The 115,343-nt window shown below is 67.7% G+C and carries 85 protein-coding genes, 4 tRNA genes and 1 pseudogene (2 of these 90 only partly in view); 31 read left to right on the top strand and 59 right to left on the bottom strand.

The features are described 5' to 3' along the window. The 4 genes from GS4_RS08250 to GS4_RS08265 form a co-directional block, all read right to left on the bottom strand. A protein-coding gene (locus GS4_RS08250; protein ID WP_007619475.1) for a 5-oxoprolinase/urea amidolyase family protein crosses the window boundary here: on the bottom strand, positions 1 to 1,242 show its 5' portion. It extends 819 nt beyond the left edge of the window; 1,242 of the gene's 2,061 nt are visible here — the first part of the coding sequence; its start codon is at positions 1,240 to 1,242; its stop codon lies beyond the left edge, outside the window. Then, positions 1,239 to 1,916: an urea amidolyase associated protein UAAP2 gene (locus GS4_RS08255; RefSeq protein WP_007619477.1), complete on the bottom strand. Its 678-nt coding sequence runs from the start codon at positions 1,914 to 1,916 to the stop codon at positions 1,239 to 1,241. Before GS4_RS08255 ends, GS4_RS08250 begins: the two co-directional genes overlap by 4 nt. Before the next feature lie 68 nt (positions 1,917 to 1,984). Next, positions 1,985 to 2,884: an urea amidolyase associated protein UAAP1 gene (locus tag GS4_RS08260; RefSeq protein ID WP_007619487.1), complete on the bottom strand. Its 900-nt coding sequence runs from the start codon at positions 2,882 to 2,884 to the stop codon at positions 1,985 to 1,987. 54 nt (positions 2,885 to 2,938) lie between these two features. Further along, a complete protein-coding gene (locus tag GS4_RS08265; protein ID WP_007619489.1) occupies positions 2,939 to 4,504 on the bottom strand; it encodes an amino acid permease in 1,566 nt (521 codons plus the stop codon). A 299-nt stretch (positions 4,505 to 4,803) separates the two neighbouring features. On the opposite strand from GS4_RS08265, the gene GS4_RS08270 reads away from it, so the two are divergent. Then, positions 4,804 to 5,445 carry a TetR/AcrR family transcriptional regulator gene (locus GS4_RS08270; RefSeq protein WP_007619496.1) on the top strand — a complete coding sequence of 214 codons (642 nt, stop codon included), beginning with the start codon at positions 4,804 to 4,806 and terminating at the stop codon, positions 5,443 to 5,445. A gap of 88 nt (positions 5,446 to 5,533) precedes the next feature. Then, on the top strand, positions 5,534 to 5,866 hold the full coding sequence (locus GS4_RS08275) for an ArsR/SmtB family transcription factor (protein ID WP_007619497.1): 333 nt from the start codon (positions 5,534 to 5,536) through the stop codon (positions 5,864 to 5,866). A 33-nt stretch (positions 5,867 to 5,899) separates the two neighbouring features. Here GS4_RS08275 and GS4_RS08280 read toward each other — a convergent pair whose 3' ends face one another. Further along, positions 5,900 to 6,505 (bottom strand): TetR/AcrR family transcriptional regulator, encoded by a 606-nt coding sequence (locus GS4_RS08280; protein ID WP_007619498.1) that lies wholly within the window; start codon positions 6,503 to 6,505, stop codon positions 5,900 to 5,902. A 199-nt stretch (positions 6,506 to 6,704) separates the two neighbouring features. Here GS4_RS08280 and GS4_RS08285 point away from each other — a divergent pair, with 199 nt between their 5' ends. Continuing rightward, positions 6,705 to 8,198, top strand: a complete 1,494-nt coding sequence (locus tag GS4_RS08285) for an alpha/beta hydrolase (protein ID WP_007619499.1) — start codon at positions 6,705 to 6,707, stop codon at positions 8,196 to 8,198. A gap of 21 nt (positions 8,199 to 8,219) precedes the next feature. Here the strand turns inward: GS4_RS08285 and GS4_RS08290 are convergent, their stop codons facing one another. The 5 genes from GS4_RS08290 to GS4_RS08310 all read right to left on the bottom strand — a co-directional run bounded on the left by GS4_RS08290 (position 8,220) and on the right by GS4_RS08310 (position 15,052). Further along, complete coding sequence (locus tag GS4_RS08290) at positions 8,220 to 9,587, bottom strand: MFS transporter (RefSeq protein ID WP_007619500.1); 1,368 nt, start codon at positions 9,585 to 9,587, stop codon at positions 8,220 to 8,222. 131 nt (positions 9,588 to 9,718) lie between these two features. Then, positions 9,719 to 11,434 carry an ABC transporter substrate-binding protein gene (locus GS4_RS08295; RefSeq protein WP_007619501.1) on the bottom strand — a complete coding sequence of 572 codons (1,716 nt, stop codon included), beginning with the start codon at positions 11,432 to 11,434 and terminating at the stop codon, positions 9,719 to 9,721. A gap of 95 nt (positions 11,435 to 11,529) precedes the next feature. Continuing rightward, positions 11,530 to 13,182 carry an ATP-binding cassette domain-containing protein gene (locus GS4_RS08300; RefSeq protein ID WP_007619503.1) on the bottom strand — a complete coding sequence of 551 codons (1,653 nt, stop codon included), beginning with the start codon at positions 13,180 to 13,182 and terminating at the stop codon, positions 11,530 to 11,532. Beyond that, a complete protein-coding gene (locus GS4_RS08305) occupies positions 13,179 to 14,030 on the bottom strand; it encodes an ABC transporter permease (RefSeq protein ID WP_007619504.1) in 852 nt (283 codons plus the stop codon). Before GS4_RS08305 ends, GS4_RS08300 begins: the two co-directional genes overlap by 4 nt. Next, positions 14,027 to 15,052 carry an ABC transporter permease gene (locus GS4_RS08310; protein ID WP_007619506.1) on the bottom strand — a complete coding sequence of 342 codons (1,026 nt, stop codon included), beginning with the start codon at positions 15,050 to 15,052 and terminating at the stop codon, positions 14,027 to 14,029. Before GS4_RS08310 ends, GS4_RS08305 begins: the two co-directional genes overlap by 4 nt. A 206-nt stretch (positions 15,053 to 15,258) precedes the next feature. On the opposite strand from GS4_RS08310, the gene GS4_RS08315 reads away from it, so the two are divergent. Beyond that, positions 15,259 to 16,566: an NtaA/DmoA family FMN-dependent monooxygenase gene (locus GS4_RS08315; RefSeq protein ID WP_007619508.1), complete on the top strand. Its 1,308-nt coding sequence runs from the start codon at positions 15,259 to 15,261 to the stop codon at positions 16,564 to 16,566. A gap of 105 nt (positions 16,567 to 16,671) precedes the next feature. Here the strand turns inward: GS4_RS08315 and GS4_RS08320 are convergent, their stop codons facing one another. Further along, entirely contained in the window at positions 16,672 to 18,021 is a 1,350-nt protein-coding gene (locus tag GS4_RS08320) for an aminotransferase class I/II-fold pyridoxal phosphate-dependent enzyme (protein ID WP_007619509.1), read from the bottom strand. Between the two features lie 325 nt (positions 18,022 to 18,346). Between GS4_RS08320 and GS4_RS08325 the strand changes: the two genes are divergently transcribed. Continuing rightward, positions 18,347 to 19,207, top strand: a complete 861-nt coding sequence (locus tag GS4_RS08325) for a class I SAM-dependent methyltransferase (RefSeq protein ID WP_007619510.1) — start codon at positions 18,347 to 18,349, stop codon at positions 19,205 to 19,207. Positions 19,208 to 19,248: 41 nt separating this feature from the next. Here the strand turns inward: GS4_RS08325 and GS4_RS08330 are convergent, their stop codons facing one another. The 6 genes from GS4_RS08330 to GS4_RS08355 form a co-directional block, all read right to left on the bottom strand. Continuing rightward, positions 19,249 to 20,787 (bottom strand): flavin-containing monooxygenase, encoded by a 1,539-nt coding sequence (locus tag GS4_RS08330; protein WP_007619512.1) that lies wholly within the window; start codon positions 20,785 to 20,787, stop codon positions 19,249 to 19,251. Then, complete coding sequence (locus tag GS4_RS08335) at positions 20,784 to 22,604, bottom strand: phytoene desaturase family protein (protein ID WP_007619514.1); 1,821 nt, start codon at positions 22,602 to 22,604, stop codon at positions 20,784 to 20,786. The genes GS4_RS08330 and GS4_RS08335 overlap by 4 nt, the downstream gene beginning before the upstream one ends. A gap of 72 nt (positions 22,605 to 22,676) precedes the next feature. After that, on the bottom strand, positions 22,677 to 24,266 hold the full coding sequence (locus GS4_RS08340; protein ID WP_007619516.1) for a PfaD family polyunsaturated fatty acid/polyketide biosynthesis protein: 1,590 nt from the start codon (positions 24,264 to 24,266) through the stop codon (positions 22,677 to 22,679). Continuing rightward, positions 24,263 to 29,587, bottom strand: coding sequence for a hypothetical protein (locus GS4_RS08345; RefSeq protein ID WP_007619517.1), 5,325 nt, complete (start codon positions 29,585 to 29,587; stop codon positions 24,263 to 24,265). The genes GS4_RS08340 and GS4_RS08345 overlap by 4 nt, the downstream gene beginning before the upstream one ends. A 97-nt stretch (positions 29,588 to 29,684) precedes the next feature. After that, positions 29,685 to 35,960 carry a type I polyketide synthase gene (locus tag GS4_RS24760; protein WP_007619518.1) on the bottom strand — a complete coding sequence of 2,092 codons (6,276 nt, stop codon included), beginning with the start codon at positions 35,958 to 35,960 and terminating at the stop codon, positions 29,685 to 29,687. Between the two features lie 416 nt (positions 35,961 to 36,376). After that, entirely contained in the window at positions 36,377 to 39,538 is a 3,162-nt protein-coding gene (locus GS4_RS08355; protein WP_007619519.1) for an MMPL family transporter, read from the bottom strand. Between the two features lie 315 nt (positions 39,539 to 39,853). On the opposite strand from GS4_RS08355, the gene GS4_RS08360 reads away from it, so the two are divergent. The 4 genes from GS4_RS08360 (at position 39,854) to GS4_RS08375 (ending at position 43,381) form a co-directional block, all read left to right on the top strand. Continuing rightward, complete coding sequence (locus GS4_RS08360) at positions 39,854 to 41,203, top strand: sensor histidine kinase (RefSeq protein ID WP_007619520.1); 1,350 nt, start codon at positions 39,854 to 39,856, stop codon at positions 41,201 to 41,203. Further along, the gene (locus tag GS4_RS08365) at positions 41,200 to 41,904 is read left to right on the top strand and encodes a response regulator (protein ID WP_007619522.1); all 705 of its coding nucleotides are present in this window, start codon (positions 41,200 to 41,202) and stop codon (positions 41,902 to 41,904) included. The genes GS4_RS08360 and GS4_RS08365 overlap by 4 nt, the downstream gene beginning before the upstream one ends. 86 nt (positions 41,905 to 41,990) lie before the next feature. After that, a complete protein-coding gene (locus GS4_RS08370) occupies positions 41,991 to 42,815 on the top strand; it encodes an AfsR/SARP family transcriptional regulator (RefSeq protein ID WP_007619524.1) in 825 nt (274 codons plus the stop codon). Between the two features lie 62 nt (positions 42,816 to 42,877). Further along, a complete protein-coding gene (locus GS4_RS08375) occupies positions 42,878 to 43,381 on the top strand; it encodes a MarR family winged helix-turn-helix transcriptional regulator (protein WP_040509921.1) in 504 nt (167 codons plus the stop codon). 182 nt (positions 43,382 to 43,563) lie between these two features. Here GS4_RS08375 and mmsB read toward each other — a convergent pair whose 3' ends face one another. The 3 genes from mmsB to GS4_RS08390 form a co-directional block, all read right to left on the bottom strand. Then, positions 43,564 to 44,433 (bottom strand): 3-hydroxyisobutyrate dehydrogenase, encoded by an 870-nt coding sequence (mmsB, locus tag GS4_RS08380; RefSeq protein ID WP_007619526.1) that lies wholly within the window; start codon positions 44,431 to 44,433, stop codon positions 43,564 to 43,566. A gap of 54 nt (positions 44,434 to 44,487) precedes the next feature. After that, positions 44,488 to 45,654 (bottom strand): acyl-CoA dehydrogenase family protein, encoded by a 1,167-nt coding sequence (locus tag GS4_RS08385; RefSeq protein ID WP_007619527.1) that lies wholly within the window; start codon positions 45,652 to 45,654, stop codon positions 44,488 to 44,490. A gap of 65 nt (positions 45,655 to 45,719) precedes the next feature. Then, positions 45,720 to 47,273 (bottom strand): CoA-acylating methylmalonate-semialdehyde dehydrogenase, encoded by a 1,554-nt coding sequence (locus GS4_RS08390; RefSeq protein WP_007619528.1) that lies wholly within the window; start codon positions 47,271 to 47,273, stop codon positions 45,720 to 45,722. A 185-nt stretch (positions 47,274 to 47,458) separates the two neighbouring features. Here GS4_RS08390 and GS4_RS08395 point away from each other — a divergent pair, with 185 nt between their 5' ends. Beyond that, positions 47,459 to 47,920 carry a flavodoxin domain-containing protein gene (locus GS4_RS08395; RefSeq protein ID WP_007619529.1) on the top strand — a complete coding sequence of 154 codons (462 nt, stop codon included), beginning with the start codon at positions 47,459 to 47,461 and terminating at the stop codon, positions 47,918 to 47,920. Positions 47,921 to 48,350: 430 nt separating this feature from the next. Here GS4_RS08395 and GS4_RS26140 read toward each other — a convergent pair. The 4 genes and pseudogenes from GS4_RS26140 to GS4_RS08415 all read right to left on the bottom strand — a co-directional run. Continuing rightward, positions 48,351 to 49,166, bottom strand: a pseudogene (locus GS4_RS26140) (DMT family transporter); the annotation flags it as partial. Positions 49,167 to 49,223: 57 nt separating this feature from the next. After that, entirely contained in the window at positions 49,224 to 50,051 is an 828-nt protein-coding gene (locus GS4_RS08405; protein WP_007619531.1) for a VWA domain-containing protein, read from the bottom strand. A gap of 122 nt (positions 50,052 to 50,173) precedes the next feature. Next, the gene (locus GS4_RS08410) at positions 50,174 to 51,211 is read right to left on the bottom strand and encodes an AAA family ATPase (protein ID WP_083862677.1); all 1,038 of its coding nucleotides are present in this window, start codon (positions 51,209 to 51,211) and stop codon (positions 50,174 to 50,176) included. 22 nt (positions 51,212 to 51,233) lie between these two features. Next, complete coding sequence (locus GS4_RS08415) at positions 51,234 to 52,346, bottom strand: NDMA-dependent alcohol dehydrogenase (protein WP_007619533.1); 1,113 nt, start codon at positions 52,344 to 52,346, stop codon at positions 51,234 to 51,236. A 217-nt stretch (positions 52,347 to 52,563) separates the two neighbouring features. Between GS4_RS08415 and GS4_RS08420 the strand changes: the two genes are divergently transcribed. The 5 genes from GS4_RS08420 to GS4_RS08445 all read left to right on the top strand — a co-directional run bounded on the left by GS4_RS08420 (position 52,564) and on the right by GS4_RS08445 (position 58,610). Further along, on the top strand, positions 52,564 to 54,213 hold the full coding sequence (locus tag GS4_RS08420; protein WP_007619535.1) for a sigma-54-dependent Fis family transcriptional regulator: 1,650 nt from the start codon (positions 52,564 to 52,566) through the stop codon (positions 54,211 to 54,213). A 338-nt stretch (positions 54,214 to 54,551) separates the two neighbouring features. Continuing rightward, positions 54,552 to 56,027: an aldehyde dehydrogenase family protein gene (locus tag GS4_RS08430; RefSeq protein ID WP_174344008.1), complete on the top strand. Its 1,476-nt coding sequence runs from the start codon at positions 54,552 to 54,554 to the stop codon at positions 56,025 to 56,027. Between the two features lie 98 nt (positions 56,028 to 56,125). Beyond that, the gene (locus tag GS4_RS08435) at positions 56,126 to 57,772 is read left to right on the top strand and encodes an AMP-binding protein (RefSeq protein WP_007619538.1); all 1,647 of its coding nucleotides are present in this window, start codon (positions 56,126 to 56,128) and stop codon (positions 57,770 to 57,772) included. A gap of 68 nt (positions 57,773 to 57,840) precedes the next feature. Beyond that, the gene (locus GS4_RS08440; protein ID WP_040510016.1) at positions 57,841 to 58,119 is read left to right on the top strand and encodes a hypothetical protein; all 279 of its coding nucleotides are present in this window, start codon (positions 57,841 to 57,843) and stop codon (positions 58,117 to 58,119) included. A gap of 26 nt (positions 58,120 to 58,145) precedes the next feature. Beyond that, the gene (locus tag GS4_RS08445) at positions 58,146 to 58,610 is read left to right on the top strand and encodes a SixA phosphatase family protein (RefSeq protein WP_051989680.1); all 465 of its coding nucleotides are present in this window, start codon (positions 58,146 to 58,148) and stop codon (positions 58,608 to 58,610) included. 18 nt (positions 58,611 to 58,628) lie between these two features. Here the strand turns inward: GS4_RS08445 and GS4_RS08450 are convergent, their stop codons facing one another. After that, on the bottom strand, positions 58,629 to 59,657 hold the full coding sequence (locus GS4_RS08450) for an AraC family transcriptional regulator (RefSeq protein WP_007619541.1): 1,029 nt from the start codon (positions 59,655 to 59,657) through the stop codon (positions 58,629 to 58,631). Between the two features lie 132 nt (positions 59,658 to 59,789). On the opposite strand from GS4_RS08450, the gene GS4_RS08455 reads away from it, so the two are divergent. The 4 genes from GS4_RS08455 to GS4_RS08470 all read left to right on the top strand — a co-directional run bounded on the left by GS4_RS08455 (position 59,790) and on the right by GS4_RS08470 (position 64,759). After that, positions 59,790 to 61,247, top strand: a complete 1,458-nt coding sequence (locus tag GS4_RS08455) for an aldehyde dehydrogenase (RefSeq protein ID WP_007619542.1) — start codon at positions 59,790 to 59,792, stop codon at positions 61,245 to 61,247. Between the two features lie 58 nt (positions 61,248 to 61,305). Further along, positions 61,306 to 62,106, top strand: coding sequence for a maleylpyruvate isomerase N-terminal domain-containing protein (locus GS4_RS08460; RefSeq protein WP_007619544.1), 801 nt, complete (start codon positions 61,306 to 61,308; stop codon positions 62,104 to 62,106). A 127-nt stretch (positions 62,107 to 62,233) separates the two neighbouring features. Further along, complete coding sequence (locus tag GS4_RS08465; protein WP_007619546.1) at positions 62,234 to 63,070, top strand: SDR family oxidoreductase; 837 nt, start codon at positions 62,234 to 62,236, stop codon at positions 63,068 to 63,070. 51 nt (positions 63,071 to 63,121) lie between these two features. Continuing rightward, the gene (locus GS4_RS08470) at positions 63,122 to 64,759 is read left to right on the top strand and encodes an acyl-CoA synthetase (RefSeq protein WP_007619548.1); all 1,638 of its coding nucleotides are present in this window, start codon (positions 63,122 to 63,124) and stop codon (positions 64,757 to 64,759) included. A 522-nt stretch (positions 64,760 to 65,281) separates the two neighbouring features. Here the strand turns inward: GS4_RS08470 and GS4_RS08475 are convergent. The 3 genes from GS4_RS08475 to GS4_RS08485 all read right to left on the bottom strand — a co-directional run bounded on the left by GS4_RS08475 (position 65,282) and on the right by GS4_RS08485 (position 68,206). Next, positions 65,282 to 66,277 (bottom strand): esterase/lipase family protein, encoded by a 996-nt coding sequence (locus tag GS4_RS08475; RefSeq protein ID WP_007619551.1) that lies wholly within the window; start codon positions 66,275 to 66,277, stop codon positions 65,282 to 65,284. Then, on the bottom strand, positions 66,274 to 67,404 hold the full coding sequence (locus GS4_RS08480) for a DNA polymerase IV (protein ID WP_007619553.1): 1,131 nt from the start codon (positions 67,402 to 67,404) through the stop codon (positions 66,274 to 66,276). The genes GS4_RS08475 and GS4_RS08480 overlap by 4 nt, the downstream gene beginning before the upstream one ends. Before the next feature lie 115 nt (positions 67,405 to 67,519). Beyond that, positions 67,520 to 68,206, bottom strand: coding sequence for a hypothetical protein (locus GS4_RS08485; RefSeq protein WP_040509926.1), 687 nt, complete (start codon positions 68,204 to 68,206; stop codon positions 67,520 to 67,522). Positions 68,207 to 68,565: 359 nt separating this feature from the next. On the opposite strand from GS4_RS08485, the gene GS4_RS08490 reads away from it, so the two are divergent. Together GS4_RS08490 and GS4_RS08495 are read left to right on the top strand one after the other, a co-directional pair. After that, entirely contained in the window at positions 68,566 to 68,931 is a 366-nt protein-coding gene (locus GS4_RS08490; protein WP_007619557.1) for a VOC family protein, read from the top strand. 220 nt (positions 68,932 to 69,151) lie between these two features. Then, on the top strand, positions 69,152 to 69,985 hold the full coding sequence (locus GS4_RS08495) for an AlbA family DNA-binding domain-containing protein (protein WP_051989681.1): 834 nt from the start codon (positions 69,152 to 69,154) through the stop codon (positions 69,983 to 69,985). Between the two features lie 29 nt (positions 69,986 to 70,014). Here GS4_RS08495 and GS4_RS08500 read toward each other — a convergent pair whose 3' ends face one another. Beyond that, the gene (locus GS4_RS08500) at positions 70,015 to 71,469 is read right to left on the bottom strand and encodes an MFS transporter (RefSeq protein ID WP_007619561.1); all 1,455 of its coding nucleotides are present in this window, start codon (positions 71,467 to 71,469) and stop codon (positions 70,015 to 70,017) included. A 111-nt stretch (positions 71,470 to 71,580) separates the two neighbouring features. Here GS4_RS08500 and GS4_RS08505 point away from each other — a divergent pair, with 111 nt between their 5' ends. After that, entirely contained in the window at positions 71,581 to 72,279 is a 699-nt protein-coding gene (locus GS4_RS08505; RefSeq protein ID WP_007619563.1) for a TetR/AcrR family transcriptional regulator, read from the top strand. 108 nt (positions 72,280 to 72,387) lie between these two features. Here the strand turns inward: GS4_RS08505 and GS4_RS08510 are convergent, their stop codons facing one another. The 15 genes from GS4_RS08510 to rplJ form a co-directional block, all read right to left on the bottom strand. Further along, positions 72,388 to 76,344, bottom strand: coding sequence for a DNA-directed RNA polymerase subunit beta' (locus tag GS4_RS08510; protein ID WP_007619564.1), 3,957 nt, complete (start codon positions 76,342 to 76,344; stop codon positions 72,388 to 72,390). 81 nt (positions 76,345 to 76,425) lie between these two features. Further along, on the bottom strand, positions 76,426 to 79,938 hold the full coding sequence (rpoB, locus tag GS4_RS08515) for a DNA-directed RNA polymerase subunit beta (RefSeq protein WP_174344003.1): 3,513 nt from the start codon (positions 79,936 to 79,938) through the stop codon (positions 76,426 to 76,428). Between the two features lie 593 nt (positions 79,939 to 80,531). Next, positions 80,532 to 81,659, bottom strand: coding sequence for a hypothetical protein (locus GS4_RS24765; RefSeq protein WP_007619566.1), 1,128 nt, complete (start codon positions 81,657 to 81,659; stop codon positions 80,532 to 80,534). Beyond that, positions 81,659 to 82,330 (bottom strand): hypothetical protein, encoded by a 672-nt coding sequence (locus GS4_RS08525; protein WP_007619567.1) that lies wholly within the window; start codon positions 82,328 to 82,330, stop codon positions 81,659 to 81,661. Before GS4_RS08525 ends, GS4_RS24765 begins: the two co-directional genes overlap by 1 nt. A gap of 139 nt (positions 82,331 to 82,469) precedes the next feature. Continuing rightward, positions 82,470 to 83,711, bottom strand: a complete 1,242-nt coding sequence (locus GS4_RS08530; RefSeq protein WP_007619568.1) for an MCE family protein — start codon at positions 83,709 to 83,711, stop codon at positions 82,470 to 82,472. Then, positions 83,708 to 85,042 carry an MCE family protein gene (locus tag GS4_RS08535; RefSeq protein ID WP_051989666.1) on the bottom strand — a complete coding sequence of 445 codons (1,335 nt, stop codon included), beginning with the start codon at positions 85,040 to 85,042 and terminating at the stop codon, positions 83,708 to 83,710. The genes GS4_RS08530 and GS4_RS08535 overlap by 4 nt, the downstream gene beginning before the upstream one ends. Beyond that, complete coding sequence (locus GS4_RS08540; RefSeq protein WP_007619570.1) at positions 85,042 to 86,391, bottom strand: MCE family protein; 1,350 nt, start codon at positions 86,389 to 86,391, stop codon at positions 85,042 to 85,044. Before GS4_RS08540 ends, GS4_RS08535 begins: the two co-directional genes overlap by 1 nt. Then, the gene (locus GS4_RS08545) at positions 86,391 to 87,491 is read right to left on the bottom strand and encodes an MCE family protein (protein ID WP_007619571.1); all 1,101 of its coding nucleotides are present in this window, start codon (positions 87,489 to 87,491) and stop codon (positions 86,391 to 86,393) included. Before GS4_RS08545 ends, GS4_RS08540 begins: the two co-directional genes overlap by 1 nt. Positions 87,492 to 87,494: 3 nt before the next feature. Then, a complete protein-coding gene (locus tag GS4_RS08550; protein WP_007619573.1) occupies positions 87,495 to 88,577 on the bottom strand; it encodes an MCE family protein in 1,083 nt (360 codons plus the stop codon). Continuing rightward, the gene (locus GS4_RS08555; RefSeq protein WP_007619575.1) at positions 88,574 to 89,911 is read right to left on the bottom strand and encodes an MCE family protein; all 1,338 of its coding nucleotides are present in this window, start codon (positions 89,909 to 89,911) and stop codon (positions 88,574 to 88,576) included. Before GS4_RS08555 ends, GS4_RS08550 begins: the two co-directional genes overlap by 4 nt. A 3-nt stretch (positions 89,912 to 89,914) precedes the next feature. Continuing rightward, positions 89,915 to 90,742, bottom strand: coding sequence for an MlaE family ABC transporter permease (locus GS4_RS08560; RefSeq protein ID WP_051989682.1), 828 nt, complete (start codon positions 90,740 to 90,742; stop codon positions 89,915 to 89,917). A 54-nt stretch (positions 90,743 to 90,796) separates the two neighbouring features. Further along, positions 90,797 to 91,603 carry an MlaE family ABC transporter permease gene (locus GS4_RS08565; protein WP_007619579.1) on the bottom strand — a complete coding sequence of 269 codons (807 nt, stop codon included), beginning with the start codon at positions 91,601 to 91,603 and terminating at the stop codon, positions 90,797 to 90,799. A gap of 2 nt (positions 91,604 to 91,605) precedes the next feature. Continuing rightward, a complete protein-coding gene (locus GS4_RS08570) occupies positions 91,606 to 92,877 on the bottom strand; it encodes an ABC transporter ATP-binding protein (RefSeq protein ID WP_007619586.1) in 1,272 nt (423 codons plus the stop codon). Between the two features lie 589 nt (positions 92,878 to 93,466). Further along, positions 93,467 to 93,856, bottom strand: a complete 390-nt coding sequence (gene rplL / locus GS4_RS08575; protein WP_007619588.1) for a 50S ribosomal protein L7/L12 — start codon at positions 93,854 to 93,856, stop codon at positions 93,467 to 93,469. 75 nt (positions 93,857 to 93,931) lie between these two features. Next, entirely contained in the window at positions 93,932 to 94,456 is a 525-nt protein-coding gene (gene rplJ / locus GS4_RS08580; RefSeq protein ID WP_007619590.1) for a 50S ribosomal protein L10, read from the bottom strand. Positions 94,457 to 94,732: 276 nt separating this feature from the next. Here rplJ and GS4_RS08585 point away from each other — a divergent pair, with 276 nt between their 5' ends. From GS4_RS08585 to GS4_RS08610, 6 genes are all read left to right on the top strand, one after another. Further along, the gene (locus GS4_RS08585) at positions 94,733 to 95,956 is read left to right on the top strand and encodes a glycoside hydrolase family 76 protein (protein ID WP_007619591.1); all 1,224 of its coding nucleotides are present in this window, start codon (positions 94,733 to 94,735) and stop codon (positions 95,954 to 95,956) included. A 156-nt stretch (positions 95,957 to 96,112) separates the two neighbouring features. After that, a complete protein-coding gene (locus tag GS4_RS08590; RefSeq protein WP_007619594.1) occupies positions 96,113 to 98,122 on the top strand; it encodes a CocE/NonD family hydrolase in 2,010 nt (669 codons plus the stop codon). A gap of 486 nt (positions 98,123 to 98,608) precedes the next feature. Continuing rightward, positions 98,609 to 99,607: a hypothetical protein gene (locus GS4_RS08595; RefSeq protein WP_051989667.1), complete on the top strand. Its 999-nt coding sequence runs from the start codon at positions 98,609 to 98,611 to the stop codon at positions 99,605 to 99,607. Between the two features lie 232 nt (positions 99,608 to 99,839). Then, positions 99,840 to 100,829 carry a hypothetical protein gene (locus GS4_RS08600; protein WP_007619599.1) on the top strand — a complete coding sequence of 330 codons (990 nt, stop codon included), beginning with the start codon at positions 99,840 to 99,842 and terminating at the stop codon, positions 100,827 to 100,829. Beyond that, positions 100,826 to 101,710: a hypothetical protein gene (locus GS4_RS08605; RefSeq protein WP_007619601.1), complete on the top strand. Its 885-nt coding sequence runs from the start codon at positions 100,826 to 100,828 to the stop codon at positions 101,708 to 101,710. Before GS4_RS08600 ends, GS4_RS08605 begins: the two co-directional genes overlap by 4 nt. 46 nt (positions 101,711 to 101,756) lie before the next feature. After that, positions 101,757 to 102,923 (top strand): hypothetical protein, encoded by a 1,167-nt coding sequence (locus GS4_RS08610; RefSeq protein ID WP_007619602.1) that lies wholly within the window; start codon positions 101,757 to 101,759, stop codon positions 102,921 to 102,923. 202 nt (positions 102,924 to 103,125) lie between these two features. Here the strand turns inward: GS4_RS08610 and GS4_RS08615 are convergent, their stop codons facing one another. The 4 genes from GS4_RS08615 to GS4_RS08630 form a co-directional block, all read right to left on the bottom strand. After that, positions 103,126 to 103,626: a TIGR04338 family metallohydrolase gene (locus tag GS4_RS08615; protein ID WP_007619603.1), complete on the bottom strand. Its 501-nt coding sequence runs from the start codon at positions 103,624 to 103,626 to the stop codon at positions 103,126 to 103,128. Then, on the bottom strand, positions 103,623 to 104,846 hold the full coding sequence (locus GS4_RS08620; protein WP_007619604.1) for an MFS transporter: 1,224 nt from the start codon (positions 104,844 to 104,846) through the stop codon (positions 103,623 to 103,625). Before GS4_RS08620 ends, GS4_RS08615 begins: the two co-directional genes overlap by 4 nt. A gap of 179 nt (positions 104,847 to 105,025) precedes the next feature. Next, positions 105,026 to 105,874 (bottom strand): DUF2786 domain-containing protein, encoded by an 849-nt coding sequence (locus tag GS4_RS08625; protein WP_007619606.1) that lies wholly within the window; start codon positions 105,872 to 105,874, stop codon positions 105,026 to 105,028. Positions 105,875 to 105,921: 47 nt separating this feature from the next. Further along, complete coding sequence (locus GS4_RS08630) at positions 105,922 to 106,329, bottom strand: VOC family protein (protein WP_007619608.1); 408 nt, start codon at positions 106,327 to 106,329, stop codon at positions 105,922 to 105,924. Positions 106,330 to 106,406: 77 nt separating this feature from the next. On the opposite strand from GS4_RS08630, the gene GS4_RS08635 reads away from it, so the two are divergent. Then, positions 106,407 to 106,985 carry a TetR/AcrR family transcriptional regulator gene (locus tag GS4_RS08635; RefSeq protein WP_007619610.1) on the top strand — a complete coding sequence of 193 codons (579 nt, stop codon included), beginning with the start codon at positions 106,407 to 106,409 and terminating at the stop codon, positions 106,983 to 106,985. A 178-nt stretch (positions 106,986 to 107,163) separates the two neighbouring features. Here the strand turns inward: GS4_RS08635 and rplA are convergent, their stop codons facing one another. From rplA to GS4_RS08665, 6 genes are all read right to left on the bottom strand, one after another. Continuing rightward, the gene (rplA, locus tag GS4_RS08640; protein WP_007619615.1) at positions 107,164 to 107,880 is read right to left on the bottom strand and encodes a 50S ribosomal protein L1; all 717 of its coding nucleotides are present in this window, start codon (positions 107,878 to 107,880) and stop codon (positions 107,164 to 107,166) included. A gap of 94 nt (positions 107,881 to 107,974) precedes the next feature. Next, positions 107,975 to 108,406, bottom strand: a complete 432-nt coding sequence (rplK, locus tag GS4_RS08645) for a 50S ribosomal protein L11 (protein ID WP_007619621.1) — start codon at positions 108,404 to 108,406, stop codon at positions 107,975 to 107,977. Positions 108,407 to 108,568: 162 nt separating this feature from the next. Continuing rightward, positions 108,569 to 109,444, bottom strand: coding sequence for a transcription termination/antitermination protein NusG (gene nusG / locus GS4_RS08650; RefSeq protein WP_007619627.1), 876 nt, complete (start codon positions 109,442 to 109,444; stop codon positions 108,569 to 108,571). Positions 109,445 to 109,514: 70 nt separating this feature from the next. Further along, entirely contained in the window at positions 109,515 to 109,964 is a 450-nt protein-coding gene (gene secE, locus GS4_RS08655; protein WP_007619628.1) for a preprotein translocase subunit SecE, read from the bottom strand. 38 nt (positions 109,965 to 110,002) lie between these two features. Beyond that, positions 110,003 to 110,075 (bottom strand) — tRNA-Trp (locus tag GS4_RS08660). Positions 110,076 to 110,406: 331 nt separating this feature from the next. Next, positions 110,407 to 111,813: an aminotransferase-like domain-containing protein gene (locus GS4_RS08665; protein WP_007619629.1), complete on the bottom strand. Its 1,407-nt coding sequence runs from the start codon at positions 111,811 to 111,813 to the stop codon at positions 110,407 to 110,409. On the opposite strand from GS4_RS08665, the gene GS4_RS08670 reads away from it, so the two are divergent. Further along, complete coding sequence (locus tag GS4_RS08670) at positions 111,812 to 112,786, top strand: DMT family transporter (protein WP_083862679.1); 975 nt, start codon at positions 111,812 to 111,814, stop codon at positions 112,784 to 112,786. The two genes, GS4_RS08665 and GS4_RS08670, sit on opposite strands and share 2 nt — an antisense overlap. Before the next feature lie 105 nt (positions 112,787 to 112,891). On the opposite strand, the gene GS4_RS08675 is transcribed toward GS4_RS08670, so the two are convergent. The 5 genes from GS4_RS08675 to GS4_RS08695 all read right to left on the bottom strand — a co-directional run bounded on the left by GS4_RS08675 (position 112,892) and on the right by GS4_RS08695 (position 114,746). Then, the gene (locus tag GS4_RS08675; protein ID WP_007619637.1) at positions 112,892 to 113,974 is read right to left on the bottom strand and encodes a fused (3R)-hydroxyacyl-ACP dehydratase subunits HadA/HadB; all 1,083 of its coding nucleotides are present in this window, start codon (positions 113,972 to 113,974) and stop codon (positions 112,892 to 112,894) included. A 143-nt stretch (positions 113,975 to 114,117) separates the two neighbouring features. Continuing rightward, positions 114,118 to 114,285 carry a 50S ribosomal protein L33 gene (gene rpmG / locus GS4_RS08680; protein ID WP_003929651.1) on the bottom strand — a complete coding sequence of 56 codons (168 nt, stop codon included), beginning with the start codon at positions 114,283 to 114,285 and terminating at the stop codon, positions 114,118 to 114,120. A 79-nt stretch (positions 114,286 to 114,364) separates the two neighbouring features. Then, positions 114,365 to 114,438: transfer RNA gene (locus GS4_RS08685), tRNA-Met, on the bottom strand. 26 nt (positions 114,439 to 114,464) lie between these two features. Next, a tRNA-Thr gene (locus GS4_RS08690) sits at positions 114,465 to 114,537 on the bottom strand. Between the two features lie 128 nt (positions 114,538 to 114,665). Beyond that, positions 114,666 to 114,746, bottom strand: a tRNA-Tyr gene (locus tag GS4_RS08695). A gap of 262 nt (positions 114,747 to 115,008) precedes the next feature. On the opposite strand from GS4_RS08695, the gene GS4_RS08700 reads away from it, so the two are divergent. After that, positions 115,009 to 115,343, top strand: the 5' portion of a protein-coding gene (locus GS4_RS08700) for a YajQ family cyclic di-GMP-binding protein (RefSeq protein WP_007619639.1). Its footprint extends 160 nt past the window's final position; 335 of the gene's 495 nt are visible here — the first part of the coding sequence; its start codon is at positions 115,009 to 115,011; its stop codon lies off the right edge, out of view.

Genomic DNA, 115,343 nt, shown 5'->3' on the forward strand with positions numbered 1-115,343 from the left:
GTCCAGCATCGACTGCTGCGACCAGACATCCGGGTCGGCCTTCACCTGCAGTGAGCGGATCCCCGGGGTCAGATCGACCAGCCCACGAGGCCGTTCGGCGTCGATGCGTTCGGCGAGGGCGTGCACGCGCGCGCGGAGCTCGAGGTCGAGGTGCAGATCGCCGTACTCGACGAGGATGTTGTCGTCGCCGCTGCGTCGATAAGTGACACCGGTGACGCCGTCCGCCGTGGTGGTCCGCCCCAGGATGCCGTCGTCGGTGTCGCCGCCGCGGGAGAGCACGTCGACGAAGCCGGAGCGGCGGGCCGGCCCGACCTCGGCCGGCGATGCGACGTGGGAGGTGCGGATCGCGACGAACCGTACGGTGTCACCGGGTTTGAGCTGACCGAGCTTCCAGCGTTCAGCGCTCGCCACGGTCACCGGGCAGACGAAACCACCGAGACTCGGCCCGTCGGGCCCCAACAGAATCGGTGTGTCACCGGTGAAGTCGAGCGCGCCGACCGAGTAGGCGTTGTCGTGGATGTTCGACGGGTGCAGGCCCGCCTCTCCGCCATCCGACCGCGCCCATCGCGGTCGAGGGCCGATCAGCCGGATACCGGTGCGGTCGGAGTTGAAGTGGACCTCGTAGGGGTGATCGAGGATGTCGTCGATGTCGTCCCGGGTGAAGAACTCCGGCGCCGAGTGCGGCCCGACCGTCACCCCGAGTTGCCACGCGTCGGTCATGGCGGGCCGCTCGTCGATGAGGATGCGCCGGGGTGTCCCGGGCCGATCGCCGGCGACCGCGAGCGTGTCGCCCTCACGCAGAGGCCGGCCGTCGAGACCGCCGAAGCCGCCCATCGCGAAGGTCGCGGTGCTGCCCAGGTAGTCGTCCGCGACGATCCCGCCGGCGACCGCGAGGTAGACGCGCATCCCCAGCGATCCCGCGGCCCCGACGTCCACCGTCTCGCCCGCGCCCACCGGGACCGGGACCCACTGCGGGACGGCCACTCCCCCGACCGTCACGGTCACCGGGGCGCCGGTCACCGCTATCACCGCCGGTTCGGCGAATCGCAGCGCCGGCCCCATCAGGGTGGCCTCCAGGCCTGCGGCCGACGGGGGGTTGCCGACCGCGATGTTCGCCAACCGGAACGAGAGGTCGTCCATCGGACCCGACGGCGGCACGCCGACCTTCCAATACCCGATGCGCCCCGGCCAGTCCTGGATCGTGGTGAGGGGACCTGCCCGCAGGATCTCGACGGTGCTCATCGGCTGACCCCGGCCTGCTGGTCGTTCGCGCCCGGCCGGGTGACGATGATCCGCACGGCTGTCGGGTCGAACCCGTTGCAGGGGTTGTTGATCTGCGGACAGTTGGATATCAACACCAGGGTGTCGACCTCGGCGCGTAGGGCCAGCCGCTTGCCCGGTGCCGACAATCCGTCGACGATGCCGAGCGATCCGTCGGGGTCCACCGGCACGTTCATGAAGAAGTTGACGTTGCCGACCAGATCGCGCTTGCCGAGTCCGTGTGCGGCACCACCGATGAGGAAGTTCTCGACGCACGCGTGCTGGTGCTTGGTGTGGTGCCCGTAGCGGAGGGTGTTGGACTCCTGCGAACATGCCCCGCCGAGGGTGTCGTGATTGCCGACCTGGTCGGCCACGATCGTCATCAGCGGCGCCGACTCCTGATCACGGATCACGGAGCCGGTGGTCAGGAAGATGCTCCCCTGCGCGGCAATGGTGGCCTGGGCCGAGTATCGGACCGAGTGGTCGGCCGCCCCATAGAAGAGGGTGTCCACGGCCTGGTTGCCGTGCAGGTCGACGATGGTGAGGATGTCACCGGCCTCGACCACCCCCGACCACGGCGCGCGCGGTCCGATCTCGGTGTCGAGGATGATCCGTTCCGGGGCCGGATCGACGGCGATGTCGGTCGGTGCGGTCATGGCTGTTTCTCCTGCAGTCGGGTGAGCAATGGGTCGATCGGGGTGAAGTGGGTCAGCGCATTCCGGCGTCAGTGCGACCGTGACGCGATCCAGGCGTCTTCGGAATTGACCACCGCGCGGTGGTATTCGGGATCACGGTCGGCAGCGGCGGCGACGAGGTCCTCGAGGTCGTCGTCGGCCCGCCACGCCACCACCTCGACCGGCCCGACCCCGTAGGTCGGGGCCGGATCGAGAGGATGTGCGGTGTCGACGATCGCGACGATGCACGGCAGGTGCAGGATCACCTCGACGCTCTTGTCGATGCCCGCCGATCCCTTGGACGTCAGTGTCCCGTCGGATTCGACGACCACACCGTGGAAGAACGACAGGGACGGCGCGACATCGGTGGGGGTCAGGCCGTGTTTAGCAGCCGCAAGGACGAACATCTCGCGGCCGGCGGGGCTGGCCGAATGAGCCTCACCCGCGCCGTACCGAGAGATGTTGCCGGCCAACGTCGATGTCCCGCAGAGTGCGTCGTGGTGACCGGAGTCGTCGGCGACGACCGTCGCCAGTACGCGTCCCTGGTCACTCAGCAGCGGATGTCCGGTGCCGAGGTACGCCTGCCACGGCACCTTGACCGTGTCGGCCACGTTGAGCCGCTCCCACGGCGCGTCCGCGCGCCACAGCATCACGTGCGCGCACGCGGTCCCGGCGATGTCACGCAGTCTCAGTCGGGTGCCGCGTGCCACGACCTTGACCGTGTACCGGCCGCCGGGGACGGTCTCTGCCCACACCAGCTCGTCGGCATCCACCCCGGCCGGCGGTCGGGGCCACCGGGTGGCGGGGACCACCGGCATGGAGTCGGTGATCGTCCCCGCCTGGGCCCGGGCGTGATCGCGTGCGCCCGCGGTGGTCGACGTGGTGCCAGTGCAAGTGCTGTCGCTGCTGTTGGTGATCGCCGTGCCGGCCGGTTCGGTGATGATGCCCATCGGTGGTCCTCCTGAGGGTCGGGATGTGGTGGTGCGCAGGATCGACAGCAGGGCTCAGACCGCCGTCGACACCGGCTTGGGATGCTCTTTGCCGCGGGGGAAGCAGGCGATGCCGATCAGGATCGTGGCGACCACGCAGATCGGCCCGGCCCAGCGCAGGATCGGCATCTCGCCGGCCGGATCGAATACCTCGGCCCTGGGCCACGCCAGGTTCACCACCATCAGCGCGCCGTACACCACCGCGAGCAGGTTCACGACGATGCCGAACCGGCCGAGCGAGAACACCTTCCGGCCGTCGCTGTCGACCGCGACCCCACCCTTGGGCCATCCCTGCAACCGGCGGTAGAGCATCGGGCCGGTCACCGCGAGGTAGGCGAGATAGATCAGGATGATGCAGACGCTGGCCAGGGTCGCGAAGATGGCCGAGTTGCCGACGTTGACCACCAGCACGCCGATGCAGAGGACGCCCACCAGGATCGACGGGGCGATGGGGGTCTGGGTGCGGGAGTTGACATGCGCCAACGTCTTCGAGGCCGGGAGACGGCCGTCGCGCGCCATCGAGAAGATCAGTCGCGAGCAGGCGGTCTGGATCGCGAGTGTGCAGATGAAGATCGCCACCGCGACGTCGCAGAGCAAGACCTTGCCCCAGAAGCTGCCGAGCACGGAGTCGATCACATACGGCATGCCGCCCGCGGCGAGCTCGTCACCGAGCGACGGGGCCGCCATCAGCGCGCCGAGCAGCATCAGTCCACCGCCGATCGCCGACACGGTCAGCGCCATCCGGATCGTGCGAGGCGCGACGCGGCGCGGGTTGCGGGTCTCCTCGGCGAGCTCGCCGGCCGAACCGAACCCCACCATCACGTAGGCGGCCATCAGCCCGGAGACGATGAAGGCCCAGATGTAGCCGGGCTGTTCACCGGCGAGCCCGGTGTCGAAGACGACGTCGGGTCCGCGCTGGGCGTGGGTGAAGAAGGCGAGCACCACTGCGACGACACCGACGAGCTCGCAGGTGACACCGATGCTGTTGACGCGGCTCATCCAGTTCACGCCGACGCAGTTGATGATCGTGACCGCCACCAGGAGCACCGAGCCGAGCAGGACGGCGTTGGAGGCGCCACTGGTGCTGGTGAGCGTCGGATCATCGCCGATGATCTGGAATCCACTCCACACCGTCGGCAACACCACCTGCAATGCGATCGCCGCCGCCGACGCCGTGACGATCTGGGCGATGATCATGAACCAGCCGCCGAACCAGCCGATGACCTCACCACCCATCCGGCGAGACCACTGGTAGATGGCGCCGGAGATCGGGTAATGCGCCGCGATCTCGGCGAAGCACAGTGCGACGAGTAGCTGGCCGCCGTAGACGATCGGCCAGGTCCAGAAGAACGCCGGTCCGCCGAAACCGAAACCCAGACCGAACAATTGGAAGATCGTGGTGAGGATCGAGACGAAGGAGAAGCCCGCGGCGAAGGAGGCGAACTTGCCCAGCGAACGGTGCAGTTGCTGGTCGTAGCCGAACTCGGAGAGGTCGGCGGCGTCCGCGACGGTCGCCGACGGGGCCGGCGGGGCGCTCGGGACAGGCGGTGAGGACGGGGGCGGGGAAGCGATGGAGGTCATGGCGTGGTCTCTCTCGTGCGGCTCACCGTCGAGCGGGTTTTTCTGTCGGTTGACAGATAACCGGTCCGCCATTTCTGTCGAATGACAGAAATGTTGCCGAGCTGCTACCACGCGCAACGTCTCTGTTACGCGTCGCTGGTGGGGACCGCCGATGGCGGTGACGAGGCCGGTGACGAGGGGGCGCCGGCCACATCGCCGTGGCGTCCGCGACCCTTTTCCCACGGACTCCGATTAGGGTCGATGTCCTGGGCTCGACACCGAGAGTCTCATCCTGCGCCGGATGTACGACGGGAGAAACGATGGCCGCCAGTTCCGCAGGAACTGCTTCTGCCGGTGGTGGCCCGGGTCGCCCACGGCTGGTCGCAGCACGCCGCCGCGGGGCGACCGCACGCGACGAGATCCTGGATGCCGCAGCGGAACTCTTCGCCGGCCGGGGCTACACCGGGACGTCGACGAGGATGATCGCCGATGCGGTCGGGATCCGTCAGGCGTCGCTCTACCACCACTTCCCCACCAAGGACGACATCTTGGTGGCGCTGCTGCAGTCCACCGTCGTGGCATCGCTGGAACGCGCCCGCACTCTTCTGGCCGACGACGGGCCCGCGGTCGAGCGGCTCCTCGACCTCGCCCGTTTCGACATCACCCAGTTGGCGACCTCACGTTGGAATCTGGGAGTCCTGTACCTGCTCCCGGAGATCGGTGACGAGCGCTTCGCCGAGTTCCGCGCCGCTCGAACCGAATTGGCGGCCGCCTATGCCACCCTCGCTGCCGCCACCCTCGGCAGCGACACCGACAACCGACGGCTGCTGCCGTTCCGACTCGTCGAGTCGGTGATCATGGTGCGATCCGACGAACAGCGTGGCGAACTCGGCGACCAGACCGCACCAGGGCTGGTCGACACCCTCGTCGAGGCGATCGCGGCCGTTCTCGCCACACCCTAGGGTCCATCCGCCCACCCACTCGGCTGGGTACCATGGTCGTCGTAGCTCTTCTGTGTGCGAGCTTCCCCCATGTGTTGAGTGAGGTGCCATGGCCGACGCCGACGGACATCCCGAGGTCGACGAGTACGACCTGACCGCGGTCCTGCATGCGCTCGCCGACGACAACCGGCGCAGCGTCATCGCGCAGTTGGCGGCCGAACCGCCGGAGACCGAACAGTTCTGCAGCGAGTTCGGCATGCCATGGGCACCGTCGACGCGGACACACCACTTCCGCGTCCTCCGCAAGGCAGGTCTGATCTGGCAGCGGGACGTGGGCAACGGCCGCATGACGCGTCTACGTCGCGACGACATGGACCGCGCCTTTCCCGGCCTGCTCGACACGGTCCTGGCCGGCGATTCCGCAACCCGCACGAAGGTCTGACGTCCGCCAAGGCGCGACCGCACCGGACGACTGTTACTGGTCGACTGCTCTCAGCACAGCATCGACGGCCTGGTACAGCGTGGCGGTCTCCCTCTCGAGTACCGACGTCTCGGTAGGCAGCGCCCGCTCGATGGAGACGCCGTTGACAACGGCATTCAGGAAGTTCGCGTGCTGCCTCACGTCACCGGGGACGAGTGCGCCCTCCTCGTCCAGAACCGTCAGCCAATGTTCCATCCGCCGAGTCCCTTCGGCCGCCATCGTCAGGTACGCCGCCCGTGTCTCGTCGGTGGGTTCGGTCGCGATGAAGGCGTCGAACACCGTCGTCCAGGCCCGTCGGGCTTCGTCCCCGACCTGCGGGGCGAGAATCTGTCGTAAGCAGTGGACCAGTCGTTCGCGCGGGGCCACCGATCGGTCGTATATGACCTCGTCGTCCGACGTCGCGACGTCGTAGATCGTCCGCAGAACCGCATCACGTAACGCTCGCTGCGTCGGGAAGTGGTGTCGCAGCGAACCCATGCTGACACCGGCGCGTGCGGCCACCGTCCGAACGCTGAGCGTCGATGCCGGGTTCTCGCCGATCATCTCGCACGCAGCGATGATCACCTTCGCCCTGGAGTCCAGTACCGGTTTCTCCGTCATCACTCTCTTCCTCGTCAGGGGCGGGTATCGATCATGCCGCCGACGCGCTGCGCCGATTCTAGCAACACAGCGTGCTAGCACACTGTGCTAGTGTCGTCTCTGCGCGACCAGCACAGCGTGCTGGAAGGACGGCCGCGGGGCGTCGTCCGCCTGCCCGACACCACAACCCGACCGACTCGACCCAAAGGACGGCACGACGATGAGATCCCGATTGACACCGGCCCTCGCAGTGACGGGCCTCCTGATCGCCGGCTGTTCATCGATGCCCGCGCACGACTCCGCGCGGGAGAGTCCGCAGCCGGCGAGCCACGCCACACTTGCGTGGTCCGCATGCCCTGACGGCGTCGAGAATCCGGACGCGGGCCCGCCCCGCCTCCGGTGCGCCACGGTGCCCGTACCTCTGGACTACCGCGATCCGGACGGGCAGCAGTTGGACCTGACGATCTCGCGGCTCGCGTCGACGAAGCCGGAGGCCCGGCGCGGTTCGCTGATGCTGAATCCCGGCGGTCCCGGCGGTTCTGGACTCGACCAGCCGATCTTCCTGGCGCAGAGGGGAATTCCGCAAGAACTACAGGACAGCTACGATCTGATCGGCATCGACACCAGGGGGATCGGACATTCGTCGCCGATCAGTTGCGGCTTCACATCCGACGTCGCGTACTACGGTGCCGTACCACCGTATGCCTACGATGAGCGCGCTTTCGAGGAGCAGTCGGCAACGGCACACACTGTCGCCGAACGCTGCGCGGCCAACGACGACGGCCGAATGCGGCATGTGACGACGGCGAACATGGCACGCGACCTCGATCGCATCCGCGCTGCTCTCGGCGAGGAGAAGGGCAACTACCTCGGATACTCCTACGGCACGGCGCTCGGCGCTGCATACGCATCGATGTTCCCGGATGCCACCGACCGAATCGTGTTGGACAGCAACATCGGCGACACACACCTCGACCGGGACGGTATGCGACGCTACGCCCTCGGCATGGAGGAGACCTTCCCGGACTTCGCGAACTGGGTTGCGGCGCGGGACGCTCGATACGGTCTCGGAAACACACCTGCGGCTGTTCGCGAGAGCTACTTCAGGATCGCCGGCAAGCTCGACCGCGATCCGGTCGACGGGGTCGACGGTCGCGCGTTTCGATTGGGTACGTTCGTATCCCTCTACAACCCTGCGTCCTACGGCGCCACGGCGGACAGCTGGCGGACCATGCGCGACCGGGAACCCAACGACGCTCCGTCGGCGATCACCCAGGCCGCCCGGCAGATGGACAACAACTGGTCGGTGTTCCTCGCCGTGACGTGCAACGACGTGAAATGGCCGACCGATCCGGACACCTACCGGCGGGCTGTCGAAGCAGACCGCCAGAAGTATCCCCTGTTCGGTGCGGCAGCCGCCAACATCATGCCGTGCGCGTTCTGGCAGATCGACCAGACCGAGCCGCCAGTGGCCGTCGACGACGAGGGGCCCACGAACGTCCTCGTGGTACAGCATCAGCGAGACCCGGTCACACCGCACCACAACGGCGTGCAGATCGACGACGCATTCGGTGGACGCTCGACGTTGCTGAGCGTCGACGGCAGCGGCCACGGTGTCTACGGACTCGGCAAGAACCCGTGCGCGCAGGATGTGATCACCGACTACCTGGTCGACGGGACCATGCCCGAACACGACCGAACCTGTCCCGCGTGAGGGTGCTCGTGACGCTCCGGGTCAGGCGGGATGGCCGTCTGCCACTCGGCGGCGGCGGACCAGGACGAACGCCACGGTGACCACCACGAGCAGACCGATCAGGATCATGACCGTCGAGTCGAATGCCGAACGGTAGACGTCGGCGTGGCCGGACTGTCCTGCAGCGGTGTCGGCCGCCGCCACTCCGCTCAGGTGGACGCCTACGAGCGTCGACAACACGACGGCGTATCCGGCGACGAACACCGCCTCGCTGCCGATGCGGAAGAAGTTGAGCACACCGGCCGCGGTTCCCGAGCGTGAACTCGGCACCACCGACAGTGCGTGCCCGTCGACCAACCCGACGGGCAGGCCGAAGCCGAGGCCGAGCAGGATCATCGGAACCACGATCCAGGCCACCGAGCGGTTCTCGGCCAAGAGCAGCATCCCCGCATTGCCGAGGATCAGTGCCCCGAGGCTGACGTAGACGATCACCCCCACGGTGAGTGCGCGGAACCGGGTGACCAGCTGTGCCACCACGATCGGTGCGATCAACACCGGGATCGTCATCGCCAGCATCATCGATCCCGCGGCGCCCGCCGACATGTCCTTGATCCCCGAGAGGGCCGACGGCAGGTACGTGAGCAGTGTGACGAATCCGATCGAGCCGGCAACCGGGACAAGGCACATCGCGAGGAACTCGCGGTTGCGGAGCAGCGACACGTCGAAGACGGGGGTCTTCTGCCCGGTGACGCGTGCGGCCGGGAGGACGCGCGATCCAATCGCGGCCGCCGCGAGGATGACCGCGTGGACGACGAACACTCCACGCCACCCGGTCGCAGCGATGAGCACACCCGAGATCGTGGGTCCGAGCGCGAGTCCCAGTCCGTTCACCGTCCCGAAGATCGCGAAGGCGTGCGTTCGGCGATCACCGGTGAACGTCGTCGACAGCATCGAGCTGGAACCGGTGAGGATCGCCGCGGCCCCGATCCCCGCGACGACGCGGGCCAGGTCGAGGAGCAGCAGGGTCGGCGCGAGAGCGCTGGCGACACTGCCCACCGTCACCAGGGTCGCCCCCGCGGCGAAGGTGGTGCGATGACCGATGCGATCGCTGAGCGATCCCCACACCAGCGTGGCCAGCGCGAAGGCCACGTTGAATCCGTTGACCACCCATTGCAGCGCAGTCGGTTCCGAGCCGAGGTCGCGCGAGATCAACGGCAGCGCCACCGCGGTGCCTGCGATGGCCGTCGGGGTGACGAACTGGGCTGCGAGGACGATCGGCAGGGTCCATCTGCCGGGCTCGGAGACACCGGGGTGCGCCGGGCCGGATTCCGCCCCATCGGCGACACCGGCGCCGGCTGCGCCGGGTGTCGATGAGGGCGTCGGTCTGGTCTCGCCTGCGGAGGCCGACATGGGAGCTCCCTTCGTAGGTACGATGACCTTAGTAGCTACCATCTACATCGTAGTGCCGCAACACGGACGACCCCGCAGACGTCGGCGCCGACCATCGGAACCCGATGGCCGGCGCCGCCCCCGAACCTCGCCTACCTGGACTGCACCGCGATGTCGTAACCCCACCCGTTGACCGCATTGCGCGGCGGGTCGAACAGGGACGTGACGTTGTGCACCTTGCCGGTCGCGGCGACGCTGTTGCGGTCGGTGTACAGCGGGATTGCCACGGCCTGATCGAGAATCCGCCCGGTGATCTTGTCGAACAATGCCTTCCGGGTGCCCTGATCGGTCGCCCGGGTCGCGTCGACCAGCCAACGGTCGACCTGCCGGTCGGACAGCTTCGATCCACCGACGACCGACCCGAGGGTGATGCCGTCGACCTGCCCGAAGGTCAAGTCGGGTCGGGTGGTGCCGAAGGCGCGGTTGAGCTGCAGGGACAGGTCAAGCCCACCGACCTGGCGCGGGAAGGCCTCATAGTCGTTGGCAGCCAACAGATCGTAGATCTGCGCGTTCTCGACGTACTGCAGTTCGACATCGACGCCGAGGTCCTGACGGAGCTGCGCCTGCCATGCCTTCAGCACGTCGTCCAACGGATAGTTGGGCACGCTGGCGAGCAGGCGGACCCGGAGTCGTTGCCCGGCAGCATTCGTCCGAGGTGCACCGTCGTCGCCCGACTCTTTCCAGCCGGCCTCGTCCAACAGCTCCTTCGCGCGGCTCAGGTCGGGTTTCGTACGGTTGTCGTACTTGGCGTCGAAGTACTTGCTGTCCGGCGAGATGAGGCTCCACGCACGCTTCTGAGTTCCTTTGGTCACCGAGTCGACGATCGCCGAGAGATCGACGCCCTGCGAGATCGCCCGCCGCACACGCACATCTCCGGTGGCGCCGTTGGTGACGTTGAGCATGATGTTCCACGGCGACGCCGCCGAGCCGGTCTGGGCGTACTGGAAGCCGGAGACGTCGCGGAACAATGGGATGTCGGTGGCCTTGACCGTTCCGATCGCATCGACCTCGCCGCTGCGGAGCAGCCCGGCCCGGGTGGAAGCCTCCGGGACGAACTTCACGACCAGATGATCGACATACGCAGCGCCCTGGTGCTTCGCGGTTCCCGGCCCCCACCTGTACGCCGGGTTCTTACGGAATCGGATCTCCTGGCCCTGGATCACCCGATCGATGATGAACGGGCCCGAGCCGATCAGCTTCGATCCCGCCGTCAGCGTCGCGTTGTCGGCGCGGAGGGTGCTCGGCGCGACGATGGCGCCACCGAGACCGGCCAGCGACGACAGCAGGTCGGCGCGCGGCTGGGAGAGGGTGAGCCGTACCGCGAAGGGGTCGATGACCGCGACGTCGGTGACGCTCGAGAACTGCAGCAGGCCGTTGTTCGTCCAGGCCGGGTACTTCGGGTCACGCAAGACGTCGAGGTTGGTCTTGACCGCAGCGGCGTCGAGCTTCTCGCCGTTGGTGAAGGTCACGTCGTCGCGGAGTCGGAACTCGTAGGTGCGACCGTCGGGTGAGACCGTCCACGACTTCGCCAACCAGGGGTGGAAGTGCTCCTCCGGGTCCTCGGAGATCAAGCTGTCGTAGGCGTTGCGCAAGACCTGCTCGGAATCGAACGCCGCACCGTAGTGCGGGTTGAGTCCGCGGTCCGGCGCCTTGGGTAGGACGACGGTGAAGGTGCCGCCCGGCGCGGGCTCACCCGCGGGCGCGCCACCGCCGCTCCCGGGTTCCGGGTCGGAGGTGCAGGCACCGACGGCCAACAGCAGGACCGCGCTGAGCGCGAGAATGATCAGTCGGAACAGTCTGGTACGCAACGGAAGAGATCCTTCTGGTGGATGGGGACGGACCGACGGGTCGGGTGACCGGCCGAGATCAGGGACGAGCGCGATTCATCTCTTTCGCGTGATCGTCAGAGAGTCGGGATCGCCGCGAGCAGATCGCGCGTGTACGCGTCGGCGGGTGCCTCGAAGACCTGTTCCGCGGGTCCCTCCTCGACCACCCGACCGCGGTGCAGCACCACCAGGCGATGGCACAGCCTGCGGACGACGGCGAGGTCGTGGGAGATGAACACCAGTGCGAGACGTCGACTCTCGGTCAACTCGTGCAGCAGGTCGAGGATCTGCGCCTGTACCGAGATGTCCAGGGCCGAGACCGGTTCGTCGCAGACGATGAGGCGGGGATCGGCACCGAGGGCGCGGGCGATGTTGACCCGTTGTCGCTGCCCGCCCGAGAGTTCGCGAGGGTGGCGCGCGGCGACATCGGGCGGGAGATGAACCGCCTCCAGGAGTTCGAGCACCCGGTCCGCTCGGTTCTCCGGCGCGGTCGCGGACGCACCGACGCCCTCGGCGATGATCTCACGCACCAGGTGACGCGGATCGAACGAACCGACCGAGTCCTGGGCGACCAACCCGATCCGCCCCACGTGTGCGGGTGCCGGGTGCGGTGCGCCGAGGAAGAGGAGTTCACCCGCGTCACGCCCGGCGGATCCGGTGATCATCGACGCGATCGTGGACTTGCCCGATCCGGATTCGCCGACGATACCGAGGACCTCGCCGTCATGCACCTCGAAGGAGACCTCGCTGACCGCCGGGATCGTCTGTCCGCGTGAGCGATAGCTCTTTCGGAGGCCACGCGCGGTCAGCAGGGGTACGGCCCCCGGGACCTCGCGGAGCGGAGGCCGCGCCGCGCCGCCGGGCACGGCCGCGAGCAGTTCACGGGTGTAGGCCGCGACCGGCCGGTCGATGACGTCGCGGGTCGGGCCCTCCTCGACGATGCGCCCACCCTGCATGACAAGGACCCGGTCGGCGAGCGCGGACACGACGGCCAGGTCGTGACTGACCAGGATGACGGCACGACCCGCGCGCGCCTGCGTCGCGATGAGTTCGAGGATCTGGGCCTGCACGGTGACGTCCAGTGCGGTCGTCGGTTCGTCGGCGATCAGCAGGTCCGGGTCGCCGGCCAGCGCCGCTGCGATCAATGCGCGCTGCCGCTGTCCGCCGGAGAGCTGAAACGACCGTCGGGCCCGGGTGGTGGCGGGATCGTCGATGCCGACCGAGGTCAGCAGGCTCTCCACCCGCTGGGCACGCTCCCGACGCGGGACCGACGACAGCCCCTCGGTGATCTCCTTGGTGACCGTGCGCAGGGGGTCGAGCGCGGTGAGTGCGTCCTGCAGGATCAGTCCGATGCGCGATCCGCGGAATCGCCGCCAGTCACGTTCACCGAGATCCGACACGTCGTCGCCGAGCACCTCGAAACGGTCGGCGCGGACACGCGCGCCGTCACCTGCGAGTCCCACGATGCTGCGGGTGGTCACCGACTTCCCCGATCCGGACTCGCCGACGATCGCGACGACCTCGCCGCGCCGCACCGTGAGATCCACCCCGGTGACCACGTCGGGGTCGCCGCGGAACCCGATGTGCAGACCCGCGATCCGGACCACGACGTCATCTGGGCTCGTGGCGCGCGCCGCGCTCTGCGGGTCGGCGGCCGATCGGGATCCCCTCGCATCGGCGAGCCCTACCGCAGGGGGCGCCGTCCTGGTCGACGGTTCGTAAATGGTCATGTCGCGGTCCTCCGCTCGAATCGTCGGGCGACCTCGCGACCGACGATGGTGGTCGCGACCACGGTCGCGGTGATGGCGACGCCCGGGAAGAAGACCGTCCACCAGGCGATACGGAGGTCGTCACGCGCCTCGGACAGGATCGCTCCCCATTCAGGAGTCGGCGGCTGCGGACCGAAGCCGAGGAAGCTCAGGGCCGCCGCACCGAGGATCGACGTGCCGAGACCGAGGGTGATCAGCACCGGCAGGGTGCCGATCGCGTTCGGCAAGATGTGCCGCCAGACGACGCGCGCACGCGATCGGGTCAGCAGGCCTGCGTGCGTGACGAAATCGGCGCCGGCGACGCGGGCGGTCTCGGCACGCATGACGCGGGCGAACCGCGGTGCGGACGCGATACCGATGGCGATGATCAGGTTGGCGGTCCCACTGCCGGTCAACGTGATCAACACCAAGGCGAACAAGATCTCGGGAAATGCGCCCAGCAGATCGAAGAACCGGGACAGCACGATGTCGACCGCGCGGTTGCCGAGACCGGCGGCCAGCCCCAGGGGCACGCCGATGGCGACAGCCACGAGTGTTGCGGCTACGCCGATGAACACCGACAGCCGGGCTCCGTACACGACGCGGGTCCACACGTCGCGGCCCAGTTGATCGGTCCCGAACGGATGTGCCACCGACGGCGCGTTGTGCACGGCGGCGAGATCGGTGTGCAGTGGGTCGCCGAGCGCGAACACGACGGGGAACGCAACGGCCACCACGAGTGCCGCCAGGAAGCCTCCCGCGATCCACACGCCGACCGGGCCACGCGGCAGCGGCACCGACCACCGACGGCCGAGGGTGAGGGTGGTCATCGGCGGTCCTCCCGGAGTCGCGGGTCGATCCACGCATACGTCAGGTCGACCACCACGCTGACCGTGAGATAGACAGCGGCGGTGAGCAATGCGACACCGAGCACCACCGGGAGGTCGGAGTAGGTCACGGCCTCCACCGTGACCCTACCGAGGCCCGCCCGACCGAACACCTCCTCGACGACCATCGTCCCGGTGAGCAGTCCGCTGACCGCCCAGCCGGCCAACGTGGCGGCCGGGATCAGTGAATGCCGCAGGCCGTGCGTGAGTCGGAGCCGCAGCGTACCGACTCCCCGGGCGCGCGCCGAGACCGCGAACGGTTGCTCCAGTGCGCGCTCGACACCGCCCCGCATCACTTGCGCGAGGACCGCCGCGATCGGCAGGGCCAGGGTCAGCGCCGGGAGGATGAGACGCTGGAAGTCGTTCCCAGAGGTCACCGGGAGCACCCGTAGCGTGAATGCGAAGACCCAGATCAGGATGAGGCCGACCCAGAACGTCGGAGCCGATGCGAACGACATCTCGACACCGCTGACACCGCGCGACCACCAGGTGCGGTGTCCCGCGGTGAGCACTGCCAGAGTCGGCGCGAGGAGGACGACCAACACCAGCGCCACCCCGGCCAGTTCCGCGGTGGCACGCAGCTGATCTCCGAACAGGATGTCGGCGACCGCCTCGCCCCGGACGTACGAGTAGCCGAGGTCGCCGTGCAAGAGGTCGCCGAGGTAGTTCACGTATTGCACGAGCAGTGGGCGATCGAGCCCCCAGTCCCGCGCGACCTGGGCCCGCAGGTCGGGGTTGGTCGAGTCGCCCATCACGGCAGTGACCGGGTCGCCGGGCGCGAGATGGATGGCCAGGAAAGCAAAGGTGACCGCGGCCCAGGCGGTCAGAAGCGCGGAGAGCACGACCACCAGGCCCCGCCGCGCGCGGGACCACCTGCGCGCGCCGACTCCCCCGACCACATCGGTCGGCGGCACGGCGACCGCATCGGTGCCCCTCGTCGGGTCGGCGGCAATCGTCGACGTCACGTGTTCCCCCTCTCGGCTGACCGAGGTCGGCCCTGGTGGGTGAAACATAAACGCGGCTCATCCACACGGCGAGTACAAAAATCAAGCCAATCCAAAATATGTTCCCACCAATGGTGAGTACATAACTTTCCTCGAGGACTCACCGCCCGCTGACGGAAGAAGACTCCGATGTTCGATGGCCCTGTCCCGCCGGTCCGGTGGCGGACATGAGTTCCGACGCGCGACGTCACGCCATCCTCAACGTCAACCTCATCCCGGGTGGGATCATCGGCAGCCCATGGCGTCGAGCACCGGAGGGTGGTGCCTATTTCTCGACCGTCGAGCACTACCTGTCGGTCGCGCGTGTGGCCGAGCGGGGACTCCTCGACGCAGTCTTCCTCGCCGACTCCCCCGACCTCCAGGCCAGGGATTGGAATGCGCCTGCGCGACTGCTCGATCCGATCGTTGCGCAATCGGTGGTGGCAGCACAGACCGAGCGGATCGGTCTCATCGTCACCGCGACCACGTCGTACAACGACCCGTATCACCTGGCCAGACAGTTCGCCTCGCTTGCCGCGGTGTCGCATGGTCGCGTCGGGTGGAACTTCGTCGTCACCGGCGGTGACGCTGCGGCACGGCTGCACTCCGCCGACGAGGCGCTCCCGAAAGCGGATCGCTATCGCCGGGCCGAGAAGTTCGTCGAGGTCGTCACCGACCTCTGGGATTCCTGGCAGCCGGGAGCGCTGTCCGCCGACGTCGAAACCGGTCGATTCCTCGATCCCCGAGCCATCCGCGCGATCGCGCACGACAGCAAGCACTTCCGGGTGTCCGGACGCTTCAAGGCGCCACCGCTGGACGACGGACGACCGATCCTGATCCAGGCAGGCGCGTCGACTCACGGGGTGGCACTCGGAGCGCGCGCGGCGGACGCCGTGTACTGCGCTCATTCCGACATCGACGATGCGCGACGACGACGGGACGAGGTCCGTGCGCTTGCCGCCGCCGCCGGCCGGGATCCCGACGCCGTCAAGCTGCTCCCCGGCCTGATCATCGTGCTGGCCGACACCGAGGAGGCGGCGCGGCGACGACAGGACGAACTCATCGACCTGATCCCCGACGAAGTCCAGATCACCAACCTCGCTGCACGGCTGGATGTCCCGATCGAGGTGCTCGAACTCGACGGCCCGCTGCCGTGGGATCTGATCCCCGCGGACGGGACCGTGTCGGGCGCCCGCGCCCAGCGCGAGGTGCTGCTGGAGTTCGTACGACGACGCAATCTCGACACCCGCGGGGCCGCCCGACTCCTGGCCTCAGGAGGTCAGCACGTCACCGTCGTCGGCACACCCGAGCAGGTGGCCGACCACATCGAGGACTGGTTCCGCTCGGGCGCCTGCGACGGGTTCAACCTGATGCTCGACGAACTTCCTCACGGACTCGAGGTGTTCGTCGACGAGGTCGTGCCGATCCTGCAGCGCCGCGGGCTGTTCCGCACCCAGTACACGACGTCGACGCTGCGTGGGCACTTCGGGCTGTGAGCGAGAGGACCGTGAGCCGGGGCAATACGAGACATGTGCCGACAAGGTTCGTCGAGACGCGACCGGTGATCCGCCCGCCCGTCGACCGACGTCGCTCTCCCGGCGTCAGCCCAAGAACTCGCGATGCACCGACCCGGCCGCCTCAACGGCGGCCTCGGCGAGTTCCGCGAGCGCGGCCTGGTCGTCGGGGAGCTGTGGGACCGCGATCCGCAACAGACCTCCCGACCGCGGCGTGACGAAGGACCGGGCACCCGCGCCCACATGGATGCCACGTCGCGCGAGTTCGATCAACGCCCCCGTCTCGTCGCGGACATCCAGCCACACCACGAGGCTGTTGCGCCCGGCCCGTGCCGACGCCCCACGCGCGACGAGCTCGGTGACCAGCCCGTCCCGGCGCTGCTGATACCGGCTGCGGGCCACTGCGATGCCGTCGGCGGTGTCGGCGTCGACAACCAGGTGCGCCAGCGCGTCCTGCAGGATGCGGCTGTTGGTGGCGATGCCGTGCACACGCAATCGGATGACGCGATCGATCAGTTCGGTGCTCCCGCCGATCACACACGTCTTGATGTCGAGTCCGTATGCCTTGCAATAACTGCGGACACGGACGGTTCGATCTCCGAAGGTCTCTCCGACGGACGGCGCCTGCCACTGCGCGAGCGGTCCGACCGCATCGTCCTCGACGATCCACGGCAGGTGGTCGGCGGCCTGGAAGACCTCGACCAGTTCTGCGACCCGCGACGCCGACAGCGCACCGAACGCGGAGTACGCGCCCTCCGGTTGCAGGACGACGGCGACCGGCCGTCGGGTCAGCGCGTCAGCCAAGGACTCCGGCCGCGCCCCCTCGTCGTCGGACGCGATGCCGATCACCTCGTAGCCGACCTCGGTGAGGGTGTCGAGGAACCCGGGGATCACCGGTTCCTCGACCGCGACCAGGGAACCCGCAGGCGCAGCCGCCTCGACCGCCAGCAGCAGGCCCTCCGAACCACCTCCCGCGGCGACGAAGGACGCCGCGTCGAACGGCCAGTCGGCCAGCACCGCGTCCCGCAGTCGATCGGTGATGTACTCGCGCCCGGGGTGATTGAGTTGGGACGACCTGAGTCCCGCGATGAGTGCGTCGGTGAGGTCGGGCTGGAGGCGGTGGTCTGGACTGCCGCTCAGCAGATCACGATCGGACCATGCCGGCCCGGCGGTCGCCGAGTTGACCACCACGGTCCCACCGCGCCGGTTGGTCTCGATCAGTCCTTCTCGACGCAGCGAGCCCCACGCGGAGACGATGGCGCGGGTGCTCACGCCCGACTGCTGGGTCAGTTCGCGGATCGTCGGCAATCGGGTGCCGACCGCCAAGCGCCCGTCCCGGATGAGCCCGGCGGTCACGTCCCGGACATCCTCCGACGTCCGAGACCCGTGCCGGGTCAGCACCGACACCAGCACATCCGTGCCGTCCTCGAGCGTCATCGGCACACCGGGCAGGTCACGAGCGCCAGTATGCCCGGTATGTGATCGGGGGTCGACCATTTCTTTGCAGACGGGCGTAAACACAACGGCCGACTGCAGGGACTATCCGAGGCCGGTGGCACAAGTGCGGACAAGCCGGCTGCGTGTCGACTCCGTGACGCCCCAACGATCGGTTACCGCACGATGGGCGTCCGGTTACCGTCGGCTGCGTATCTCGTTGCGACACACGTTGACCTGCACTTCTGCCCGACGATACGGTCAAGAGGGGCGGCGGAGTGGAGGTCGGCGTCACCCGATCCCATACTCCGCAGCAGAGAGGATCTCGGTGAACACTCCCCGGATCAAGGCCGATCTCACCGGGATTCCGGAGACGATGCTGTGGCCGCTGTACTGCCGCGCCGAGGAATCGCGACGGCCGGATTCCTTTCTCCGTGACCCCGTAATCGACGATCTCTACGCGTCGATCGACTACCCGTTCCATGAGCGATTCGGGGCCCCGCGCACCGTCCTCGCGCTACGCGCCCTCACCTTCGACCGGCAGATCGAGACCTTCCTCGCCCGGCACCCGGACGGAACCGTCGTGGCCCTCGGCGACGGGCTGGAGACACAGTTCCATCGCGTGGACAACGGCCGCGTCCACTGGGTGTCCGTCGACCTCCCCGAGGCGACCGAGTTGCGCCGACGACTGCTCCCCGGCTCGGATCGGGCCCGGATCGTCACGTGCTCGGCGCTGGACCGCTCCTGGATGGACGAGATCGACGACTCACGGGGACTTCTCATCACCGCCCTCGGACTGTTCATGTACTTGGACGGCACCGCGGTGCTCGACCTCATCACCACCGCCGCCCGTAGGTTCCGCGGGGCGGAGCTGCTCTTCGACGCCGTCCCGCCGTGGCTTGTCCGCGAGACCGGTGGCGGTACCCGACTGTCGGCGTTGATGATGCGCGGCCGCGCCGACGACGACGCCGACACCAACACCGCCTACCGTCTACCGCCGATGGTCTGGGGAACCTCGACCACCAGGGTCCGAAAAGCGCTCGCCGACGAGCCCGCCGTCGCCGCGGTCCACGACGTCCCGATGGTCCCCGGACGCGGATTCGTGTTCCGGCGACTCAACCCGGTCTTCGGGTCGACGGCACCTGTCCGACGCATCCGGCCGAACAACGTGCTCGTCGAGTTCGCCTGACCGACAGTCGTTGTCGGAGTGCCACGCACTCGACCCGGCGGTCAGCGGATGGGCTCACCGCCCGGCGCAGACACCGATCCGGTGCTGTCGACGGACTCCGGGTCATCAGGGGTCTCGGTGCCGCGCACACTCGACACGAAAGTGAAGGCGCTCGGGTCCAACCTGCGCGTGCGGCGACGATAGGCGAACACGGCATCCGGCCAACTACTGGTCACCCGACCGTTCGGATGCCGATACCAGCTCGCACACCGCGACAGGACCGACCGCCGCAGCTTCTGCTGCATCTCGTCGTCGAATGCCGTGGCGGCACTCTCGGAGACCTCCAGTGCACGTCCGGGCTCACGGCCGATGAGTTCGACTGCCTGTCTGATGTAGCGCGCCTGCGACTCGATCACATAGATCAGGGATCCGGCCGAGAGGCTCGTGTTGGGACCGACCACCATGAAGAGATTCGGGAAGTTCGGAACCGCCATACCGAGGTAGCCCGTGGCACCTCCACTCGCGTCCCAGACGTCGGCGAGGGTTCGACCGCCCCGCCCGGTGACGGCTATCGACCACAGGAAGTCGGTCGCGCGGAAGCCGGTCGCGTACACGATCACATCCACCTCGTGGACCGTCCCGTCCGCCGTGCGCACCCCCTGCGGGACAACGGCGTCGATGGCTTCGGTCACCACCGAGACGTTGTCGCGCCCCAGCGCCGGCAGGTAGGCGTCGGAGAACACCACCCGTTTACAGCCGACCTCGTAGTCGGGGGTCACCTTCTCACGCAGTCGGGGGTCGGGAACCTGTCTGCGGAGATGGCGGCGCGACAGCCAGGCCAGCGGCCGACGGACCGCAGGGACATCGACCAGACCGAGCGATGCCGTGTCCAGCATCGCGAAGAAGAAGAGCCGCTCCCCCAACTGGAACCCCCGGAGGTACTTGAACGCGGCCTTGCGCCATCGGGGGTACTCGACATCCATCTTGCGGAAGACCCACGGGGCGTGCCGTTGGAAGACGGTCAACTCGCCGACATCCGGTGCGATCCCCGGGATCAACTGCGCTGCACTCGCTCCGGTGCCGATGACCGCGACCCGGCGATCGGCGATCTCGATGTCGGGGTCCCAGCGGGCCGAGTGCACCGATGTCCCGTCGAACTCGTCGATCCCGTCGATGGCGGGCATCGCCGGTTGCGACAGCTGCCCGACCGCGCTCACCACGACATCTGCCCGGAACTCTGCCCCGTCGGCCGTGGTCACCGACCACTGCAGCCCGTGTTCGTCCCAGTTCGCGCTGACGACGTCACTACCGAACCGGATCCGCTCGCGCAGACCGTACCGCTCGGCGACATCCTGCGCGTATCCAAAGATTTCGTCACGCATGGCGAACCGGAAGGTCCAGTCCGTCTTGGGCGCGAACGAGTACGAGTACAACGGGGACGGGGTGTCCACTCCCGCAGCGGGATACGCATTGTCCCGCCAGACTCCCCCCACCTCGGCGGCGCGTTCGAGGATCAGCAGATCGGCCGAGCCGTGTTCGAGGAGTTCGATCGCGACTCCCATCCCGCCGAAGCCGGCGCCGATGATGATCACCGAGGTCACACCGCCGACTCCCGCGGATCACCGTCGGCCACACCGGCGGGAGACGTCGCCGACACCCGCTCGCCGTCGGCCGCACGCTCAGCACGTGCGGTCGTGAAACGCTCGGGCCTCGAACTCAGCCACAGCGGGTCGGCGGTGTCGCCGATCGGCCGCAATCGGCGGGTGTCGGCCAGCACCACGCCGTTGCGCACCTCGGTGTCGAGGTCGCGGTCCAGGATCGCGCCCGCCGCATGCATACCGCTGAGCATCGATCCGGTGACACCCGGGCCCCAGGTGGTGCTGGTGCCGGCCAGGAAGAGCCCTGGGATCGCGGTGCGTACGCCAGGACGGAGCATGCCCCACTGGCTCACCCGCGGCTCGAGCCCGATCCCCGCGTGGGTGTTGGTGTACCGCTCCTGTGTTGCGGGCGAGGAGCTCTCGGACCAGGCCACCGATGCCCGCGCCCCCGGGATGGCCCGTTCGACCCGGTCCAACATCCCTTCGGTCAGGATGTCCTTGATCTCCAGGTAGAGCGGGTTCTTGCGGTAGCTGCCGTCGTCGATGGACTCCTGGTCGAGACCCCACACCGACGGCTCGGGCGGTGCGATCGACAGACTCTCGACCACTCCGCATCCCGGCGGTGCGGTGCGCGTGTTCTCGGGATCGCGCGTGGTGCCGGAGTGCACCATGCTGATCTGCCGACGCGCGTAGTCGTGCGCCCACTCGAGCGGGTCGCGCCGGTGGGCCTTGGTGACGAGATCGGGCAACACCTTCAGCAGGCTGCGGGTGTTCTCGGTGCCATCCCACGACGGCATGACGTAGTAGTTGGTGTTCGGCGACGAGCGGAGGTCCATCTCGAGTCCGAAGTACGCGGTGAAATAGGGCTGCGACATCTTGTAGCCGCGGATACGGCGGGCCACCCACCAGGGCAGGTGGTCGTAGCCGACGAGGTCCCGATAGGTCTTCTTGATGTCGATGTCAGAGACCACCACCGCACTGCGGAGCTCTTCACCGTCGTCGGTGCGGACACCGGCGACACGACCGTTCTCGACGAGGATCTCGCCCACCGTGACGCCGGTCCGGATCTCGCCGCCGTGACTGGTGACGACGTCGGCGAAGGCTGCCGGCATCGCCTGCCCACCCCCCTTGGGAAACCACGAGCCGCCATCGATGTAGGCGTGCATGTACCCGGCGTGCATCCCGACAGACGCAACGGTCGCTGGGGCGGCATACGCGCCGGAGTACAGCGAGACCAGCAGCGCGATCCGCGGACTGATGCCGCTTGCACCGATGAGCGCCGCGTGCGGCGCATACATCCACGGCGACTTTCGGCCGACCTTTCGCATGGCCCGGAGCTGATTGCGCCGAGACGAGCAGGACACGCTGTGGTCGATGCCGCCACCGATGGCACGTAGCACGCCGAAGTAACGGCGGATCGCCTTCTCCTCGTCGGGGAACTCCGCGATGAAGTTGTCCATGAGTTGGTCCCAGTCGCACGGGATCTTGATCTCCATGTCGGGAGCTACGACGGTGTCGAATCCGTCCCGATCCATCTCCACGAATTCCATGCGGTCCTCGAGGCCGAGGCCGTTGAGCACCCGACTGACCTGTCCCCCTGGCCCGCAGTCGCCGAGATAGTGCACCCCCACGTCGAATTCCCATCGACCTCGACGGCGGAACACGTGGGACGATCCGCCGATGACGGTGTGCTGCTCCAACACCAGCGTCTTACGACCGGCGGCAGCCAGGTACGCGGCGGCCGACAACCCGCCGATACCGGCCCCCACCACGATCGCGTCCCACTGGCCGTGCGGCGCATCGGTTCTCGAATCAGACATGATCTCGTTCCTCCGTTGTCGACGTTGCCGTGCGGATCGGCTGGGGATGATGTGGGGTCGGTGACGGCCGGCTCATGTCGTCTCCGGTACGAGCAGGTGAGCGCAACCTGCCCTCGGCTGAAAGGTGCTGATCGACGCCGGGAGTCGGACCCCGTTGGTGCGCAGGTGGTGCACTCTGGTCTGGTATGCAGCGCCGACGATCAGGTTCGCGGCGACGTCCACGACACCGCGATCCGAGGGATCGGTGAGGTCGCTGCCGGCCACCCAGTCGTTGAACGCCCCGAGTGCGGGCCCGGCCCACAGTTGGTAGTCGGCGGCGCGATCGGAGTCGCCGTCACGCGCCCACCGGGATGACTGGCCGAGGTAGGAACGGAACAGCAGTGCCATGGCGCGCCGGGGCTCGATCTCGCCCGTCGCGTCCTCGGAGCCGACGCGGGACAGGTATGCCCGGACATCGGCGAAAGCGTCGTCCAGCGAGGTTCGGAACACCTTGTCCTCCAGCCACGCCCGGTCGGCATCGGAGAGTTCGGTCACCGATCGGTGGGTGTCGTACAGGTGCCGTAGCCGCTGCGCGCGGGACGCGAACATCGTGGACTTCTTGAGAACCTGCACCTGCGCGCCGATCTCGAACATGTCGGCGGCGGGCGCAAAGGCGAAGTCGGCGATCCCCGCCGACGCGAGCATCTTCTTGGCCGCATCCGAGACACCGGCCTCGCGACACACCTGATTGACCGAGCCGGTGACCACGTAGTCGGCGCCGAGCGCGAACGCGGCAGCCACCGCGGTCGGAGTTCCCAGGCCGCCGGCCGCACCGATGTGGATGCCGCCGGCGGGACGGAAATCGCGACGGATCGACTCGCGTTCGGCGACGAAGCGCGGGAGCAGAACCGCGAGCGGACGAGAGTCGGTGTGTCCGCCGGAGTCTGCCTCGGCGGTGATCTCGTCGGCAACCGGGACCTCGCGGGCGAGCTGCGCCTGCACGGCGGTCACTTGACCTGCGTCGGTCAGCCGACGCAGCAGTGCGTCAGGAACCGGGCGCGCGAAGACGCGCACGAGTTCGGGTCGGGACACCTTGGCCATCACCCGGTTCTCTGCGACCACCTGACCGTCACGCACCCGCAGACCGGCGACCCGGTAGCGCGCCAGTGCTGGGGTGATCCCCATGAACGCGGATGCCTCGATCCCACGGACACGTCGGCGCAGCAGCAGGTCGACGAGTTCGTCCTCGGCATCGGGATCCTGTGGTGAATGCAGGAGATTCATCAGGAACCCTGGTCGGGACGCGGTCTCGCCCAGATCGTCGAGGGCGCGCGCGACGGAATCGACCGGCAGACCACCGGATCCGAATGACGCCGACAGCCCCGCATCCGTCATCGATCGGACCAGATCCACCGAGGCGATCCCGCCCGCCATCGCGCCGGCCAGGTACGGCGCGCGCAGACCCCCACGATCGACGAATGCCGTCGAGCCGAGTGCTGTCGGCGGGCACGCAGACGCGGCCGCTGCGACTTCCCAACCGGGTGACCCGGGCTCGGCGGACAACCCGACGCCGTCCGTGCCCTCGACGACGTAGACGGGTTCGTGTAGCTGCTCCAGGATCGCGCGCATCCCGGTCGCGCGGGTCTGCACACCGTCGACTTTTCGCTCGGCCGCGACCGTCATCGGACCTCCTCGGTGCGGATGACCTCGACCGCGAGGTCGGTGAAGTGGTAGATCCGTACCCCCGGCTTGAAGAGGCTGGCGTCGGCGGTGACAACGAGTCCCCGGTCGGTGGTCCGGACGTCGGTCACGTCGATCTCGAATCCCAGTTCCGCGTCGGTGCGGAGGATCTGCCCCCGGTACTTCCACGAGAACGGCACATCGACCGGGAGACCGAACCGCACCGGTCCCAGCGAATCCGCGACGCCCGAGGCGATGATGTAACTCTGCAGCCCCTGGGTCACGGCTTCGACCCCGAGCGACCCCGGCATCACCGGGTCGTTGTGGAAATGGCAGTCGAAGTACCAGTCGGCGGGGTCGATGACCCGGGTGGCCTTGACGTATCCCTTACCGGACCGGCCGCCGTCGACGACGATCTGCGCCGAGTCGATCAAGCGGAAGTGTCCGGTGCCGATGCACAGACCGTTGTTCGCATCCGGGTCGAACCAGGCGTGTTCGTCGCGGAAGTCGACCTCGACAACGGAATCCCTTGTGCTGGTGGCGCCGTCGGTGTCGATCCAGTACGGGACATCAGCGCCGCCGTCGAGTCCGACATCCGACGACAATGCTTCGTGGGTGAAGTATCCGAACAGCGATTCACCCTCGTAGAAGGGCACCCCGTCGGCGTCCATCCGGTAGGCGAAGCGTTGCAGGATCTGGCCTGCCACCATCGTCGTGGACAACAGCGTGGACTCCTGCCGCAGCACTGCACCCCGGACGTCGAGATCCGCCACCACGGTGGCGGTCCCGTCCAGGTTGCGGATGGAGAGGCGCTGATCCCGCGGGACGTGCAGGGTGGTGCCGAGCGCTGAACCGGTCAGCGCAGCTGCCTGCAGGGAGGCCTCCATGATCATCGACCCGGGGATGCCCTCGAACGAGTTGTCGTCGTGGTACCAGGACTCGGTGGCGACGTCGTACTCCGAGATCATCGTGCCGCTGCGCAATTTCTCGCGATCGCCGACCACCGAGATGACCCGATCGACGAACCGGAACTCGCCGTTGGGGATGTGGAGTTCGGTCTTGCCGTCGTACTCGGCCACCGCGACGCCGAGCGCGATGTCGACCTCACCGTTCTCGAGGTGCGACATGTGGAACTCGTTGAGGGCAGCCACCTCTCCGTTGCGTCCGCGACGGCCCAGCGGAGCGGGCCGACCGTCGGTGTCGAACTCCGGGCGATACCTGCTACCCGGCCGTTCGCGGACCTCGATCGCGAGATCGACGATGGTCGTGACGAGTTCGTCGCCCGCGTACACGTGGACATCGCCCACGATCGTCGGGCGCGGGATCATCGTGATGTCGGTGACCTCGATCCGATGCCGGATCGGACCGTCGGCGACGACCCGCGGCCGAGCGGACGCCACCCGGGTGATGACGTCGGGCGCCGCTCCGAACTCGCCGTCGAAGAACACCAGGTGCAGGCCGAGATACACCGCATAGATCCGTAGTGCCTCGGCGGCTGCGTCCACGAGATCGACGACGCCGGCATCCGCTGTCCCGGGTTTCGTCTGCTCGGGAGACTGCTCGGGGATGGGGTGTTCGAGCGGCATCTGGTCGGCGAGCAGATGCCCCAGTCGGAACTCACCACCGGACGGGTCGATGCTGGGAACCGCGCGTATCCGACGACCCGACACGGCTGTACGGATGCCCGTCGTCACACCGGCGTCGCGCTGGTCCCAGCGGTCCCCGAAGACGGCGACGGAGTCGCCGACGACCAGTTGACCGACCTGGGTGTCGCCGAGTTCACGCAGGCGCGTGTACTCCAGCGGCTTGAATCCCTTTCGTCGCTCCACACGAGACGATCGGGTGCGCGGTGCGATCGGCGTGAGTGCAGTGCGGGGTCGGACCGTGCCCCAGCTGCCCTCACCCGCACCGATTCCGAACACCGGTTCGCCACCGATCCGGAGTTCGGTACGGAACCTGAACTCGCCGCCGCTGGGGCCGGGGTCGATTCCCGAGATGGCGATCTCGATCTGTGCCGATCCGATCCCCTCTGCCGATCGCGCGGAGTCGATGTGGCGATGTGTGATCTCGAGTGCGTGGACCTGCGGCGCGGCGTTGCGGTAACGCGGGTCGCCGGCGAGCAGGTCGGTCGCGAGCTCCCGCACCAGACCCGTGCTCGACGCGAGGGCCGTCGTCGCATCGAGGTCTGCGGCGGTGACCGGGAGGTCGACCGTCACGATGAACCCGTCCGCCGTCGGGGTGACCGTGGTCGTGTCGCGCGCAGCCGGCCCGGGTGCGCTGACATCAGATGATGCGGTCGTGATCGCTGTGCGCCCATGCGCTGCCGTCTCGTGTACTGCGGTCTCGTGTACTGCCGTCTCGTGCACTGCGGTCTCGTGTACCGCTGTGGAGTCCGTTGCGGCCGGATCTCGCACCGACTCGTCGGTGGACATGGCCGGTTGCTCCTGTGTCGCAACAGCAGCCGGCAGATCCCCCGACTCCAGGGCCGCCAGCGCCGCGCCCTGCAACGCCGACTGCGTCTCCAGAACCGCGATATGGGTTCGGGCCACATCCTGCGCGATGGCGGCGACATGACTGCACACGTCGCGCTCTGACGGAACCGGCTGCGTGTCTACCTGATTCGATGTGGCTTCATGATTCGACGAGGTCAGTCCATTCTCGTCGCGGCTGCCGGTCTCCGGCGTCACGGGTCGGGCGACGGGTGTGTCGGCAGTCCCACTCGGGGCGGTGCTGACGCCGGCAGGCCCGGTCGGCACGGGACCGGACCGTGCGGGGGTCGTCTCCGCGATGCTGCCGCGCGTGGAGTGGGACTGGCCGGAGATGACCGCCGACGGGGATCGGCGCTCGACGATGATCACGTCATCGTCATCGACGCCGGGCGAGCCGTCATGGGTGACGTCACGCGCAGTGGCACCATCGATCTCGAGCTCACGCACGAGGTCGTCGTCGGATGTCGCGGACGGGAACAACCGCGCGAGCGGAATGTCGACACCACCGGCGATCAGCGCCGCCAGGGCGCGCGAGACGGATCTGCTGAGCGGGGTCCCGCGACGATCCAGGGACACCGCCACGTGCGGCAGGCCTTTGAGGTTGGTGTCGATCCATCGAGTGCAATCGCTGCCGGGACCGATCTCGATGAAGTACCGGTAACCCTCTGCATACGCACGCCGACACAGATCCGGGAAGTCCACCCCGTTCGCGCACAACGCGGCGATCGCCCCCGCGACGTCAGACTTCGAGTCGAGGTCGACCGATTGCGGCGCGGCCGCGAACAGGTACTCCAACGCCTCGTCGCGCGCCCCGAACTCGTTGTCGGTGAGCATGTCGATGCTGTCGGAGACCGCCTCGACCAACGGCACGTGCAACACCGGACCGCCACCGGGGAGTTCGAAGGAACCACAGCCCAGATCCGCGACCACCGCCGAGCACTGCGCAGGGTCGCCGGCGATCAGGACTTCGCGATCGGTGTTCACATGGGTGATGAACACCCGGTCGTGGCCGGTCACCGCGGCGCGCACATCGTCGCTACGCGCGGCCAATGCGAGAGTCGTCCACACCCTTTCGTCGGGGACGTCATCGGCGACGCCCCACGCCTCCCGCACCACGGTGCGCGGTCCGTAGAGCTCGGTCCGGAAGACCGCGGAGCGTTGTACACCGAGACCGGTCCCGTCGCGAAGGGACCAGAGGTCGGTGGCCAGCAGCATGCAGAGCTCGCCGAGGCTGTAGCCCAGGACCCCGTCCGGGGACACATCCAGGATGTCGCGGATCATCGACGTCCCCAGCATCGCGTAGTGGACCGCGCTCGATGACATGAAGCCGACGTCCGAACGCACCTCCATCTCGTGCTGTGCGATCTCCTCGGGTGTCGGCACGGTGTCCGACCGCAGGAACTGCTTGGCCATCCCGAACGTCTCGGCCGGTCGCTCCGTGAACAGTTCGGTGCCGGCCAGCAACACCGGGAACAGTTCGAACAGACCGGCTTCCGCGCCGGGATAGCTGGCATAGGTTCCCGGGTAGACGAATGCGACCCGGCCACCGCTACTCGACATCGCAGGGTCGCAACGACTTCCGGCCGGAGTCGCCCAGGCCTTCCCCGACGCGACGGCCTCCGCGACGGACGACTCCGCCGCTGTCAGTTCCCGGATCATCGACGGGACATCGGTCGCGACGACGACCGCACGGACCGGCCCACGATGCGCCACTCGCGCCATGGCCGACGCGACCCGGTACAGGTCGGCCCCACGTTCGAGCACGCTGCGGACCCGGGCGGCCGCTGTTTCGACGTCACGTCCGTCGGCGCCGGTCAGCACGATGATCGCGGGTCCGGAACAACCGATCCAGTCGATCGGTGAGCTGTCGGCCGCGGTGCCGTCACCCGACAGCACCACAGCATCGACCCCGGCAGACGTGACCGACAACAAGGCCGCGTGGCGTCGCCCTTCGCGGCTCGCGCGCAGCCACGGTTGATCGCTTGCCGTGATGCAGAGAGGCGAATTGCTCAGACCGACCTCGGCCGCGATCCGACCGATCGACTCGGGTGTGGCGGGCATCCGAGCCCAGAACACGTCGGTGATCAGCTCGGCGAGCGCGTCCACACCCGACGACGAGGACCCGCCGAGGACGCAGGATGCGGCTGCGGCGGACACTCCGATGTGCGCGTCGACGGCGGCCCGCACGAGTGCGGCTGTCCGATCGTCGGTCGCCGGGTCCCGTGCAGCACCACCGGCCTCGGGTGCCGTCGCGATCCGGAGATGTTCCAGGAGTGGCTCATCCGAGACGCCCGCGGCATCCATCGCACCCCGGAGCGCGTCCGTCGCCCCGTTGAGCGAGTCGCGTGAGCCGGAGCCGTCGATCCAGAGCGGCGGGTCACCGACGATGGCCCGCTCGCTGCCGAAGACCACCAGCGAGCCGCCCTCGGCGCCGGCACCGAAGGTCCGTGCGACGACCAGGTCGGCCTCGTCACCCGTGACGATGTCGGCGACGCGGTCCAGCACGCCGCCGAGCCCGGACGACTCGTCGAGCACCTCGACCGCGGTCGTCGCCACGTCGATCCCCCATCGCATCAGCCGGTCGAGGAGTTCGTCGGTCCATCCGACGTGCGGTGCGGTCGGTCCGGTCCCGTCGGTCGGTGCGATGGCGAGGATCACGACCCGGGACGGCGTATCCGACAGCACGCGTCGGAGCGTGCCCGCTCCTCGGGTCCAGTCGGATGGCGCAGCGCCGTGCAGGATCCCGATCGGGCGGGTACGCGCGGCGGTGGTCGAGGGACTGGGCGATGAGCCGTCGGTGCTGTGCCGCAGCGACACCTGCAGATCTCCGGTCATGTGTTCTCCCCCGCGAAGAGTGCGTTGAGCGCTTCGGACATCACGGCCTCGAAACCGCTGACGACCTGCAGGACCTCACCGCTCGAGTCGTAGCTGGTCAACGTCCCGACGACGACGTTCTCCGACGTCTGACCGAATCCGCTGGCCACCACGAAGAACGGCTCGTCGTACGGCAGGCGCCGGAAGATGTCCACGCGCGCCACCGCGGCGGGCATCGGCGACTTCCCGTACTTGTGCCGTATCCACGGCGCGACGACCTGCCCCACGACATCGCCCAGATTGGAGTCGTAGAGCCCGACCTCGTACGCGCCGTCGGCCACCGGTGGTGTCCCCAGCCGACATTCGGCCACGAGCTGGTCGTCGTCGTGGGTGACGATGCGGCGGACACCCTGCAGTGCCGGACCATGGAAGAGAACCCTGGTCGCGTAGGCGTCGGTCGGGTCGGCGGCCCCGACCACCGGCAGCGGCGACAGTGGCGGTGGCGGTGCGATCCGCTCGGCATCGGGCCGGATGGTGGCGCGGAACCGCGGTCGCCCGTTCTCGTCCGTGGCCAGGATCGTGCGGGATGATCCGTCGTCGACGAACCGGATCGTCGTGGTGAGTCGCTCGGGTTCGGTGCCGTCGCGGACCACGCCCTGAGCACGCGGAAGTCGGTGATGAGGTGACTGTCCTCGCCGGTGACGCGCCGAGCCATGTTCATCAGCCCGCCCATCGCCCACGCCGCCGGGATGACGGCCTGACCGACCAGTGCGTGATCGTCGATGACCGGGTCGGCGTAGACCGGCGCCATGGACCGTACGAGCTGCACACTCTCGGTTCGCACCGGGACCGTTGTGCGGTCCACCAGCGGTGTCCGCGGTCCGACCAACTCGATGCTCGTCCCGGCGGCGCGGGTGAAGATGTCGACGAATGCCGCTACGCCGTCGGCGATCTCGACCATCTCGACGCCGCGGTCCCGGAAGACGGCGGCCAACTCCGGGCGTACCATCCCGCCGTTCCAGGGGCCCCAGTTCACGACGGTGACCTGGGCTTCGGGTGAACGCCGCCCTAGCCACACACCGATCCTGCTGATCGCCTCGTTGCCGGTCGCGTAGTCGGATTGTCCTGGATTGCCGTGGAATCCGGCCACCGACCCGAACAGGGCCACCTGTCGGAGCGTCGCGATGTCGACGACGGCGAGCACGTTCAACAGAGAGGTGACCTTGACGTCGAGTACCCGCCGGACATCGGTCGCCGACTTGTCGACCAGGAGTTTGTCCCGGATCGCACCGGCGCCGTGGACGACTCCGGTGATGCGGTCGGCCAGCGGACCGAGCTTTTCGGCGGTTGCCGCAGCGTCGGTCAGGTCGATCTGCAGGTAGCGCACCGACGATCCGGTGGCCGACACCGCCGCGACCGTCGCGGCGATCTCCCGGCTCGCGGTGACACTCGTGGCCGCCGCCGCGATCTGACCGGGCGACGGCCGATCACCCCCCGACGTGAGGTGATCGGCCGCCGCGCGGCGCAGATCGCCGTCGGCGACCCTTACTGCCCACTCGGGCTCGTCGTGCTGCGCACTGCTGCCGACGAGCAGGAACTCCGCGTCGGTGTGGTTCGCGAGTGCGCGGACGCAGGCCGCGGTGATCCCGCGTGCACCGCCGGTGACGAGGACGACGTCGTCGGCGCCGAGGCGAACGGACCGAGCCCGTGTGGGATCGCCCAATTCGATCGGCGGCCCCGCGACCCGACCGACCCGACGCCCGCTGACGTCGACGCCGACCTCGGAGTACCAGGTGTCGGAGTCGTAGAGCTCGGCGAGCAGTGCGGCACCGGCGGTCTCGTCGTCGAGATCGCGGCCGAGGTCCACCGAACGCGTGAAGACGGCATCGGCTTCGTGGCCCGCTGTCTTGACCAGGCCGGCGACCCCGGACGCGATCGCCTCGGCCAGGGTCGGATCGGTGACGCCGGTGGTTCCGTCGCCCCGGCTGACGGTGAACAGCGCCGTGCGCGCACCGTCCGCGTGCATCGCGAGGCGATCGATCACGCTGCCGGCGAACAGGATCGCCTCGGCGAGGTGGCCGACCACCCGCCCGTCATCTCCCTCGGACCGAGCCGGGATCACCCACAGGGCCAGGTCGATCCGGCTGTCGGTGACCGGTGATGTCGCATCCCGGACATCCCAGCCTCGATCCCGGAGTGCATCCAGGAAGCCGAGCGGTAGTTCGTCGGTCGCTCCACCGACGATGGCGATCGGGTCGGCACGAAACGGTGCGACCAGTGCGTCGATGGCGGGTAGCGCGATCGTCTCGATCTCCCGACGGACGATCGCACCCCCGCCCTCAGCTTTTGGGTCCGTGCTCACCCCGCCGTCCATGCTCGCCACGGCCGCGTCATCCCCGGCGGGCACCACGAGCTTGACGATGTAGTCGACGATGTCCTGCAGCGTCGACAGCGAGAACACCTCTTCCGGCGGAGGTGGCGGGATGTCGGGGAACCGTTCTTGGAGCGAACTCAGGATCTCGACCCGCTTGATGGAGTCGATGCCGAGATCGGCTTCCATCGTCATCTCGAGATCGAGCATGTCGGTCGGGTAACCGGTCTTGTCGGCGATGGTCTCCAGCATCAGCGTCGCCACCGATGCCGGATCAGTGAGTGCCGCATCGGTCTTCGGTTGCTCGGCTGGTGCTTCGGTTGCCGGCGAAGACGTCGCGGTCGGCGACCCGGTCCCGTTGTTCTGAGGCGGGTGTTGAGAACCGTTGAGCGATGTGGTGTCTGCGGCATGTCCGTTGGTGTCCGCGAATCCGTTCGTCGCCCCGTTCGTCCCGGTTCCGTTCGCCTCAGCGCCGTTGGTCACAGCGCCGTTGGTCACAGCGCCATTGGTCACGCCGTTCGTCGCGACCCCGTTCGGCACAGCACCGTTCGGCACGGTCCCGTTCGTCCCGGCCCCGTTGCTCGTCGGCTGACCGACGGGAGCGTCCACCTCGTGGAAACCGTTGAGCTGCCGACCGTGGTCGATTCCAGCGCCGTTCGTGTGCGGCAGGTCCGTCCGGTACGACGTGGACGGGAGGGCCCGGGAAGCGTTACGCACCGGAGTGCTCCGAATGCGTTCCGCCGGACCGACCTCGACACCGGCCTCCAGTTCGGCGAAGCTCCGCAACACGCCGCTGGCGTGGATGTGGGATTCGCTGATGGCCGTCGACTGCCGCACCACCGCGTCGATGCCGTCGATCAGTTCCGGCCGGATGGTCTGCCCGGCCTCGGCACTGAGCAGCCCACTGACCCGGTCGGCGATGGAGAGCTGGCTGGCGAGGTAGGCACGATGCATCGTCAGGTGCTCACCGGCGAGATCCCAGATGGACGTGCTGCCCACCGGTGTCGTGGCCTGCGGTGTCGTGGCATGCGGGGTCCCTGCGTGCGGGGTCTGGGCCGCCGCGGGCGCCGATCGTGGATCCGGGCTCGGATCGGGTTCGCCGACGGTGCCGTTCACCGTCGATTCGTCGTGAAGGGTCACGCTGCTCTGCCTTTCGATTCGATATCCGTTGTCCATCTCCTCGCGGAACGCTCGACGCCGCTCCTCGGACACGTACTCACTGCCGGTGAGCGTGATCGATCCCCTGGCCGGCTCGCCGGCCGCGGGCCGGGCGGGGGCGACGCCGCGGTTGAGGTCGCGCAGGGGCAGTCCGAGCACAGTGAGTCGGGCGATCGTGTCGACCGCGTGACGCTCTCCGTCGACCGACGGTCCACCGTCGATCGCCAGTGCGATCACGTCGGCGCGGTCGCCGAGGGTCTTGCGGACCAACTCGGTCAGCGTCGATTTCGGGCCGAACTCGACGAAGACGCGGAATCCGTCGTCGTACATCTCGACCAGTCGATCGGCGAACACCACCGGGGCGGTCATCTGACCGGCGAGCACGTCGCGGTTGGCCGCCACGTCGCTGCCGTAGGAGCGATCCGCTGTGTCGGCGAACACCGGGATCGAGGGTTCGGGGATCTGGGCGTCGCCGAGTGCGGTGCGGAAGGACTCGACGGCATGCGCGACCAGCGGCGTGTGGAACGCTGCCGCCACCGGCAGGGCGCGGGCCCCGACTCCCTCGGAACCGCATCGCTCGACAAACGCCGTGATCGCCTCCGTCGCACCACCGACCACCACTTGTTCGGGGGCGTTCACGTTGCAGACCCACAGGTCCGCGTACTCGGCGATCAGGTCGTCGACCACCGCTCGTGATGCGGTGACAGCCGCCATCGCACCCGGGTCGGCGCTGTCTGCCGGTCGATCTGCCATCGCGGCACCGCGGGCGATCGTGATCGAACGGAAGGTCTCGTCGTCGAGGCTCCCGGCCGCCCACAGCGCGGTGATCTCGCCGTAGCTGTGGCCGAGGGCACCGTCGGGGGTGAAGCCGATCGAGCGGAGGTGATCGAACTGCCCCTGCGCCAGTGCTCCGATCGCGGGTTGGGCGAACTCGGTGGCCCGCAGGGCCTTCTCCTGCGCGGCGGCATCAGCCGGCGTGAACGCCGACGGCGGGTAGACGGTCGAGCCGAAGTCCCCGGACTCGAATCGTTCGGCCATCGCGTCGAGTGCGTCGGCGATCCGCGGGAATGCCGTGGCCGCACCGGAACCCATGTTGGCGTACTGGCTGCCCTGCCCGGCGAACAGCGCGGCGACCTTGCCGTCGACGATCCCGCGCTCACGGTAGTGGACCCCGGCGGGCAGTTCACCGCCGAGCCGGATGTGGTCGATCGCAGCCGCTCGCAGCGCATCCAGGTCGGTACGTCGGTCGGCGACGATGGCCAGGCGTGCGTCGGCCGCCGGGATGGTGTCGACAGTTGCCCGACGCATCGGGTCACCCTCGATCTCGGCGATGAGGCCATCTGGCGTCGGCGCGTGCCAGAGGTATGTGACGAGCGTTCGGTGCGACGGGCGTTCGGCCCCCCGGGCCAGGGGCGGCTCCTCGAGCACGCAGTGGAAGTTGGTGCCGCCGAAACCGAACGACGACACCCCGGCACGCCGAACGCCTGTCCGCGGATCTGACACCCACGGCCGGGTCGAAGCGTTGGGGTACAGCGGAGAATCCGCGAATCCCATCGCCGCCTTGGGCGAGTTCACGTTGAGGGTCGGCGGGAGGATCCGCTGCTGCAGAGCCAACGCAGCCTTGATGACGCCCGCGGCACCTGCCGCCGACTTGGTGTGGCCGATCTGCGATTTCACACTGCCGATAGCGATCGATCCACGCTCGAGATCGTGCGCGTCGAAGACCTCGTTCAGCGCCGAGATCTCGACGTGGTCGCCGACCGCCGTACCGGTGCCGTGACATTCGAGGAGTCGCACGGTGTCCGGCGAGACCCGTGCCGTCGAGTAGGCCCGCTCGAGAGCGGTCACCTGCCCTTCGGCGCGGGGCGCGTAGATGCTCTTGAAGCGGCCGTCACTCGACGACCCGATCCCCTTGATCGTCGCGTAGATCCGGTCGCCGTCACGCTCGGCATCGGCGAGTCGCTTGAGACCCACCATGCCGATGCCCTGACCAATGAGGGTCCCGTCCGCGTCCTCGTCGAACGGTCGGATGTCGTCGTTCACCGACAGCGCCGGGGTCTTGGAGAAGCACACGTACATCGTCGGACTGTTCTCGAGGTCGCAGCCGCCGGCGATCATGAAGTCCGCCCGCCCCAACGAGAGCTCCGCGATCGCCACGTTGATCGCCGCGAGCGAACTGGCGCACGCGGCGTCGGTGGTGCAGTTGAGGGCGCCCAGGTCGAATCGGTTCGCGATCCGACCCGCGACCACGTTGCCGAGGATGCCGGGAAACGAGTTCTCCTGCCAGGGCGCGTACGCCGACTTGTACTTCTCGGCGATGGCCTCCGACTCCGCCTGACCGAGCCCGCTGCTGCGCAACACCTCGACCAGGACCGGGGCCTGCATCCGCGACATCATGTCCCGCACCAGCGCATTGGCGCCCGAGGTTCCCAACACCACACCGGCGCGGGAACGGTCGAAGTCCGGATCATCGAAGCATCCCGAGTCCTCGAGCGTCTGCTTGGCGATGACCAGGCTCAGCAGCTGGAGAACGCTGGTGGCCTCGACGGTCTTCGGCGGGATGCCGTACTCGAGCGGATTGAAGACCACCGGCGGGATGAACCCCCCGCGTTTTGAGTACGTCTTGTCCTCTGCCCGCGGGTCCGGATCGAAGTGGTCTTCGATGCGCCACTCGTGTTCGGGCACATCGGTGATGCAGTCGGCCTTGGACAGGATGTTGTCCCAGTACTCGTCGACGTTTGCCGCATCGGGGAACAGGGCGCCGATGCCGACGATCGCGACCGGGACATCGCCGGCAGGCCGAAGAACCTCCGGCGCTGGTTCGGCGCCCTCGAGGTGCGCGTTCGGGGCGGTGTCTGCGGTCATGGGCGTGTCCTCACCGTCGTCTGGGCAGCCGACATCACGAGAGTCGGCGCATCATGGGATCGTCGCGCAGGCGCGCCGTACAATAATCGATCGTCGGAAAGCATTGATACATCGAGCGTTCGGGGTCCGCGGGCTCCGGCAGAGCGCATCTGCACGACGGCTGTCCGAGGCCCGGTCCCGTGGACACCCGTGAACGCGATCGTCGCTGCCGGGAACCGGACCGGAGGCGCACACAGAGCGCGGAGACGACGTGATCGTGATCCAGTCAACAACCGAACCGTACAGATGTCAAGGACCATCAGATGCCTCGCTCCCGTCGAATAGTGCTGTACATCAACTGTTTTCAGGCAGCCTTGATCGACGCCGGTCGATGCGGTTACCGGTCGATTACCGTGTGTTCTCGCTGCGGCGCCGGCTCAGGGGGACGCCCTCTCCTCGGCGGTCGACACGGATGATGTCGAGGACTCTGTCGATGCCCGGGCCGGACCGGCCTGCGCCGGCTCGCCCGGTGCTGGGTCACCAGGTCCGCCCGACCCGTCGGCCGCCTCTCCGCGTCCGGGTATCGCGGCCTCGTCCGGCGGTCGGCTCGGCCACCAGTTCCAGCGGCCGAGCAACGCGGCCAGCGAGGGAATGGTCAACGTGCGCACGATCATCGCGTCGATGAGCAGCCCGACCGCGATGGTGAAACCGATCTGGCCGACGTTGGTGACCGACGAGATGAGCAGCGCCATCATCGTTATCGCGAAGATGACCGCGGCCACCGTGATCACTCCTCCGGTCCCGGTGACTGCTCGGATGACGGCGGCACGGGTACCGCCGCCCGGATGATCGCGCGCCTCCTCCCGGACCCGGGACATCAGCAACAGGTTGTAATCCGCGCCGACCGCAGCGAGGGCGATGAACGACATCGACGGCACCGCCCAGTGCAGCGGGATGTGCAGGAGGTGTTGCCAGAGGAGCACACTGACGCCGATCGCGGCGAGATAGGACAGGATGACCGAAGCCAGGATGTAGGCCGGGATCACGATGCTGCGCAACATGAACGCGAGGATCACCACGATCAGGATGCTGGCGGTGAGGGCGATGAGCAACAGGTCCCGGAATGCGAAGTCGCCGAGCTCGAAGTACATGATGGAAGGTCCGGTCAGTGCTGTACGCGCAGCCGGAAGTCCACTGTCGTCCGCGGCCTGCTGTGCGACCGTCCGGATCTGTTGCGCCTGCTGATCGGCCTTCTCACTGAAGGCGTCGCCGGTGGTGACGATCTGCATGCGCGCCGACTTGCCGTCCGGTGCGATGAAGAGCGAGATCGCCGGTGCCAGGCGGGGCGAGGCGAGCGCGGAAGCGGGCAGGTAGAAGCCTCCGCCTTCGGTGGGCGAACCGGCGTTGTCACGCAACTCCCCGAGGTAGTCGGCCGCCTGCCGTAGCCCGCGCTGCATGTCGGTGACCCCGGATGTCAGCTGCGTGACACCACCGGCCAACGGTCCGACGCCGTCGGCGAGTCGTCGTGCGCCGGTGCGCGCAGCCACCGCGCCGTCGTCGAGGGTCACCAGACCGGAGTTCAGCGCGACCTGACCGTTGCGGAGCTGGCGCGCGCCCTCCACGGCGCGGTTCATCTCGGTGGTGAGCGTCGTCAGCCCGGATTGCAGGCGTGCGTTGCCCTCGGCGAGTTGGTCGACGCCGCTGCGCAACTGCTCGACGTCGCCGACGGGCGACCGCTCCACGGCGACGAGCAGGGTCCGCGCTGCGCTGCACATCGGGTTGGTGGCGCACTGCGGGTCGGCATCCACCAGGCCACGGAGTGACCGGACGGCGTCGGTTGCCGGGAGCAGCGGAGCGGTCGCGTCGTCCGCCCGACGCTTGAGGAGCGCCGCCCCTCGACCTACCTGCCGGGATCCCTCGGCGAGCTGGTCCGCGCCGTCGGACAGCCGGGTCAGACCGGTCGAGAGCTGCTCGCTGCCGTCGACGAGGCGTTGCGAGCCATTCCGCGCCGCACGCGTCCCGGTGGCAAGGCGGTCGGTGCCGTCACGGAGTTGCCTGCTGCCGTCGACCACCTTAGTCATACCCGAGCCCAGTTGGCGGACCTGCGGATCGGACCGGGCGAGCTGCACCACTGCGGCGTCGAGGCGGTCGCCGACGACCCCGGCCTGGTATCCGACTGCCGCCTCGGTCAGCGGACGACCCATCGGTCGCGTCACCCCGCGGACCGACTCGACACCGTCGACGCCGGCGACTGCAGCCGAGATCCGCTCCAGGGATGCGAATCCGGCGGACGTGCGCAGATCGGCGTCGGATCGGACCAGCATGGTAATGGGCAGGAGTTCGTTGGCCCCGAAGGACTGTGCCGCGAGCTGGTATCCACGGTTGCTGTCGGTGTCGTCACCGATGGTCGACCGCTCGTCGTAGGCGATGACGATGGTCGGCACGATCAGCGCGAGGATCACGAGCAGTACCAACGATCCGGCGAGCGTCCGGACCGGGCGCTTGACCGCGGCGTTCGCGACGCCGCGCCACCAGTCGGTGGCCGAGTGCGGTCGCGGCTCCGCCCAACCACGCTCGGAGACCAGGGCGAGTGTCGCCGGTGTCAGGGTGACCGCTGCCGCGGCGACGACCAGGATGCCGACCGCACAGGGCAATCCGATCGACCGGAACATGCCGATCTCTGCGACACTCATCGACGCCGACGTCACGGCGACCACGAGTGCGGAGGCCAGTATCACCGTCGAGATGCGGGAACAGGCCGAGACCATCGCCGCGCGGTCGTCGAGGCCCGCTCTGCGTTCCTCGTGGTAGCGGCTGATCAGGAAGATCGCGTAGTCGGTGCCGGCACCCAGGATCAACGCGGCGAGCAGCGCCAGCGAGAAGATCGAGATCGGGCTGCCGTGCAAACCCATCAGCGCCACCACCGGGCGGGCGACACCGAGGCCCAGGCCGATGGTCAACAGCGGGACCGCGGCCACGGCGATCGACCGATAGACCGCGAACAGGAGGAGTGCGATCAACAGCACCGTCACGCCGGTGATGAGCTGCAGTGATGTGTGCACGCCGTCGAGTTCGTCGGCGACCGTCGCGCCGAGACCCGCCACCTCGGCCTCGAGGCCCGGCGGTCGGGGCACGGCCGTCAGATCCGACCGGATCGAGGAGATCGCATTGGTCGCCGCGGTCGCACCGGTGTCGGCCGACAGCCGGATCATCGTGTACGCGGTCGTCCCGTCCGGACTGACCGCCGAGGCAGCCGTGTCGGGGTTCGACCAGAGGTTCTGCACGGCCGCGACATGCTCGCGATCGGCGCCGACCTCGGCCAAGACCGCGTCGTGGTACCGACGATCCTGATCGGTGAGACCGGTGCCACGGCGGACCACCAGATAGGCGAGCCCGTTGGCGGACGGCTCGTGGAACTGCTCGCCGAGTTCGGCCAGGACTTTCATGCCCTGGGCATCGGCCGGCACCATCGGCGTCGAGCGTTCCGTCGCAACGGTTTCCAGCTGCGGGACCAGGAGGTTGAGTGCGCCCGCGACGCCGAGCCAGAGGAGTACGACGACCACGCGCCAGCGGAGTACGAACTCCCCGAATCTCTTCACCCTGTTCCCTCCGGTCGCGCGCATACGGGCACACCGTGTTTCGCACACACATCTGGTCCGAGCTCATCCGGTCCGGGAGCACTCGCCGGTCCGGGAAGGTGGGGAGGATCGATGCCGAGGCGACGCGAGTCGATGCGGCCGGGCGGCCCCCTCACACACGGTGACGCCACCGCGTATGTCCATCGATCACGCTATGGTCGCGCGAGGAGTGCCACAACAGCCTCCGAGCGGAGCGGTCGCTACGCCCAGGGGCGTAGACGCGGCCCTCCTCCAGCACGATGACGCCGAGGTCGGAGCGTGCCTACACTGCGATCTGTGCACAGGGTCACAGAGCTGTTCGCCCGCCGGATCGAGGCAACCGGGTACTCGTACCCGGCGGTGTACCTCGTGGTGGCCTACAGCGGTGTCATCCTCAGTGCGATGGCGGCCGTCGTGCAGCGCATCCCACACGGACTGACCTGGCCGGTCATCACCGGCCTCGTGCTGGTGATCTATACAGTCGCCTGGAACCTCGCCTTCGGCACCACGACCCGATTCGGTATGGCCATCATGATGATGACGGCCACGTCCCTGCTCTTGACCACGCCGGTCAGCGCCGACGTCGCGCCGGTGATCCTGGTGGTGTGCACCGCGATGGTGTCGTCGACGGCGAGCGTGCGCGGCAGCCTCCTGGCGGCGGTTGCCGCAGCCACGATCATCGTCGTCGCATCCGTATCGGGACATCTCGACAATCCGTTCGCCTACCTCGTCTTCGTCGGCTTCGGGTGGACGGTCGGCTACATGTTCCTGATGCAGCTGCGCCTGCTCACCCGGGAACAGGAGGCCGCCGACAGCCGGAGCGAACAGGCCGCCATCGACGAACGCCAGCGCATCGCCCGTGAGGTACACGACGTGATCGCCCACTCGCTGAGCATCACCCTGCTGAATCTGACCGGCGCTCGCCGCGCACTGCAGGAAGACCGGGACATCGACGAGGCCATCGACAACCTCGCCGACGCCGAGCGCGTCGGTCGGCAGGCCATGGCCGACATCCGCCACACGGTGAAGGTGCTGGACTCCGGCGAACCGCGGACCGGCGAGCGGATCGACGACGCCGGCGCCCACCCCTCCGAGATGTCTGCTGATCCGACACCCGACGAGCGGTCGGTCGAGGTCGCACGACCCGAGCCGGGTATCGACGACATCGCCGACCTCGTGATGGACTTCCGCCGGGCCAACCTCAGCGTCGGGCTGTGGATGCTCGGCGATCGGACCCGGGTGTCGGCGACGACTGGGCTCGCGCTGTATCGCATCGCGCAGGAGTCGCTGGCGAATTTCGCCAAGCACTCGCCCACCTCCCACGCCGAGGTGACGGTGGAGATCGCCGAGGACGGCGTCCGGATCCGGATCACCAACTCGGTCACGGTCACGTGTCCCGACGCCGGCGACAGCTCCGACGAGGAGGGGTCGGGGCTCCGCGGGATGGCGCGTCGGGCCGAACTGCTCGGCGGAACGCTGACCGCGGAGACACTCGACGACTCGTGGGTGGTCGTGGCCACCTTCCCGCCCACCGACGACGAGCCGTCGGTCGCCGTCACCCAGGACATCCCGGTGCCGCTCTCCGACATCGCCCACCTCGTCGCCCGCGCTCGGGCGGGGTCGGATCGACTCGAGGGCGACCGATGACCGAGATAGCCGAGGACATCATCGTCGAGGACACCCGCGTCCTCCTCGTCGACGACCAGGAGCTGGTCCGGTCCGGACTGCGGAAGATCCTGCGCCCCAAGGACGGATTCACCATCGTCGGCGAATGCTCCGATGGCGGCGAGGTGGTGGATGCGGTGGTCGCCCACCAGCCGCATGTCGTCGTGATGGATCTGCGGATGCGCCGCGTCGACGGCATCGAGGCGACCCGACGACTGCAAGAACTCCCGGCGCCACCACGGGTCCTTGCGCTCACCACCTTCAACGACGACCAGTTGTTGTCGGGTGCGTTGCGCGCCGGTGCAGCCGGATTCATCCTCAAGGACTCGTCGGCCGAATCCCTGGTCCGCGCAGTGCATTCGGTCGCCCGTGACGGCGCGTGTCTCGATCCGGCGATCACCGCGCGGGTGCTGCGCGACTACCGCGGATCGTCGAGCCGCGCGGCCGACCGGCGTGTCGAGGACATCCTGACCTCGCGCGAGTACGACGTCCTCGCCCTCATCGGCCGTGGATCGTCCAACTCCGAGATTGCCGACCGCCTGGACATCTCGAACGTGACCGTGAAGAGCCACATCCGACACATCTTCGACAAGCTCGGTCTGCGTGACCGGGCGGCGGCAATCGTGTTCGCCTTCGACCGGGGCATCGTGGTTCCCGAGCGCCGGGAGGAGTCGCCGTATTAGCGGCAGCTCTTCTCGGACACCGTAATCCGAGGTCTCGCACTCTGATCCCGGATGTGTGACCTGACACTCTCGACGGGAGATTTCTCATGCAGAACGACCTCACCATCTCGGTACTGGGAGCCATCGCGCTCAACGGTCGCAACGGCGAACTGGAGTTCCCCGGCGGGCGCATCGAGAAGGCCGTGCTCGGCCATCTCGCGCTCAACGCGAATCGTGTGCTGCCGGTGAGCGCGATCCAGGAGGCGGTCTGGCCCGGCGACCGCCCGGAGACGTCGCGGAAGATGATCCAGAACGCGGTCTCACGGATTCGTCGGGTCATCGCCGGCAATGCCGCACCGACCCAGAACATCCAGCTCGTCACCCGGGCGCCCGGATACCTGCTACGCATCGACAACGGCGCGGTCGATCTCAACGTCTTCCGCTCGATGGTCAACTCTGCGCGCGAGCTCCTCGAGGACGGCGACGCGGTGGTGGCCCGTGATCGGCTCCGGCGCGCACTCGACCTCTGGCGGGGTGAGGCCCTCGCCGACCTCGTCGAGGCCGGTTTCGCCTGCCCTGAGCTGGCAGCCGTGGAGGACGAACGCCTGACCGCGATGGAGGACTACTTCGACGCCGAACTGGCCTGCGATCGATTCCGTGAGATGACCCCCGGACTCGAGCGGGCCATCGCACAGGCCCCGCTCCGCGAACGCCTGCGTCGGCAGCACATGATCGCGCTGTACCGCTCGGGACGCCAAGCCGAGGCACTGGCGACGTTCCGCGAACTGCGCGAAGCGCTGGTCACCGCGTATGGCATCGAGCCGGGGCCGAGTCTGCAGGCGCACCATCGGATGATCCTGCGTCACGACCCGGCGCTGTTGCGGTCGGCTGCGCGCGGTCGCGTGGAGCGCGGTTCGGCAAACGCCTCGTAGCCGGTCGGCTCAGCGTCGCCGGGTCGCCTCCGGCGGAGTCGGCGCGGGTTAGGCTGATCCGCATGGCAGGTCGCAGCATGGAGTTCGACCCCATCGCCGAGGCCAGGGCGAACTGGACCGAGGCCGGATGGGGTGACGTGGCCGACGGCATGGTCGCGGTGACGTCGGTGATGCGGGCGCACCAGATCCTGCTCGCCCGCGTCGAATCCGCGCTGCGCCCCTACGATCTGAGCTTCTCCCGGTTCGAACTGCTACGCCTGCTGGCCTTCTCACGCAACGGCGCACTGCCGATCACCAAGGCATCCGACCGACTGCAGGTGCACGTCACGAGCGTCACGCACGCCATCCGTCGGCTCGAGGCCGGTGGACTGGTGCGGCGCGTCCCGCACCCCACCGACGGTCGGACCACCCTGGTCGAGATCACCGAGCTCGGACGATCGACCGTCGAGGACGCGACCACAACACTGAACCGCGAGGTCTTCGCCGATGTCGGGATCCCGGCCGACGAGATGACCTCGATGGTCGGTGCGATCCAGGCGCTCCGCCACAACGCGGGCGATTTCTGACGGGTCCTCCCCGCGCGAGCGCCCGCCGGGCTGGTACGAGATCTGTACACCAGCGGCCCGCCATCGAGATATCGTCGTCCGCGCCCTTCCCTCGTACATATTTTTGACGGTTCCGAGCGCACGATCGACGGTTTCGAGCGCACGATCGACAGTTCCGAGCGCACGATCGACGGGGATGCCGCCTATCGGAGGGTGGTGATGATAGCGCTGAAGTCGAGCGCGCCGTTGTCGGCGGCGAAGGCCCGGTAGATCTCGGCGGCGTGGGTACCCAGCGGGGCCGCCGAGCCGGAACTGGAAACGGCATCCATCGCGAGGCCGAGATCTTTGTTCATCAGGGCGGTCGCGAAGCCGGGCCTGAACTCGTTGTTGGCGGGCGAGGTCGGCACCGGCCCGGGGACCGGACAGTTGGTCTGCACCGCCCAGCAGTTTCCGGTCGCACCGGTGATGACGTCGTACAGCGCCTGGTCGCTCAGTCCGAGCTTCTCGGCCAGCACGAAGGCCTCGCCGACAGCGATCTGCTGCACCGCCAGCACCATGTTGTTGCACACCTTCGCGGCCTGGCCGGCGCCGGCGTCACCGCAGTGGATCACCTTGCCCGCCATCGGCTCCAGCGTGGAGCGGGCAGCGCTGAAGGCCTCCTCGGTACCGCCGACCATGAAGGCCAGGGTGCCCGCGGTCGCCCCCTTCACCCCGCCCGACACCGGGGCGTCGAGCTGCGCGTAGCCGTGATCGGCCGCCAGCTGGTTGATCTCGCGCGCATCGTCGACCGAGATCGTCGAGCTGTCGATGAACAGCGCACCGGTGGGCGTTGCGGTGAGGATGTCGCGGTAGAGGTCCTTGACGATGGACCCGTTCGGCAGCATCGAGATCACCACCTCGGCGGCAGCGACCGCCTCGATCGCGCTCGGGAACGTGGCGATGCCGTTCTCCTCGGCTGCCTTCACCGCATCGGGGACCGGATCGAAGCCGTGCACGGTGTGCCCGGCCGACACCAGGTTGGCGGCCATCGGCCCGCCCATGTTGCCGAGGCCGAGAAAGGCGATCGTCGTCATTGTCGATTACTCCCTGTTGTCGAGGTGTCCTGAAGTCCGCTACTGCGACATCCGCTAGTGGGCCCGGTGGCGCGCGGCGATGGATCTGCCGACCACCACCCGCATGATCTCGTTGGTGCCCTCCAGAATCCGGTGAACCCGCAGATCCCGCACGATCTTCTCCAAGCCGTACTCGCGGAGGTAGCCGTAGCCACCGTGCAACTGCAACGCCTGGTCGGCGACGGTGTAACAGGAGTCGGTGACGTATCGCTTTGCCATCGCGCACTGCTCGACCTTGTCGGGCGCGCCGGTGTCGAGGGCGGTCGCCGCATGCCACAGCATCAGGCGCGCGGTCTGCAGCGAGGTCGCCATGTCGGCGAGGGTGAAGCGGATGGTTGGCTCGTCGATCAGCTTGCCGCCGAACGCCTGTCGGGTCGCCACGTAGTCGGCTGCCTTGTCGAATGCCGCCTGGGCGCCGCCCAGTGACGATGCCGCGATGTTCAGCCGACCGCCGTTGAGACCGTTCATCGCGATCCCGAATCCGATGCCCTCGGTCTCGCCGAGCAGATTGGTGGCGGGTACGCGCACCTCGTCGAGGACGACCTGTGCGGTGGGTTGGGCATGCCAACCCATCTTCTTCTCCTGGGCGCCAAAACTCAGTCCGGCACGGTCTTTCTCGACCAGGAAGGTGGAGATCCCCCGTGCGCCGGAGTCGCCGGTGCGAGCCATGACGACGTACAGATCCGATGACCCGGCACCGGAGATGAACTGTTTCACCCCGGTCAGCACGTACTCGTCGCCGGAACGCACCGCCTTGGTCGACAACGCCGCCGCATCCGAACCGGCACCCGGCTCGGTGAGGCAGTAACTCGCGATGGCCTCCATGGACGCCAGCTTCGGCACCCACTCTTCCCGTTGGGCGTCGGTGCCGTATTGGTCGACCATCCACGTGCACATGTTGTGGATGGACAGGAACGCGGCGACTGCCGGGTCGGCGTAGGCGAGTTGCTCGAAGATCCGCACCCCGTCCAGACGTCGGAGACCACTGCCCCCGACCTCCTCGGAACAGTAGATGGCTCCCATGCCGAGCTCCGCCGCCGCACGGAGCTCGGCCACCGGGAAGTGGTCCGACTCGTCCCACTCCAGGGCGAAGGGCGCCAGCCGCTTCGCGGCGAAACCGGCTGCGGTCTCGACGATCACCCGCTCGTCGGCGTCGAGGGAAGGGTCGGCGAATGTGGTCATCCTGGTACTTTCGACATGCTGGGCGATGGCGCGGATCGATCCGCCGGGCGTCGTGCGGACCGCCGTCAGTCCATCGTCGGGATGACGAACTCGGCACCGTCCTTGATGCCCGACGGCCAGCGCGAGGTGATGGTCTTCACCTTGGTGTAGAACTGGATCGACGCCGGTCCGTGCTGGTTGAGGTCGCCGAATCCGGACCGCTTCCACCCACCGAAGGTGTGGTACGCCACCGGCACCGGGATCGGCACGTTGACGCCGACCATGCCGACCTGCACCCGGGCGGTGAAGTCGCGAGCGGCATCGCCGTCCTGGGTGAAGATGGCCACGCCGTTCCCGTACTCGTGCTCGGTCGGAAGTGCCAGCGCCTCTTCGTAGTCGGCGGCGCGCACGATGCAGACCACCGGACCGAAGATCTCGTCGGTGTAGATCGTCTGGTCCTTGGTGACGTGGTCGAAGAGGCTGGGTCCGATGAAGAAGCCCTCCTCCAGGCTGTCGCCGTCGTAGGTGAGGTCGTCGGTGGCTCGCTCCCGACCGTCGATGACGAGCTCGGCGCCGGCGTCGACACCCTGCTGGATGTAATCCTTCACCCGCTCCAGTGCCGCCCTGCTGACCAGTGGGCCGTAGTCGGCCTTGATGTCGAGGCTGTGGCCGACGCGGAGTGCGTTGACCTTGTCGACCAGCTTCTCGCGCAGACGATTCGCGGTGGCCTCACCGACCGGTACGGCCACCGAGATCGCCATGCAGCGCTCGCCCGCACTGCCGTAGCCCGCGCCGATGAGGGCATCGACGACCTGGTCGAGGTCGGCGTCGGGAAGGATGATCATGTGGTTCTTCGCGCCGCCGAAGCACTGTGCGCGCTTGCCGTTCGCGGCCGCGGTCGCATAGATGTACTGCGCGATGTCGGAACTGCCGACGAATCCGAAGGCCTGGATGTCGTCGTTGCCCAGCAGTGCGTCGACGGCCTCCTTGTCGCCGTGCACCACCTGGAACACGCCGTCGGGAAGTCCCGCCTCGGTGAACAACTCGGCGAGCCGGACCGGCACCGACGGGTCGCGCTCGCTGGGCTTGAGGATGAAGGCGTTACCGCAGGCCAGCGCCGGTCCCGCCTTCCACAGCGGGATCATCGCCGGGAAGTTGAAGGGTGTGATGCCCGCGACCACGCCGAGCGGCTGACGCACCGAGTGCACGTCGATGCCGGTACCGGCCCCCTCGGTGAACTCGCCCTTGAGCAGATGCGGGATGCCGATGGCGAACTCGATGACCTCGATGCCGCGCTGGATGTCGCCCTTGGCATCCGGCACGGTCTTGCCGTGCTCGCGCGACAGCAGCTCGGCGAGCTCCTCGATGTTCTGGTTGACCAGGTCGACGAATCGCATCAGCACGCGGGCGCGCCGTTGCGGATTCCAGGCGGCCCACACCTTCTGCGCCTCGACGGCGGTGACGACCGCGGCATCGACCTCCGCGGCGGACGCGAGCGGGACCTTCGCCTGCACTGCACCGGTGTTCGGATCGAATACGTCGGCGAACCGGCCGGTCTCGGCGGTGACGGTCTCGCCGGCCAGGTAGTGCGGGATCGAGCGCACGGCGTCGGTGGAGGAGGGTGCAGCTGCAGCGGACACGGGTGATCACCTGTACTTCGACTCGTTTGTGTGGCCTGTCGCACTCAATAGTAGGACATCCAACTAAATTGGCCAACCGCCTCCTGACCTGCAGGTTCTTGCGTAACGGGCAGGTTAGGGTACCCTTTGGGCTCGTCGGTCGCCCGCGATCGGCACATCGACGACGAATGAGGGGAGCACCTGCCATGTCGGTTGTCATCCTGTACGGCACCGAGACCGGGACGAGTGAGTTGGTCGCAGACGCGATCGCCGACGTCCTCGCCACCGACCACGACCCGTCGGTCTACGACATGAGCGAGTTCGCGGTCGAGGATCTCGACGCCGAGGACTTTCTCGTCGTGGTCTGCGCGACCTACGGCGAAGGCGAGTTCCCGACCGGTGCCGAACCCTTCGCCGACGAGCTGAACGAGGTCGAACCGGACCTCGCCGGACTGCGTTTCGCGGTCTTCGGCCTCGGCGACACGATCTACGGCGAGACCTTCAACCGGGGCGGCGAGCTGATGGCCGAACTCCTCACGAAGTACGGCGCGACGCAGGTCGGCGAGCACGCGCGCCACGACAACTCGTCGGCGATCAAGCCGGCCAAGCTGGCCGCGGAGTGGGCCGAAGGCCTGTCGCCGATCATCGAGCCGGTGTCGGCCAACTGACCCCGTCAGGCGTCTTCGCACTCGCCTGATGCCGACGCTCCGCCGGTCCCCCGGCAGCGTCGGCGTCTGCGCGTCCGAGTCCGGGTTCGGCGCGACCGGTCCCGGCGCATCCGCTGTCCGGATCGGCGGCATACCCGTCCGGATGGTCGGCATACGTGCAGGAGGCCGGTCCGCCGCCGGGCACCGACCCTCCCGGTGAGTTCTGCCGGTCGTCGACGTCGGCTGACGCCGACTCGCCCGTCGCGTCGGCGGTCCCATGCTCGCCGACCTCCCCGCCGTCGGCGTCCTCGACATCGGTGTTCTCGACGTCGGCTTCCTCGAGCGCGGCTTCCTCGAGCGCGACCGCCTCGACTTCCGCAGCGAGTTCCTCCGCCAGTACCTCTTGCGCCGCCTGTTCTTCTGCCGCCTGTTCTTCTGCGATGACGGCTTCCTCGTAGCCCCGGATCGCCGACAGCTTCGCCAACTCGATGACCGCGCGGACCATGACCGCGAGCACGACGCCGAGGAAGACCGCGGTCATCACCGACACCTTCAGGTTCTCGCCGAGCAGGATCACTCCGAGCACCATCGCGACGGCCGGCTCCATCACGGTCATCGCCGGGAACGACGTCTGCAGGTCGCCCGCGCCGAACCCCTTCTGCTGGGCCACGATGGCACCGATCACGACCACCACGAACAGGTAGATCTCGGGCCGCAGGAACATGCCGAACGGGGCATGGGTGAGCTGGTAGATGACGCCCTTGACCAGCAGAGCCGACACACCGAACAGGATGCCCGCGGTCAGGCCGTAGAACAGCGCACGGTAGTGCGGGCTGGAGCGCTCGGCCAGCCAGACCAACACCAGCGGGACCACCGCGATCGACGCGAAGGTGATCCATTCGACGAGGGGTTCGGGCCGCCGCATGGACGGCTCCGGATGCGCGACCAGGAGGAAGGTCGCGACACATGCGACCAGCACCCCTCCCCAGGTCCATTCGATCCGAGCGGGCCGACGGTGGTCGGCCCACGCCTCCAGGGGCAGCGCGAAGAGAACCGCGAGCACGACGAGGGGCTGCACGAGGAGGATCGAACCCAGACCCAACGCCGATGCCTGCAGGGTGAAGCCCAGCAGGGCGATCGCGGCTCCGACCCACCACCCCGCGGTGATCGCGCCGGACGCCCGCGACGCGCGCTGACGCAACACGGTTCCCGCCGCGATCAACAGCGCCGCTGCGACGGCGAGCAGCGCGGGAACCCAGGAGTGCACGTTCTCCAGGCTAACGGCATCGACGGAGTCGGACGGGCCGTGCAGGCGAACCGGAGGTCATCGCGGTGCGAGCAGTCGGGACACCGCGGGCGCGACGTCGGAGATGGATTCGATCGAGGCGACCGCGGCCCCACCTGCCCGTCCGAGGGCGAGCGCAGCCTCGTTGTCCTGGGCCGGAGCCAAGATCAGCACCTCGTCGAGAGCACGCAGAGCGGGCACCGGATCGATGTCGTCGGTGTGCCGACAATCCGACAGCAACAGCACCACCCGGCGGGCCGCGTCGGCCGTCGCGAGTTCTCGCCGAGCCGACTCCAACGCCGCCGACACCGCGGTCACGCCGTGCCCGCGCAGCCGCAGCACCGCGTCGACCACCCGTGCATCGGTCGCCGTCACCCCCATCTTCTTCAGCACCGCGGGCCGCGACGCGAAGGAGATCACCGCGGTCTGGCCACGGGCGCGCAGCAGACAGGCCGCCGCGGCCACCGCGGCGGTCGCGAGTCGGCTGCCGTTCATCGACCCCGAGGCGTCGACGACCAGACACAGTGCCACCTCCGGCCGCGCCCATACCTGCGACCTCAGCTCGTCGAGCGCCGGTACGCGTCGTTCGGCGCGGGCCGCGACCACCGCATCCAGCGATGCCTCGACGTCGAGGTCACCGCCGCGATCGGCAGGCACCACACGGCGACGCGTGATGCCGCGCACCTTGGGCGCACCCCGCCGCGCCTGCTCGAGAACGAGCCGCGGCACGATGCGCCGCACCGCCGCGCGTAACCCTTCATCGGTGGCGTGACTCATGGCGATGAGGGTCGCCATGGTCTGGTCGGCGTCCTCGGCCATCGCGTCGGCGACAGCCTCCTCGTCGAGTTCACCGACATCCGGCGACAACTCGGCGAACCGCGGTTGTCGGGACAGCTCGGATCGGCCTGTGGACCGCGATCGGGGTGCGTTGCGGTCCGGTCGCTCGCGTGGTTTCTCCGGTGTCGATGGGTTGCCCGCCGACGGCGGGCTCAGCGTTCCCCCGGCGACTCCCCACCCCGCGTACGTTCGTCGTCCCGGCTCTCCTCGGGTACGGCGAACACCCGGCGGTAGAGCTCGACGATGATGTCCTCAGCGCTGCGACCACACCCGTCGTGCAGCCGGATACGGCCCGACAGCGCAGTGGTCGCGGCCGCGACACCCACTTCGTCGTCGGTGAGCGGGACGCCGCGCCGGCGACTCAGTGCGACGGCGAGCCGGGTGAGGTCGATGGCCCCGCGGACCGACGAACCGACCTCGATGTCGGGGTGCGTGCGCGTCGATCGCACGACCTCGACCACCCGCTCCCGCCATCCCGCGTCGACGTCCGGCTCGCGCAGGGCGACGATGTCGGTCTCCGCCTCGGCGCTCTGGTAGCCCATCACGATCCGGCAGGTCCGGTCGTAGAGAGCGCTCGACACCCGCGCGGTACCGACCGCGTCGAAGGGGTTCATCGCCGCGATGAACGCGAAACCCGGCGCGGCCGTCACACGTCCCAGTCGCGGCACCGCGACCTGCCCCTCGCTCATCGCCGAGAGCAGCACGTTGAGCGTCTCCTCGGGCACCCGGTTGAGTTCCTCGACGTAGAGCAGTGCGCCGGACCGCATCGCCTCCAGCAGCGGCCCGTCGGCGAAGATCTCCGGCGAGTAACCGCGGCTGAGGACGAGCGCCGGATCGAACTGTCCGAGCAGTCGCGCTGGTGTCAGTTCGGCGTTGCCCTCGACGAGGACGTACGGGACGTCGACATCGGCGGCCACCGACCGTAGGAGCGTCGACTTGCCGGTCCCCGGCGGGCCCTCGAGGAGGACATGGGCACCGCACGACAGTGCGGCCTCGAGCAGCTCGATCTCACGGGCCCGGTCGACGACCGGGGGCGACGAGGTGATCGCCGCTCCCCGGGCGTCCACGGACCCCGCTCCCACGCCGGGATCACGGCCGCGTGCCCCGAACCCGTCGATGTCGCCGGATCCGAGGTTGTCGGGTCTGGCACTGTCGGGTCTGGCGCTGTCGGGTCTGGCGCTGCCGTGCATGGATGGACCCTCCGACGATCGCTCAGTGCTGATGGACGACGACACCCCGGACGTTCTTCCCGTTCAGCAGATCGTCGTAGCCCTCGTTGACCTGGTCCAGCGTGTAGGTGCGGGTGATGATCTCGTCCAGCTTGAGATCGCCCGACTGGTAGAGCCCGAGGATCTTGGGGATGTCCGTGGTCGGGTTGCAGTCGCCGAACAGGCTGCCCTTCACGTTCTTACGGAACAGCGTGAGGATCGACCCCGACAGCTGGATGGTCTGCTCCTCCAGCTTGTTGAGGCCGGTCACCACGACCGTGCCGCCCTTGCCGATCGCGTCGAAACCGCTCGAGACGATCTCCGAGGTCATCAGCCCGGGTGTCAGGATCGCCGAGTCGGCCATCTGTCCCCGGGTCAGGTCGACGATGGTGTTCTGAGCCTCCTCGGCGGTGGCGAAGGCGTGCGTCGCACCGAGTTCGAGTGCCTTCTCACGTTTGTTCTCCAGCGGGTCGATGGCGACGATGTTCTTCGCGCCGGCCAGACGCGCGCCCTGTACGGCGTTGATGCCGATGCCACCGATGCCGAAGACGGCGACGGTGTCACCCGCGGTGACGTTGGCGGTGTTCACCGCGGCACCCCAGCCGGTGGGCACACCGCACCCGACCAGGACGGCCTTGTCGCGCGGCAGGTCGTCGTCGATCTTCACGCACGAGTTCTGGTGGATGACGCCGTACTGGCTGAAGGTGCCGAGCATGCACATGGCGCCGTACTTGCCCCGCGGGCCGGTGATCGGGAACCGCTCACCAGGCAGATAGCCCTCCAGGATGGTGGCGCCCATGTCGCAGATGGACTGCTGACCGTTGGCGCAGTATCGACACGTTCCGCAGTTCGGGATGAACGAGCAGACCACGCTGTCACCCGGCTTCACGCGAGTCACACCGGGTCCGACCTCCTCGATGACGCCCGCACCCTCGTGACCGAGGACCATCGGCAGACGAGCCTCGAGGTCACCGTGCGCGATGTGCACGTCGGAGTGGCAGAGCCCCGCATGGGTGTAGCGGATGAGGACCTCGCCCTCCTGCGGCTTGTCGAGTTCGAGCTCCTCGATCTCGATCGGCTTGCCCGGCTCGTAGACGACTGCAGCGGTGGTCTTCATCGACAACTCCTCGTTCATTTCGTGCGATGGTCACGCCGCCGACGGCCGCGCGGTGCGATCACAGTTGCATCGCGACGCATGTGTCGGCTGTTCAATTTCTGAACAGTCGGCCCGACCACTCGCACCCGTAGACTGTGACTGGGGACACAGCCGTCCCCGATCTGCGCGTGCCACGACCGACGGCGCAGATCGCACCGACGACGCGAGGTGGACGCCCGTGGACGACCGCGCCCGACGCAGCACCGACATCGGTGGGCACCTGCTCCGCCCCGACATCGCGGCGTCCTGGCACCGATCCAGTCTCGCGGGTCTCGAGCGCGTCGGATCGCTGACCAACATCGCCACCGCGCCCATCGATCCACAGAGCACACTGCTGCGGATCGCTGCCCCGGTCCTCGAGGCGATGGAGAACAGCCTCGAAGGGAGCATGTTCTCGACCGTCCTGGTCGACCGCGACTGTCGCGTGATCCGGCGCTGGTTCGACGACAAGCGGGTCGAGGAGAGTTTCGACGCGCTGAATCTCACCCGCGGCGCGAGTCTCCTCGAAGAGACGATCGGCACCAACGCGCTGGGCACCGTCATGGAGCTGCGACGCGGTGTCACCATCAACGGCGGCGAGCACTATGTCTCCGAGCTGCGATCCTTCAGCTGCTACGGACACCCGATCCGCAACCCGCTCACCAAACGCATCGACGGCGTCCTCGACGTGTCGGCGATGGCCGAGCGCACCAATCCGCTGCTCCGACCGCTGGTGTCACGCGCGGTGGAAGACATCGAGGCCAGGCTTCTCGACAGCAGTCGGGTCTCGGAGAAGGAACTGCTGGCCGCCTTCCAGACCGCGGCGCGCCACCGACGTCCGGTGGTGGCCATCGGCGACGACCTGCACCTGTCGAACCAGGCGGCGTCGGACCTGCTCAGCGCCAACGACATCGCGCTCCTGCGGGTGCTGGTGGAAGAACCGCTGCGCCGCGACCGGGTCACCCACGGACTCACGCTGGAGTCGGGTCGGCCGGTCACCGTCGAGATCAGCCGACTCCCCGACGGACGCTCGGGCGCGCTGATCCGCATCGAGCCCGGCGAGATCTCCGGTTCGACTGCCGGTCATCCGACGGCCCGATCCTCCGATGCGGTCACCTCGATCACGCTCGTGTCGGGGCAGCCGGGCACCGGCCGGACCACCCGGGCCCGGGAACTGGCGGGTGACCGACCGATCCGATTCCTCCGTCCCGCGGCCGCCCTGCTGGAAGGCAGTTCGAGCTGGGCACGCGACTTCATCACCGCGATCGAGCGTCGAACGCAGGTGGTCTGCGTCGACGGCATCGACCTGCTCCCCGACGACCTGCTGGATCTGATCATCGACTCGCTGGCCGAACGCACCGGCGTCGAGGTGATCCTGACCTCCGGTCCCGCCGACGACCTGTCCGGACGCGCCGCGGCACTCGCCGGCATGTCCACCGCGCGCGACACACTGGTCCCGCTCTCCGATCGACGTGCCGAGATCCCCCGCCTGGCGGCCGCGATGCTCAAGTCGGTCGACGAGCGCGGGCTGCTGCATCTCACCCCGGCCGCGGTGTCGGCGTTGGCAGCGCACCCGTGGCCGGGCAACCTCCGGGAGTTGCGGGCGGTGATCGAGCATGCGGCGGCTCGTCATTCGGCCGGCGGCCTCGGTGTCGACGACCTACCCGTGCCCTACCGCGAGGTCGCACCGAGTCGCGAACTCCCCGCACTCGACCGCGCCGAACGTGACGTCATCGTCGCGGCCCTGCGTCGTGCCGACGGCAACAAGGTCAGGGCCGCACAAGAACTCGGCGTCTCGAGGACGACGCTCTACACCCGGATGCGCACCTTCAAGATCACCACCTACTGAATCGCTGATCGATGCTTCACGCTGATCGCAGGATTCATCACCGCCGACGGAACAGCGACAACCTCGACCGTCGCCGGGTCCGCGACAGGATCGACCGTCGCCGGGTCCGCGACAACCCCGACCGTCGCCGGGTCCGCGACAACCCCGACCGTCGCCGGGTCCGCGACAACCCCGACCGTCGCCGGGTCCGCGACAATGTCCAAACTCTGAACATCCCGGCCCCCGAGCACCCGGCAGGGTGTGGGAGCAGATCGCGTAGCACGCGCGGTCGCACCCCAAGGAGGCCAACCGTGACAACCGATCTCGCGCCCAACTCATCTGCCGACTCCCTCGACCCGGTGGTCGTCGAACCGGTACGGGAGTTCCTGCGCACACCCAAGCAACACCTCATCGGCGGACGGTGGGTGGACTCCGCGTCCGGCGAGCGATTCGACACCGTCGACCCGGCCACCGGACGGGTGCTCACCTCCATCGCCAAAGGAGGCGCCGAGGACGTCGATCGCGCAGTCCGCGCGGCGCGCGAGGCCTTCGAGGGTGAGTGGAGCCGCTGGACGCCCGCCCAGCGCCAGCGTCTGCTCTACCGTGTCAGCGAGGTCATCCGCGACCGGGCAACCGAATTCGCGCAACTCGAATCGTTGGACAACGGCAAGTCGGTGGCGGTCGCCGAGGGCGTCGACGTGCTGTGGAGTGCCGAACTCTTCGCGTACTACGCCGGCTGGGCCACCAAGATCGAGGGACGCACCATCGACATCTCGGTGCCGTGGGTGCCAGGGGGCAGCTGGCATGCATACACCCTGCGCGAGCCGGTCGGCGTCTGTGGCGCAATCGTCCCGTGGAACTTCCCGCTGGTCATGGCGTGCTTCAAGATCCCGGCCGCACTCGCCTGCGGTAACACCGTCGTCCTGAAACCGGCGGAGCAGACGCCACTCACCGCCCTGCTCCTGGGCGAGGTGCTCAGCGAGGCAGGACTTCCCGACGGAGTGTTCAACGTCGTCACCGGATACGGCGAGGCCGGAGCGGCACTGGCCGCACACGACGACGTCGACAAGATCGCCTTCACCGGCTCGACCGAGGTCGGCAAGCTCATCGTCGACGCCGCAAAGGGCAATCTCAAGAAGGTGTCGCTGGAGTTGGGCGGCAAGAGTCCGCAGGTGGTCTACGCCGACGCCGACCTCGACACCGCGATCCCCGGCACCGCGAGCGGGTTCTTGTTCAACCACGGCCAGACCTGCACCGCCGGAACCCGACTGCTGGTGGAGAACTCGATCTTCGACGAGTTCACCGCCGGTGTCGCCGAAGTGGCCCGCGGAGCCAAGATCGGGCCGGGACTCGACCCGACCACCGACATCGGTCCACTGGTCTCGGCCGAGCAGTTGGCCCGCGTGACCGGCTATCTCGACCAAGGGCTCGCCGACGGCGCCCGCGCACTGTCGGGAGGTAAGCGCCACGGCGACAACGGGTTCTACGTCGAACCCACCGTACTCGTCGACGTCAAGGACGACTTCAGCGTCTACCGCGAGGAGATCTTCGGCCCGGTCGTCGTGGCCACCCCGTTCGACGCCGAGGAAGGCGTGCGACCGGCGGCCAACGACACCCCGTACGGCCTTGCCGCGAGCATCTGGACCCGTGACATCTCCAAGGCACATCGCACCGCGCGAGAGATCAATGCCGGGACGGTGTGGATCAACTGCCACAACGCCTTCGACTGCGCGATGCCCTTCGGCGGCTACAAGCAGTCCGGCTGGGGCCGGGAACTGGGCGAGGCCGCGATCGACCTGTACACGCAGACCAAGGCGGTGAACGTGGCGCTGTAGCGAAACGGTCGCGCCGGACCCGGAAGACACCGGGTCCGGCGCACCCGCGTCGCCCCCGCGGCACGCACACTCATCGGATACGAGAGGACCCAAGAGCGATGACCACCGACACGGCATCTCCCCACGCGCCGTCGACGAGTGCCGGACCCACCGATATCCCGCTGCTGACCACCACGATCGGTGGGGCACTCGCCGAGACCGCCCGCACCCATCCGCGGTCGTTCGCACTGGTCGACGTCCCGACCGACCGACGATGGACCTATCGCGAACTGCTCACCGACGTCGACGCCCTCGCGAGCGGACTGCTCGACCTGGGCATCACCACCGGCGACCGGGTCGGTATCTGGGCACCCAACTGCGCCGAATGGGTTCTCGTGCAATACGCCACGGCGCGCATCGGTGCGATCCTGGTGACGATCAACCCCGCCTACCGCACCGAAGAACTCTCCTACGTACTACGGCAAGCCGGCATCCGGACGCTGATCTGCGCACCCCAGTTCAAGAGCTCCGACTACCCAGCGATGGCCCACCAGGTCCGCGCCGACTGCCCCGACCTCCTCGACGTCCTGGTCATCGGCGACGACCAATGGGATCAGGTCTCACACGGATCCGACACCACGGCATCAATCGAGGAGATCGGACAAACCCTGGCCCCCGACGACGCGATCAACATCCAGTACACCTCCGGCACCACCGGATTCCCCAAGGGCGCCACCCTCTCCCACCGCAACATCCTCAACAACGGCTACTTCGTCGGCGAGCTGGTCCACTACACCCCCGACGACCGCATCTGCGTCCCGGTGCCCTTCTACCACTGCTTCGGCATGGTGATGGGCAACCTGGCAGCGCTCACCCACGCCGCCCGGATCGTCATCCCCGCACCGGCATTCGACCCCGCCGCCACATTGCGCGCCGTCGCCGACGAGCACTGCACCTCCCTGTACGGCGTGCCGACCATGTTCATCGCGATGCTCAACGATCCCGTTCTCACCGACCTCGACACCTCGTCGCTACGCACCGGCATCATGGCCGGATCACCGTGCCCGATCGAGACCATGAAGCAGGTCATCGACACGATGGGCATCGAGGAGATCTCCATCTGCTACGGCATGACCGAGACATCCCCGGTGTCGGCGCAGACCCGCACCGACGACAGCATCCACCGGCGCACCGCCACCGTCGGGGCGGCCGGCCCCCACATCGAGATCAGCATCGTCGATCCCGTCACCCGCGAAATCCTGCCGCGCGGTGAGGCCGGAGAGCTCTGCACCCGCGGCTACTCGGTGATGCTCGGCTACTGGGAGCAGCCCGACAAGACCGCCGAGGCCATCGACGCCGACCGATGGATGCACACCGGCGACATCGCGGTGATGGACGACGACGGCTACCTGTCCATCACCGGCCGAATCAAGGACATGGTCATCCGCGGCGGCGAGAACCTCTACCCACGTGAGATCGAGGAATTCCTGATCACCCACCCCGACGTCCAAGACGTCCAGGTGATCGGAGTGCCCGACGAAAAGTACGGCGAAGAGCTGATGGCATGGATACAAATGCGCGCCGGCACCACCGCACTCGACGTCCACACCGTACGCGCGTTCTGCGACGGCCGGCTCGCACGTCACAAAATCCCCCGCTACGTCCACGTCGTCGACGCCTTCCCCATCACCATCACCGGCAAGGTCCGCAAAGTGGAAATGCGCGCACAGGCCGCGACGATGTTGGGCTTGTCCGACCAGGGATGAACCGCCCGGCCGACCGCCGTCCCGTGTCGGTCGGCCACGCCGTCGGTGCTTCGTCCTACCGTGGGGACATGCGGTACCGGTCCGATCTCGAACTCCTCGTCACGCTCGACGCCTCGGCGATCGAACGTGCGTGCACCAGCCCCGACTGTCTACCGGAGCTGATCTCGCTCGCGATCGACGAGAGCCTCGAGTTCGACGACTGCGCCGACCTCGCCACCTCGTCCGGCGACGACGCCGCCGCGGCGTTCTGCACACAGGAGGCCGCGGCCTGGCGGGCCACTGCCGCACTGCTGCGCGAGATGCGGCACGCCTACGGGCACGGCGGTCGGCGGCGAGGAGCCGCGTGAGCGATTTCCCACGCACCCTCGTCCTGATGCGACACGGGAAGTCGGGGTATCCGCCCGGCATCGGCGATCATGCCCGTCCCCTGGCCCCGCGCGGGCAGCGGCAGGCCGCGCTGGCCGGGCAATGGATGGCAGACGACGGCCTCCGCGTCGACGCGGTGCTGTGCTCGCCCGCCACCCGCACTCGGGAGACGTTGACGGCCACCGGGATCGACGCATCCACCCGATACGTCGACGAGATCTACGGTGGTACCGCCTTCGAGATCCTGGAGGCACTCCGCATCTGGGCGCCCGCGGAGGCGTCGACCGTCCTGGTGGTCGGTCACGAGCCCGGGATGCCCGACACCGCTCTCACCCTGGCTCCCGACGGCGACATCGAACGCTTCCCCACCTCGACCTACGCTGTCGTCGACACAGGTGTCCCGTGGGCGGAGATCGGCCTCGAACCGGAGCCGACGGCGCGCCTGCGCGCGGTACGCATCCCCCGCGACTGAACCCGTCACGCGGTCCGGTCACCCCAACACCTGCACCGCCGTCCGCCGGCCACCACCGGTGAGTTCGCGGCGCTTCTGCAGCGGCGCCATGCCGAACCATCGACGACAACTCCGCGTGAGGGTGCTCTGCTCGGAGTAGCCGATCTGCCGGGCGACCGCCGAGAGCGGCACCCCACGGTTGGCCAGCAGTGACGTCGCGAGTTCACGCCGAGCATCGTCCACCAGGCGTTCGAAGGTCGTATCTGTCTCGGCGAGTGCCCGCTGGACCGCACGCGGATGCATCATCAGCAGCCGTGCGATCGCCTCGAGCGACGCGGCACCGGCGGGCAGCGCACGCACGATCAGTTCGGACACGGTGTCGGCGAACGCGCTGTCGCGGTCGTGCCCTGTCATGAACCGGACCGCTATGTCGCGCGCCAGGGCGTCCACCTGCGGTAGTCGGCGGCGCATCACGCCGCTCGGGAAGACGACCAGGTTGGCGGCGGCCTCGAAGTCGACCGGACAGTCGAAGTAGTCGGTGTAGACCCGCGGGTCCGCGATCGCCGAGTGTTCGAAGGTGACACGCGTCGGCCGGAAGTCGTTGCCGCCGAGCATCTTGAACGTCCCGAGTGTGACGCCCATCGCGAGCTCGACGATGTGCGGTCGATACGGGAGGCGCTGCAGGACGGTCGAGAACTGGTACGAACTCTCCCGGTCGCCGAGATGCAGCTTCGAACGGATGGACGGACTGTAGACGTGCGCGAACGCGGTGACCTCGTGCAGGGCATCACCCACCGTCTCGGCGTTGCGTGCCGCGATCGCGATGGGGCCGAGGATGTCCGGATCCTGGCGCGCGGCCAGACGTAGCGCGAAGTCGGGCACGTCGAGTTCCGACGCGCAGGTCCCCAGCAGCGTGGACACGGCCGTGAACGGGATGAAGCGCTCGTACGCCCCGATCACACCGATGTCGATGCCCACCCGGGTCAGCATGGCACGCGCGTCGCCGTCGCACTCCTCGATGAGCTCGGTGACGTGACTCAACGACGATGCGCTGATCAAGTCGGCCATGACTCCGACCATACGGCGTGAACTGTCAAATATCAGTCGTGAGATGTCAAGAATTCGCGCATTTGTCGGAGTGATGATGGACACACAGAGCTCCTTGCGGGGCTGCTGCCACACTCGACGAGGAGTTCTCCGATGGCCACCGATCCCGTGCGTACGTCCTTCTTCATCGACGGCGCCTGGCGCGAACCCGCGCAGGTGTCGACGTTCCCGGTGATCTCACCGTTGACCGAGGAACAGATCGGATCGGTGCCGTCCGCGACGACCGACGATGTCGACGCCGCGGTGGGGGCGGCCCGTTCTGCCCTGCGCCGACCGGGATGGCGCGACCTCGACCACGGCGCTCGAGCCGCGCATCTACGACGATTCGCCGACGAGCTCGAGGCACGTGCCGAGGACCGCGCATCGACGGTGACCGCCGAGAACGGCATGCCCATCACACTCGCGCGGTTCGCCGAAGGCGCGGCGCCGGTTCAGCTCCTTCGCTACTACGCCGACCTCATCGAGGCGACTCCGATCGAGGAGCGTCGCGAGAGCCGACCACTGCCCGGGACCACCGTGGTGCGCCGCGAGCCGGTCGGTGTGGTCGCGGCGATCGCGCCGTGGAACTTCCCGGCGGTCCTGTCCATGTTCAAGATCGCGCCCGCCCTGGCAGCGGGGTGCACCGTCGTGCTCAAGCCCTCTCCGGAGACCAGCCTCGACGCGTACGTACTGGCCGAGGCCGCCATCGCCGCCGATCTCCCGGCAGGCGTCCTCAACATCGTCAACGGCGGCACCGACATCGGGCAGTACCTGGTGGCGCACCCGCATGTGGACAAGGTCGCCTTCACCGGATCGACCGCGGCCGGCCGTGAGATCGGCCGGGTCTGCGGCGAGCTCATCCGGCCGGTCACCCTCGAACTGGGTGGCAAGTCGGCTGCCCTCGTCCTCGACGACGCCGATGTCGAGCAGACGGTCACCGGGCTGGCGACCGCATCACTGCTCAACACCGGGCAGACCTGCTACATGTCGACCCGAATCCTGGTGCCCGCGACCCGATACGACACCTGGGTGGATGCGATCAGCGCGATGTCGGCGTCGTTGCCGATCGGGGATCCGATGGACGAGACCGTCGCCGTCGGTCCCCTCGCCAGCCGACGCCATCGCGACCGGGTGTTGTCGCTGATCGATCGCGGACGCTCCGAGGGCGGCACCGTGACCACCGGTGGCGGTCGCCCCGCGGACCACGATCGTGGCTTCTTCGTCGAGCCCACCGTCTTTGCGGGAGTCGACAACTCGGCGACGATCGCACGTGAAGAGGTGTTCGGTCCGGTGCTGACCGTGCTGCGATACGACGACATCGACGACGCGATCGCGTTGGCCAACGATTCCGCATACGGCCTCGGCGGCACGGTCTGGACCGCCGACGAGGAGCGTGGTGTAGAAGTCGCTCGTCGGGTCGAGACCGGCTCGTTCGGCGTCAACTACTTCAACCTCGACTGGGGTTCACCGTTCGGCGGGGTCAAGGCCAGCGGTATCGGTCGCGAACTCGGGCCGGAAGGTCTTGCCGCATACCAGCACACCAAGTCGATCTTCTTGCCCGCGTCCGCCTGAACCGGACCGGACCTCATCCACCCACCGACACACGACACCGCACAGGAGGCGATCGGTCATGTCCGATGCCGGCGCAGCCGCCGCGAAAGGACTGGTGGCAGACACCTTTTCCCTACTCGACCAACTGCGACCCGAAGACTGGACGGCCGACAGCGCCGCTCACGGCTGGCGAGTCCACGACGTGATCACCCACATGGGGTTCTTCTTCAACTTCATCGCCGACCCGGATCTGGTCTTCCCGGACAATCCGAGCGGGATGTCGGAGCGCCTCAACGACGCCGCGGTCCGCGAACGCGCCGACTGGACGTCGCAACAGGCCATCGACTACTACCGCGCGCAGTCGGCCGCCGGGCTCGCCACCCTGGAAGCACTCCAGGGCGAGGACCTCCGCGATGTGCCGCTGGAGATGCTCGACCTCGGCACATACCGGATGAGTCAGCTGAGCGACGCCGTCGCCTTCGACCATCTGGTCCACCTCACCAGCGACCTGCTGGCACCGCACGGACCGTTGTCACCGGCCGACCTCTCGGTCTCCGTCGCTGCGGCCATCGATCCGGCGATCGACTGGATGATCGCGGGCCTGCCCCAGATGAACGGTGCGGCACTGTATCCCATCCTCTCGTCGCCGATCGGTCTGCGCTTGGTCGGCGCGACCGAGCGAACCTTCGTCCTGACACGTGGGGAAGGCAACTCGGTGACGGTCACCGAGACGGACGACCTCCCCGCCGAGGTCGCGACGTCGGCGGCGACCGAATTCCTGCGCTGGGGCACCACCCGCAGCGCATGGCGGTCCGCGGTCACCACCGCAGGCGACCGCACCCTGGTGAGCTCGGTTCTCGACGCGGTGAACATCGTGTGACCTCTGGTCACCGTCAGCACCGTCTGACCTCTGGTCACCGTCAGCACCGTCTGACCTCTGGCCACCGTCTGAATCCCATGAGTCACCACCCTCCACTCCCATCCCCCACCACCACAGAGGAGTCACCATGTCCGAGTACCTGAAGGACAAGGTCATCGTCGTCACCGGAGCCGGCAGCGGTTTCGGCAAACTGATCTCCGAGAAGGTCGCCGCCGCCGGTGCGCATGTCGTCGGCGTGGATGTCAACGCCGACAACCTGAACGGTGTCATCGACGCCATCACCGCCACCGGCGGCTCGGCCCTCGCGCAGGTCGCCGATGTCACCGACATCGCACAGGTCAAGGCCGCGACCGCCGCGGCCGTCGAGAAGTTCGGCGCGATCGACGTACTCGTGAACAACGCGGGCGTCATGCCGCTGGCCTATTTCGCCGATCACGAGCGTGCCTGGCAGAAGTGGCATGCCGCGATCGACATCAACATCAAGGGGGTCGTCAACGGGATCTCCGCCGTCTACGACCAGATGATCGAGCAGGGACGCGGTCAGGTCGTCAACATCTCGTCGATCTACGGCAACGCCGGCATCGAGGGGTCCGGCGTCTACAGCGCGACCAAGGCCGCGGTCACCACCATCTCCGACTCCCTGCGCATCGAGGCCAAGGGCAAGATCAAGGTCACCACGGTCAAGCCCACCGGGATCACCGGCACCAACCTGGCCAGCTGGATCGTCAACGACTCCGCCATCTTCGGGCTCGTCGGCCAGCGCGCCGCGTCCTACGGCGAGCATGTGGACGGCCTGGTCAACGGAACGCTCCCCGATGAGCTGACCGACGTCGACTCCATCAAGTACTGGCTCATCAAGCCGGACGACCTGGCGAATGCAGTTGTCCACGTCATCGACCAGCCATGGGGCATCAGCCTCAGCGACGTCACCGTCCGCGCGAGCGGCGAGGACTACCTGTACTGACACCCCGGTCGTCCTCACCGGACGACCGCACCCGACCCGAGCGGAGCAACGATGTACCCCGGCGCCCACCTCGCCACCCGTCCCCACGATCCCGCCGTCATCGTCGAGAACGAGCACGGCGTGGACGAGGTGGTCACCTTCACCCAGCTCGAGTCACGCTCGATCCAGGTCGCGCGGGCACTGCGCTCGCGCGGCCTGCGACCGGGCGACCACCTCGCCGTGCTGGCGACCAACACCGCCCGTGTGTTCGACATCTATTGGGCAGCCATGCGTTCGGGGCTGTATCTGACGATGGTGAACTGGCATCTCACGCCGGGTGAGGCGGCCTACATCGTCGACGACTGCGGGGCGCGAGCCCTGATCGTCGACGCGGCACTGGCCGAGATGGCAGGCGACATGGTGGCTCTGACGCCCCACGTCGAGACGCGATGGTCGTGCTCGGGATCGATCGACGACCACGAGGACCTCGACATCGCCGCCGCAGCGGAATCGACCGAGGCACCGGCAGATCAACCGCGAGGCGCGGACATGCTCTACTCGTCGGGGACCACCGGCCGCCCCAAGGGCATCAAGCCCGAACTCCCCGACCGCCAGGTCGGCGATCCCGGCGACACCATGACCACGATGAACCAGACCGTGTGGGGTGTCGGACCCGACACCGTCTATCTCTCCCCGGCTCCGCTGTATCACGCTGCGCCACTACGGACCTGCGCGGCCGTGCAGGCGCTGGGCGGGACCGTCGTCGTGCTCGATCGCTTCGACGCGGAACGAGCCCTGTCGGCCATCGAACGTCATCGCGTCACCTACAGCCAATGGGTGCCGACCATGTTCGTCCGGATGCTGCGACTGCCCGACGAGGTGCGCACCCGCTACGACGTCTCCAGTCTGCGGGTGGCCGTTCACGCCGCCGCTCCGTGCCCGGTGGACATCAAGCGACAGATGATCGACTGGTGGGGTCCGATCCTGTCGGAGTACTACTCGTCGACGGAGTTGAACGGTCTGACCATCGTCGACACCGGGGAGTGGCTGCAACGGCCGGGCACCGTCGGTCGGGCGGCCCTCGGGACGGTTCGCATCTGTGACGAGTCCGGCGCGGAGGTGGGCGCGGGAACGATCGGCACCATCTACTTCGAACGGGATCGACTTCCTTTCGAATACCACAAAGCGCCCGAGAAGACCCGCGCCGCACAACATCCTGAGCATCTGACTTGGACCACCACCGGCGACGTCGGCTACGTCGACGAGGACGGCTATCTGTTCCTGACCGACCGCAGTTCGTTCCTGATCATCTCCGGCGGCGTGAACATCTATCCGCAGGAGATCGAGGACGCGCTGCTCGCACACCCCGATGTGCTCGACGCGGCCGTCGTCGGCCTCCCCGATCCCGACCTCGGCGAGCGGGTCACGGCTGTGGTGCAGCCGGTGCCCGCGCGACTGGGCATGTCCCCTGACGGCTCGGGAGGTGTGGACGCGGCATCAGATCAGACATCGGGCGACGGCACCGCGACCTGGATCGATGATGCTCTAGCGGCCGAACTGCTCGACCACCTGCGCGGTCGAATCGCCGGTTTCAAGCTGCCGCGCGCGATCGTGTTCCGCGACAGCCTGCCACGTACGCCGGCGGGAAAGCTGGTCAAGCGCACCATCACCGAGGACGTGCTGGAAGGAGCTCGTTCGCGGGCCCGGTGACGGCCCGGTCTTTCGATGTGGCCGGGTCGCGGACCGTCGGATGCCGATTGTTGGAGATCGCGCCCGTCGGGTATCCGGCCGTGAGGTAGCGATCTGGTCGGTCCCGGAGAAATGAAACGTGAGCGAGCCCGGCTGTGCGCAATCCACACCACCCACCGCACAGGTGCCATTTGTCCGGCCGAGTCCGCGGGCCGGGCACCACCCTCGGAGAACTGACACCTGAGCGAGCCGCGCCGTGCACAATCCACACCACCCACCGCACAGGTGTCATTTGTCCGGCCGAGTCCGCGGGCCGGGCACCACCACCGGAGAACTGACACCTGAGCGAGCCCGGCTGTGCACAATCCACACCACCCACCGCACAGGTGCCATTTGTCCGGCCGAGTCCGCGGGCCGGGCACCACCCTCGGAGAACTGACACCTGAGCGAGCCCGGCTGTGCACAATCCACACCACCAGCCGCTCAGGTGTCATCCGTCCGGTCGATCCGGGCGTCACACCACCGCGCGGTCGCCGCGAGCGGTCAGGCTCCCGTGTACGGCGGCACGTAGAGGCAGGGCACCGGCGGGGCGTGCGCGGGGTCGAGCGCGCCGAGTACCAGCGCGGCACTTCGCCGGTTCGCGACGATCGAGACGTGATCGGAATGGTCGGTCGGACATCCGGTCTGCACCACGATGTTGGTGACATCGGTGCCGGGTGGGCCGGCGAGCTGGCCACTGCTGTAGGGCGTCACGATCTGGTCGTCGCGGGTCGAGATGTTGGTGTACCGCACGGCGGGAAGGTACGGGGTCGGTTGCCGTACCGCCTGGTTGAAGTCCCGATCCTGCGGCGGCGCCGTGCATTCCGGACACGCAGGACGGTGCGGGGCGGGGATGCCGAGGCTGCGGCGGAACATCGCGATGGACTCGCCACGCGCGTCGTCCTCGTCGGCGGCCTGCTTCCAGTAGGGCGCGAGCGAGACGTATGCGCCGACCTGACCGCGACCGCCGAGGTACTTCATCCAGTACGTGGGGATCTCGGTACCCAGTGAATGACCGACGATGTCGACCTGGTCGGCGCCGGTCGCCTGCCGGACACGGTCGATGTAGCGCTTGAGATCCCAGGCGGTGTCCTCCTTGGGGCCCAGACCGCCGATCGCCGATGCCGGCCAGATGCCGGACAGTGCGCCGACCGTCGGCGCGAACACGCAGTAGCCGGCGTTCTTCAACACCGGCGCGAGCGTTCCCCAATTCGTCTGTCGGCCACCGCCACTGCCGTGCACCAAGATCACCGGTCGCGGGTGCTCCGCAGCCGGGCGACACGAGAAGTCGTCGGTGCCCGGCAGCGTCCCGCCGGGATGCGTGAGTTCGGCCTGGATACCCGACAGGAAACTGTAGGTGACCGGCAGTGGTGCGGGCCGGGCATCGGCGGACCCGGATCCACCCAGAACCATTGCCACCACGGTGAACAGCACGAGTACCAGCACTGGAAGGGCCGGACGTCCGACAGTCGGTGACGTCGCATCGGCCGCGATGATCATGCCGCGTCCTCCTCGGTGACGAGATCGAGTCGGACGCCGAGCAATCGGACCGGACGGTCGATGTCGAATCGTCCCAACAGGTCGGCGACCACCGGGGCGATGTCGTCGAGCCTGATGGTCGGCGCCGGTAGCTTCCGCGACTTGGTGCGGGTGTAGAAGGTCGTCGTGCGGACGGTGACGGCCACCCGGAAGACCTCGCGCTCCTCGGTGACCACCTGCTCGAGCACTTCCTGGGCGAGTTCGGCAGCGGCGGGCCGCAACTCGTCGAGTCCGACGAGATCGGTGGCGTAGGTGCGTGACTTGGAATGCGATCGGGCCAGCCACGGCTCCTCGGTGACCGTCGAGTCGCCACCCCCGCGGCAGAGCACGTACAACCAGTTGCCCTGATGCGGACCGAAGGTGTCGATGAGGTCGTCGCGCGGGGCGTCGATGAGGTCGCGGACCGTGTCGATGGAGTGGGCACCGAGTTTGTCTGCCGTTCGGGGGCCGACGCTCCAGAGATCACGGACGGGTCGATCACCCATCAGCGCAATCCAATTGGTGGCGTCGAGCAGGAAGACACGATCCTCCGGCCGCGTTCCGGTGGCCCGCTTGGCGAATCCGGTGGCCATCTTGGCGCGCTGCTTGTTGTCGCTGATCCCGACAGCTGACCGGAGACCGGTCCGGTCGAGCACGGCGGTACGGATGTCGGCGGCGACCTGTCGGATATCGTCGGGTGCGATGTCGGGGTCGAGCGGCGTCGGCGCATCGGCCGTCCCGATGGGACCGACGCCGAGGTATGCCTCGTCCCACCCCCAGACCTCCAACGGGTGCCCGAACCCGCGGAGCACTGCCATCACCTCGCCGGAAGCGACGTCGTAGGTGGGTGTGTCGAGCGGCAGATAGATCGCGTCGGGCATCTTGCGGTATGCGGCCCGGAGCGGCATGCCGGCCCGGACGCCGACGTCGCGCGCCTCGTAGGACGCGCAGGTGACCACCTTGCGGGCCTCGGTCGGGTCGCCGTTGCCGCCGACGATGACCGGGACCTCGGCGAGTTCGGGGCTGCGCAGCCGTTCGACCGAGACCTGGAACTGATCGAGGTCGACATGCAGGAGCCACCGGAAGCGTTGCGGTGGTCGACCTGTCACGGTTGTCAGCGTACTGCGCCCCAGGGTCGGACCGGTCGTTCTCCGACCGGTCCGACCCGACCTCGTGCGGCGTTCTCCCCCAACGCCAGAGCACGAGAGTCTCGGTTGCCGCGGGTCAGCGATCCATGGCAGCCAGGCGATAGGAGCCCGGACCGAGCCCGATCGCCTTGCAGGTCTGCCGGAGCGCGATCGCGTCGTAGTTCAGCAGCGACTCCGGACGCGGCCCCCGCGGAGTCTCGTCGACCGCAGTCCAGCGCACCTCGTCGGCCTCGGTCAGGAAGATGGATGCCTTGCCGATGTAGAGCCCCAGCGCGGCACGATTGTCGCCGACCAGACCGGGTAGCGCCTGGGACAGGATGTCCCGCAACAACTCCCGCTCCGAGAGACGCAGCCCCTCGGCCCCCGGGTCGGGAATCTGATCCAGCGAGTGCACCGCCGCGACCAGGAACGCCGTGCGGACGACCGCCTGCATCCCGGCGTCACGCACCCGGCGCGGATGCGCCAGGACCGACTCCACCGCGCGGACCGGCAACGCCAGCGGGACGTCCTCCAGGACGTCGGGCTCCACAGCCTGCCCCCGCAATGCGTCGACCAGGAGCTGCTTGACCGCCAACACGCGGTCGAGGTGTCGGTCGAGTGCGGCATCGACCGCCGACGACTGTTCGCCGGTGACCGCGAACAGACCCGGATCGTCGGCGATGGCCGCGAACCCCGGGATGACGACCCCCTCCTCGATCTCGATGAGCTGCCGAAGAGCGAGTGGCCTGCTCAGATCCCGGACGGATTCCGGGGTGGTGTCCATATCTGTACTGCGCGTATTGCTGACGCACGTCTGCGAAGTCATGATCATCGAGCCCCCCATTTTCAGTACGCCCCGTCGAGCCACGATGCTCGGACCCGACGAGACGATTTCCCCCATCAGTCCCACTTCTTCGTCGACTTTGACCAGGTCAGAAGCGGTTACCAGGCAGTAGCTTACCGATGCGTAAGCTACCGTAGGGTAAATTCTGATTACTGTCCAGAACTCGTTAGCATCGTGAATTCATGGTGTGCTTTACAACAAACGTTGAGACATTCCGTCAATTCGGTCGCATCAATTAGGACCTCATCTGTCCGCTATCGATGCGATGGTTGAACCACTCCCAACGGAAGGCTCTCGTCATGAACTGGACACTCGAGGTCGCATTTCTCCCCGTCACCGACGTCGACCGCGCGAAGGATTTCTACAGCCGGATCGGCTTCAACGCCGACCACGACCAATCCCCGACCGACGACATCCGTTTCGTCCAGATGACGCCGCCGGGATCGAACTGCTCGATCGCATTCGGCAAGGGCCTCATCGAGGGCACCCCGCCCAGCGCCGGCACCCTGATGGTCTGCGTCGACGACATCAACGTCGCGCGACAGCAGCTCGTCGATGCGGGCATCGACGTCAGCGAAGTCGATGAGCAGCGGTGGGGTCACTTCGTCTACTTCGACGATCCGGACGGAAACCATTGGAACGTGCAATATCTGCCGTATCGGTAGGGTCGGGCGCCGGGTTCTGAGTAGCGGGCGGCCGCCGGCCTGACCAAAAACTGCCGCCCAGCGGGCCGTCGCGTGGATATTGCGCGCGGCGCCTCGCTGGACGGCAGATTGTGGCTGGGCAGGTCGGGGACGATGGCCCCACCGACCCCGACATACTGAACGCGTGAACAACCACGAGTCACCGGCCCGGTCGTTCGAGGTCGCCGAGCCTCTGATCGCCATGGCGATAGCGCTGGTGGCCGTGCTCGCGATCGCCTGGGTGTTCGGGTCGGTGGCGCGATGGCTGCTGCGTCGCCGGGCCCGGTTGAACACCACGACCTCGATGATCTTGTCGATCCTCGGGTCCGCGGTCGGGCTGCTCATCGCCGGGGTGATCGACGAAGACCTGAAGGTGTGGAGCCTGCTGACGATCCTTCTGGCCCTGGGGAGTTCGGTGATCGCGGTCGGCGCATACGGGGCCGTGTCTGCGCACTTCCAGCATCGCGATCACACCCCGATCGCCGATCTGCTGGTCGCCGGCGAGTCCGACCGGGTGGAGTTCAAGTCGACGGCGCGGATCAATCTGCGCACCGGGGACAAGGACGCCCGGATGGAGCAGGTCATCGTGAAGACGGTGTCGGCGTTCCTCAACTCCGACGGCGGGACCCTGCTCATCGGCGTCGACGACGACGGCACACCACTCGGCCTCGAGCCCGACTTCGGGACACTGAAGGTCCCCGACGCCGATCGGTTCGAACTGTGGCTCCGCGACCTGCTGACCACGACGCTCGGTCAGAACACGGCGGCCGCGGTCGAGATCACCGTGGAGGACATCGACTCCGACGCTGGCCCCCGGCCGGTCTGCCGGGTGGCGACCCTGGCATCACCGCGGCCGGTGTACCTGCGCGCCGGGAAGAACGCCGCTCCCGAGTTCTGGCTCCGCACGGGCAATTCGACCCGACAGCTGACCGTCGACGAAGCGGCGGAGTACATCATGCACCGATGGCCGCTCGGCGCAGGCAGGTCGGTCGCCGCGCAGGTCCGCGCGGCCGTCCGGTTCTCCGTGGAACGCTGAGGGCAGCCGCGCGGACGAGGAAAGACCGCTCAGTGTGGCTCTTCGGCGAGCCGCGAGTTGGTCAACGTCAGGGCGCCGACCCCGGCGATCAGACCGACGACCACCGCGAGTGCCGCGTAGGTGATCCGCTCGCCGTGGAAGAACGACGTGACGAGGTCGCTGCTCCACACGCCGGTCGGCAGACTCACGGTCACCAACGCGGCGATCAGGGTTCCGACGACGGCGGTGCCGACGCTCGTCCCGACCTCCTGCGCGGTGTCGTTGAGAGCCGCACCGATCGAGGTCCGGTTCTCCGGCATCGCGGCGACAAGCGCCACCGCACAGATGGTCATGACGGTTCGCAGGCCGATGGTCAGGGTGACCATGAACAGAGCGATCGCCAGGTAGCCGTGGTCGACGCCCCACGCCAGCCCCGCCAGTGAACCGGCGAGCAGAACGGCACCGACCAGACATGCGATGCGATGACCGAACTTCTTGGCCAGCCCCTCCGAGATCGGCGTCGCCAGGATCATCGTGATGATCATCGGCAGGTTCGCCAGACCCGCCTTGACCGGACTCCAGCCGTACGCGTATTGGAAGTGCAGGATCAACCCGAACATCACGCCGGCCATCGCGATCGACGTGCCGATCTGGGCGATGGCCGCCCCGCGCACGGTGCCGGAGGTGAAGACCTTCAGGTCGAGCATCGGCTGCGCCGTGCGACGTTCGTGCCAGACGAACCCGATCAACGCGAGGACCGCACCGAGTGCGCATCCCACCGTCGGCATCGACGTCCATCCGTGTTCGACACCGCTGGTGAGCGTGTAGCACGCGAGTCCGATCGTGGCGATGCTCAGGACCGCACCGGGCAGGTCCAACCGATCGGAGGTCAGATCCTCGGGGCGATCGGCCGAGACGCCCATCCGGACACCGATCCACGCGATGAGTGCGATGGGTGCGTTGACCACGAGCAGCCACTCCCAGCCCACGTGCGCGAGGGCGGTTCCGCCGAGCAGCGGTCCGAGGATGAAGCCACTCATCCCGACGACGATCATCAGCGTCATGGCACGCATACGCAGCGCCTCGGCGTCGAAGAGTCGGAAGACGAGCGAGTTGGTGATGGGCGCCATCGCTGCGGCCGCGACACCGAGGGCGGCACGCAACGCGATCAGCTCGCCCGCCGAGTGGACGACCGCGGCCAGCAGGCTGATCAGGCCGAAGGCGGCGAGACCGATCAGCAGGACGCGGCGTCGGCCGAGTCGGTCGGCAGCCGAGCCGGCCGTGAGCAGCAGCCCGCCGAAGGTGAGCGAGTAGGCGCCGGTCACCCACTGCAGCGCAGTCGTACCGCTGCCGAGGTCTCGACCGATGGTCGGCAGGGCGATGGTGAGCAGCGTGTTGTCGACCATCTCCACGAAGAAGGCCAGACACAGAGCGGCGAGCGGAATCCACGCCGCACGCAGGGACGCGTAGGTGCGCGTCGGATCAGATGTGGTCGTCGAGGTCATCGCCACACCTCCTTTCATCGAACGTTGTTCGAGACTCGAACATGGTTCGAGAATAGAACGACGTTCGGTCCAGCGCAAGACCGCTGATCGGCATGTGATGGGATAGACGACATGGCACCGGAACGGCCCGCCAACCGGCGGCGCGTCTCTCACTCGCTCGAGGCCGTCGTGGACGCGGCGGTCGCACTGTTGGACGAGTCCGGGGAGGCGGCGCTGACATTTCGCGCCCTGGCCGCCCGGCTCGGCGGTGGCGTCGGCAGCATCTACTGGTACGTGTCCAACAAGGACGAGCTGCTCGACCGGGCCACCGACCGTGTCCTGACCGGAGTCCTCACCCAGATCCAATCGGTCGACGACACCGAGGGGCCGATCGACAACATCCGCACCATCGCGGTGACCCTCTTCGCGGCGATCGCCGAACGGCCGTGGCTCGCCGCATACTTCCTGCGCAACACGACGATCCAGGCGAATGGTCTGGTGTTCTACGAACGTCTCGGCGAGGAGGTCATGCGGTTGAACCTCTCGCCGCGGCGGACCTTCCACACGGTGTCAGCCGTACTCGGCTATGTCATCGGCGTCGCCGCCGACCTCGGCCAGGACCCGCCGGCGGAGGTTCTCGACGGATCGGTGCCCGCCGAGGACTACCTGCGCACGATCGCGGATCAGTGGCGTGCGCTCGACCCCACCGACTTCCCGTTCATGCACTACATCGTCGACGAGTTCGACGGTCACGAGGACATCGACCAATTCCGTGCCGGACTCGAACTCTTGCTCGACGGGATACGCCTCGAAGCAGGCCTGTCACGATGACGAGAACGGCCCCGCACTCGTCGAGTGCGGGGCCGTTCTCATGTCTCTCGATCTCGTGGTACGAACCCGACCGATGGAGTCGTTTCGTCCTACGAGATCGGTTGGAGGCTACCGGTAGTCGTTGGAGAACCCGTAGTCGTCCAGCGGCACCGCAGCGCCGGCGGGAGCACCGAAGGTGCCGTCCGGGCTGTAGTAGGTGTCGTCGTAGGACGGCACCGCGTAGGCCGCGGCTCGCGCCTCTTCGGTCGGCTGGACCTGGATGTTCCGGTACCGGTTGATGCCGGTTCCGGCCGGGATCAGCTTACCGATGATCACGTTCTCCTTGAGGCCGACGAGCTTGTCGCTGCGGCTGTTGATGGCCGCATCGGTCAGCACGCGGGTCGTCTCCTGGAACGACGCCGCCGACAGCCAGGACTCGGTTGCCAGCGATGCCTTGGTGATACCCATGAGCACCGGACGACCGGCCGCGGGTTCGCCGCCCTCGGCGACGACCCGACGGTTCTCCGCCTCGAACTCGGCGCGCTCGGTGAGCGAACCGGGCAGGAACTCGGTGGCACCGGAGTCGATGATCGTCACGCGACGGAGCATCTGACGCACGATGGTCTCGATGTGCTTGTCGTGGATCGACACGCCCTGGCTGCGGTAGACCTCCTGGACCTCGTTGACCAGGTGGATCTGCACCTGGCGCGGGCCCATGACGCGGAGCACCTCGTGCGGATCGGCAGCACCTTCCATCAGCTGCTGACCGACCTCGACGTGGTCACCGTCGGTGAGCAGTCGCTCGCTGCCGTCGTCGTGCTTGAACACACGCAGACGCTGGCGCTTCGAGATCTTGTCGTAGACAACCTCTTCCGAACCGTCATCCGGGATGATGGTGATCTTGTAGAAGCGGTCGTCGTCCTCGAGACGGACCCGTCCGGAGACCTCGGCGATCGGGGCCTTGCCCTTGGGCACGCGGGCCTCGAACAGCTCCTGGACACGCGGCAGACCACCGGTGATGTCCTCACCGACGCCACCCTGGTGGAACGTACGCATCGTCAGCTGGGTACCGGGCTCACCGATCGACTGGGCGGCGATGATGCCGACCGCCTCGCCGATGTCGACGAGCTTGCCGGTCGCCATCGAGCGTCCGTAGCAGTGCGCACAGACACCGGTGCCGGTCGCGCAGGTGAGCACCGAACGGACCTTCACCTGCGTGATGCCTGCGGCCAGCAATGCCTCGATCGCAGGATCGCCCAGGTCGTGGCCACGCTCGACCACGACGTTGCCGTCGGTGTCGAGTGCGTCCGCGGACAGGGTCCGGGCGTACGCGGCGGTCTCGACGTGCGCGTCGCGGATGAGCGTGCCGTCGGCAGCCTTCTCCGCCAGCGGGACCATGATGCCCCGCTCGGTGCCACAGTCGGTCTCGCGGACGATGACGTCCTGCGACACGTCCACCAGACGACGGGTCAGGTAACCCGAGTCGGCGGTACGCAGAGCGGTGTCGGCCAGACCCTTACGGGCACCGTGCGTGTTGATGAAGTACTCCGCGACGGTCAGGCCCTCACGGAACGAGGACTTGATCGGACGCGGGATGAACTCACCCTTCGGGTTGGTCACCAGACCCTTCATGCCCGACAGGTTGCGGACCTGGGTCATGTTGCCCGTCGCACCCGACTTCGGGATCATCGTGATCGGGTTGTCCTCGGGGTAGTACTCCTCCATGGCCTTACCGACCTCTTCGGTGGCCTGCTTCCAGATCTCCACCAGAGCATCGCGACGCTCGTCCGGCGTGAGTGCACCACGCTGGAACTTGCGCTCCAGACCGTCGGCGCGCTCCTCGTAACGCTCGAGGATCTCCGCCTTCTGCGGCGGCACCAGCACGTCGGCCATCGAGACCGTGACACCCGAACGCGTGGCCCAGTGGAAGCCGACGTCCTTCAGCTTGTCGACGGTCTGGGCGACCACGATCATCGGGTAGCGCTCGGCCAGATCGTTGATGATCGCGGCCTGACGCTTCTTCGGCATCTGCTCGTTGACGTACGGGTACTCGACCGGCAGCAGCTCGTTGAAGAGCACACGACCCAGGGTCGTCTCGAGCTCCCACGGCTGACCGTAGGTCCATCCGTCGGCGAACTGCTCGGCCTCGACCTCGGCCGGCGGACGCTGATCGGTCAGCCGCACCTTGATCTTCGCCTGCACACTCAGCACGCCGCGGTCGACGGCCATGATGGCCTCGGACGGCGTCGAGTAGACACCGCGCTCCACGTCGTCGGACGACGCCGGGGTGTACTCGCCTGCCGCACCCTCCTTCTCGGTGGTGAGGAAGAAGAGTCCGGTGACCATGTCCAGACGCGGCATGGCCAGCGGGCGGCCCGACGCGGGCGACAGGATGTTGTTCGAGGACAGCATCAGGATGCGTGCCTCGGCCTGCGCCTCCGCCGACAGCGGGAGGTGCACGGCCATCTGGTCGCCGTCGAAGTCGGCGTTGAACGCCTCACAGACCAGCGGGTGCAGCTGGATGGCCTTGCCCTCCACCAGCTGCGGCTCGAAGGCCTGGATACCGAGGCGGTGCAGCGTCGGTGCACGGTTCAGCAGCACCGGGTGCTCGGCGATAACCTCTTCGAGGACATCCCACACCGCGGGGCGCTGACGCTCGACCATGCGCTTGGCCGACTTGATGTTCTGCGCCTGGTTGAGATCCACGAGCCGCTTCATGACGAACGGCTTGAAGAGTTCGAGGGCCATCAGCTTGGGCAGACCGCACTGGTGCAGCTTGAGCTGCGGGCCGACGACGATGACCGAACGGCCCGAGTAGTCGACACGCTTGCCGAGCAGGTTCTGACGGAAACGTCCCTGCTTGCCCTTGAGCAGATCGCTCAGCGACTTCAGCGGCCGGTTGCCCGGTCCGGTGACCGGACGTCCGCGACGACCGTTGTCGAAGAGCGCATCCACCGACTCCTGCAGCATCCGCTTCTCGTTGTTGACGATGATCTCGGGGGCACCGAGGTCGATCAGTCGCTTGAGGCGGTTGTTGCGGTTGATGACCCGGCGGTACAGGTCGTTCAGGTCGGAGGTGGCGAAGCGGCCACCGTCGAGCTGGACCATCGGACGCAGCTCCGGCGGGATCACCGGCACGGCGTCGAGGACCATGCCCAGCGGCGAGTTGCCCGACTGCTGGAACGCCGCGACGACCTTGAGTCGCTTCAGCGCGCGCAGCTTCTTCTGACCCTTGCCGCTGCGGATGGTCTCGCGCAGCGAGTCCGCCTCGGCGTCGATGTCGAAGGACTCGAGCAGCTTCTTGATCGCCTCGGCGCCCATCGCACCGGTGAAGTACTCGCCGAAGCGCTCGTCGAGCTGGCGGTAGAGCTTCTCGTCGATGATCAGCTCGCCCGGGGACAGCTTGGTGAACTTGTCCCAGATCTCCTCGAGCTCATCGAGCTGACGCTGGACCGAGTCACGCAGGCGACGCATCTCGCGCTCCGCACCGTCGCGCACCTTGCGGCGCACGTCGGCCTTGGCACCCTCGGCCTCGAGCTCGGCGAGATCCTGCTCGAGCTTCTGCTGACGCTCGTTCAGGTCGGCGTCGCGCTGGTCGGCGATGCCCTTCTTCTCCACCTCGATCTCGGCCTCACGGGTCGAGAGCTCGGCGTGGCGCAGCTCGTCGTCCACCGAGGTGATGACGTAGGCGGCGAAGTAGATGATCTTCTCGAGATCCTTCGGCGCCAGGTCGAGCAGGTAGCCCAACCGGCTCGGCACACCCTTGAAGTACCAGATGTGCGTGACCGGAGCGGCCAGCTCGATGTGGCCCATCCGCTCACGGCGCACCTTGGCGCGGGTCACCTCGACGCCGCAGCGCTCACAGATGATGCCCTTGAAGCGGACGCGCTTGTACTTGCCGCAGTAGCACTCCCAGTCCCGGGTCGGGCCGAAGATCTTCTCGCAGAAGAGTCCGTCCTTCTCAGGCTTGAGCGTGCGGTAGTTGATCGTTTCCGGCTTCTTGACCTCACCGTACGACCAGTTGTGGATGTCGTCGGCGGTGGCGAGGCCGATCTTCAGTTCGTCGAAATAGTTGACGTCGAGCACCAGGTACCTTTCTCAGAGCTCTGTCATCATTCGGGCGCCGGGAGCGTGAGCGAGCGGGCCCATTCGTCTTGGTCGTCGGTGTCAGTTCGCCAGGTCGTCGACCGTCGCGGACTCGTTCCGCGACAGGTTGATGCCCAGGTTGGCCGCTGCCCGCTCGAGGTCCTCGTCGTCGGTGTCGCGCATCTCGATGGCGGCACCGTCGGAGCTGAGCACCTCGACGTTCAGGCAGAGCGACTGGAGCTCCTTGAGCAACACCTTGAACGATTCCGGGATACCCGGCTCGGGGATGTTCTCACCCTTGACGATGGCCTCGTAGACCTTCACGCGTCCGACCACGTCGTCCGACTTGATCGTCAGCAGCTCCTGCAGGGTGTAGGCGGCACCGTAGGCCTGCATCGCCCAGCACTCCATCTCACCGAAGCGCTGGCCACCGAACTGGGCCTTACCGCCGAGCGGCTGCTGGGTGATCATCGAGTACGGACCGGTAGAGCGTGCGTGGATCTTGTCGTCGACCAGGTGGTGGAGCTTGATGATGTACATGTAGCCCACCGACACCGGGTACGGGAACGGCTCACCGGAACGACCGTCGAACAGCGTCGCCTTGCCGTCGCCGTTGACCATCACGTCACCGTCGCGGTTCGGCAGCGTCGAGGACAGCAGTCCGGTCAGCTCCTCCTCGCGGGCACCGTCGAAGACGGGGGTGGCGGTGTTGGTGTCGGGCTCGGCCGAGTGCATCTCCTCGGGCAGGTTCGACGCCCACTCCGGGACACCGTTGGCGACGTCGATCTTCCAGCCGGCCTTGGCGACCCAACCGAGGTGGGTCTCCAGGATCTGGCCGATGTTCATACGACGCGGCACACCGTGGGTGTTCAGGATGATGTCGACCGGGGTGCCGTCGGGCATGAACGGCATGTCCTCCTGCGGGAGGATCTTGCCGATGACGCCCTTGTTGCCGTGCCGGCCGGCCAGCTTGTCGCCGTCCTGGATCTTGCGCTTCTGGGCGACGTAGACGCGGACCAACTCGTTGACACCGGGAGCGAGATCGTCGTCGTCGTCGCGGCTGAAGACGCGGACGCCGATGACCTTGCCGGTCTCACCGTGGGGAACCTTGAGCGACGTGTCGCGGACCTCACGCGCCTTCTCGCCGAAGATCGCGCGGAGCAGCCGCTCCTCCGGGGTCAGCTCGGTCTCGCCCTTCGGGGTGACCTTGCCGACCAGGATGTCGCCGTCGCGGACCTCGGCACCGATGCGGACGATGCCGCGCTCGTCGAGATCTGCGAGCACCTCGTCGGAGACGTTCGGGATGTCCCGGGTGATCTCCTCGGCACCGAGCTTGGTGTCGCGGGCGTCGATCTCGTGCTCCTCGATGTGGATCGAGGTGAGCACGTCCTCCTCCACGAGCCGCTGGCTCAGGATGATCGCGTCCTCGTAGTTGTGACCCTCCCACGGCATGATCGCCACGAGCAGGTTCTTGCCGAGGGCCATCTCGCCCTCTTCGGTGCACGGACCGTCGGCCAGGACCTGGCCGCGCTCGACACGCTGTCCCTCGTCCACGATCGGACGCTGGTTGGTGCAGGTGCCGTGGTTCGAGCGGGCGAACTTGCGCAGACGGAAGGTCTCGCGGCTGCCGTCGTCGTCCATCACGGTGATGTAGTCGGCGGAGACCTCCTCGACCACACCGGTCTTGGTGGACACGATGACCTCGCCACCGTCGACCGCGGCACGCAGCTCCATACCGGTGCCGACCAGCGGCGCCTCGCTACGGACCAGCGGCACGGCCTGACGCTGCATGTTCGCACCCATGAGGGCGCGGTTCGCGTCGTCGTGCTCGAGGAACGGGATCATCGCGGTCGCGACCGACACCATCTGGCGCGGCGAGACGTCCAGGTACTCGACGGCGGTGGAGCCGACGAACTCGACCTCGGAGCCCTTCTTGCGGACCAGGACGCGCTCGTCGGTGATCCGGCCGGAGCCGTCGAAGTTCGTGTTCGCCTGACCGATGAGGTAGCGATCCTCCTCGTCGGCGGTCAGGTAACGGATCTCGTCGGTGACGACACCGTCGACCACCTTGCGGTACGGGGTCTCGATGAAGCCGAACGGGTTGACCCGCGCGTACACCGCCAGGTTGCCGATCAGACCGATGTTCGGTCCCTCAGGGGTCTCGATCGGGCACATGCGTCCGTAGTGGGACGGGTGCACGTCGCGGACCTCGAGGCCGGCGCGCTCACGTGACAGACCACCGGGGCCGAGCGCGTTGAGACGACGCTTGTGGCCCAGACCCGCGAGCGGGTTGTTCTGGTCCATGAACTGTGACAGCTGGCTGGTCCCGAAGAACTCCTTGATCGCCGCCACGACCGGGCGGATGTTGATCAGGGTCTGCGGCGTGATCGCCTCGACGTCCTGGGTGGTCATGCGCTCGCGCACGACACGCTCCATACGCGACAGGCCGACCCGGATCTGGTTCTGGATCAGTTCGCCGACGGTACGGATACGACGGTTGCCGAAGTGGTCGATGTCGTCGACCTCGATCGGGACCTCGATGCCCTCCGCGCCTGCGACCGTCGACAGCGTCAACGAGTGCGGATCGGCGTCGTGCAGACGCAGGAGGTACTCGACGATCGCGGCGATGTCCTCCTTGGTCAGCGTCGACGGACCGGTCATCGGGTTCTCGGTGAGACCGAGCTTCTTGTTGACCTTGTAGCGGCCCACGCGCGCGAGGTCGTACCGCTTCTCCTTGAAGAAGAGGTTCTCGAGCAGGTTCTCCGCGGACTCACGGGTCGGCGGCTCGCCCGGACGCAGCTTGCGGTAGACCTCGAGCAGCGCCTCGTCCTGGTTGGCGGTGCTGTCCTTCTCCAGGGTGGACATCATGATCTCGGAGAACCCGAAACGCTCGGAGATCTCCTCGTTGGTCCAGCCCAGGGCCTTCAGCAGCACGGTCACCGGCTGGCGACGCTTGCGGTCGATGCGGACACCGACGGTGTCGCGCTTGTCGACGTCGAACTCGAGCCACGCGCCACGACCGGGGATCACCTTCACGGTGTGCAGCGTCTTCTCGGTGGCCTTGTCGATCGACGCGTCGAAGTACACGCCGGGACTGCGGACGAGCTGGCTCACCACGACACGCTCGGTGCCGTTGATGATGAAGCTGCCCTTGTCGGTCATGATCGGGAAGTCGCCCATGAAAACGGTCTGCGACTTGATCTCACCGGTGTTGTTGTTGATGAACTCCGCGGTGACGAACAGCGGCGCCGCGTAGGTCATGTCCTTGTCCTTGCACTCCTCGACGGAGGCCTTGACCTCGTCGAAGTGCGGATCGGAGAATGAAAGGGACATCGAGCCGGAGAAGTCCTCGATCGGGGACAGCTCGTGCAGGATCTCTTCGAGCCCACCGGTCGGGTTGTCGTCGCCGCGGGTGGCGGCCTTCGCACGCCACTCCGGGGTCCCGACGAGCCAGTCGAAGGACTCGAGTTGGACGTCGAGGAGGTCCGGTACCTCCAGTGGCTCACTGATCTTTGCGAATGAGGCGCGGTGCGGCGCGCCCGGGATGGTTGAGGTGGACTGGCGATCGACTGCCAAGATGCGTCCTTCCAACACGAGATGTGTGCCTTGCTTGCGGTGCGTGGCGATGGGCCGTTCGCTGGTGACACCCTGAGTCGGCGATCACCACGGCACACACGGCAAGAGTGGCCATTGGAAGGATCGTGTGATGGACAGGAGGCAGCCAGCGCAACGTCCAACTGTAGCAGAAAATAGACGCAGTTTGTCAAGACCACGTCTGAGGCGATACATGCGCTGTGGCTGCCTGCGCGTCGATCGCTGGTCACAGACTGGCGCGACAACGCCGTCACGTCAAGCGCTACGCGCACATTCGTCGAGAAAACTCGTGACGGCTCCCGCACCCCCTGGGCATCGCCCACCGCAGAAGCGCGACGACCTGCCCACACCGACCGCACCTGACACCGCGGAGGCTGACGGCAGTGCGATCGGTGACGCCACACGGACCTGTGCCGCACCCCCTGGGCATCGCCCACCGCAGAAGCGCGACGACCTGCCCACACCGACCGCACCGGACACCGCGGAGGCTGACGGCAGTGCGATCGGTGACGCCACACGGACCTGTGCCGCACCGCCGACGGACCGCGTGTCGGCCGGCGGCCGCTGCCACCGGCCGGCGCGCCGGAGCTCGGCTAGAACGCCTCGACGCTGGCGATCCGCCAGTCGTCGTCCTGCTTGGTCATCCCGTACTGGATGCGCAGAGTTCCGCTGCCGCTTGCCATTCCGGCTCGGGTCTCGCTGACGATCAGGTTGACCACGACGATCGCGTCGTTGCCGTCGGCCGACAGGTTCTTGACGCCGAGGGCGTCGACCTTGCAGTCGGCTGCCGCCTTGCTCTGGTTGACCACCTCGAGCTGCTGCGGAAGGTACTTGTTGAACTCGTCGAGAGCCCGCCCGGTCAGCGTCCCGCGCGTCTTGGCGACCCAGGCATCGGTGTTGGTGCTCGTCGCCGAGAACGGACCGCAGACGGTCTCGTTGGCCTGACTCGTCAGCTCGCTGGTGGCCACCGGATCGACGAACGCCTTGTCGTCGCCCAGGTTCGCGCCCGGGTGGAAGGCGGCGACGACCGCGAACACGCCCAGCACCGCGGCTACCGCGATCAGGAGCGTGATCGCGCGCCGGCTCAGCGGCCAGCGCGGCGCGGTCCGCGGGGTCGAGGATCTGCCGCGGCGCCCGGACCGCGATGCGTCCGGACGATCGGCCGGACCACGGTTCGCGCTGTCGGGGTTGGGGCGCAGGGTCGAGACCCGTGAGACCGGGCGGGTCTTGCCGGTCGGCCGCACGGTCTCGGTGATCTCGTCGGCTGCAACCTGATCGGCTGCGGTGGCGTCGGCTGCAGTGGCGTCGGCCGCGACGTCGTCGGCTGCAGTGGCGTCGGCCGCGACGTCGTCGGCTGCAGTGGCGTCGGCCGCGACGTCGTCGGCTGCGGCGGCTGCGGTGGCGTCGGACGGATCGCTCACCGAGGAGCCGGTCGCAGAGTCGTCGGCTGCCGAGTCGTCGGCTGCCGGGGTCTCCGCGGAGTCGGTGTCTGCCGCATCCTCGGGCGTCGCGTCGGTGGTGTCATCTGTCGCCGCGGGCTCGTAGACCTTCGGCTCGTAGATCTTCGGTTCGTAGATCTTCGGCTCGTAGACGTTCGGGCCGTCGGTGCCCTGCTGGTCCTCGGCCGGCGTGGTCGGCTCGTCGGCGGGGCGTCGCGAACGTCCGGCGACGCGCGGGGTCGACTTACCGGTGTTCTTACGTGGTCGTGGGTTGCGGGCCATCAGTTCCCCCCTCCCCCGGCAGCGGGCGGTGCCGTCTGGCCTCCGCCGGCCGGTGGTGCCGTCTGGCCTCCGCCGGCCGCGGGCGCCGATTGATCATCGGAGTAGCTGATGTCGTTCAGCGGTGCGATGTCGCCTGCCTTCCAGACATCGCCCTCCTTGACCATCGACACCGAGAAGCCCATGGTCTGCGTGACACCTGCCTCGTTGTCACGCTTGGACGTCGCGGCGACGTAGACGAGCACCTTGCCGGTGTTCTCGTCGGCGTTGATCTCGATCGGCGCGCTGCGGAGCAGGCGTGACGACAGCGACGCGGCCTGGTTGCCGGCCTGCGACACCATCGAGTTCAACTGGTTGAAGTCCTGCGCGGTGAGCTGCTGGCGGGCCTTGCCCGTCAACGACGACTCGATCCGCTTACGCCAGCCTGCGGTGTCCTTGGCGTCCACCGTGGTCACGTTCAGCACAGCGCTCTCCGCACCGTCGACAGCCCCGTCGCGGGCCACCTGGATCGGCTTCTGGACGAAGTACGCGTCGTAGGCGCGGTATCCGAACCAGACGGCGCACACCACGGCCGCGAGCACCGCCAGCAGTGCCACCACCGAGAGGACCTGCGGCCCGGAACCGGGGCGCCGCAGCCGCGAGAGCGCGGATTTGGAGGTCGTCGTCGTCATCATCGGGCGTCACGGTACCGATCGCGCCTGAGAGGATGCCAATCTTCGCGTCGGGACGAGCCGCCGTCGGACAGCCCGAGACCACCGGTCGCCGGGCGGCACAGGACACCGCCCGCCACACCGGCGGAATGGACGAACACGATCACTTCGGATGCACACCCATCAGGTTCGCCAGCTGCGTGGCGATCGGGTTCAGGTTCAACTTGTCCGGATCCTTCTTCGGCGTGTTGTCCCACGGCTGCTTGAACTCCGGGTTGCCGTAGACCGCACGCTCGGCCGAACGGACACCGGTCGGGTTGCCGAACGGCACGGTGCACTTGGCCTGCGTGTTGAACGGGAAGTCGTCGTAGCGCACGTCGAACGTCGGGTTGCGCTTCTTGATCTCCTTGATCATGGCGTCCGTCGACTCGTAGCCCCGCGTACAGGCTGCCGGATTGTTGGTCTCCAACACCACACCGAAGTGGATCTGACCGTCACCGCGGGCGGGTGAATAGCTACCCGCCGACAGCGCCGAGAGCAGTGCGAGCGTCGGCCCGGTCGCGAACGACGTCGGAGCGATCTCGCGCACCGTGCCGGCGAGCTGCTTGACGACCGTCGAGAGGTCGCCACCCTGCTCCTGGATGAACGCCGACAACTGGGTCGCCGATGCGGTGCCGGTCGTCAGCAGACGTCGGACGTCGGGGTCCGAGGACGCCAACTGGGCGGCCACCAGGTCGAGATTGCGTGACCAGGTGAGGATCTCGTCGGACTGCGCGGCCTGCGTCGAGAGCACCACGTCGGAGTTCTCGATCAACGACAGCGTCGACGACAGGTTGTCGGCACCGGCCTTGGCCAGCTTCGACAGCGAGTCGGTCAGCCGGTTGAGGTTCTCGCCCTGCCCGTTGAACGCCTTGCCGAGTTCGGTGATGACCGTGTGCAGATCGTCCACCGGGATGGACGAGGTGAAGTCGATCGCCGAGGACACGACGTCTTCCAGCGGCGGCGGCACGGACGACTTGGTGATCACCGAACCGTTGGTCAGGTACGGCCCCGACGTCGTCGACGGCTGAAGGTCGACATACTGCTCACCGATCGCCGACCGGTTGGCCACGACAGCCGTCGCGGTGTCGGGGATGTCGGGCGAGTTCTTGTCGATCTCGAGCTTGACGTCGACACCGGACTTGGTGAGCACGATGTCGCCGACCCGGCCCACCGGCACACCCTGATAGGTGACCTCGGCGTTGCTGAAGATGCCGCCGGAGTCCTTCATCTCGGCGGTCACCGTGTACTTGCCGAAGCCGGCCAGCTTGTCCAGGCGGACGTACTTGGCACCGACGTACACCGTCGCCACGAGTGCGACGACGACGAACACGATCAGCTGGATCTTGACGGTCTTCGAGATCATCCGCGGCCTCCGATCATCCCGAGTGTCCCGTCGATGAAGCGCTGACCGGGCTGGGCCGGCGGCGGCAGGACGGTGTTCTGTCGGCCGTTACCCGACGACGAGGCAGGGGCGCGACCGTTGGCCGTGGCCGGGTACCGACCGCCCGACGGCGGCGTGTTCGGTCCCGGACGCCAGTTCGGGGCGGGCGGCAGCAGCGTGATCGTCGGCCACCCGTACCGCGGGCCGTTGCCGTTGGTGTACGGGTTGCGCGCATTGATCTTGGGCGCGTACTTGTTCGGCGGCACGTACTTCGGCGTCCCCTGTCCCACACCGAGCGCCTCGAGCTGGTTGAGCACGCGGAGGTCGAGCGTCAGGAACAGGTTGGTCGAGTCGCCCTTGACCGCGGGCATGATCCAGTCCGGGAACGGATAGGTCAGCAGCAGCGGCGCAGCGGTGACGATGTCGGGCGCGGCCTTGCTCAGGGCCTGCAGCGTGGGCCGCAGGGCCTTGAGGTCGGTGATCAGGGCCTCGCGGGACTTGCCGAGGACATCGGTGCCGACCTGGCCGAGACGATCGAGCTTGCCGAGCAGGTCGACGAACTGTGGACGCTGCTCCTCCAGCACCGCGATGCCCTCGGGCAACTGCTTGAGGATGCGGTCGATCTGCTGAGTCTGGTTGGCCGCACGCGACGACAACCGGTCGAGACCGTCGAGAGCGCGAAGGATGTTGTCACGCTGCTCGTTGAGTCCGGCGATCAACGTCGACGACTGCTTCAGTAGGCTCTTGATCTGGTTCGAACGACCGTCGAGCACCTTGTTGAGCTCGGTGACGATCGGCTCCAGCTGATTGATCCCACCACCGTTGAGCAGCATCGACAGTGCACCCAGGACCTGCTCGATGTCGGTCGCGGTCCGGGTCCGGGTCAGCGGGATCGGCTGCGACTCGCTCTGGCGCGGTGCGTTCTGGGAATCCTTGGGCTCCGACAGCGCGACGAACTTCTCGCCCAGCAGGTTGGTCTGCTGGACCGAGGCCTCGGCCTTGTCCGACAGGTCCACCTCGTTCTGGACCTCGACGGTGACCACGGCGAACCACTGGTCGCCGGGCACCTCGACCTTGGTCACGCGCCCGACCGGGATGCCGTTCTGCTTGACCATCGACTGCGGGACCAGGTCCAGGATGTCGTCGAACTGGATCTTGTAGGTGCGCGCGTTGTCGCCGGTGTTGACCCCGCCGGGCAACGGGATCGACTGGATGCCGTTGGACCCGCAACCGGCCACGAGAATCGTCGCCGACAGCGCCGCGATACCGGCCGACACCGCCCGTCCGCGACGGGAGAAGAACCGACTCGTCATCAGTTGCCCCCTCCCGAGCGCGGTGCGCGCGACGGCGCGGTGGACTTCGGTGCACTCGGCCGCGTGGACGACGGCTTGGCCGCGCCCCGCGAACTCGGCTGCTGCAGCTTCGGATCCGGGTTGCCCCGCTGGGTCCCCGGAACCGGGTACCGCTGCAGCTTGTTGTTGCTCATGATGCCGAAGGGCAGCACCGGCAACAGCGGCTCGAGCACGCCGTTCTGGATCTGATCGGCGACGTTCACACACTGGTTGATGAACGGTGCGAGCGTGTCGCTGAACTGGCCCGCAGCCGGGTTGCCCGGCAGCAGCTGACCGAGGTCGAGCAGCTTGCACTGGGTCGCCAGCAGGTTCTGCAGATCCGGGATCGTCAGGCGCAGGTCGAGCGTGCCCGCCTCCGCGTTGTACGCGTTGACCAGGTTGGAGATGGTCACCGGCAGCACCGTCAGGATCTCCTTGAGGTGATCCTTGGTATCGAGCAGCGCCTTGGTGGTCGGCTGCAGATCCTTCAGGGTCTCGCCGATCTGTGCGCGATTGTCCTGGACGAAGCCGGCGACGTCGCCGAGTGCGATGGACAACTTGTTCAGAGCCTGGCCGAGCTGCTGACGCTCGCCGGCCAGGAACTTGTTGAACGACGCCATCTGCGTGTTGAACTGCCGCACCTGGGAGTCGTTCTCGCGCAGTGCGCCGACGAAGGTGTCGAGGTTCTTGATGGTGTCGACGAGGTTGCCGCGGGAGTCGCTGAGCGTGGTCGCGGCCTTCGACAGCTGGTCGATGGTGCGGCCCAGCTTCGCGCCGTTGCCCTTCAGGTTCTCGGCACCGACGGTCACCAGGTCGCTCACCGCGCCCTGCTTGTTGGCACCGTCCGGCCCGAGGGCCTCGGACAGCTTCTTGACGCTGGCGTAGACCTGGTCGACCTCGACCGGCACCATCGTCTGCTTCTCGGTCAGGGTGATGTCGCGACCGGCCTTCTCGCCGCCGGAGTAGGCCGGGGTGAGCTGGACGAAACGGTCGGCGACCACCGACGGGATGACCTGGACGGCCCGCACGTCGGAGGGCAGGTCGATCCCGCGGTCGACGGTCATCGTCACCTTGACCTTGTCACCCTCGGGGGTGACCTCGTCGACCTTGCCGACCGGCACGCCGAGGATGCGGACGTCGGAGCCGGAGTAGATACCGACGCTGCGCTGGAACGTGGCGGTGATCTTGGTGGTGCCCACCGAGGTGAACACCCACCACAGGGCACCGGCGACGACCAGCGCCAGGATGAGACCGACCACGACCAGGACGATGTGGCGCGGTGTGAACCACCGGCCCGGTCCGGCCGAGCGGGTCAGATCGGGAACCGTCATCAGCCGGCCTCCGTTCCGCCGGAGTTCAGTTGCTTGGTCATGTTCGGGGGCCGCGTGGTGTTCTGCTGCGGCAGTGCCGGCGGCAGCAGGTTGGTGACGACCGACTCGAACCAGCGGCCGTTTCCGAGCACGTTGGAGTAGAGCCGGTAGAACGGCGCCATGTAGGTGATCGCCTCACGAAGGTTCTTGTTCTGCTTGGTCAGCAGTTCGTTGACGCCCTTGAGAGAGTCCAGCGCCGGACCGATCTGGTCCTCGTTGTCCTTGACGATGCCCGACAGCGACGCGCCCAGCGACGTGGTGCTGGCGAGCAGCGCGGAGATCGACTTCTGGCGGTTGTTCAGCTCGTCGAGCAACTGCCCCGCGCCGGCGATCAACCGGGTGAACTCCTCGTTGCGGTCGGCCAGGATGGCCGAGGTCTTCTTGGTCGCACCGAGCAGACGCTGGACCTCTTGGTCGCGGCTGGCTATGGTCGCCGACAGTCGGGACAGCCCCTGCAGTGACGGACCGATGTCGCCCGCGGTACCGGAGAAGGCATCCGACAGTGTGCGCATCGACTGCGCCAGCTGGTCGTTGTCGATCTCGTCGATCTGGTCGGCGGCATCGGAGAAGGCCTCGATGACGTCGTACGGCGACACCGTGTCGGTGAGCGCGACGTCGGGATCGGCCGGCTTGCTGCCGCGCGGCGTCAGACCCAGGTACTTCTGGCCGAGGATCGTCTTGATCTGGATGGAGGCCTGTGTCTGGTCGCCGATCCATGTGTTGGTGACCTTGAAGCTCACGTCGACCTTGTCGCCGGCGAGCTTCACCTCGTCCACCTCGCCGACCTTCACGCCGGCCACGCGCACCTCGGCGCCACTGCGCAGTCCGGCCGCCTCGGAGAACTTGGCCGTGTACCGCGCACCCGCGCCGACCAGCGGCAACGAGTTCAGGTAGAAGGACGAGATCGCGACCATCAGCAGGATCAGGATGCCCATCCCGCCGACGCTCACCGGGCTGCGCTGCCCACCGAACCTGCGTCGGGGATGCTCCTGCTCCTGCTTCTCGATCTTCTCGGTCCGAGCGTCGTCGGTGCCGTCGGACGTGTTCGTGTCGTCAGCCACAGGTCACCCCCCAGGCCTTTCGTCCTTCCAGCACCGCGTGGCGGCACTGGTGTACAGGACATGGTTGATGTTCGGGAGCGGCAGGACCGGCTGCGACAACAGCGTCGACTTGCCGTTGCCCGCGACGACGTCGATGCCGCAGAGATAGAACTGGAACCAGGAGCCGAAGGTGGCCGCGCGGCCGACCTTCTGCAGCTTGTTCGGCAGGTTGGTCAGCAGCGTGGAGATGTCGTCGTCACGCTTGTTGATCTGGTCGGCCAGCGACTTGAGACCCGAGATGTCGCCCTGGATCGCCGGACGGGTGGGCCCGAGGATCGAGGCGGTGACCGACGTCAGGTTGGACACCGATGTGATGGCCGACCCGACCGAGCCGCGCTGTGCGGCGAGACCCGTCACCAGCTTCTCGGTGTTGTCCAGCAACGACGTGAACTGCTCGTCGTTGCGGTTGACCGTCTCGAGCACCGAGGTCAGGTTGGTGATCAGGTCACCGATCACCTTGTCCTTGTCGGCGATCGCGTTGGTCAGGTCTGCGGTGTTGGCCACCAGGCTGCTGATGGTCCCGCTCTCACCCTGGAAGACCCGGATGATCTGCTCGGAGAGCGTGTTGACGTCCTGCGGCGACAGCTCGCGGAACAGCGGCTTGAAGCCGTTGAACAGCTCGGTCAGGTTGACCGGCGGATGCGTGTCGTTGCTGTTGGGATCCGTGCCGAAGGTGTGTCCCGTGCCGACCGTCTGGGTCTGGTCACCCGCACCCTTCTCCAGCGCGAGGTACCGCAGCCCGGTCAGGTTCCGGTAGCGGATGTAGAGCTGGGTCCCGTCGGGCAGCCGATCACGGTTGACGTTGAACTTGACCTTGGCCTTGTCCCGGTCGTAGACCGCGACGTCGGTGACCTGGCCGACGCGGACGCCGGCGATCCGGACGTCGTCGCCCTTGTTCAGCAGCGTGGCATCGGAGAAGACAGCCTGGAAATCGCTGTCCCCGTCGCCGCCGGCGTTGGCGATGGTGAGGCCGAGCAGGCTGGTGGCGACCACGGTCACCACCGCGAACACGATCAGCTTGATCAGCGGGCCGGTGATGGACTTCATCGGATGTTGACCTGCGCTCCCTGCAGCGATACGCCACCGATCATGGTGATCCAGGTCGGCACGGCCGACGGATCGGTGCCGTTGGCACCGCCGTAGATCACCTTGAGCTGGTTGCGGTACGTCGGGTCGTCGAGCGGGTTGGCCTTGATGACCCCGGCTGGCGCGGCCGAGAACTGGGGCTGCGGCAGGTCCGGGATCGTCTTCGGGCCGGGGTTACGTGACGGCGGCTGGTACGAACCGTCGGCGACCGAGCCACCCGGGTACTGCGGGAAGGGGCGGCCGTTGGTCGGCGGTGAGTAGCACCGGGCCGGCGGATCGGTGTCGAAGAACCGCGGCTCGTCCTGGTTGGGCAGGTAGCGACCCCGCGGGTTGACGAAGGTCAGGTTCACCCGGACGCCCGGGTTCTTCGTCCCCTCGCCGACGATGTTGCGCGACTCCGGCACCAGACCGGCGAAGTTCTTGAACGTGCAACCGAATGCCGGCGACTGCTTGGCGAGCTGCTCCAGGAACGGCGCCGAGTCGACGAAGAGGTCGATGAGGTCGGTGCGGTTCTGCTGCAGGAAGCGCGTCGTGTCGACCGCGGCCACACCCAGCGTCGAGATCAGCGTGCGCAGGTCGCCCCGACGCTCGGAGATCGTGTTGGTGGTGGTGCGCAGATTGTCGAGCGCGTCGATCACGTCGGGCAGCGCCTCGGAGTAGGTCTGCGAGAACGACGCGAGTCCGCGCAGCGTCCCCTGCAGTTCCGGCATCTTGCTGTTGATGCCCTTGAAGACCGTGTTGAGGTTCTCCAGCGTGGTGCCCAGCTCCTCGCCGCGGCCCGACAGGGCCTGCGAGATCGCGGTGAGCGTGACGTTGAGGTCCTGCGGCGGGATGGCCTTGAGGACCGGCAGCAGCTTGTCGAACAGCTGCTGCACCTCCTTGGCGTTCCCGCTCGAGTCGGTCGCGATCGTCGCGTTCTTCTCGCTGCCCAGGGTGGCTCCCGACCAGTTCTCGGGGACCTGCAGGGCCACATAGCGCTCGCCGAACAGCGTCTTCGGCAGGATGCGCGCGGTGGTGTCGGCCGGCAGCTCGCCCGCCATCTTCGGATCGAGCCCGAGGATGACGTCGACGCTCCCGTCCGGTGCGGGTTTCACGTCTCGCACCGTGCCGACGACCATGCCGCGGGCCTTGACATCGGCGTTGGCCGGCAGCGCGTTGCCGGTGGAGTCGGTGGTCAGGGTGACGTCCTTGAAGGACGTGAACGTGTCGTTGAACTTCAGGATCGTGCCGGCCAGGAACAGCGCGACGACGACGAAGAACGCCAGGCCGAGGAGTCGGCGACGCAGGACCTCCATGCGCTAACCCCCCACTCGGACGGTCGTGGTGGTGCCCCAGATCGCGAGACCGAGGAAGAAGTCGAGGACCGCGATGAGCACCAGTGCCGCTCTGACGGCGTGACCCACCGCCACACCGACGCCCGCGGGGCCGCCGCTGGCGTAGTAGCCGTAGTAGCAGTGCACCAGGATGATCACGAAGGCGAAGACCAGCACCTTGCCGAACGACCACAGGACGTCGGCGGGTGGCAGGAACAGGTTGAAGTAGTGGTCGTACGATCCGCCCGATTGACCGTTGAACACCGTGGTGATCGTCCGGGACGCCAGATAGGCGGCCAGCAGGCCGAGGACGTACAGCGGGATGACCGCGACGAATCCGGCGATGACGCGGGTGGTGACCAGGAACGGGATGGACGGCACGGCCATCGTCTCGAGGGCGTCGATCTCCTCGGAGATCCGCATGGCGCCGAGCTGGGCGGTGAAGCCACAGCCGACCGTCGCCGACAAGCTGAGCCCCGCGACCAGCGGGGCGACCTCACGGGTGTTGACGTATGCCGAGAGGAAGCCGGTCAGTGCCTGCGACCCGAGCTGGTCGAGTGCGGCGTACCCCTGCAGACCGACCACGACGCCGGTGAAGCCCGACATCAGGATCATCACGCCGATGGTGCCGCCGATGACGGCCAGACCGCCCGACCCGAAGGCCACCTCGGCCAGCAGTCGCAGTACCTCGCGCGTGTAGTGCACGAGCGTGCGCGGAATCCACAGCAGCGTGCGTCCGTAGAACGACATCTGCTCGCCGGCGCCGTCGAGCACCTTCAGTGGCTTGCCCAGCTGTTTGCGGGCCTCGTACATGTAGTACTCGGGCCTGCTCTTCGCGATCGTCACCCCTCGACTGGTCACGGGTGTCTACCCTCCCTTCGGTGGGACGATCTGCAGGTAGACCGCAGTGATGATCAGGTTGGCGAAGAAGAGCAACAGGAACGTGATGACGACGCTCTGGTTGACCGCGTCACCGACACCCTTCGGGCCGCCCCGTGGGTTGAGGCCCTTGTAGGAGGCGATCACGCCGGCCAGCACACCGAAGATGGCGGCCTTGAGCGTCGACACGTAGAGGTCGGGCAGCTGGGCGAGGGAGCCGAAGGACGCGAGATATGCGCCCGGGGTACCGCCCTGCACCACGACGTTGAAGAAGTAACCACCACCGATGCCGATGACCGCGACGAGACCGTTGAGCAGCATGGCGACCAGCACCATCGCGAGCACACGCGGGACCACCAGACGCTGGATCGGATTGATGCCGAGGACCCGCATCGCGTCGATCTCTTCACGGATGGTCCGCGACCCGAGGTCGGCGGCGACCGCCGAGCCGGCGGCGCCGGCCACCAGCAGCGAGGTCACCAGTGGCGATCCCTGCTGGATCACCACCAGCACGCTCGCCGCACCGGTGTACGACTCGGCACCGAGCTGCTTGATCAGCGACCCGGTCTGCAGCGAGACGATCGCGCCGAACGGGATCGCGATGAGCGCGGTCGGCAGGATGGTGACGCTGGCGATGAACCAGGCCTGCTGGATGAACTCCCGCAGCTGGAACGGGCGCACGAAGGTCTGGCGCGCGACGTCGACGAAGAGCTGAACGATGTTGCCGGTCTGGGCGAGTGCGCCGGTTCCGGCTTGAGCAATTCGATCGACGCCACGCGCGGTGGCAGTGCTCATCCTTATGAACTCCGAGGGTCGCGACGATCGGAGTCGAACCGACTCGTGTCGATCGGCTGGGTCTGCGCGTCACTGACGTCGGGAGTCGTCCAGTCCCGGGTGGGCTGGTCGGAAGCATGTTGACCGATCACGTCGGTCGTGGTGTCGGATCGCGATCCCGCGACGGCCACCCCGGCGGGAGCGGTCGACCATTCGCCGGCACCGCCCGACTGCTGCTGGTTGCCGCCGTTGCCGTTCCCGTTGCCCAGATCGTGCTTGTCCGCGTGCTTGCGGTTCTCGGCGATGATCTGATCCTCTTCGGCCTGGCTGCGGCGGATGGCCTCCTGCGCGTTCTCCGGCAGGGTGTGCAGGATCTCGTGCACCCGCTGGCGGTGGCGCTCGATGGCCTTGCGCTCGGGCTGGCCGGGATTGGGCTGCACCTGCGGGATGATCTCGGAGAAGTCGTCCTTCGTGCCGCCGCCACCGATTCCGGCGGCCTGCATCTCCTCTTCCTGCTTCTGCACCGCCTCGTCCTTCTCCTCGGACATGCCGATCGGACCGAAACGGTCGCCGGAGAGGAACTGCTTGACCACCGGCTGCTCAGAGGTCAACAACACCTCGCGCGGACCGAACATCACCAACTCCTTACGGAAGAGCATGCCGATGTTGTCCGGGATCGTCCGGGCGATGTTGATGTTGTGCGTCACGATCAGGATCGTCGCGTCGATCTGCGCATTGATGTCGATCAACAACTGCGAGATGTAAGCAGTACGCACCGGATCCAGACCAGAGTCCGGCTCATCACACAGGATGATCTCCGGATCGAGCACCAACGCACGCGCCAGACCCGCACGCTTGCGCATACCACCGGAGATCTCACCAGGCAGCTTGTCCTCGGCACCGGTCAGACCGACCAGGTCGATCTTCTCCATCACGATGTCGCGAATATTGTCTTCCTTCTTCTTCGTGTGCTCACGAAGCGGGAAGGCGATGTTGTCGTACAAACTCATCGAACCGAACAGCGCACCATCCTGGAACAGCACACCGAACAACTTACGGATCTCGTAGAGCTCCTTGGACGAACACTTGGTGATGTCAGTGCCATCGATGATCACCGACCCCTGCTCGGGATGCAGCAACCCGATCAAGGTCTTGAGAAACACCGACTTACCGGTACCCGACGGACCCAGCAGAGCGCTGACCTCTCCCGACGGCAAGGTCAGCGAGACGTCACGCCAGATGTTCTGCGAACCGAACGACTTGGTGAGCCCCTCGACACTGACCTCAACACCCACTGCATCCTCCAGACATCACTGCCCCCTTGCGGCGATCGGGTGCGACCACACACGGACCGGTGGCATTTGTGGTTGGGGTCACTGTAGCCGACGGTCGCGATTCCCCACACTGCTACCGGCGCCTTCTCAGTTACACCCGCTGAGCCCTTACCGGCCGGTAACTTGTTCCCCGCGGGGAAGCGTAACGCATCACACCGGGGCCGCAAAAGTGCGCGGACGATCACGGCCCGGCTCGGGCCGAATTGCCTGGACCGACGCATTGCCGGCTCCCCGGAGATCTCAGTGGATGGACCTCGGGCGCCCTTCGGGACCGGTGTCGGCGCACCGTAGGAGACTCTGTGGCTGGCCCTCCAGGCCGCGTGTGCCGACGCGGGAGAGCCCGCATCCCGCGACTGTCGGGCGGCATGCCCTCTGATGGCCGCGAAGGCACAGCACCCGGACCGTCGGGCGGTCGCCGGGCTGCCGCGCCGACACCGCGACGCCACGGACACCGCGACGCCACAGACGCCGACGACCCGTGGGCACGGATGCCCACGGGTCGTCGGTCAGAAGTCCCCGATCATGCGATCGGGACGGCTTCGTCAGGGTCTCACTTGAGCGAGACCTTGGCGCCTGCCTCTTCGAGCTTGGTCTTGGCGGCCTCGGCGGCCTCCTTGTCGACCTTCTCCAGGAGCGCCTTGGGCGCACCCTCGACGAGGTCCTTGGCCTCCTTCAGGCCCAGGCCCGAGACGACCTCGCGGACGACCTTGATGACCTGGATCTTCTTGTCGCCGGCCGACTCGAGCACGACGTCGAACTCGTCCTGCTCGGCAGCGGCCTCGGCACCGCCGGCAGCCGGAGCACCGGCAGCGGCGACGGCGACCGGAGCGGCCGCGGTGACCTCGAAGACCTCTTCGAACTTCTTCACGAAATCGCTGAGCTCCAGCAGGGTCAGTTCCTTGAACTGATCGATGAGCTCGTCAGCGCTGAGCTTCGCCATGGTGGCGTCCTTCCTGTAGGTCCCCTCGACGGGGTGGTGTTCTTCTCCCGCGTGGGGATCAGGTGTGGGTGGCGATCATTCGCCGGCTTCGGACTTCTTCTCCTGCAGGGCCGCGGCGAGACGCGCGACCTGCGATGCCGGCTGGTTGAACAGACCGGCGGCCTTTGCCAGGTTGCCCTTCATGGCACCGGCGAGCTTGGCCAACAGGACCTCACGCGTCTCAAGGTCGGCGATCTGTTCGATCTCGGCCACCGACAGCGCACGGCCGTCCATGTAGCCGCCCTTGATGACGAGAGCCTTGTTGTCCTTGGCGAAGTTCTTGATCGCCTTCGCGGCAACGACCGGCTCACCTTCGATGAAGGCGATGGCGGTCGGGCCGCTGAACAGCTCGTCGAGCCCTTCCACGCCCGCATCAGCTGCGGCACGCTTCACCAGGGTGTTCTTGGCGACGGAGTAGGTTGCGCCTTCGCCGAGTGAACGACGCAGATCGGTGATCTGACTGACGGACAGTCCACGGTATTCCGTGACGACCGCTGCCGACGAGCCCTTGAACTGCTCGGCGATCTCCGCGACTGCGGCGACCTTTTCGGAATTTGCCATACTTCGCCTCCTCTCTTCTCCTCGAGTTGGTCGAGTTCAACCTTGGAGCGAGGGCCACGGGACCCGGAGACGACGAACGCCCCGGCACGCAGGTGCACGGGGCGTGATTGGACGCACCATGACGGTGCGGAACACTCCTCGTTCATCCTGCGTGGGCCGACGACTCCTGTCGTCTTTCGACCGGGAGGACTCCCGGTGACCAACGGTCTTCGGTTGAACCGATACGAACCACGGTGTCACCACCGTGTGTCACATCGCGAATTAGGCTACCGGACCATGGGGAACGCATCCAAATCGACGCCTGTCCCGACCAGCCCGAACGACCGTGCCGCAGCCGCGGCCGCAGCCGTCACCGACCGACACCTCCACCGGCTCCTCGGCAGCCCCGGTACCCGCATCGCATCCGTAGCGTGGCCGAAGGGGCCGCTGCGCAGCCGATTCGGGCTCTGGCACTACTGGTGGCACGCCCATCTGGTCGACCTGCTCGTCGATGCCGCGATCCACAGGGCCGACGATGATCGCTCGTACGACGACGCGACCGCCGACGTGGTCAATCGCCTGATCCGCAGCATCCGCATCCGCAACCTCGGGCGGTGGACCAACAACTACTACGACGACATGGCGTGGCTGGGACTGGCGATCGAGCGGGCCGACCGCCATCTCGATCTCCGACACCCGCGGGCCCAGCGCGCGCTGACCGGCAAGATGCTCGACTCCTGGGTGCCCCACCTCGGCGGTGGCATCCCGTGGCGGACGATGGACCTCTTCTTCAACGCGCCGGCCAACGGTCCGGCGGCGATCCTCGTCGCCCGCACCGGACACACCGAACGCGCGGTGGCGATGGCCGACTGGATCGATGCCACCCTGATCGACCCGGAGTCGCATCTCGTGATCGACGGCGTCAAACCCGGTGGCGCCGGCGGTCAGGGCGGGGTCGAGCGGGTCACCGACATCTACACGTACTGCCAGGGCGTGGTGCTCGGCACCGAACTCGAATGCCTGCGCGCAACCGGCGACCTCCGGCACCTCGAACGGATCGACCGCCTGCTCGGCGCGGTGGAGCAGCACGAGGCGCCCGGCGGTGTGATCCGCGGGGCGGGCGGCGGCGACGGCGGCCTGTTCGCCGGTGTCCTCGCACGCTATCTGGCCCTGGTCGCCACCGACCTCCCCGACGGGGTGCCCGACGGTGACTCGATCCGACATCGCGCCGCGGCCGTCGTCACCGCGTCGGCCGAGGCGGTGTGGGCCAACCGCGCCCAGACCGACGACGGCCCACTGTTCGGCGCCGATTGGTCCCAGCCGGCTCGCGTTCCCGCTGGTGAGGGAAGTTCCGCGACATTCGTCGGCGGGGCCGTCCACTCGTCGGCGATCCCGGAGCGCGACCTGTCGGTGCAGCTCTCGGCGTGGATGGCCCTGGAAGCCGCCGCCGCCGTCGACCTGCGGTTACCGGAGCATGACCGAAACGAGGCCCCCTGGACGCCGAACCGAGATCGGAGCTGAGTTACGCTCGTCCGACGGCAGTGATGTGGACCACAGTCCGGAGGGTCGATAACCGGTCCGCAGCGGTGTCGCACACACCACACGACGGAGTGCGTGGTCGGCCCACCAGGGCCGATCTCCTCGGGGAGGGGCGCACTCCAGGCAGGGGCGAGCACCATGACGTACCAGTTGGACTCCGCCGACTCCGCCACGCGGGTCACCCGGGGCACGGTCCGTGATCTCTCGACGGGAGCACTCCCGCTCGGCGATCCCACCGGTGGTGCCGACGCGATCCGATGGCGCGAATCCGTCGACGGTGCACTCGCGTATCCACGGGTCTCGATCGACCGGGACGTCACCATCACCACGAGTGACGGGGTCCGACTGCGTGCCACGGTGATCCGGCCGGCCAACCGATTCGGCCAGACCGTCGCGACGCCGTTCCCGGCCATCGTGAACGTGAACCCCTACAACCGCGCCGTCATCGACGGTCTCGACCACGCGCTGCATGCGCCGGTCGTCGGCAAGGCACTCCGAGCGGCTTCCGGCGCGGTCGACGCCACCGGGACATCGTTGGAGGGTCTGACCACCCTCACCAAGACGCTCGCCGGCGGGGTCTTCGACGTGTTCGGCATCAACCGCAACCTGGTGCGCAGCGGATACGCCCAGGTGATCGTCGATGTCCGCGGTACCGGTGCGAGCCAGGGCAAATGGCAGATCCTCGGCGCGCGTGAGCAGCAGGACTCGGTGGAGATCATCGACTGGGTGGCCGAACAGGACTGGTGTGACGGCTCGGTCGGCATGGTCGGCTGGTCGTACTCGGCGATCAACTCGCTGCAGGCCGCCGACAAGCGGCCCGCCGCGCTCAAGGCGGTCTTCGCCGTCGAGGGGTGCGAGGACATCGTCCGCGACATCTACATCACCGGCGGCCTCCCGTCGGCGTTCATCCCCACCTGGTTGTCGGCGGTGAACTTGTTGAAGTGGGTTCCCAACCCGGCCAACGCCATCCGCGATCTGGTCCGCGGCGACACCCTCCGCTGGATGAACGATCGCCTGCGCTCCCCCGCCACCGAGCTGACCTCGTTGCTCTGGGGTTTCCTGACCGCGCGCGACGACCGCATCTTCGACGATCCGTACTTCGACGAGCGCGATCCCAAGGTGGACCAGATCACCGCGCCCGTCTTCGCCGTCGGTGCGTGGCACGACCTGTTCGGCGGCAGTGCGACCGGCGTCTACCAGCGTCTGCGGATGGCGCCGGGTCGCAAGCAGATGATCGTCGGCGACGGCTATCACATCGACGTCGGTTCGGGGTTCGGCGGCAAGTTCGCGCCACCGCGGCTGGATGTCCTCGAGCGCGCATGGTTCGACCGCTGGCTCAAGGACGACCACAACGGCATCGAGGATTATGGGCCGGTCACCATGCTGCAGCAGGGTGGCGCCTGGACCTCGGGCGCATCGTTCCCGCGTGCGGGCGTCACACTCAAACGCCTGTACCTGAGCGACACGTCGTCGGGTACCGCGGAGCACGCCACCCACGATGGATCGCTGCGCCGCACACCCGGTGACGATCTCGTCTCGCTGGGCGTCCGGCCCGACCTGCGCGGGGCGATGTCCCGCGACATGACACAGGTGAGTGCCGGGGCCGCGATGGTCTTCGGCCGCACGTTCACCACCGACGCCCGGTTCCAGGAACGCGGCGCGCTGTCGTTCACCAGTGAGGCCGTCGGCGAGGCGACAGCGATCAGCGGTGCGATGAACCTCCGCCTGAACGTGGCCACCACGGCGCACGAGGGCATCTGGGCGGTGACGGTTAACGACGTCGCTCCGGACGGCTCGTCCCGCGTGCTGACCAACGGTGCGCTCACCGTCTCCAACCGCGCACTGGACGAGGCGCGTTCGCTCTACGCCGAGGACGGCAGCCTGCTGCAGGCGCATCACCATCTCACGCGCAAGCGGAAGATGCCGGTGCCGTCGGACATCCCGGTACGCATCGACGTCGACCTGGTGCCGACCGACGCCATCCTCGAGCCGGGGCACCGACTCCGGGTCGACGTCTACGCCAACAGTTTTCCGCGCTATCTGACCGTGGTCCCCGACCTCGTCAAGGCTCGCGGGCGTCGGCAACGCCTGGTCCTCGACCCCGCCCACCCGAGTCATCTGACGTTCCTCTCGAGCGGCAGCTGGTAGATCGCTCGTCGTCGACCGTGCACATCAGCTTGTCGACCGTGCGCGCCAAATCGTCGGCCGTGCGCGCCAAATCGTCGACCGTGCAGGCTGATCCGTCGACCGTGCACCGAGCCTGTCGCTGTCGGGGGCCACGGCAACGAGCAGCAGCGCACGATCGACGCGTCGCAGCGCACGATCGAGGCGACACATCGGCCAGGTAGCCGATCGTCACCGGCACCGTCGTTCGTCGCGATGTCCGAGTCGGGTCCCCTGTGACCCGCGATACGCGCGGTACGTCGCGTGAGGCGAACATGTTTCACCCACGGTGCTCCTAAGGGTTCCCTGAGCGTTCGATCTGGTTAGCGTCAGCGCATCGACCCGTTGCCATCGACGGGACGGGGTCGGGGTTCGCTCAGGGAGGGTGTTGTCGTGGTGCGTGGGGTCAGATCTGTCGGGGTGCGTTCGAGAGGTCGGAGGTCGCCCCGTCTGGTCGTCGCCGCGCTGGCGATGGCTGCGGTGGCCGCGCCAGGACTGGCGATGGCGCAGTCGGCGTATGCCGCACCGACAGCACTACAGGGATCGTTCGCGATCCAGAACGGTGTGTGTGCAAGTGGTTCGGTGACCGGCTCGTTCTTCCGGATGATCCTCCCCGCGGGTACCACCAGCGGACCGTTCCTGTCCAACAGCGATTCGTCATGCAGCGACAAGACCGTCACCCCGCTGTCGGCGGGCACCTCCGGCGGACTGCTCAGTGGCAGCTACCAGCCGCAACCCGCGTCGGCTTTCGACGGCTCGGGCAACGCGATCTCGGGCAGCGTCACGCGACCGGTGAAGTTCTACGGCGTCGGCTTCGCGACCGCCACCAACCCGACCGATCCGCAGACCGGACGGGGAACCGCCCGACCTCAGCTCTACGTCGACGGCACCTCGCTGTCGGGTGATCTCAGCGCCTTCGGTGTCACCTGGAACCGACAGGTGTTCAACCAGGGCGCTCCGAAACCCGGGGGCGGGCTGCCCGGCAAGACGACGTCGGTCCGCGGCACCATCAACCGGTCGACCGGCGCATTCGTGATCGAGTGGACCAGCCAGATCGTCGGCGGTCCGTTCAACAACTTCACCGGGCTGTGGCACCTGGCGGGCACCTATCGCGGCAGCGGCCTGACCGGTGGTTCGGCAGCGGCAGGCCAGGCGCCCGCCGCCCAGAACCCGCCCGGCCAGAATCCTGCCGGCGCAGCCGGGGTCGCCCCTGGTGCGGCGCAGCCGAATCCGGCCGCTCCCGGCGCAGCTACGAACCAGGCGCCAGGTGCGGGCGACGCACGCACTGTCCCGGCCGAGGCGGCAGGCACCCCGCAGACGACGGTGCAGTCCTTGCAGGTTCCCGCCGACAGTGGCCAGCCGCGCTGGTTGCTGCCCGTGCTGGTGGTCATCACGGCCGTCGCCGCGGGATTGCTGACCAACGCCGACCGGCTCTTCCGCCGACGGGGGAAGTCCGCCGATGCCGGCTGACGATCGCGCCGAGGGTGAGGTGCGATCGACGTCCGGTCCCGACGGTTCGACCTCCGCGACAGCGGGTTCGGGAGGGTTGCCGAGGTATCCGAACACGGTTGCCGGCGGGGAATCGGGCGTCGATGCAAGCGGTGTCGGTGCAGCAGGCGTGGGGACATCAAGCAGCGGGCCATCAGGTACAGGGGCGTCCGGACAGGTACCGGAACTCACCGACGACCGTGCGTCCTGCCACGTGTCCTGCGCTCCACGATGGCCGCTCATCGGCCTGATCGTCGTCGGCGCGATCCTGGTGATCGCGCCGATCGCCGGCGGCTTCTTCTATCCCGCCGCGCAGGCCACCGTGATGCTCGATGACTTCCGCCCGTACCTTGCGCCGGAGAAGATCGCCGACCTCCGCGGTCAACTCGACCAGGTCGAGTCGGCGCGCGGTGCGATCGTCGCGATCGATCGAGTCGGCGCAGTGGACGCGGACAGATACCCGCAGATCCGCGACTTCGTCGACCGGTATCCCGCCATCCGGGCCGACATGTCCGCCATGCTCGACCAGATCGACTCGGCACGTGGCGATTTCACGCAGCTCGACGGACTGCAGCCGGTCGACGTGCTGCCGTTCATCCCGGTCGGGTTCGGTCTCGTCCTGATCGGAGCCGGTGCATGGGGCCTTCGTCGACGCAGGCGCGGCCGCTCGGTGCGGTGGCTGGGCGTCGGTGCGGGCGTCGCGGCCGCAGCGCTCATCGCGGTGCCCTTCGCGACCGGGATGACCACTGCTGTCGACGCGGGATCGCCCCTGCTGGCGCGCTTCTCGACGCTGATGACCACCGAAAAGGTCCGCGACGTCCAGGGTTACTTCGTCGTGCTGGTCGGGGCGGTCGGGTCGATCGACAGCAGCTATCGCGACGACGTCACCACCGCGGGAGCGCGCGCGGATCGTGGCGACGTCGCCGCCATCGACACCCTGCGCACCGGCTGGCAGCCGATGTCCTCGGACTTCGCAGCGCTCATCGGCACCCTCAACGACAACGTCACGAACTACGACGGCGTTCGCGATCTGGACGACTCAACCCGCGCAGTCGGCGTCGGCGCTTTCGCCGCGTTCCCCTGGTTCCTGGTCGGCGGCGGGGCCGTCGCCCTGCTGTTCGGACTCGCCGCGGCACGTCCGTCCCCGACCACCCGGGCGGTCGACTCCGGCTCGCGGTCCACCCGAAAGGCCTCTCTCCCATGACATCATCGACCACGTCCCCGTTCAGAGGACCGGCCACACATCCGCTCCGTCGAGCGGCGGGTCTGCTGCTGGCGTGCACCTCTGCAATCGCGGTCGTCGCGGGATGTTCGACGGACTCGTCGGTCGCCGATGGCGAGCTCACCGGGCTGCTCGCGTTGAGCCCCGGCCAGTTCACCGACGGCACACTCACCGGCTCGTGGTTCAAGATGGTGCAGCCGGGCGGCACCGCCGACAAGGGGCCCTTCATGCCCAACGGCGACTCCCCGGTCGAGGGTGGATCGGTGACCCTCCTGCAGCCCGGCAGCGAAGGAGGGCTCCGGCTGGGCGGGTACCAGTCCGAGCCGAAACCCGGTTTCCGTGAAGGTAATTCGCTGTCGGGTTCGATCATGAAGCCGACCCGCTTCTTCGGCGTCGAGTTCGGGACATCCACCAATCCGGTCGATCCGCAGACCGGCCACAAGGTCGCCGCACCGACGGTCAGCAACTCGGACGGCACACTGTCGGGACAGCTCGTCTCGTGGGCCGCGTCCTGGAACAACCAGGAGTTCAACCAGGGTGCCCCGAAGGCGCCGGCGAAGGTCGGGGCGCAGGTTCCCGGGTCAGCCGAGGCCAAGCGTGCGTGGGATTGGGTACGTAAGGAGTGGCTCCAGCAGGACGACGTGGTGTCGGGTACCGGACCGGCGGCCACCGGCACGCTCGCGGAGGACGGCAAGTCCTACACCCTCTCCTGGACCAGTTCGATCGTCGGCGGTCCGTTCAACGGGTTCACCGGGGTCTGGCATCTCGAGGGCGATTACCGACCGGAGGACACTGCCCCGTCCGACACCGCCCCGGTCGCCACCACTCCGGTCGATCCGACACCGACGTCGGGGACCCGATGACCACGACGCGCAGCACGCCCGCGAACCCTCGGAGAGGTGCAGTCCGATGAGCGACCACGAGCAGGACACTGACCGCACCGACTCGGATGCATTCGGCGAGAACGTGTCTGACGATGACGCAGCCGTCGACGTCAGCGGCTCCGCAGAACGACCTGGACCGTCCGAGACCGACACCACCGAGATCGCGGTCGAGGACGCGGACTCCGACTCAGCGGTATCCGCCGCCGACACGACCGCTACCGCCGCACGCGAACCGTATGTCGACGACGCGGCCACCGACCGCTTCGACGTCTCCGCGACGCAGGCGGGAGTCGGGGTCACGCGTCGGGGTCCGCGAGCAGCCATCCCGGCGGTCCGCACATCGGCGGCACTGGTCATCCTGATCGCCCTCTTCATCTCCGCCTGGTACGCGGCCGGACCGTCGCAGCAGTACCTGGTGTCGACGAGTCCTGCCGCCCAGGTCCAGGGGGCGCCGTCGATCGCCGTTCCCGGACTCGCTCCGGGCGCGGCGGCCGCGGCGCCCTCTCCAGGCGCTCCGGCGGCCGGTGGCCCGGCTCCGGCCGCGTCCATCCCGCTCGGTGGTGCACCAGGTGCTTCCGTCCCGCTCGGCGGGGCGGCCGGTGCAGCACCTGGCGGTTCGACGAGCATCGGCAACGGCGCGGCTCCCGGCGTCGGCGCGACACCGGGTGGCTCGACCGCCATCGACGGCGGCAACTCCCTCGGCGGTCTGTCCACCGCTCCCATCGCCGACCAGCCGCGGTGCCCGCTCGGCTGGCCGAAGCCGGAACGTTCCGGCGGACTCGCATCAGTGATCGTGCTCGCCCCGGCCGCCGGTTCGTTCTCCTCGGAGGCGTTCGCGCTGGGCTCGGTCTACCAGCCGCTGATGCAACTCATCGGGCCGGTGCTCGCCGAGATCGAGCCGGTACTCAACGCCAACGTCCGCTGGATCAACCCCATCGTCGAACGTGCGTCGGCGGCGAGTGCGGTTGTCCTGGAGGCGATCCTGCCGTTCTACGGCCCCTACCGCGCACAGTTCCTCGCCGCCGAGGGCAATCTCGCCAAGGCGCTGGCTCCGGTGCTCACCCGCATCTACCAGTCGCCGCAGGCCGCCTGTCTCGTGGCATGGCAGGGTCAGATCATCGCGTCGGCCAAGGGCAAGCGGATCACCACGGCATCACTCTCCCGACCTGGCCGGTTGAACCACTTCGGCTGAGTCGTACTCCGTCGACCGTGCGCTCGAAAACGCCGACCGTGCACCCTGACCCGTTGATCGTGCACGCCGGTCCGTTGATCGGGCTTCGCGGTCTGCTTTCTTCGGTGGCCCCGGCGATGAGCAGTGCACGATCGATGGTTCGGAGCGCACGGTCGACGCGTTGGAGCGCACGGTCGACGGAAAGGCCCATGTCCGGATGCCGTCAGATGACGTCACTGTCCCCGAAGATCACCCGGTAGACGAACTGCATCTCCGGACCGAGCACGGCACCGACCAGGTCGATGAGCCGGTGGGCGAATGCGGCACCGTGGGCGGCGTCGCCGGAATCGTCCAGGTGGTGCGCGATCTCGTGCAGTATCACCAGCTCACGCAGTGCCCAGCGACCGTCGACCGAGGTGGGTACCGCTATCTCCCCGCCCGCAGCCGACCGGGAGTAATGCGCCGACCGATCACCACGCCGCTCGCGCACCCGGACCGGCATCGCGGCACGCGGCGACGACGCCTGCACCGTCGGCATCGCCAGCACCCGGTGCACGTAGGCGTCGACCGACTCCAGCGACGCGAAGCGCGCCTCGACGGGCAGCGTCAGCTCGGTCCCGGCCAACTGCACGGTATGGGCCGCAGACGATGCGCGGTCGACCAGCGACAGCACCATCCGCTCCGCCTCGTAGAGCTTCGCGCGGTGGGTGTCCCGCGGACTCATGGCCCACCGACCTCGCGCCGACGGCCGGCCACCGCCAATCCGGTCACCAGGAGCGCCGCGACCAGGAGCCCGGCCGCGACGTAGGCCACCAGCCCGGTCCAGCCGGCCGCCAGGTACACGGTGCCGCCGAGCGCGCCGAGCACGGAACTGCCGAGGTAGTAGGCGAAGAGATACATCGACGCCGCCTCGGCCCGATGGTCGGTGGCGATGACCCCCACCCATCCGCTCGCCACCGAATGGGCCCCGAAGAACCCGGCCGTGAACAAACCCATCCCGACGATCACCGCGACCAGGGAGTCCGTGGCCGTGACCGCGAGTCCAACCACCGCGACGCCGATCGACGCCGCCATCACCGGCGCCCTCCCCCACCGGTCGGCCCATCGACCCGCCGCAGCCGCGCTGAACGTTCCCGCGAGGTAGAGCAGGAACACCGCGCCGACCACCGCCTCGCTGAGGTCGAAGGGTTCGGCGAGGAGTCGGTAGCCGAGGTAGTTGTACGCGGAGACGAACCCACCCATCAGGACGAACGCCGAGCCGAACAGACAGGTCAGACGCCAATCCCGAAGGTGCCCGGCCAGATTGGTCATCGCCAGGCGCACCGACATCGGATGTGCGACGAAGTGCGCCGACGACGGCAACCGGACCACGAGGTAGCCGGTCAGCAGGGCCGTAACCACGGCAAGAGCCGCCAACGCCCAACGCCATCCGGAGAAATCCAGGACGATCGCGGGCAGGATCCGGCCGAGCAGACCACCGAGCGTCGTCCCCGCCACATAGCGGCCCATCGCCTCGCCCAGCGCACGCGGATCGATCTCGTCGGCGAGATACGCCATCGCGACCGCCGGCACACCCGCGAGCGCGACGCCCTGGACGGCTCGACCGATGAGCAGCGTCGTGAGGTCGGGGCTGATCGGGAGCAGCAGGCCGATCAGTGTGAAGACGATCGACGACCACACGATCACCCGGGTCCGTCCGACCCGCTCCGAGATCACCGCGAGCGGGATGATCGCGACCGCGATCATCCCGGTGGTCAGTGACACCGACATCGCCGACACCGCCGGGGACACACCGAAGTCGTCCGAGAGCTCGGGCAGCAATGCCTGCGTGCCATACATCGCTGCGAAGGTCGTCAGACCCGCGACGAACAGCGCCCGGGTGATCCGTCGGTAGCCAGGAGTCCCACGGACCGCGCGGTCGGCCGGCGGATCCGGGATGGTCATCGTCGGCTGCGATGCCGAGCGGTCGACGCCGTCGAGCTGTCGACCGTGGCACCGGGGAGCGCGTTCGCGTGGGCATCGTGAAGCATCATCGCGATCGTATGCCCGTCCCGCGCCCCCTCGGCGAACGGGGCCGCCGGCCTCGCGACGGCGACTTCGCGACGGCACGAAGGTGCTCGCGGTCAGCCCTCCAACGCCCCGCGGGCGCCGCCGAACTCACGGTCGGCACCGATCTTCGCCCGCCGCCCCGCGCGGTCCCCGGCTCGCCGGGCACCCTCCGAGTAGCCGGCCGACGCATTGCTCGGACGCCAGGTCCCCCGCGCAGTCGACTCCGTGCGATAGAAGTCCGAGACCTCGAGTTCTTTGTCGCGCAACGCGATCGCCGCCGTCGACGACGAGCGGCGTGCATCCTCGGCCGGATCGGCGGCCTGGTCGTCGGCAAGGGCCTGCGCGCGCGCCTCCTCCCGGGCTTGCGCGAGACGGGCCCCGATCCGCTCCGCGAACGCCGACTGGAAGTTGAGCCGCGCGGTGATGGGCGACAACTGCTTTCGCTCCACCACACGTCGTGCACGCCAGCCCGTACCCCGCGTGACCACCCGCGCCGACTCCTCCGACTTGTACGCACCAGACCGGAGATATGCGTCACTCGCCGCGACCATCTGCACGATCAACGACGTGTACAGCGCCTCGCAGGTGTCGATGTCGCCGTCGAATCCGTACGCCAACACGAAGGTCGAATTGCCCGCGACATCGACCGTCACATCGTTGGCGCGGGCGATCGCCACGAACAGCTGCACATAGGTCTTGAGACCACGTTTACCGGCCTCCCCGATCGCGATCTGCCGCGAGATCGGCGTCACCCGCGCCCTGGCAGTCGGATCATGTGACCGGGCGACCGCCAGGTCGATCGACGAGGCGGTGGCGAGCCGCTGCGCCGCCTGCATGAATGTCTCTGCCTCATGCGGGTTGTCGGTGTTCTCGGCCTGCCGCAGCAGACCCGCGATGCGGGTGAGCAGCTTGTCGTCGCGCATGAAGATAAGACTACGGAGGGTCCGTATCGGTTCCCGGCGCCGAGTTGCTAGGCGTCGGCGAACGCCGCGATGAATTCGGCGCTGGGTGCGATCGGCGTGATGACGTCGAGCAGCACGCCGTCGGGCGCCTCGACGATGAAGTGGCGTTGCCCGAAGTCCTCGTCCCGCAACGCGAGCGTCGGCGTCAACCCGCCCGGCCCGGTGAGGCGCTCGTGCACCGCATCGACATCCTCGACCTCCAGGTTCACGATCACACCTCGGGGAGTCGCCCGGAAGCCGTCAGGGATGGTCGGATGCCCGTGGTCGACGAGCGCCAGCTCGAACGCACCGAGTCGGAGGCTCACGTACCAGTCCGTCCCGAAGGTCACCTCGAAGCCGAGCAGATCTCGATAGAACCTGGCCGCAGCGGCGACGTCGGACGACATGAGCACGGGATAGAAGCTGGTGACGGACATCGGACTCTCCTTTACGTACGATGAGTATGTATCGCCGGTGACTATACATACGCGACGTACGTAAAGGAAGTGTTCTCGTGCCCCGAGCCACCGCAGCCGCTGCCGCCGCGACCGCACGCCATGTGCTGGAGACCGCGACCGGTCTCTTCGCCGACCGCGGGTTCGCCGACGTGTCACTCGACGACGTCGCCGCGGGGGCAGGGGTGACGCGCGGGGCGGTGTACCACCATTACCGCAGCAAGGCAGGGCTGTTCGCGGCCGTCGCCGCAGACTTGCAGTCGTCGATCGCCGATCAGGTGGTCGACGCAGCGACGGCGGTCGGCGACGACCCGACCGACCAGCTGCGCGCCGGTTGCCACGGATTTCTCGACGCCATCACCGCCCCGGCGCCACTGCGCGTCCTCCTCGTCGACGCCCCCGCGGTGATCGGTTGGCAGGAGTGGCGGCGGCTCGACGCGGAGAACTCCGTGGTGCACCTACGCGAGGCACTCGCAGCCGCCGGAGTGGACGACGGCATCGTCGACGCCCTGGCCGCACACCTCTCCGGCGCCATGAACGAGGCAGCCCTCTGGATCGCCCAGTCCGACTCACCCGACGCACGGGATCAGGCGCACCGCGCCCTGGACCGGCTCGTCGACGCCGCCGTCCGCGACTGAGATCAGCCCCGACAGCACCCACCGAGGGGAATGTTCCCTCGGTGCGGCCTCACGGGGCTGATCTCAGCAGTCGGCAGGCAGACCCGGCCCCGGATACGATGAAGGACCCGGCACGGATGCCGGGTCCTTCATCGTGAACTGTTCAGATCGAACCGTTCGCGGTCATGCGTCGTGCCACTCAGGCAGTCGGCTCCTCCGCGAAGTTCCGGGTGACCGCCGGGTCGACCGGGATGCCCGGGCCGGTGGTGGTGGAGACGGTGACCTTCTTGACGTAGCGGCCCTTCGCGGCGGACGGCTTCGCGCGCTGGATCTCGTCGTAGGCGGCGCCGTAGTTCTCGGCCAGCTGAGCGGCGTCGAACGAGGCCTTGCCGATGACGAAGTGCAGGTTGGCTGCCTTGTCCACGCGGAAGTTGATCTTGCCGCCCTTGATGTCGTTGACCGCCTTGGTGACATCGGTGGTCACGGTGCCGGTCTTCGGGTTCGGCATCAGGCCGCGCGGTCCGAGGACGCGGGCGATGCGGCCGACCTTGGCCATCTGGTCCGGGGTGGCGATCGCGGCGTCGAACTCCAGCCAGCCGCCCTGGATCTTCTCGATCAGGTCCTCGGTGCCGACCTCGTCGGCGCCCGCGGCGGTGGCCTCGGCGGCCTTGTCGCCACCGGCGAACACGATGACGCGGGCGGTCTTACCAGTGCCGTGCGGCAGGTTGACGGTGCCACGGACCATCTGGTCGGCCTTGCGGGGATCGACACCCAGGCGGATGGCGACCTCGACGGTCGAGTCGGTGTTCTTCGACGCGGTCTCCTGCGCCAGCTTTGCAGCCTCCAGCGGGCTGTAGAGCTTGGACTTGTCCACCTTCTCGGCGGCGGCGACGTACGCCTTGCTCTTCTTGCTCATTGCTCTGTTCCTTCTCCGCAGCTGTTACGGGTTGGTGGTTCGTGGGCCGAGCTCGGCCCTCCCACGCGGGGGTGACGGGGCGTACCCCGACAGATCACTCGACGGTGATCCCCATGGACCGGGCGGTGCCGGCGATGATCTTGGCGGCCTGGTCGATGTCGACGGCGTTCAGATCTTCCTGCTTGGTCTTGGCGATCTCCCGGACCTGATCCTGGGTGACCTTGCCGACCTTGTTGGTGTGCGGCTCGCCGGAGCCCTTGGCGATCCCGGCGGCCTTCAGGAGGAGCTTGGCGGCCGGCGGGGTCTTCAACTTGAAGTCGAAGGAGCGATCTTCGTAGACGAAGATCTCCACCGGGATGACATTGCCGCGCTGCTGCTCGGTCGCGGCGTTGTACGCCTTGCAGAACTCCATGATGTTCACGCCGTGCTGACCAAGCGCCGGACCCACGGGCGGGGCCGGGTTCGCCTGGCCTGCCTGGATCTGGAGCTTGATGATCCCGGCGAGCTTCTTCTTCTTGGGAGGCATCTCTGGTTCCTTGGATTGTTACCTGCTGTTCCGCGCCCGCTGGAGACGCGGAAGTCTCTTGTTGTGTGCCCCTCGACTCGAGGAGCGAGGCCTCGTGGACCTAGATCTTCTCGACCGTCACATTCAGAGGTCGGGGAAGACAGGAGCGGCGCTGCGCGCCGGTCATATCTTCTCGACCTGATTGAAGCCGAGTTCGACCGGCGTCTCGCGACCGAAGATCGACACGAGGACCTTCACCTTGCGCTGCTCGGCGTTGACCTCGCTGATCGACGCGGGCAGGGTCGCGAACGGTCCGTCCATGACGGTCACCGACTCGCCGACCTCGAAGTCGACCTCGATCACCGCGGTCGCTGCGGCAGCCGCAGCCTCGACGCCCTCGGCACCGGCCTTGGCCGCAGCCGGCTTCTTGGCCTCCACGCGCGGGGCGAGGAACTTGAGCACCTCGTCGAGCGACAGCGGAGACGGACGGGACGTGAGTCCGACGAACCCGGTGACACCCGGGGTGTTGCGGACCGCGCCCCACGACTCGTCGTTGAGGTCCATGCGCACGAGGATGTAGCCCGGCAGCACCTTGCGGTTGACCTTCTTGGGCTGACCGTTCTTGATCTCGGTGACCTCTTCGGTCGGGACCTCGACCTGGAAGATGTAGTCGCCGACGTCCAGGTTCTGGACACGGGTCTCGAGGTTGGCCTTCACCTTGTTCTCGTACCCGGCGTAACTGTGGATCACGTACCAGTCGCCCGGCGCGCGCCGCAGTTCCTTGCGCAGCTTCTCGACCGGGTCCTCGTCGGTCTCCTCGACAGGAGCGTCGGCGGCAGCCGCGCCCGCATCGTCCGCGGTGTCGGGGTCGGAATCCGCGGCGGCCTCGTCGGAGTCTGCGGTGGCGTCCCCCTCGGCCTCGCTGCCGGTGTCGGCGTCGTCGGCCTCGTCGACTGCTGCCGAGACATCGTCGGCGGTCTCGACCGCACTGTCGGCAGCCTCGACCGCCGAGGCGTCGGCCTCGGTGGCGTCGTCGAACTCGTTATCGGGGGTGCTCACTGCAGCCCACGCTCCCTTTCGGTTTGGTCGATCCTCCGAGTCGTCCCGCTCGCGCCCGTTGACACGGACGTCAGCCGAACAGCCAGAGGACTCCCTTGGCGAAGGCGAGGTCGAGGCCGGAGATGAATGCGGTCATGATGATCACGAAGACCAGCACGACGATCGTGTAGGTGATCATCTCGCGGCGCGTCGGCCAGATGACCTTCTTCAGTTCGGCGACGACCTGCTGCAAGAACACCCAGATCCGAACGAACGGATTCCGTGTCTCCTGTGCAGGTGCCTTCTTCTTGCGGTCCTTGACGGCGACGGCGGAACCGGTGTCCGCATCGCCATCGGTGCTGAGGGTGCCCGCCGACGCACGACGACCTCGACCCGAGCGCTTACCGGAGGGACGAACCTCATCCGACGATGCGTCGTCCGCAGCGTCGGAGGTGGTGTCGTCCAGAGCGTCCTGCGCCGAATCGGCTGCAGACGTTCCCGCTGCTTCCTTCGCGCGGGCGGCCCGGTCTCGCTTGCTCACCTTCGAGATCCTCTCGTCAACGTGTGCCCTCACCAGGGCAGGGGCGACAGGACTTGAACCTGCAACCTGCGGTTTTGGAGACCGCTGCTCTGCCAGTTGAGCTACGCCCCTTTGTGGCCGGGAACCCGACCACTCGTCATCAGCCGACTCCTGTCATCGCGCCGTGCGACCGCTGGACCAGCCGGCCGATCGCAACGCTTGCGCATCCCGATCCCACTTCGCCCTGACACAACCAACGCGCCACCCTATGGGCGGCGCGCAAGTCTAAGTCAACCTCAGACACTTCAGTGTAGAACACCGGCGTACCCGAACTCCAACTCGCCCGTCGGAGAGCTCGTGGGTCGATCCTACCGGCCGCCGCCGGGACGCCCGGCTGATCGAGTCCGCTGGGACTCTCGGCTGATCGGCCCCCGCCGGAACACCCGGCCGATCGAGTACTCCGTCACCGGCCGGTAGACAGCGCCGCTGCCAGGATCGCCACCGCCTCGCCGTAGCGATCCGGTGCCGACGCGGCGTAGTTCAGGCGCACGAACGGCCCCGTCTGCTCGGCCGGGAACCACTCCGACCCCGGTGACAGCGACAATCCTGCGGCGAGACATCGCGCTGCGACCGCGTCGGGGTCGGTCGGCGACCCGTCGATCAGGTCGGGCAGACGTACCCAGAGGTTGAGCCCGCCGGTCGGCGGCCGTCCGACGGTCAACTCGGGCACGGTCGCGACCTCGTCGAGCAGCCGATCCCGACGGATGCGGAGCTCGCGCCGCAGCCGCAGCAGGTGGGTCCGCCACGCCGGGCGGGTGACGATGTCGAGAGCGGCGACCTGCAGCAGCGGCGACACGTAGAGGTCGGAGAGCGACAGCGCGGCATCGATGCGTGCGCGGGCCGGCCCACGAGCCAACACCGCTGCCACGCGCACCGCCACGGACATGCTCTTGGTGAGCGACCTGATGTAGACGACGTGCCCGTCACGATCGGACGCGGCCATCGGTGGCGGTGTGGCCTCCAGCGCGAAGTCGTGCGCCCAGTCGTCCTCGACCACGAATGCGCGATGCGCGACGGCCACCTCCAGCACCGCCTCACGCTGCGCAGGGGTCCACACGTCGCCGGTCGGATTGGCATGCGTGGGCTGCACATACAGCATCCGGGCGCCACTCGCGGCGAGTGCGGCGTCGAGGTCGTCGGGGTCGGGCGCCCCGGCGCGCCGACCGACCGGGACCACGGTGAGTCCCGCCTGTCGCGCGGCCGCGATGGCACCCCAGTACGTCGGCGACTCCATCACGACGGACTGACCGGGGGCCGCGAGCGCCCGGAACGTCGCCGACAGGGCGGCCTGTCCGCCCGCTGCGATGACCGCATCCGTGTCGTGCCAGCCGTCGGCACCCAGTTCGTCGACGAACCATCGCCGCAGATCGGGTAGGCCGGCCGCGGCGGGACGGAGGTGGACGTCGTCGCGCCGCGCGGCACGGGTGACGGCAGCGCGCACCTCTGCCACCGGCATCAGCGACGGATCGGGGTATCCGCTGTGCATGGCGATGGTGTCGTGCGGGACCTGACGCAGGATCGAACCGGTCGGCGTCGGGCCGGAGCGGTCGGCGCCCAGGGCGGTGGTCTGCCAGGCGACGTCGGCGCGGTCCGCGCGGTTGCGCCGTGCGCGAACGAAAGTCCCTTGCCCCGAACGGGTCTCGACGACACCTTCAGCGACCAACACGGCGAGTGCGCGCTGGACGGTCACCGGTCCCGCACCAAACTCCGCGGCGATCGCGCGCGTCGACGGCAGTCGGGTCCCGGCCGGACGCTGCTCGGCCAGCGCACGCAGATGCGCGGCGATTCGGCCACTGCTATCGTCAGACATGAGTAGCAATGATAGCGCTATCGCGCACGATGCTCCGGTGATATCGCCGCGAGGACTCGGGTGGGGACTGGTCGGGGTCACCGCCTTCTCGTTCACGGTCCCGCTGACCCGCGTCGCGGTCGCCGGTCTCGACCCCTTCGTCGTGGGCTGTGGACGCGCCGTCGTGGCCGCGTTGCTGGCGGTGATCGCGCTCGCGGTGGGACGTGCCCGCCTTCCGATCGCCCGAGAGTGGCCACGGCTGGCCCTCGTCGCCGCCGGGGTGGTCGTCGGATTCCCGGTGCTCACCTCGCTCGCCATGCGCGACACCGGGTCCCCGCACGCCGCGGTGGTCATCGGGCTGCTGCCCGCTGCCACCGCCGTAGGGGCGGTCCTCCTCGCCCGTGAGCGTCCCAGCTCACGCTTCTGGTGCGGCGCTGTCATCGGCGCGGTGGTCACGGTGGGTTTCGTCCTGCTGGTCGCAGGATCACCGAGCGGTGTGTCGGTGTCCGATCTCTACCTGCTCGGCGCGGTCGTGCTGGCCGCACTCGGCTACGCCCAGGGCGGGGTACTCGCACGCACGCTCGGCTCGTGGCAGACCATCAGCTGGGCCCTGGTGCTGGCATCGCCGGTGATGGCGGCGGTCACCGGCATCCGGCTCGACGGCTCGCTCCCCCATGCCACCGGCGGTCAATGGGCGGCATTCGGCTACCTCTGCGCCGTCAGCATGTTCCTCGGATTCTTCGCCTGGTATCGCGGACTGGCCATCGGGCCGCTCTCCACGGTGGGCCAGGTCCAACTGGTCCAGCCGGTGCTCACCGTGGCCTGGTCGGTGCTGTTCTTCGGGGAGACGATCGGCGCTATGGTAATCATGGGCGGAGTCGCGGTCGTGGCCACCACCGCGTTCACGGTCCGCAGCCGTGTCGGCACCCGCGCTTCGCGACCGTCCCGACCACTGCCCGACGCACAGGTCGGCTCGCCTGCTCGACCTCGGTGACCCGACGCCGACACGACGAACGGCCGGCGGCACGAGCCACCGGCCGTTCGTGGTCGGAGTCGTCAGTCGAACTGCACCGTCAGTCCGACCGCACCGCCCGTCGACTCAGTTGAACTGCACCTGGGCGAGGGCGCGACCGAAGATCTTGCGGTCACCCTGCTTGGCGATGATGGTGATGACGCCGCGCTTGGTCTCCGGGTCGAGGGACTTGACCTTGCCGGTGAAGACCACCTCGGCGTAGCCCTCGGCCGGCACGTACACCGGGCTGGTGAAGCGCACGTTGTACTCGAAGATCGCCGCCGGGTCACCGACGAACGAACTGATGAAGCTGGCACCGAGTCCCATCGTCTGCATGCCGTGGGCGACGCAGGTCTCCATGCCGATGACCTTCGCCACCTCGTCGGAGAAGTGGATCGGGTTGGGATCGCCTGCCACACCCGCGTAGTTCACCAGGTTGCCCCGGGTCAGCGTCTTGGTGATCGACGGCAACTCCTGACCGACGGTCAGCGAGTCGAACGCGATGGCCGAGTACGGCTTGGGCTCGACCTGAGGGTCCGGCTTGCTGTAGCGCTCGAACGGGCCGTGCACGTTCTGCGGGAGTTCCGGCTCCGCATCGACCTTCATCATCACGTGCTCGAGCTTGTCGAGCACCTCGGGATCGACCTCGACCGCGGCGCGGGCCACCAGACTCGTCCAGGTGGTCATCACCGGCTCGTCGTACTGGTTCCAGATGATGTTCTTGGTGACCATCACGTCGGCACCGGCCATCTGGCGGAACGAATCGAGCGAGACGTCGCAGATGAGGCGGTCGCCGACCTTGATCGGCTGGTGGAAGACCAGCCGCTGATCGGTCTGCATGATCTGCCACAGGTCGTAGCCGGTGACGACGTCCTCGAAGAGACGACGCTGGGCGATGATGCCGAGGACGGAGACGAAGGTCGGCGCGGCGATCAGGGTGTCGTGACCCAGCTCGGCGGCGCGCGCCTCGTTCCAGTGGACCGGATGGTCGTCCTGCACCGCGCGGGCGTGCTTGCGGACCTCTTCGCGGCCGACCTCGTAGTAGTCGTCGACGGTGTAGTTGAAGCCCACCATCTCCTGGGTGTGCGCCGCGATCTCTTCCGGCGTCAGCTTCGCGCCGCTCTTCAGCGCATCGAGGCGCTGCTGGGCTTCGGACTCGGTGACGGACATGCTCGGTTCCCGCTCCTTCGCTCGTCGCTGCGCGTGGTCACGGGAGTGGTGGGCTGCTCCACATCCTCCAGATCACCGATCCCGCGACGGGCGACCCGGGACCTCGTGCGCATACACGGGGCCCGACGCCCCGTGCGGGTCGGTCAGCGCGATTCTTTGTGCGCCTGGTGCTTGCCGCAGTTCGGGCAGAACTTCTTGATCTCGAGACGATCGGGATCGTTGCGGCGGTTCTTCTTGGTGATGTAGTTCCGGTGCTTGCACACCTCGCACGCCAAGGTGATCTTGGGGCGGACATCAGTTGACGAGGCCACGTCGTTGCCTTCTTTCGGTGGTACGGGGTCGGTGCCGCAGCGCGCTGGCTTTCGGGCCGATCCGGTCTCTTCGGATGTGTAGCGGTGGAGGGGCTCGATCCCTCGACCTCACGATTATGAGTCGTGCGCTCTAACCAGCTGAGCTACACCGCCCTGCGGACTGTTACCGACGTCCAGCGAGCCCCCTGACGGAATCGAACCGTCGACCTTTTCCTTACCATGGAAACGCTCTACCGACTGAGCTAAGGGGGCGTTCCCCGAGCATCCCTCACGGGCTGCTCGAGAGCCTTGTCGAGGTTACACACCGACGACACAGGGCGCCAAATCGCTGGTCAGAACTGCGATCAACAGACCTGTGGTCGTCGGCGTGGACCACGCCGTGGCAGGTATAGGATTCGAACCTATGTAGCTTGCGCGACGGATTTACAGTCCGCTCCCTTTGGCCGCTCGGGCAACCTGCCGTGCCGCTCGCCCGGCCCTGGTCGGAGCCGCGAGAACAACGCCGCAAAGAATACAACGGACCACCGGCTCCGATGCAAACCGGCTGCTCAGCAGGAGCCGAGAACGCCGCCGCCAGGCCCGGATCGCAACTGCGGAGCGATGTCCGACGGACGGGAGCGGCTTTCGGTGTCGCACCCACCGACCGCGTTGCCACTGCGGCCCCCACTGCGGCCCTCCACTGCGCCGCCGGGCGCCGGAGGCCGATGGCCTAGGCTGGTCGACATGGCAGATTCATCCTTCGACGTGGTCAGCAAGGTCGATCGGCAGGAGGTCGACAACGCCCTCAACCAGGCCGCCAAGGAACTGTCCCAGCGGTACGACTTCCGCGGCACCAACACCGGCATCGAGTGGTCCGGCGACGAGACCATCGTGATCACCTCGGATGCCGAGGAGCGGGCCCTGGCCGGCCTCGAGGTGTTCAAGGAGAAGCTCATCCGCCGGGACATCTCACTGAAGGCGTTCGACGCAGGCGAGCCCGCAGCGTCGGGCAAGACCTTCAAGATCAACGGCAAGATCGTCGAGGGCATCGACTCCGATCAGGCCAAGAAGATCTCCAA

The organism is Gordonia soli NBRC 108243 (genome assembly GCF_000334455.1).
Taxonomy (GTDB): Bacteria; Actinomycetota; Actinomycetes; order Mycobacteriales; family Mycobacteriaceae; genus Gordonia; species Gordonia soli.

Bases quoted from the DNA above. Each gene is read 5' to 3' on its own strand.
- GS4_RS08255 (WP_007619477.1), bottom strand. From the start codon at position 1,916: ATGACCGCACCGACCGACATCGCCGTCGATCCGGCCCCGGAACGGATC.
- GS4_RS08260 (WP_007619487.1), bottom strand. From the start codon at position 2,884: ATGGGCATCATCACCGAACCGGCCGGCACGGCGATCACCAACAGCAGC.
- GS4_RS08265 (WP_007619489.1), bottom strand. From the start codon at position 4,504: ATGACCTCCATCGCTTCCCCGCCCCCGTCCTCACCGCCTGTCCCGAGC.
- GS4_RS08270 (WP_007619496.1), top strand. From the start codon at position 4,804: ATGGCCGCCAGTTCCGCAGGAACTGCTTCTGCCGGTGGTGGCCCGGGT.
- GS4_RS08275 (WP_007619497.1), top strand. From the start codon at position 5,534: ATGGCCGACGCCGACGGACATCCCGAGGTCGACGAGTACGACCTGACC.
- GS4_RS08280 (WP_007619498.1), bottom strand. From the start codon at position 6,505: ATGACGGAGAAACCGGTACTGGACTCCAGGGCGAAGGTGATCATCGCT.
- GS4_RS08285 (WP_007619499.1), top strand. From the start codon at position 6,705: ATGAGATCCCGATTGACACCGGCCCTCGCAGTGACGGGCCTCCTGATC.
- GS4_RS08290 (WP_007619500.1), bottom strand. From the start codon at position 9,587: ATGTCGGCCTCCGCAGGCGAGACCAGACCGACGCCCTCATCGACACCC.
- GS4_RS08300 (WP_007619503.1), bottom strand. From the start codon at position 13,182: ATGACCATTTACGAACCGTCGACCAGGACGGCGCCCCCTGCGGTAGGG.
- GS4_RS08305 (WP_007619504.1), bottom strand. From the start codon at position 14,030: ATGACCACCCTCACCCTCGGCCGTCGGTGGTCGGTGCCGCTGCCGCGT.
- GS4_RS08315 (WP_007619508.1), top strand. From the start codon at position 15,259: ATGAGTTCCGACGCGCGACGTCACGCCATCCTCAACGTCAACCTCATC.
- GS4_RS08320 (WP_007619509.1), bottom strand. From the start codon at position 18,021: ATGACGCTCGAGGACGGCACGGATGTGCTGGTGTCGGTGCTGACCCGG.
- GS4_RS08335 (WP_007619514.1), bottom strand. From the start codon at position 22,604: ATGTCTGATTCGAGAACCGATGCGCCGCACGGCCAGTGGGACGCGATC.
- GS4_RS08340 (WP_007619516.1), bottom strand. From the start codon at position 24,266: ATGACGGTCGCGGCCGAGCGAAAAGTCGACGGTGTGCAGACCCGCGCG.
- GS4_RS08345 (WP_007619517.1), bottom strand. From the start codon at position 29,587: ATGACCGGAGATCTGCAGGTGTCGCTGCGGCACAGCACCGACGGCTCA.
- GS4_RS24760 (WP_007619518.1), bottom strand. From the start codon at position 35,960: ATGACCGCAGACACCGCCCCGAACGCGCACCTCGAGGGCGCCGAACCA.
- GS4_RS08365 (WP_007619522.1), top strand. From the start codon at position 41,200: ATGACCGAGATAGCCGAGGACATCATCGTCGAGGACACCCGCGTCCTC.
- GS4_RS08370 (WP_007619524.1), top strand. From the start codon at position 41,991: ATGCAGAACGACCTCACCATCTCGGTACTGGGAGCCATCGCGCTCAAC.
- GS4_RS08375 (WP_040509921.1), top strand. From the start codon at position 42,878: ATGGCAGGTCGCAGCATGGAGTTCGACCCCATCGCCGAGGCCAGGGCG.
- mmsB (WP_007619526.1), bottom strand. From the start codon at position 44,433: ATGACGACGATCGCCTTTCTCGGCCTCGGCAACATGGGCGGGCCGATG.
- GS4_RS08385 (WP_007619527.1), bottom strand. From the start codon at position 45,654: ATGACCACATTCGCCGACCCTTCCCTCGACGCCGACGAGCGGGTGATC.
- GS4_RS08395 (WP_007619529.1), top strand. From the start codon at position 47,459: ATGTCGGTTGTCATCCTGTACGGCACCGAGACCGGGACGAGTGAGTTG.
- GS4_RS08410 (WP_083862677.1), bottom strand. From the start codon at position 51,211: ATGCACGGCAGCGCCAGACCCGACAGCGCCAGACCCGACAGTGCCAGA.
- GS4_RS08415 (WP_007619533.1), bottom strand. From the start codon at position 52,346: ATGAAGACCACCGCTGCAGTCGTCTACGAGCCGGGCAAGCCGATCGAG.
- GS4_RS08435 (WP_007619538.1), top strand. From the start codon at position 56,126: ATGACCACCGACACGGCATCTCCCCACGCGCCGTCGACGAGTGCCGGA.
- GS4_RS08440 (WP_040510016.1), top strand. From the start codon at position 57,841: ATGCGGTACCGGTCCGATCTCGAACTCCTCGTCACGCTCGACGCCTCG.
- GS4_RS08445 (WP_051989680.1), top strand. From the start codon at position 58,146: ATGCGACACGGGAAGTCGGGGTATCCGCCCGGCATCGGCGATCATGCC.
- GS4_RS08450 (WP_007619541.1), bottom strand. From the start codon at position 59,657: ATGGCCGACTTGATCAGCGCATCGTCGTTGAGTCACGTCACCGAGCTC.
- GS4_RS08455 (WP_007619542.1), top strand. From the start codon at position 59,790: ATGGCCACCGATCCCGTGCGTACGTCCTTCTTCATCGACGGCGCCTGG.
- GS4_RS08460 (WP_007619544.1), top strand. From the start codon at position 61,306: ATGTCCGATGCCGGCGCAGCCGCCGCGAAAGGACTGGTGGCAGACACC.
- GS4_RS08465 (WP_007619546.1), top strand. From the start codon at position 62,234: ATGTCCGAGTACCTGAAGGACAAGGTCATCGTCGTCACCGGAGCCGGC.
- GS4_RS08470 (WP_007619548.1), top strand. From the start codon at position 63,122: ATGTACCCCGGCGCCCACCTCGCCACCCGTCCCCACGATCCCGCCGTC.
- GS4_RS08475 (WP_007619551.1), bottom strand. From the start codon at position 66,277: ATGATCATCGCGGCCGATGCGACGTCACCGACTGTCGGACGTCCGGCC.
- GS4_RS08485 (WP_040509926.1), bottom strand. From the start codon at position 68,206: ATGGACACCACCCCGGAATCCGTCCGGGATCTGAGCAGGCCACTCGCT.
- GS4_RS08490 (WP_007619557.1), top strand. From the start codon at position 68,566: ATGAACTGGACACTCGAGGTCGCATTTCTCCCCGTCACCGACGTCGAC.
- GS4_RS08495 (WP_051989681.1), top strand. From the start codon at position 69,152: ATGGCGATAGCGCTGGTGGCCGTGCTCGCGATCGCCTGGGTGTTCGGG.
- GS4_RS08500 (WP_007619561.1), bottom strand. From the start codon at position 71,469: ATGACCTCGACGACCACATCTGATCCGACGCGCACCTACGCGTCCCTG.
- GS4_RS08505 (WP_007619563.1), top strand. From the start codon at position 71,581: ATGGCACCGGAACGGCCCGCCAACCGGCGGCGCGTCTCTCACTCGCTC.
- GS4_RS24765 (WP_007619566.1), bottom strand. From the start codon at position 81,659: ATGGCCCGCAACCCACGACCACGTAAGAACACCGGTAAGTCGACCCCG.
- GS4_RS08525 (WP_007619567.1), bottom strand. From the start codon at position 82,330: ATGATGACGACGACGACCTCCAAATCCGCGCTCTCGCGGCTGCGGCGC.
- GS4_RS08530 (WP_007619568.1), bottom strand. From the start codon at position 83,711: ATGATCTCGAAGACCGTCAAGATCCAGCTGATCGTGTTCGTCGTCGTC.
- GS4_RS08535 (WP_051989666.1), bottom strand. From the start codon at position 85,042: ATGACGAGTCGGTTCTTCTCCCGTCGCGGACGGGCGGTGTCGGCCGGT.
- GS4_RS08540 (WP_007619570.1), bottom strand. From the start codon at position 86,391: ATGACGGTTCCCGATCTGACCCGCTCGGCCGGACCGGGCCGGTGGTTC.
- GS4_RS08550 (WP_007619573.1), bottom strand. From the start codon at position 88,577: ATGAAGTCCATCACCGGCCCGCTGATCAAGCTGATCGTGTTCGCGGTG.
- GS4_RS08555 (WP_007619575.1), bottom strand. From the start codon at position 89,911: ATGGAGGTCCTGCGTCGCCGACTCCTCGGCCTGGCGTTCTTCGTCGTC.
- GS4_RS08560 (WP_051989682.1), bottom strand. From the start codon at position 90,742: ATGTACGAGGCCCGCAAACAGCTGGGCAAGCCACTGAAGGTGCTCGAC.
- GS4_RS08565 (WP_007619579.1), bottom strand. From the start codon at position 91,603: ATGAGCACTGCCACCGCGCGTGGCGTCGATCGAATTGCTCAAGCCGGA.
- rplL (WP_007619588.1), bottom strand. From the start codon at position 93,856: ATGGCGAAGCTCAGCGCTGACGAGCTCATCGATCAGTTCAAGGAACTG.
- rplJ (WP_007619590.1), bottom strand. From the start codon at position 94,456: ATGGCAAATTCCGAAAAGGTCGCCGCAGTCGCGGAGATCGCCGAGCAG.
- GS4_RS08585 (WP_007619591.1), top strand. From the start codon at position 94,733: ATGGGGAACGCATCCAAATCGACGCCTGTCCCGACCAGCCCGAACGAC.
- GS4_RS08590 (WP_007619594.1), top strand. From the start codon at position 96,113: ATGACGTACCAGTTGGACTCCGCCGACTCCGCCACGCGGGTCACCCGG.
- GS4_RS08595 (WP_051989667.1), top strand. From the start codon at position 98,609: ATGGCTGCGGTGGCCGCGCCAGGACTGGCGATGGCGCAGTCGGCGTAT.
- GS4_RS08605 (WP_007619601.1), top strand. From the start codon at position 100,826: ATGACATCATCGACCACGTCCCCGTTCAGAGGACCGGCCACACATCCG.
- GS4_RS08610 (WP_007619602.1), top strand. From the start codon at position 101,757: ATGAGCGACCACGAGCAGGACACTGACCGCACCGACTCGGATGCATTC.
- GS4_RS08615 (WP_007619603.1), bottom strand. From the start codon at position 103,626: ATGAGTCCGCGGGACACCCACCGCGCGAAGCTCTACGAGGCGGAGCGG.
- GS4_RS08620 (WP_007619604.1), bottom strand. From the start codon at position 104,846: ATGACCATCCCGGATCCGCCGGCCGACCGCGCGGTCCGTGGGACTCCT.
- GS4_RS08625 (WP_007619606.1), bottom strand. From the start codon at position 105,874: ATGCGCGACGACAAGCTGCTCACCCGCATCGCGGGTCTGCTGCGGCAG.
- GS4_RS08630 (WP_007619608.1), bottom strand. From the start codon at position 106,329: ATGTCCGTCACCAGCTTCTATCCCGTGCTCATGTCGTCCGACGTCGCC.
- rplA (WP_007619615.1), bottom strand. From the start codon at position 107,880: ATGAGCAAGAAGAGCAAGGCGTACGTCGCCGCCGCCGAGAAGGTGGAC.
- rplK (WP_007619621.1), bottom strand. From the start codon at position 108,406: ATGCCTCCCAAGAAGAAGAAGCTCGCCGGGATCATCAAGCTCCAGATC.
- GS4_RS08670 (WP_083862679.1), top strand. From the start codon at position 111,812: ATGAGTAGCAATGATAGCGCTATCGCGCACGATGCTCCGGTGATATCG.
- GS4_RS08665 (WP_007619629.1), bottom strand. From the start codon at position 111,813: ATGTCTGACGATAGCAGTGGCCGAATCGCCGCGCATCTGCGTGCGCTG.
- GS4_RS08675 (WP_007619637.1), bottom strand. From the start codon at position 113,974: ATGTCCGTCACCGAGTCCGAAGCCCAGCAGCGCCTCGATGCGCTGAAG.